Genomic DNA, 115343 nt, shown 5'->3' with positions numbered 1-115343 from the left:
AAAGATGTGAAGAAGTACGCCAAACGAAAACACCCCGCTCATCAAGAAGCCCGGGAATTTATCAAAAAGAATAAACTTTAATTTAAAAAGTGACGTTGCATCTTTTGATAACAGGAGATAATTTGAATTTCATCGAGGAGGCAAGGGATTTTGGAAGGATTGTTTGTATAATGGCCTCGAAATATTAAGAAAATTTCGAATTTCCTCTTCAAAATTCTGATGAATGGTTTAAAACAATCATCAATTATATTAACTTTGCACCATATAAAATTTTGTAAATGCAAGAGATCATGGATCATAGCTTAAGAATAAAATTCGATAAAATCGACAGGAAGATTCTGGAAATCCTTCAGGCTAATGCCAAAATAACAAATGCTCAATTGTCAAAAGATATAGGGCTTTCTCCTGCTCCAACGCTGGAGAGAGTGAAGAAATTGGAGCAATCTGGAATCATAAAGAGTTATCATGCAAAGCTTGATCCGGAGAAGATCGGCTTGGGCGTCAGCACCTTTGTTTTGGTAAGCTTAATCGGTCATAACAAAGGAAATATTGATGCATTTATGCGCGAAATCAATATAATTCCTGAAGTGATTGAATGCCATCATATTACAGGGACAGGTGATTTTATCCTGAAAATTATCGCAAAAGATATTACCTCCTATCAGAATTTGATGCTAGAGAAAGTATCTGAAATCAAAGAAGTAGATTCCATGCAATCCATGGTGATTCTTTCTACTTTTAAAGATTCTAAAGTAATGCCAATCCCGGCTTAATAAGCTTTAATTAGTATAACAGGGTGGCGAAAGTCACCCTTTTTTTTTGAGGAAATGGAAAAAAATCCCTGGACTACCAAACGAATTAATCCGGTTTATGAAAATCCCTGGATTAAAGTTGAGCATCATGATATTATAAATCCGGCGGGCAACCCAGGAGTGTATGGCAAAGTGCACTTTAAGAATAGGGCGATGGGTATAATCCCCATCGACCAGGATGGCAATACCTGGCTTATCGGGCAGTTTCGCTATACTGTAGACGAGTATGCATGGGAGATCCCCATGGGTGGGGGACCGTTGGACGAAGATAAACTGGATAGCGCAAAGCGTGAGCTGAAGGAAGAAACCGGATTGAGTGCTGGGAAGTGGACAGAAATTATGAAAATCCACACCTCAAATTCAGTGACTGACGAAGTGGGATATGTGTACCTGGCCGAAGACCTTACACAGGGGGCAACTGAATTTGAGGAAACTGAAGTATTGAAAATAATGAAATTGCCATTCACCAGAGTCCTGGAAATGGTCCTGGATGGAGAAATCACTGACGGAATCAGTATTGCGGGAATTCTTAAAGCTGCAAGGATTTTAAACTTATAGTATGACGATCAAAGATCATTTTAAAATAACCTTCAATCTGGCTTTTCCTGTAGTGTTAAGCCAGTTAGGGCAAGTATTGGTTGGCGTAGCGGATAGCATGATGGTTGGCCGCCTGGGAGCAGTGCCCTTAGCTGCTGCGTCTTTGGGAAACAGCATATTTTTCGTGATACTGATGTTTGGTATGGGGATTTCCATGGGAATCACCCCATTGGTGTCTGTGGCAGAAGGCAAAGGCAAATTCAAAAGGATTGGCCATCTTTTTCAGCATGGTTTGTGGATCAATATTGCTACAGCAGTACTGTTGACTGTGGTGATAGTAGGTCTGTCCCAAGGGTTACATTTCCTCAATCAGCCAGAGGAGGTAGTAGAGCTTACCATTCCCTACCTTTTTATTATCACTTCTTCTCTTTTGCCCTTTATGATTTTCCAGTCTTTTAAGCAACTCGCTGAAGGGATTTCGCAAACCAAACAGGCAATGTACGTCACCATTATCTGCAACCTGGTCAACGTATTTCTCAACTGGGTACTGATCTATGGAAATCTGGGTGTCCCGGCAATGGGCCTGAACGGCGCAGGATTGGCTACCTTGGTTTCACGGGTAATGATGCCTGTCATGATGGGGCTTTACGTGATGAGATCTGCCAGATACCGGGTCTTTGACCTGAAATTGGGGATAGGTAAACTGAGGTTTTTATTGTTGAACAGGATATTAAAAATAGGTGTGCCAACCGGCTTTCAATACATTTTTGAAGTAAGTGCTTTCAGTGCTGCCGCAATAATGATGGGTTGGATAGGGGTAAATGCCCTTGCCGCACATCAGATTGCAATCAACCTGGCCTCAGTTAGCTATATGATGGTTTCGGGCCTAAGTACAGCTGGGATGATTCGGGTTAGTAACCAAATCGGCAGAGGTAATTTCAAAGCGATGCGTGAAGCAGGAATGGTGGTGTTTGGAATGACACTGATCTTTATGTCCATTACAGGTTTGATATTTATAGTGTTGAGATCCTATTTACCGACACTTTATATAGATAATGGGGAAGTTGTGGCATTGTCCGCTACTTTGCTGATTATTGCAGGGATGTTTCAGTTATCGGATGGCATTCAGGTTGCTGGGCTGGGTGTGCTCAGAGGGCTGGAAGATGTGAGGTTTCCTACTCTGATCACGCTGGTAGCTTATTGGGTAATTGGACTTCCCCTTGGGTACTTTCTTGCTTTTCAGTTGGATATGGCTGAAAAGGGGATATGGTATGGTTTGCTGATAGGCTTAAGTATAACTGCTGTGGTATTGTTTTATAGATTTCACAAGCTCAGTAACAGGATGATTGTTGCCGATAAACCAGCTGTCAGTATATAGGCGGCGGCAATCCTGATGCAACTTCCTTTTTCTGCTTTTTGTTTTATATTCTGAATTAATCTCTTCTGATATGTTTAAAAAACTACAGTTCACATGCTGCTGTATAATTCTAATTTCAAAGCTGGGATTTGGACAACAGATGGCTGTTTTGACCCAGCGGCAGCAGGCGGAAGTAATCGATAGCTGGCTTGACTATCGAATACAGAACCTGCTTCCGGATTTAATGACTGAGTCGGGGATTGATATGTGGGTGGTGATTTCAAGAGAATATAATGAGGATCCTGTGATACGGACTATGCTGCCGGCTACCTGGATGGCAGCCAGGAGAAGGACGATCCTGGTGATGTATCAGCCTGCTCCAAATGCACCTGTGGAAACCTATGCTATTGCGAGGTATGACGTGGGTAGGTCATTCATAAGATATTGGAATCCAATAAATAAACCTGATCAATGGGAAGCGTTAATGGAACTTATCTCAGCCAAAAATCCAAAGAAAATAGGACTCAATTACGCCAAAGACTACGGGCATGCAGATGGCTTGACTGCAAATGAGCATAAGATTTTCCTGGAATATTTACCGCGGGATCTTCACTCCAATGTCGTTTCAGCTCAGACCCTTGCCGTTCGCTGGCTGGAAACTAGAACAGCGCCTGAACTGGCCACCTACAGGCATATCCAGGAAATCGCGCATTCCATTATTTCGGAAGGTCTTTCAGAGGCGGTGATTACACCCGGAGTGACTACTACCGATGATGTGGTCTGGTGGTATAGGGAGAAAATAAAAGAATTGAAATTAGATACTTGGTTTCACCCTTCTGTGGATATTCAGCGGGCCGATCCTATAAATACTAGGCAAAATAGAAACTTTGCTTCCAACCCACCTGATTCGGTGATTATGCCTGGGGATTTGCTTCATGTGGATTTTGGCATCACCTATTTGAGACTGAATACCGATACTCAAGAGATGGCTTACGTCCTCAAACCAGGTGAAACTGAAGTTCCTGCATATTTAAGGGAAGCATTTAAGCAAGGAAATAGAGTTCAGGATATTCTGACTTCCAATTTCGTGGCTGGCAAGACAGGGAATGAGATTCTTCGGGAATCCCGCAAAATGCTGGACGCTGAAGAAATCCAAGGAAGTATCTATACCCACCCACTTGGTTTCTATGGGCATTCAGCCGGCCCTACGATAGGGATGTGGGATAATCAGGAAGATACTCCGGGGGCCGGGGACTTCCCCCTTCATGCAAATACAGGTTACGCCATTGAATTAAATGCTGTAGTATTTGTACCAGAGTGGAATAAGGATGTGCGAATTATGCTGGAAGAGGGGGCTTTATTTGACGGAGAAAGAGTTACCTATTTCAATGGTAGACAAAAGGAGATTTTTCCGATTCCCCGCCTCAATAATTACCTGAAATATTAAACCTGGGCAGGAATCTGTCTATCCTTTTTCATAAAAATAAGAAAAAGAAAAGCCAGTCCTGCAATACTTGCACTGGTAAGAAATACCAACCTGAAGTTTTCCGGATTATTTGCAAAAAGAAATCCTGAGACAAGCGCACCTATGCCTATACCCGCTTCCAGTGCAATATACATGGTTGCTAAAGCACGTCCTCTGAACTGATCCAGGGAAAGGTCTACCACCCAGGCAGCTGTAGTAGGACTATACATTCCGACTGCGCAGCCAAACAGTATACCAGATCCCAATAAAGCAGACTTAGTTTCTGAAAAGGCAATTAAAGCCATGGCAAAGACTAGGGTAGCACTGGCAGTCCGCATTACCGGAATCCTTCCGTATCGATCAGAAGTTTTTCCGGCCAAAAGCCTGATTCCTAATGAGGAAAGTGTAAACACCCCAAAGAATAGTCCTTTATTCCTAATGCCCAGATAAGTGGAGAAATCAGGGATTATGGTAAGCACAACGCCAAATGAAAAGCAACATAGAAAAAGAACTCCCGAAGGTATAAGCACTCTTTTTTCTATTATTTCATCCTTTTTGAGGCGAAGCATTTTCCAGGAAATCTGTTCTTTAGTAGGTAAAGTCTCTTTTAACTTTAACAGTATTAGAATTGAAAATATAGCTGTAAAAGCGGATACGTAAAATACTGTTTCTATTGAAAATAATGTTGCCAGCCATCCACCGATAGCTGGACCGGCTGCCATTCCCATAGAGCCAAACAGCGAAAATAGGCCCATGGCCTCCCCACGCCTTTGATAGGGAATACTATCGGCGACATAGGCCGAAGCGCCGGTGGGAGTAAAGCCAGTCGAGAATCCATGTGCGAACCGTAGAAACAAAAATCCCCCTACGAAACTGAGGAGGGGATAAAGCATTCCGGCGACAAAGCAAACGCTCGCACCGATTATCATCACCGGAATTCTCCCGATTGTATCAGCCAATTTTCCACTAAATGGTCTTGAAAATCCTGCTGAAAGGGTAAATAGGGCTATAATAAATCCTTTGTAATCCTCCCCGCCCAACGATGTCAGGTAGGCTGGCAGCTCAGGTATAATCATGTTGAAAGAAGAGAAAAACAAAAAGGAGCTCAAACAAAGCAGGCTGAAATCTACAGTGAAAAATGGAGTGCTTTTCTTCATAAAAATCTGTAATGGAAAAAGGCCGGGATTATTCCCAGCCTTCTGTATTAGTCTTTGTTTGCCTGCTCTTCGCTTTGCGCTAAAAGAAAGGCTTTCATAAACTCATTTAATCCTCCGTCTAAGACATGTTGGGTGTCAGAGGTTTCATATCCGGTCCGGTTATCTTTCACCAGCTTGTAAGGGTGGAGTACATAGTTTCGGATCTGCGAACCAAAATCCACACGCATCTTGGAAGATTCGATCTTTGCGATTTCTGCATTTCTCTTTTCCAGTTCCATCTGAAACAAACGCGATTTCAGCATTTGCATTGCCTTTTCCCGGTTCGCTAGCTGAGAGCGTTCGATCTGACAAACCACCACGATTCCCGTCGGCTTGTGGGTCAGCTGAACTTTAGTTTCCACTTTGTTTACGTTCTGTCCACCGGCACCGCCTGATCTGGAAGTATGCAGTTCAACATCAGCCGGATTGATTTCAATCTCGATCGAATCATCCACTTCCGGATAGGCATAGACCGAAGCAAAAGAAGTGTGCCTTCTTCCACCTGAATCAAAAGGAGATATACGCACTAAGCGGTGAACACCCGTTTCAGATTTCAAAAATCCATAGGCAAGGGGTCCTTCAAATTCCAGTGTACAGGATTTGATACCGGCAACCTCTCCAGGTTGCATATCGACTTCCCTCACTTTGTATCCGTTTTTCTCCCCCCACATGATATACATCCGCATGAGGATGGAGGCCCAGTCATTGCTTTCTGTCCCTCCGGCTCCGGGATTGATTTCCAATACAGCATTCAGCTGATCCTCTTCCGAAGAGAGCATCTTTTTGAGTTCCAGCTCCTGTACCTCAGCCTCAGCCTTAATGTACTCAGCTTTGATTTCTTCTTCAGAAACCTCATCTGCGCTGTAGAACTCAAACAAAACATCGAGATCCTCGATTACCTTATTAAGGTGTTCAAATGCACTGGTCCAGGCTTTCCGGGCCTGGATCTGCTTCATGCTTTTTTCCGCTTCTACTGGATCATTCCAAAAGTCGGGTTGGGCCGATACGGCCTCTAAGTCTTCTATTTCGGCAATCTTACGATCGTAGTCAAAGATACCTCCTCAAAGCCGATGTGCGGGCTTTCAAGTCTTTCAGTTGTTCTGAAGTCATCTGTCTAGGTTAAAATTTAGGCTGCAAAAGTCCGAAAAAATATCTGCTTATACCAGTAATCGTCCATTAATCCATTCTCATTTGTATAAGCTGGATTTTATTCCGTCCTGAATTCTTGAATGTTTTGTATCGTATGGGCAGCATGGCAACCCCAGCTCCCAGCAAAATCCCTGAAGCCAGCCCTACACCACTGTCTATGGAGAATTCATTGCTGTGGTAGATACTGTTGATGGACTCCGCGCCCAATAGTATAATACCTGCACTCAGTGTCAGCACATTCAAAGCTCTTAGTGTGCTGTTTCTGCGGTCCTTATTCCGAATATCGATCTCGGTTATACTCTCGGGAGACAGAATGTTTTCCCTGAGGTAAATGTAATTTTGATCTATACTCTGGATAACATCCGTTACGAAATAATCTATTTTTGTGCTTTTATAGGTTATTTCCTCACCAGGGTAATAGCGGATCTGGGACTTTTGCTTTGTCCCTCTTTTAAGAATAATAAAATCTGTCCCTTGGGCAAAGGAGGGCAGCGATGCTATGAAAAGCAGAAAAATGACTACTAGGTTTTTCATTACCCTAAATAAAAACAAATTTGAAAGTTTTCTCTCTTACACTTGTTAAATCTTTAAAGATTATATGATTTTTAACGCTACTTACGGCTATAACCTGGAAAGTTTTTATGTTTCTTAAATCTAAACCCTAGTGGGCCAGATTCGTAAAACCAATTTCAACACCTCGGTAGGTAGTGAATTTATTCCATAGTAATCACAGGCAATTTCCATAAAATTGTTTCAAACGCTGTCACATATCCTTCAATTCATTTTTCCTGCAGTCCCCGCAGAAAGACCGGATAGTTGTGCGCTTTGCCAAAAGAATAAAGCCTTTATTCTACAGCCCTCGGTGATTTCCAGTATTACGTAAGCAGGGCAATTTTCCCAGATTTCTTATCCTCATTACCCGGACATTAGTTGCTCGGGATCATTTATTTATTTCTAAAAACCATGAAGCCAATACTCACAAAAACAGACTATAACACGATTAAGGAATTGATTGTCAACACGCCTTCTCACTTGATTACCAAGGAGATCTCTATGCTTGCAAAAGAGATAGAACTAGCCAAAAAAATACCTGATACCAAAATTGAACCTCAAGTAATCCGTATTAATTCGTATTTCGAGGTACAGGATGTAGCGTCGGGAAAACTGTTGAACTTTCAGTTGACTTTACCAAAGAATGCGGATCTGGAGAAAAAGAAACTTTCTATACTTTCTCCTTTAGGAGTTGCTCTTATAGGGTTTCAGGAAGGAATGGAGATAGAATGGGTTATGCCCGGAGGATTGAAAAAACTAAAAATTCTAAGCGTGCGCACCCATGTGCATGCAGACTAAAAAAAGGCTGTCTACATTGTAGACAGCCTTTTTTTAATTCAGGTAGGTGTTTTTTAGATCGAAATAATCCATCCGTGTGGATCGGATACTTGACCATATTTTATTCCATCTAGTTCTGCCAGCACTCGGTATGAAAATGCATCCTTTGATTTCGCAGGAAGTATGAAGTCTTTGCCGTTTACATTAATTCGCTGTATATGAGCGATAGTGGCAGCAGTACCGGTACCAAAGGCTTCCTCCAGCGTACCATCTATCAGGGCTGTCTCCAGTTCTGACACGGTCAAAAACCTTTCTTCTAACGGTTCATTCCAATCTTTGGCCAGTTGTATCACAGAATCCCTGGTAATCCCTTTGAGAATGGTTCCAGTATCGGTTGGGGCAGTGATTAATTTCCCATTGATTTTGAACATGACATTCATAGTCCCGCTCTCCTCAATTTTACTATGGCTCCTTCCATCAGTCCATAGAAGTTGGTCATAACCAGCCTTTTGAGCTTGACGCGCAGGGTAAAGCGAAGCGGCATAATTCCCAGCGGTTTTGGCTGCACCAGTTCCACCTTCAGTGGCTCGCGTAAACGTAGTTTCTACTTTTACACTGACAGGTTTATTGTAGTAATTACCTACCGGGCAGGTAAGAATGATGAATTTATACGTGTCAGAAGGCTTTACGCCGATGTAATCGTCTGTTGCAAACATAAATGGTCTTACATACAGAGATGCACCCTTTGCTGTAGGCACCCAGTCTCTGTCCAGATCTATCAGCTGACTAAGACCCTCCATGAAAATCTCTTCGGGAAGATCCGGCATACACATTCTCTCTGCCGATTCATTAAGTCTGTTCCAATTTGCATCAGCACGAAAAACCAATATTTTCCCCGCTTCATTTCTGTAAGCTTTCATGCCTTCAAAAATAGACTGCCCATAATGAAGCGTCGCATTGGCCGGGTTCAGGCTAAGAGGTCCATATGGCTCAATCCTGAGATCCCTCCATTCACCATCTCTGTAATCTGCCACAAACATGTGGTCACTGATGGTACGTCCAAAAACCAGGTTGGAAAAATCTGTTTCCGCTAATCTAGAGTTCTGAACTTTAGTTATCGGTAGGGCAAGTTGTGTCTTCATTTGTTTTGCCTTTAATCTGGCTGAGCCAAGGTAGCTAATTATTATTTTCTGGGATTCCAGGTTACTTCATCTACATTAAGTTCTTGGGCCATTTTTCTGCTCAGAACAAAAAGGTAATCTGAAAGCCTGTTTAAGTATTGGATGACTAATTCGGATACTACTTCCATAGCTGCCAGTTCGGTCACAATTCTTTCACATCTTCTGCAAACTGTCCTGGCCAGATGACCAAAAGAGACGGATGGATGTCCACCAGGAAGTATGAAAGATGTAAGAGGGACAAGGGGCTTTTCCATTTCATCGATTTGCTTTTCTAGCATTTTGATGTCAGATTCCAGCAAATCAGGTTTTTTTACATTTTGCTTGGCAGGATCGGTGGCTAAATCTGCTCCGATAGTGAAAAGCCTATCTTGGATTTCTTTGAGGATTTCTGTTCTCATCCAGTTCACCTCCTGATCCCGTAACATTCCAATATACGAATTAAGCTCGTCTACAGTGCCGTATGCATCGATCCGTACATCAAATTTAGGAACTCGCGTGCCTCCTAGAAGTGAGGTTTGGCCCTCGTCACCGGTTTTGGTATAGATTTTCATCTCTTTGCCCTTGATTCTCTTAGGACAAAAATAAGAATCTATTTGAAATTATAAGGTGTGATTAGACATGCATTGCTATTCCACGTGTAGGATTCGGATTAATTGTGTCCGTTTCCACCAATCCATCCCGCAATCTTACTATTCTATGTGCGTAATGGGCGATGTCATCTTCGTGGGTTACCATGATGATCGTGTTTCCTTTTGCGTGCAATTCGTGAAAAAGCTCCATGATATCATAAGAGGTCTTTGAGTCCAGGTTACCTGTAGGCTCATCGGCTAGAATGATACTTGGCGTATTTACCAAGGCTCTGGCAATGGCAACACGCTGGCGCTGACCTCCGGAAAGTTCATTTGGACGGTGCTTGGTCCTGTCTCCAAGTCCCACATTTGTCAATGCCTGAAAAGCAATCTCTTCTCTGTCCGATTTGCTCATGCCTGCATAAACCAAAGGAAGTGCTACATTTTCCAAACAACTGGCCCGAGGTAATAGATTAAAGGTCTGAAACACAAAGCCGATTTCCTTGTTTCTGATTTCGGCCAATTCATTTTCAGTCATGTCCGATACATCCTTGTTGTTCAGAATATATGTACCGGAAGTAGGTGTGTCTAGACAGCCAATGATATTCATCAAGGTGGATTTACCCGAACCGGAAGGCCCCATGAAAGCCACGTATTCCCCTTTATCTACTGAAATGGATATAGACTTAAGCGCTTGAATAATTTCAACGCCCATTTTGTATGTCTTGTTGATCTGGTGAGTCTCTATAATTTTCGTCATGGTTGGGGATTTGTTAAAGTTACCGAATTGGGCTGGGAAATATAATTCTGCCTACACAAAAAACGTTAATAGGAATCAATAGTTCAAGTCCTGAAGCCTTTCAATCTCTTCCTGGCTAATCCAATTTTTTAAAAGTTCCAAAGATTCGTCTGCATAATTATCAAGACCTGTTTGCCTTGCAGCCTTTATTTTTTTGATCCAAAGTATGGGGTCACTGTTGAATTCGGTAGCAGTATTTAAAATTTTATATTGATCTAATGGATCAGTTTTTAGTTCTAATTCACTAATAATCAGTGGACTAAGGTATGGATTAGCTGTCAGTTCATCACTTGCTTTAATCCAGGAAATGAAAGCATTTACTGATTTTTTATTCTTAAGGTCAGGATTGGTTACAAAGGTGTTAAGCTTTTCGTGCGGCCCTATTTTATAAGAAATTAATTTTTCTAACTCTTGTAAATCTGCTTTGGTTAGCCCATGTGCCTTGTAGGCGATCAGGCGAATTGCTATGTCCGTTTTCAACTCACTGTCGGGAAGTGCCCGCCATTGGGACAGCGTGTTTTGGGGGCTTAATTGGTGAAATTGACCTATGATTTTCAAATAAGCCGAAACAGTACTGTCTTCACCATAGATGTAATCAGGTAGAGCTACCCCGTATTTTTCACGGATTTCCACAGCTTTATCAGGCATTCCTGCCAGTCCAAAAATACTCCAGTGATGTGTGTCAAATCCTTGGAATCCTTTTTCTTCAGCTGCTATAAATTCTTTTGCAGCTTTACGAAAATCCAGATTTTGGGCCAAAATATTACCCGAAAGATGAAGGTAATATCCTGCATCTTTCGGGTTTCTAAATGCTAGGCCATTGAGGTTCTTCACAGCTTCCGAAACCCTTCCCGCAGCTAGACTTCGAATTACGGCAGTTTCCTGAAGTGACATTAGGTAGGTTGTCATTTCAGGTTTTTGTCCCAAGCTATCCAAAAATTTTAAATCCTCACTTGGATCATTTCTATTGATCTCAGACATCAGGTTTCTCCATCCTGCATTGATAAGCATCGGCGAGTTTTCAGACTGCAATTTCTCCTTAATCGATTGGACCAATTCGGCTGATGGTATATTTGCCAGGGCATTTGATGTTGCTAATTCATTGAGTTGCCTAATCAAACCAGATGTTAGGTTTGGATTGGGGTCCGGTTGACCAAGTTTTGTTTTTAAGGCAATAAGATTGGAGGCCAAGACGGTATTACTGGCATTTCCTGTAGCATTGATCAATTTCAGTCCTTCCTCAGACCTGTTGACCTTCGTATAGAGTAAACTCAGATTATTGATCAGGTGAGGTTCATTTGGAAACTGTGACAGCCCGCTTTCCAGGTAATAGATGGCTTCGAAAACGTTGTTTTCCTGATGTAGCCTATCGCTTAACAATAAGATATTATCCACCTGTGGTGCTTCGGCAAAGCTTTCTTCCAAATGCTGTTTTGCCAGAGTAGGCTGCTTGAGATCCAGTAATAGTTGAGCTGTAAGAAATTTGGCTTTGGGATTTTTCCGATAGCGCATCCACGCATTTTCATATAAAATACTTGCCTCTAGCTTCTTGTCGGTTTGGTAGTAATAGTCCGCCAGGATGTTGCTGGTCATGGCGTTGGCCTGAACACCGACAATTCCTCCGGTATAAGTTGTGATAACTAGAATTATAATTAACCCACCCAATCTAATGTGATAATAGGCAATAGAATATGGCTTGAACAGGATTTTTTCGATAGCCTTGCCTGAGTTCATGAGGGACATGAAGTTGGCCAATAGATAAACAATGAAAAATAAGGAAAAACCAAGTTGGGAATAGACAAGGAGATGTTTGAAAAACTCCTCTGCAGGTTGGTTTCCCGATAGTTTGAGTTTCCATACGAGCCATAGTCCCAATCCCCAACCAACTAAATGAAGGGCTTTGATGACTGTTGGGGTTGAAACCAGCTGATCGCTTTGATTTACTTTTTCTGCAATTGAAATCCATCCAAAAAAACCAAGGGGCAAAAGTAGGAATAGGGGAGAGAATACCGGAAACGGGATGTTTAACTCCCCCTGTAAGTCTAGAAGAATAAAAAAAAGAGACCCCAAGTAGATAAGGGCTATAAGTAAAATTTGAACAGTGATATTCAGGTTAAGATTTCGATTGGCTCTAGCGAGTAAAATGTAAATTCCCGAAAGCATTCCGTGCCCGTTCCAGAATACCCAGGCGAGTGCAAGCCCAAAGCCAATGGTCAATGTATGCTCGGCCAGATACATTTCAGGACTGGGGATTGGGCTCAGTGTGATAAGTAGTGCTAAAGCTGAGAACGTAACTGTAAAGAAAAACAGCCATCTGATCATCGGCGGAATTGCTTGGCCCCAAAGATAAAAATAGATCAAAGGAATCAGTGTCCCAGCCAAAATGATGATCAGGGCGTAATTGGAACTCGGGCCTCCTATGTTTAATCCGTTTAAATTACTAAATGTGAGCAGCACGATCCAGACTACACTTCCAACAATGAAGAACACTTTTTTAAATTCGGTAAGTAAAGTCAGAACAGAAACGACTCCAAGCCAGATGATAACGGCATAAAGAAGTGATTCGCTTCTATGGATTTCCGGCGCAAGGGCTTTAAACTCCTGAAAAATAAGGTAGTTATCTACATTTATGGGGAAGGAAATAGGCCCTATTTGAATCCAGTCAAACGGGATGGCGATCGTATCCAGAAAAGCCCCAGCTCGTATATTGACATAAGGCTGTGGATCAAAAATCAGGTAATACAGCGCAAAAGTCCCCCCTGAGAAAATAAATAGGAGGGCTATAATTTTAAATAGAAGGGAGTTTTTCAATGTGTTTTTCAAAAGAACTATTCCAATACTTTCGGCACGCGGAAATAGTCAGCGTCTCTTTCCGGGGCATTTTTTAGTCCGGACTCGTGATCCAGCTGATGACCGACTTTGTCCTCTCGCATATCGTTCACTTCTGACGACATTGTAGTCAGCGGAGCTACATTTTCGGTATCAATTTCATTTAACTGCTCCACCCAGTCGAGGATTTGACTCATGTCCCTTGACATTTTCTCGGCACTGCTTTCATCAAATTCCAGTCTGGCCAAATGAGCGATTTTTCGGATTGAATTGGCGTCTATTTTCATTTTTTTATAATTTGTCTTTTAAAGGCCATATGGAATCTCGCGCGTTGTATAATCATGCCAGTGTGTGACTCTTGAATCATGCTCGATTTCATAGTATGGAATTGTCTGCGAAGAGTTGATCTTGAATCACCTGAAAACATTTTTCCAATAAAGCTCTTTCAGAATCGTAGATTTCGGGGAGCAGCGGGTTGTGAAGAACCATCTTTGCTGGTTTCCAGTGGAGCAGCAATTTCCCGTCGTCGGGTAAAATTAGATGATTATAGGATAAAGTGACAGGGATAATCGGGATTTGTTTTTCTTTTGCCATGCGGAATGCCCCATTTTTGAATGGAATCATCTCAGGAGGATTTCTGGTGAAAATCCCCCCCTCTGGAAAAATGATCACTGAACTTCCGCTTTGTAGTGCCTGATCAGCATGTTTCATCGTTTCTGCCCTGCTTTTCAACCGGTCTCTGTCAACAGCGATATGCAGCTTTTTGAAATAATAGCCAAAAAGAGGCGCTTTACGGATAGAGGCTTTCCCCACGAAAAGTACATCACCGGGAATAAGTCCCATCATGGCAATGTCCAGGTAACTGAAGTGGTTTGCGATATATATATAAGATTTTCCTTTCTCTATAGCTGCGCTTTTGTGCATACTTACTGGAAGGAAAATACTGATGAAATAGCCTCTTGCCCAGTAGCGATTGATTTTGCGACCATATTTTTTACAACCCGGAATCCAGATGCAGATCAAGATAAAGGGGAAGATCAGTAGGAAGCTTAGAATGAAAATCAGGCCCGCATAAATTGAATACAGCCTTGCAAACACATTACCCATGGTTGATCATGTGATTTGCTGCTTTGACAAAATAGCCTATCATCACCTGACGGATATTCGGCTCCAGGCCAAGCTGATCCAGCGCAACGAGCATCGCGTTCATCCAATGGTCACGCATGTCAGCATCAATTTCCCATTTTGCATGGCGCATTCTTAGACGTGGATGGCCACGCTGTTCGGAATAAGTCTCCGGGCCACCAAATACCTGAAGTAAAAACATAGACAGACGCTCTTCAGCTGGGGCCAAATCTTCGGGGTATAGTTTTTTGAGATGCTTATTTTTAGCAACTTCCTGATAGAAAAGCTTAGCAAGCAAGCGGATATATTCTTCGCCGATCAGGTCATATATCGTCTGAGAGGAATTCATGGCGCAAACTTACCAATTTCTATCAACCCTCCCATTTTTTCACTTTCAGTGAAGTGCCTTCAGTGGATATGACGATGATTTTTTCCCCCTGGTCAATAAATTCACCTCTGGAATAAGCATCATAGATATCTCCGTCTATTTCAATTTTTCCACTTGGCCTTAGTCTTGAATGGACCACTCCTGTTTTGCCTTTGAGCGAATCTGCATAGAATGTGGACGTATAGCCTTCGCTTCTTTGCTGGGTTGAGGATAATGTGATTGTTTTGAATGCACCCCATTCATTGACTTTTGGTGTAAGCCAAAAGACTAGCCCGACGGAGACAATCGCAGCCAATATGACCGTGAGCAAGGCGCTGAAAAGGTCGGCGGCAGGCACAAAGTCAAAATTGAAATTCTGATTTGGGATCATTCCCAGAACCAAGCCTGTTAGAATCCCTATGATTCCCAGTACTCCAAATATACCAAATCCAGGTAGTACAAACAGTTCTACAGCCAGCAGAATAACTCCTATGGCAAAGACTAAAATCTCCCAATTAGCTGTTAGTCCGCTGAGATAATATGGGATAAAATAAAGTAATACAGCTACCAGCGAAGCGAGAATCGGGAAGCCCACACCGGGAGTCTGCAATTCAAAATACAAGCCACCTATAATAACCAAAATTAAAAAACCGCTCACGGCGGGGTTGAGGAAAAAGGCGATTATTTGTTCTATTTGATCCGGTTCATACGCTGTTACCTTGGCAGTTCCAAGCCCCTGGGCAGCGAGAATCGCCTGAATAGAATCAAATTGCCCTTCACAAAAACCATATTTTTCTGCCTCCGAAACAGAGAGCGTAATCACAGAGCCAGCTTCAGAAATACCCTCAATTTCTATTTTCTCATCCACCATCCCCTCAGCTATCCGAGGGTCACGCCCCTGGGCCTCAGCAGTGCTTCTCATCATTGATCGCATATAGGACTGGTATTTGTCTGGGGCAGCTGCTCCATCTGCACCATTTACCACTGTTGCCGCACCGATACTTGCACCCGGTGCCATATAGATACTATCTGCGGCTATGGAAATAAGCGCTCCCGCCGAAGCAGCATCCTTGTTAATAAAAACATAAACAGGAATACCTGAATTAAGAATCAACGTCCTGATTTTATCGGCATCATTTACAGCTCCACCGTAGGTATCCATGTCAATAACTATCAGATCAACCTCGGCTTGTTCGGCTTTCTCCAGAGCCAATTTTACCCTCCGGGTCATGGCAGGGTCTATATCCGTGTCGATTTTGAAAGTGAAAACTTTCTTGTCAATCCCGGTATCCGTTTGTGCCGGAACCAGTTGGGAAGAAAGTACCAGGAAGATTAGAATTAAGCAGAAATAGATTTTCATTGGACGTATACAGGTTCGAATGATAAAAGATACGAAATACGGGTAAAAACTGATTCTTTTCTTTAGAACCTTACAATTTATGAAAGTATTTAGCCTCAGAAATTCCGATTTACCGGACTATTCTTCGATCTTTGCGCGCAATACAGAATCTCGAACTATCCTTACCTTTTCTAGCATAATTCTTGCGCCTCTTCACTTTGGAAATTAATCTTGTATTTCTAATTCGTTTACTCCCAATTCAGTACATTCCTATGAATAACAGCTCACAGTTTTTCTGGTCCTTTCTTCTTGTTTTCTTACTTTCTTCTTCCTTGACAATGGCTTCCGGGTTTATTGCTAGGGATTCTGTAGGAGTTCAGCGTATAGGAGATCAGTCGTATATTTTACACAAGGTAGATCCTAAGGAGACTCTATTTGGGATTTCCCGTCGATATAAATCTCCAGTAGGTGAGATTGTAGAGGCAAATCCGGTTTTGAAGCAAGGATTGAAGATAGGCCAGACGATTAAAGTGCCCTTTGTGTCTATGGCAGAACTTCCTGCGGGGTCTGTATTGCATAATGTAGTTCCTGGCGAAACCCTTTTCTCAATTTCCAAAAAATACGGCGTATCAGTAGAACATGTAATGAAGGAAAATAACCTGAAGGGCAATGACTTAAGTGTAGGCCAATCCTTGATAATTGAACCTGCTGTGCCTATAGCTGTGACAAAGGATCCTGAGCCGATTGTTGCGGTTACTACCACCACCTCATCTAAATCTTCAACTAAAGAGAAGCAAAAACCAGTCAAGAAAACCGAAGAGGCTCCAAAAGAAAAAAGAGAAGCCTCTGCACTGCCTACTAAACAAACAAATCCGGAGGCGGTGGTAAAGACCAGCAAGCCGATGGTTCCCGGTGATTGGAAATCACACACGGTTCAAGTCGGTGAGACGCTCTTTTCTATAGCGAGTCAGTATTCTGCCCGTGTGGAAGATCTGATTACCTGGAATGCACTGACTTCCAATAATCTTCACCAAGGTCAGGTACTCAAAGTAGGTCGGGGGGATATGCAGGAGTCTACTGTACCTGTGATCGGTGATCCGAGAGTAGTGTCAAGTACTGAGGAAATGATGACCGAGCCGGCAGATACCAATACGTCAGGTGGATTCAAAAATATCAAGGAAACAGGCCAGGCTGAACTAATTGAAGGCACTGGAGGGCATAAGAAATACTTGGTTCTTCACAGAACTGCGCCTGTAGGCACCATCATGCGCGTGAAAAATGAAGAAAATGATGTGACAATTTTCGCAAGGGTCGTTGGAACTCTTCCTGAAACAGGAGATAATAGCAAGCTGGTGATCAAACTATCCCAAGCAGCATTTGATCAGCTAAAAGCTGTGAATGGGAGATTTCCCGTAGAAGTGATGTACTAAGGAGTTGGAAGAAGGAGGCAGGAGAATTGGATCTAAGGTTCAGTTTTTACTATAAAATTTTAGTTTTTAGGATTTAGCAATAGCTATCCAGCTTAGCAGCGCTATAAAAAGACCGTCAATCTGACGGTCTTTTTCGGTTTGAACCTATAGTTTGATCCATGGGTTTTAAGGTCAGGTTTTGGTTTCTGAAAAGCCACAGCTAATTTTGCCATCGAGCCATGAATAAAGTCCAACTCATATTCCATCATATTTTTCGATTCATCTGGAATCTGATATTTATCCTATCTTATCCGATTTTGGCAAGCTTTGGTTTGCTGTTTATCGGTGTGACCTATTTATTTTCTTTGCTTTCCAGATTCCTGAACAGACTTCGTCCTGAAGGGAAAAAGGTTGTTCTGAAAGAATCTGAGTGGGAAGATTTGCCTTATTCAGGAGAATTGTTGGAAGCCAAATTGATCAAACACATTGTTTTTGGACCATCTGGATTTAAATTTAGAAGAAAGGACGGTGTGCCGTCTGTCCTCTCTGATTACGTTTTTGGCAAAAAGGTAAGAATACTTGATGAAGGTTTTATTCTGGAAAAATGGAATACCACTGAATCGAAGGATCTTCCCGATTTTGATATCTGTCTGTACAATCCAGACGAAGACTCTCTTCGCTCACTGACTAACATTAAATGCTTTGACTGGCACGTTTCCGAGAAAGTAGATAATGAACTTTGCTTCAAATGGTTCGACGGTACACAGGGCGGTGAAGTTAAAGTTGTTCTCTGATGCATAATCTCCAGGATTTTTTAGATGAGAAAGTCGAACAGTATAACCGTCCCGGCTTTATTGCACTTGATCCTATTTCGATTCCGCATCGATTTTCCAAAAAAGAAGACATAGAGATTTCTGGGTTTTTCGCTGCGATTTTGGCATGGGGACAGCGTAAGACTATACTGAAGAAATGCACGGAACTGTTAGGGATGATGGACAATTCTCCCCATGATTTTTTGCTGAATCATCAAGAGGGTGATTTGAAACCTTTTCTGAACTTTAGGCACCGGACATTCAATGATGTGGATGCACTCTATTTTATCCACTTCCTCAGTTGGTTTTACAAAGAACACAGTTCACTCGAAGAAGCATTCCTGCTTGGCCAAACGGGCAGCGTCAATTCAATGGAGTCTATCCTGACAAGTTTTCAGGACCTTTTCTTTTCCTTGTCAGATTCTCCACCCCGTACCCGCAAGCATATCGCTACACCAAGAAGAAAGTCAGCGTGCAAGCGTATCAATATGTACTTGAGGTGGATGGTGCGAGCTGATGACAGAGGTGTTGACTTCGGCCTATGGAAGAAAATCTCGCCTGCTCAATTGATCTGCCCTTGTGACCTGCATGTGGATAGGGTAGGAAGGAAGCTGGGCCTGATTTCCAGAAAACCAACAGACTGGTTGACAGCATTGGAACTGACTGCAAAACTCCGTGAGTTTGATGCATCCGATCCTGTCAAATATGATTTTGCACTATTTGGTCTTGGAGTAGAAGAGAAATTCTAAGTTGCCTGTCTTAGATTTTTTCATCGGGACGAAAACGGATTTCATCGGGATAAGGGAAGGCATGGATCAGCTCACCAGCTGAAATCCTGGTTTGGATATGCTGCCAGTAAGCCGGATCAAAAAGATTCCGATGGTAAGCAAGAAAATGGTCTTTGATGTCCTTTCTGCCTATCATCCATCGCTTGAAGTCTTCTGGAAAAACGTCATTTTTGGCAATAGAATACCAAGGCTCAGCAGCATAAATCTGCTCATAGGTTTCCGCTTTTGGTTTGGTACGGAAGTTCATATCTGTCAGGAATTCTATTTCATCGTAATCGTAAAAAATAACGCGCTTTTGTCGTGTGAGACCAAAGTTTTTAGTCATCATATCCCCCGGAAATATATTTGCCTGTGCCAATTGGATGATTGCTCTGCCATAATCCTCCGTGGCCCGCACCCCTTCCTCTGTACTACAGTGCTCCAGGAATAAATTTAAAGGTTCCATTCTTCTCTCTGTATATAAGTGCTTGATAATTAAATGGGAATCAGTAATCTTCAAGAGTGAATTGACCGTCTTACGAAGTTCTATCATCAAATCAGAACTAACTCTTTCAATCGGAATTTTGAAGTATTCAAATTCATGTGTATCTGCCATTCTACCCACACGGTCATGCAGTGACACGAGCTTGTATTTCTCACGTACTTCTTGTCTTGTCATAGTTTTTGGGGGCTCAAAGTGATCCTTTATCATTTTGAAAACTATGTTCAGAGATGGCAAAGTGAATACAGTCATCACCATTCCTTTAATCCCGGCTGCCACTTCGAATCGATCATCACTGGCATCCAGATGATGAAGGAAATCCCTGTAAAACAGTGTTTTTCCGTGTTTATTAAATCCTATGGCATTGTAGAGTTCATGGATTTTTTTGTGGGGAATAACCGAGTTGAGAAAACCAACTACTTGGGAAGGCACTTCAGCTTCGACCATAAAATAGGATCGGGTAAAGCTGAACATACTACTCATAAGATTGGGATCAAAGATCAGTGTGTCTACAAATACACCCTTTTCCCCGTGTAGCACAGGAATAATGAAGGGCATCCATTTATGCCCTAAAAATGTTCTTCCGATCAGGTAAGCAGCTTTATTCCTATAAAATACAGATCTTAAAATCTGGGTTTTAGTATCTGGCCCCACGCTGTACCGTGTCAAAATCACCTTTCTGACACCTGCTATCAGAAATTTGATGTCTTGCTCCTTATCCATAAAAGGGGCTCCGAAATCATAGTCATCGAGGATTTGGCGAATGTTCTTTTCCAGGCCAAGGAATGAAGGATAGGTTCTTAAAAGTTCGGCAGACTCTCTGACAGTGCATGAATCAAAGCCCTCCATGACAAACATCAATTCTTCATCTATGGTTAATTTTGGATAGCTTTTCCTGATTACCGAATTGAAAAATGTTTCTGCTAATTCTAAGTCAGGCCTGTTGGCAATCAGCAATTGATAGGCTGACTTTATGTCCTTCCAGCTAGAGGAATCCGTTGTTTTCTCACCCAGCATCTGCGAACATTCAGCAGCCAGCGGGAAGAGAAGATCCTTGTAGAGGCGAAGACGCTGCTTACTATTAAGATGAGTGGCATGCCAGGCTTTTTCACTGAAATATTTTGGAGCCAGCCGGGTGTAGGTATTGAAAAGCTCCATATAGGTGATGAAGCCGCTTTCTATTTTTTTTGCGAGTTGAAATGCCTGCGTAGAAGTCATAAAAGTTCATTCCCCCAAACTTAATGAAAAGCTGCTAGCCTGGACAATTTTTTTTTAATCTTCGCTAAGATATAATTTCATTGATTTCTAAGGGTTTATACTAAAAAAATGTATGGGAAATAAAATTTTGAAAATCTTTCGCAATCGATTGTTTGGAGTATATGAAAACATTTTCTAATTTTCGCAGGTATTCATAAAACGAATATCTACAATAGGTTTAATAGGTTTGAGAGCAGGAAAAGGTTGGGACAATGTTCCAACTTTTTTTGATTTTTAACTGCCTTGGCTTAGCTTAACCTTCTCAATACATACTTCCATGAGGAGCCAAAAAATTACAACTTTATATCTGACCGTTTTTTGCATTGTTTTCCTGTCACTTTATGGTTGTGATAAGAAAGGGGATCAGGCCAATGAGGAAATTAAAAACAGTTCAGTAGATGAAAAAGAATTAACCAGGAATAGGGAACAAATTGATTTGGCCCTAGTTAAAAATAAGACTTGGCAAGCGCATTGGAGCAATGATGTAGGCACGTTTGATGCTTCTCAGTTTGAGTTGATGATGACAGATTCCATTGATCCTATGGAAATGCCTGAGAAAAACCCTATTCTGGAGGGGGATCCTCTTTATCCTTACCAATTATCCCATCCGAGCGGGAATGGCGCAATAGATATTTATAGTTACAAAATAGAGGCCCAAGAATCCATTGAGACTCCATTTTTAAACCCAGACTCAGAGGTAATATGGTATCGTAAGGACGGGATGAGAGAACGTCTGTTATTTATGGGGCCCTCAGGAATGTTTGAAGATGGGATGTGGCTGAGTGAGACTGAATTTATTGTCTTAGGTTATTTTCAGGGAGAAAATGGTTATCGTCCGATGATTTGGCTGATTAATGTAGATACCCATATACTCAGGCAATTCAAATTAAATAAGGTTACAGAATCATATGAGCCACAATCTTATGTCGATGCCAAAATAAAGCAGGTAGATTTAGGACGATATGGAATTTGATAACGTTCTGAGTTTGTTGGAAAAGGGAATGAAACATCCTCTTCCAGGAATAGAGGCACAGCTTTCTATGTCGCCAAACCCGGTGGATAAGAGGAGGTTTGATCCAAAACTTCCTGATAACCATAGAAAAGGCGCTGTCTTAATTTTACTTTACCCCAATCGCAATAAGGCATTTTTTCCCCTGATCAAAAGACCGGTCTATCCTGGAGTCCATAGCGGCCAGATTGCTTTTCCCGGTGGGAAAATGGAAGAAGAAGACGGAGACGAAGTCCAGACAGCTCTTCGTGAGGCCTGGGAGGAAGTGGGGATTCTTCCTGAGCAAGTTAATCTGATTGGTAGCATGAGCCCCTTGTTTATCCCGGCGAGTAATTTTTTAGTAAGCCCTATTTTAGGATATTCAGTGGTGAAGCCTGATTTTGTAGCTCAGGAAAGGGAAGTGGCCAGAATCATTCAAACTGCAGTGAGTGACTTCTATGAACCTAACTTCCGCAAGCAAAAGATTCTGGAGTTCAGCAACAATTTCCGGTTGGATACACCATATTTTGAAGTAGATAAAGAGATGGTCTGGGGTGCTACGGCCATGATTCTAAGCGAATTGCTCCAGATTCTTGAAAATGGCAAGAGCTAGAGTTTGGGCTTTTTGGCCAATTGTTGGTATTGTTGCAGTCGATTATCCTAAATCTAATGGAAGAAAACACCCCTTTGATAACAAATGATGCCGTGGTTTTTGGATTGCTTATGGCAATTTTGGCCGTCATTTTTGCTACTTCAGCCAGTAACAAGCCGTTTTGGAAGAAATTCTATGGTTATGTGCCTACTGTTTTACTTTGTTATTTTATTCCTGCACTGGCCAATTCGTTTGGGTTGATTTCCGGCGAAAGTTCTTCACTCTATACCGTTGCAAGTAGATATTTGCTTCCAGCCTCCTTGGTTCTTTTTACCATTAGTATAGACATTAAAGGGATTTTGAAGCTAGGCCCGAAGGCCATCGTCATGTTCTTGACAGGTACGCTTGGGATTATGCTGGGCGGCCCTTTGGCCCTTTTGACAGTGGGAACACTTTATCCGGAAGTATTAGGTGGATCGGGACCGGATGAAGTCTGGCGTGGGTTATCGACTATAGCCGGATCATGGATAGGCGGGGGAGCAAATCAGACAGCCATGCTTAAAGTCTATGGGCCAAGTCCCGCTTTGTTCAGCCAGATGATCGCAGTGGATGTTTTGGTTGCAAATCTGTGGATGGCCGTGCTTTTGTATTGGGCGGCTAAACCGGAAAAGATTGACAGGATATTCAAAGCTGACAGCACGGCCATTTACCAATTAAGAGATAAGATTGAAAAGCTCAGAGCAGATATCCTGAGGATTCCAAGTCTGTCAGATACCATGATAATTCTTGGTGTAGGATTCGGGATAACAGGATTGTCACATCTCATCGCAGATTATGTGGCTCCTTATATAGGGGAGAATTACCCCGGTCTTGAGCAGTATTCACTCAATTCAGCTTTTTTCTGGATTGTGGTTATTGCCACCACAGGTGGATTGTTGCTCTCTTTTACCAAAGTGAGGAATCTGGAAGGTGCAGGTGCATCGCGCCTGGGAAGTGTCTTGCTTTATGTGTTGATTGCCACTGTGGGGATGCAGATGGATCTGGGAGCTGTATTGGATAATCCGGTATTATTCCTAATTGGAATCGTGTGGATGTTTTTTCATATCCTGATTATGCTTGCCATGGCCTATTTGATCAAAGCACCTTTTTTCTACGTAGCAGTGGGATCCCAGGCAAACGTGGGAGGCGCAGCTTCCGCCCCAATAGTTGCAGCAGCTTTTGATGCATCATTGGCACCGGTTGGCGTACTTTTGGCTGTGTTGGGATATGCGGCAGGTACTTATGGTGCGTATCTTTGTGGGTTAATGATGCAGGCTATTTCAGCAGGGTAATGAAACATTCCAGAAAATTAATATTTGTTTGTAATGGATCCGATTGTAAAAAAGAGGGGGCCAAAAAGCTTTACAAAGAACTGAAAGAATTAACTGATGTGCCACCATTAAAAGGAACCTGCAAATTCATCAAAACTAAGTGTATGGATATGTGCAAAACAGCCCCAAACCTAATAGTGGGGGACCATTTCTGTAAGAGCACAACCGCCGAAAAGGTCATGGCACAAGTAAAAAAGTCCTGAAAATCCAGGACTCTGATTTAGGTTTTTAGCACTTTCACTGCTGTGCCACTGGCTGTGACCATCAGCATTCCATCCCGGATGGTTTCATAGTCCAGGTCAATTCCAATTATGGCATTTGCGCCGAAAGCTCTCGCCTGCATTTCCATTTCAGCCATGGCGGTTGCTTTGGCTTCACGTAGTACACGCTCATATGCTGAAGATCGCCCGCCTACAATGTCAGTGATACTTGCGAAAAAATCTTTAAAGACGTTGGCACCTATAATTGTTTCTCCGGATACAATCCCTAGGTACTGCTCCACACTGTAGCCATCAAGTGTGTTTGTGGTTGTTACTATCATCGTAATTAATTAATAGATTTAAAGTAGCCGATACTATCAGGTCACGAATATACTTACTAAAAGGTTTGTGAAAAAATCAAGATTATTTTTGGTTAACAGAAATTAAACTTTCATTAAGAGGGATTTTTCGTTATTCAATCTTATTATTTATGATATTTGTTTTGAATAATGACCCCAAACTTCTGGTCCCTATTCGGATTTTTTGGCAACTGTAGCGTATGAATCAATTTAAGCAATTTGATATTTCTGATGTATTCAATGAGGTTAATGACCCTTTGTTCATCATCGAATCTGAAGAAGTACTATTTTTCAATAAGTTCTTTATCCGGAATTTCCTTCCGGTTCCTGATTTATGGAGAGATACAATCCAAGAAAAAGAGATAGTAAATTCACTGGACAACTTTTTTGAAACCGGGGAAATCCCCAATAATACCTTCTTAAAGTGCCTCAGACCTAAAGTAAATGAGGGAAAGGATTATGAATGGTCATTTACTAACCTTCCTTCGACTTATTGCGAAAGATTTCTAATCGTCAGAGGTCAAGATATAAAGTCCATTGCGGAAAAGTACCTGAGTGGGCAAGCAAAAGAGAAACTACTAAAATCTGAGCAGAAGTATAGGACCCTGGTAGAGGAATCTACAGAAATTATTTTCTCGCTGTCCGACACATTTGAACTGGATTATGTTTCTCCAAACGTCAAGCAGTTTTTGGGTTATGGAGCTGAAGAAGTGATGGGTACGAGCATTTTCAATTACCTGAACCCAGTTGACATAGATGTATTTCGCACAATGGTCATAGATGTTGGCAATTTCTTGGAGGAAAACCAATACCTGGAATTCCGGGTGAAGGATAGAAACGGAGAATATAGAGTATTCAGTTCCAATGGGCGAATGGTGCATGATCGGAATGCAAGCCGACGGTTTTATATAGGGGTTGCCCGGGATATTACCCAATTAAATCAAACCCAAAAAGATTTGCACCAGGCAAAGGAAAAAGCCGAGCAGGCATCACTGGCAAAGTCCCAATTCCTTTCTGTCATGAGTCATGAGATTAGAACGCCGATGAATGTGGTGATCGGGATGGCCCATTTGCTGATGGAAGATCACCCAAGACCTGATCAGTTGGAAAACCTGAGGACACTTCAGTTTTCTGCCGAGAATCTAATGGTTTTAATAAATGACATACTGGACTTCAGTAAAATTGATTCAGGAAAAATAGAACTGGAGCGTAATCCATTTGATTTAAAGGTCTTAATGAATCGGATAGTAAACTCTTATAGTTTTCAGGGAAAGGAAAAGGGGTTGAAAATACATGCTGAAATTGACGAGAAAATCCCGCAAAATCTTCTTGGTGATTCGATCCGGATAAGCCAGATCGTCAACAATTTACTATCTAATTCGCTCAAATTTACTGAGAAAGGAGAAATCAAATCTGTTTTGCAGCTAGTGAAGGCAGATGGGAATGAATATGAAATAAAATTTAGGATTGAGGATACAGGAATCGGAATACCTGAGGAGAAGATGGTTTCTATTTTTGAAGCATTTACCCAGGCTTCATCCTCTACTACCCGAAAATTTGGGGGTACAGGACTAGGATTAGCGATTGTAAAAAGACTGGTAGACCTGCATGGCTCGAAAATACAAGTAACTTCTACGGTGAATGAGGGGACGGTTTTCGAGTTTATACTGAAGTTTGCAGGTGTTGAAGAAAAAGTTTTGGATCATACAGGACAACTAAAATCCAAGAAGAAATCCTTACAGAATGCATCAATACTAGTAGCGGAAGACAATCCCGTAAATCAAGTATTGATTGGGAAATTCCTAAAGAAGTGGAATGCGGGAAAGGTTATGGTTGTTTCAGATGGGCAACAAGCAATTGACGAGTTGGAGCGGGGAGACTTTGATTTAGTACTCTTAGATATACAGATGCCGGTGCTGGATGGGTTTTCGGTAGCAAAATGGATTCGTGAAAACAAAGATTCTAATAAGGCAAAAATCCCCATTTTAATTCTTTCTGCTGCATCCTACCATGAAATCAAAGATGAAATCGTAAATCTGGGAATTGATGATTTTGTGGAAAAACCATTCACACCCGAAGGCTTATATTCAAAATTAACGGGACATCTTAATTCAAAAGATATAGGCTGATACTGGTTTAGCATTAAATTTGCCTATCAGTTTCGGGTTCGCCCAGCTTACTTCAAATAGATCATTCATGCCCCTTTTTAATAGATTCATACTACTGCTTTTTGTTTTTTTTAGTGTAGGAGAAGTTGGGGCGCAGCAATTGATGACCAAGCGGTCTACTTTCTATTCGTTGATAGGAACCTCGGGGGGAAAACTCAACCAGTTTGACCAAATGCTGGCCGAACGTGGACTCACTGGCTTACGTAATAGATACCAGACAATTGGATTAGGTTATCAGGCCAGAATCAATGATTTCATGATTGGCTTGGATGTCCTTCATAATAGAGGCGGTGTGAGCGAGTTCGACGGTTATAGGATGAATTACCGCACTTCCAGAGCTTTATTCAACATTGGTTATGCATTTACTGAGGAGTCGCGCTTCCAGCTGATCCATTATATGTCTTTAGGAGTGGGGTTTCTCAACTTCCAAATGCTCCCTTCTGATCATCCGGATGATTTAGAAGCATTTTTGGCTAATCCGGAACAGGGATTTGTGCTTAGAAAAAGAGATATACAAAAAGGAACGCAATATTATGGCAATTTCCTTACAGAAATTGGTTTTCAGCTGAGCTATGATTTTGATCTGCCCGGGAGGCCAGAAGCTTTCCAGATTATCTCAAAAATGGGATATTCGTTCAGCCCGTTGGCCGGTAAATGGAATATGAACGGAATCTCATTTGACAATGCCCAAAGCGGGGCTTTCATCAGAATAGGCGCCGGGATTTCCCTGCCTGACCGAAATTTCTTCTACAAGGATGCCAGCATTGGTGTTTCATTAATCAGAGGCGTTCATTTCACTACGGCAAAAGAATTCAATACCAAGTTAGAAGATGCTGGTCTAAATCCTTTAAAGGGGACCCCGTCCAATTGGGGGGTAAGGATCCTGGGAGACACAGATCGGATGCTATATGGTGCAGAGCTTTATAATCTTGCTTTGAAAGGAAACGCTACTAGTGAAAAGACCCACTCGTTAAATAGCCTGAGAGTATATGGAAATGTGGGCTATAATTTTATTGAATATAGAAATTTTGGATTGGGTGCATTGGCAGGGCTTGGTTTTGGCAATATTCGCTATAGTCTATTGCAGAACGGGAAGCCCGATTTTCCTGAGCTATTTGAACAGCGGGAATTTGATGGGTATTTGAAAAACAATGGACTGATGCTGAAGCCGGAAATCTTTGCTGAATACGGTGTTCCCATGACAAAACGTAAGCTGTTTGACCTCGTGTTTACCGCGGCAGCTGGATATGAAGTGCCTATGGCCAATTACAAGCTTGGGGATTTTAGTATGTCAAGTTTCATGGCGGGACCCTATTTAAGTTTTGGAGTTGGAGTGAGACCCTAAATTTTATCATTTGACAATGCGATTGAGGATTTTGTAAATCCTTTTAAGTAATTCTCCTGTTTTATTGTCAAAATGCTATTAACTTTGACATGCTTATCGAGAAAGACTGAGGGAAGGGCCCAACGACGTCTTAGCAACCTGTAGCCAAGGTGCTAACTCCCATCCCGATTTATCGGGAACAGATGAGCGGACCAGTACTTTGTACTTTTCTCCGTGTTTTGCTCGATAAGCTTTTTGATCAACGAAAAATCAGTATGCAAAACAGAACGGAATCCCTACTTCAACAACTTTCTCAGAGAATTTTGATACTCGATGGAGCCATGGGGACCATGATCCAACGATATACATTGACTGAGGAGGATTTTCGCACACCCGAACTGGCTTCTCATCCTAAATCATTAAAAGGGAACAACGACTTGTTGTCCCTCAGCAAACCTCAGATCATCAAGGATATTCATGCTGAATACTTCAAAGCGGGAGCGGATATTATAGAAACCAATACTTTCTCTGCTACTTCCATAGCCCAGGCAGACTATGAGCTTTCTCATTTGGCCTATACCATAAATTTTGAATCAGCGAAGCTTGCCAGGGAAGTAGCTGACGAATTCACAGGCAAGGATCCTGGGAAACCCCGCTTCGTAGCAGGAGCTATTGGCCCGACAAACAGGACTGCATCACTTTCTCCAGACGTAAATGATCCTGGATACCGTGCGGTCACTTTTGATCAGTTGGCAGAAGCCTATGCTGAGCAGGTAAGAGGTTTGTTAGACGGTGGAGCTGATATTATTCTGGTTGAAACAATTTTTGATACGCTGAATGCCAAAGCAGCATTGTATGCCATTCAGGATGTGTACGAGGAAAGAGCTATACCATTGGAGCCAAAGGATGGGGGGATCCCGATAATGATTTCCGGGACAATCACGGATGCATCCGGAAGAACACTTTCCGGACAGACTACGGAAGCATTTTTGATTTCAGTATCCCATGTACCTTTACTTTCAGTAGGATTGAATTGTGCATTGGGAGCCAAGGAATTGAGACCCTATTTGAAAGTGCTTGCGAATAAAGCACCATTCTTTGTGAGTGCTTATCCTAATGCAGGTCTGCCAAATGAATTTGGGCAATATGATCAGGGAGCTAATGAAATGGCAGATCAGGTCAGAGACTTTTTGAAAGAAGGAATGCTCAATATTTTGGGAGGATGCTGTGGCACTACGCCTGAACATATTTCAGCACTGGCGCATATGGCCACCAATTATCAGCCTAGAAAATTACAAGAAGAAGAATTAGAAGAAACGTCGGATTGAGAAGATGGTAAGAAATAATTACATGAAACTATCAGGCTTAGAGCCTTTGGTATTTACCCCTGAAATCAATTTTGTCAATGTAGGTGAGCGGACCAATATTACCGGTTCGAAGAAATTTGCCCGCTTGATATTGAATGGGAACTACGATGAAGCGCTAGAAGTAGCTTTGGATCAGGTAAGGGGCGGTGCGCAGGTGCTCGATGTCTGCATGGATGAAGGAATGTTGGATGGGGAATTTGCCATGGTCAAATTCTTAAATCTGATTGCCTCAGAGCCGGAGATTTCCAGGATCCCGATTATGATCGATAGTTCTAAATGGAAGATCATTGTAGCTGGATTGAAGTGCGTGCAGGGAAAAGGAATTGTCAATTCTATTTCTCTCAAGAACGGAGAAGATGAATTCATTCAGCAAGCCAAAACCGTAAAGAAATTTGGCGCCGCTGTGGTGGTGATGGCTTTTGATGAAGAGGGGCAGGCTGATACCTACCAGAGACGCATAGAAATCTGTGAGAGAAGCTATAGAATACTCGTTGATCAAGTGAAGTTTAATCCTCAGGATATAATTTTTGATCCCAATATCTTTCCTGTGGCAACAGGGATGGATGAGCATCGCAAGAACGCGTTGGATTTTTTCAATGCGACTAAATGGATCAAAGCAAATCTTCCCGGCGCCAAAGTGAGTGGGGGGGTAAGTAACGTAAGTTTTTCATTCAGGGGAAACAATCCTGTAAGAGAAGCGATGCATGCTGCCTTCTTGTACCATGCCATCAAGAGCGGAATGGATATGGGGATTGTAAATCCTACCATGTTGGAGATTTATGATGACATCCCAAAGGACTTGCTGGAACGGGTAGAGGATGTGCTTTTTGACCGAAGGGAAGATGCCACTGAGCGTATGCTTGATTTTGCAGAAACTGTAAAGTCAGCTGATAAGAAGGAAGTAGTAAATGAAGCCTGGCGTTCAGACCCGGTTGCTAAGCGGATGGAGCATGCCTTAGTTAAAGGAATCCTGGACTTTATCGTAGAAGATACAGAGGAAGCAAGGATTGAGCTTAAGAACCCGCTGAAGGTCATCGAAGGTCCTTTGATGGATGGGATGAATGTAGTAGGTGATCTATTTGGAGAAGGTAAGATGTTTCTTCCCCAGGTAGTGAAGTCTGCCCGGGTGATGAAGAAAGCAGTAGCTTATTTAGAGCCTTTTATGCCACTACCGGAAGAAGGCCAAGAAGCATCTTCGTTGAAAAAAATCTTGCTGGCAACAGTAAAAGGCGATGTGCATGATATCGGAAAGAATATCGTAGGTGTGGTTTTGGCGTGTAACAGCTACCAGATTATTGATTTGGGAGTAATGGTAGATGCGCAGAAAATCATTGATGAAGCCGTCAGAAACAAGGTGGATATCATCGGGCTGAGCGGTCTGATCACCCCTTCGTTAGATGAGATGGTGAATGTGGCCCAAGAAATGGAGCGGCAGGGTATCAGGATTCCATTGCTTATCGGAGGTGCTACTACGTCCAGAATCCATACAGCGGTAAAAATAGACCCTGTTTATAGCGGGACAGTAATCCATGTAATGGATGCGAGTAAATCTGTCCCAATCGCGGGAGAGGCTATCTCGGAAGAAACCAAGGAAGCTTATAGACTGAAATACAAAGAAATTTATCAACAGCTTAGAGTAGAGCATGAAGCCAAGCAATCTGTAAAACAGCTGGTTTCTTACCAGGAGGCAAAAGCCAATCCGGTAGCGATTGATTGGAGCTCATTTGTGCCCGTAGTGCCCAAGAAACTAGGAAGAACAGTCCTTAAGGACCTTGATCTGAATATTATCCGCAAATACATTGACTGGACTCCTTTCTTCAGCACGTGGATGCTAAGCGGGAAATTTCCTAAGATATTTTCGGACCCTATAGTCGGAGCTGAAGCCAAGAAAGTCTATGATGAAGCGAATGAGATGCTGGATAAAGCAATAGCTGAGAAATGGCTTTCTGCAAATGCAGTAGTTGGATTGTATCCTGTACAGCGAACAGATGATGATGCGGTTGTATTTGATGAAGCTGGAAATAAGAGAGCATCCTTTCATTTTTTGCGACAGCAAGGCAAAAAAGGCAAAGGCGTACCGAATCGTTCTTTAGCTGATTATTTACATCCTACCAGGCAGGATTACATCGGGTGCTTTGCGGTGACTTCAGGTATCGGCATGGAAGCCAAACTTGCTGAATTCCAAAAAGCGGGAGACGATTACAATGATATCTTGTTCAAATCCATTGCAGATAGACTGGCTGAAGCTGCAGCAGAATATATCCATGAGCTTGTCCGAAAAGAGTACTGGGGTTATTCTCCTGAGGAAAATCTGGAAAATGACTCCTTGGTTCGGGAAGAGTACCTAGGTATCAGACCGGCACCTGGATATCCGGCTTGCCCGGAACATTCTGAAAAGGTTACGATCTCTCAGCTTTTGGATATGGAGAATGAAATTGGGATCGAATTGACTTCAAGCTATGCAATGTATCCTACCTCCTCCGTTTCAGGCTATTTCTTTGGCAATCCCGAAAGTAAATATTTTGGACTTGGGAAAATAGGAGAGGACCAGGTGGCCAGTTACGCAGAGCGAAAGAGGATTTCTCTCCGTGATGCAGAGCGGTTACTTTCTCCAAATCTTGCTTATCAACCTAATTTAACCCTAGTAGAACCTACCGAATGAAAATTACCGAACACCTGGAAAACTCTAAAAACACACTGTTTTCCTTTGAAATCCTGCCCCCTTTAAAAGGTCAAAGTCTGAATGAATTATTGGAAGGAATAGCGCCATTGATGGATTTTATACCCCCGTTTGTAGATGTGACCTATCATAGAGAGGAATATATTTATAAAAAACATCCAAATGGTTTGCTTGAAAAAGTAAGTACCAAAAAACGTCCGGGTACAGTGGGGATCTGTGCGGCTATCATGAACCGTTTCCATGTGGATGCAGTGCCACACTTACTCTGTGGGGGCTTCACAAAAGAAGAAACGGAAAATGCACTGATTGACCTGAATTTTATTGGGGTAGAAAATGTATTGGCGCTAAGAGGTGATGCCCCAAAAACTGAGGGTAGGTTTATCCCTGAACCCGAAGGGCATGCGTACGCCAGTGAATTGGTCGAACAGATCCAACGGATGAACCAAGGACGGTACCTACATGAAGAAACGGAGATCGGTTTTCAGACTGACTTCTGTATAGGAGTGGCAGGTTATCCGGAAAAACACTTTGAAGCTCCTTCCATGAAATTTGATTTGAAATACCTGAAAGAAAAAGTAGCTAAGGGAGCTGAGTATGTTGTTACCCAGATGTTTTTCGACAATAAGAAATATTTTGAATTTGTGGATCAGGTACGGGCAGCAGGGATTGATGTGCCTATTATTCCGGGAATCAAACCAATTTCGACTCTTGGCCAAATAACCATGCTCCCCCGTACTTTCTTTCTCGACCTTCCGGATCCTTTGATGGAAGAGCTGGATAAATGTAAGACTAATGCTGACGTAAGAGAAGTAGGTATTGAGTGGGCAGTGCAACAGTGTAAGGAACTTGTAAAAAACAAGGTGCCATCACTTCATTTCTACACGATGAGTAAGGCAGCAACTACCTATAAAATAGCCAGAGAGGTATTTTAAAACAGAAAGGGCTTCCCAAAATTACAGGAAGCCCTTTCTGTTTAGAATGACTGGTTTGGTGATTAGTCTTTGTTAAGCTCTCTGGTGATTTCTTCGTATTTCTTTTTAGTCTCGTCACTTAGTTTATCGAAGTTTTTGCCTAACCAATCAAGGCTTTCTTGGGTAGCTTCTTCAACGTCTTCAGTGGTGTTTTTAGCGCCGGTTTTCATGTCTTCAGCTGTCTTATTCCACCAGGTCTCCACATTTTCCATGTGCATATTGGCGGTTCTCTCAAAGTTCTCAGCTTCTGTTTTAGCATTTTTCACTACGGTTTCATACCGTTCTTCTATCATATCCAGGTTTTCATCCTCTACTTTGAGGTCGTTGTATACTTTCTCAGCTCTGGAATCTAAACTGTCATACCGCTGGTCTATTGCTGACCAGTTATGCACGGGCACGATCTGAACAGCACTTTCTACGCTGTCCACATAATTCTCAAGATTCTCAGTAGCCTGAACCCTATCTTCTTCTGTGTAGTTTTTAGTCTCACAAGAAGTAATAACCAAGACTGCTGCTCCAATAATTAGTGTTGCTGTCGTTTTCATGTTCACGTTGATTTGGTTTAAAGATTTTGGTGGTTTCTTTCCATATCCCTACAATACTGTTACCAGGCTTTCGTTTGAAATTATTTTTGGGCTTAAAACAGCGCTAATGGAGGTGATTTCGGGCTTTATACCATGATTTTTTATAATTCGGTGACTTTGCTTTTTGAATTAAACTCCACACATTATGAAATTAATTGCCCAATTGTTCCCTAGTAAATCCAACCATACCCTTTAATTACAAGTTTGGAGTGAACCGGTTGGCCCAAAATAGTGCGGCGTTTTAGTTTATGTTATTTAGCTTTCAAAAATCGTTATTTTTGACAAATCGGCTACAACCCGGTCGACCCGGAGATGTTCCTGTCCGGCGCCAGGTGGAAATGCGGCCTATAAAAACAATTACAAACAGATGAAATCGAGCATGTTGCAGGCGGCACACACTGGAATGATTATCCGGAATGCGAGATTCCATCTGACCATAAAACATCAATCATAAACATGAAAGAATTTTTAAAGGAGCTTTTCGAATATAATTATCAGACAAACAGAGAATTATGTGAGCGGTTTAAGTCCTATAATTACCAACTGGATACTGAGCTTTGTAGACTTGCCAATCATATCCTGAATGCCCAGCAGGTCTGGATTTCCAGAATCAATCAAATCAAATCCCAGGTAAAGCCATGGGATGAATTTCCAATTGAATCTTTTTCACAAAGGAATGAGAATCTCAATATAGAAGTCAAAAAGATGCTGGAAAACAGAGATGCTGAGGAAGTGATTGTCTATCAGAATTTTGCAGGAGATAGGTTTGAAAAAAAGCTATTGGATATTCTGATGCATCTGATTAATCATTCTACCTATCACCGGGGGCAGATCGCCATGCTTATGCGGAAAGCAGGGATGGAACCCATTAGTTCTGATTATATCCATTTTAAATGACATTGAATTGGGTTGATAACCCCAGAAAACTGATCAATGAACGCCCGTCTAAAGGAAATTGGCCGGAATTAGAATCCTCAATACACTGCTGGATACTAGTGTGGTCGGCTTTCTTTCATTTAGTCATACAAGTTTAAAATTCAGTATCTTACTGCCCGATCACCTCACTAAGTAGTTTTAATTAAGAAAATGTTCAAATCCCGAAAAAGGCAAAATGAACAACTTTTGGCCACTTATTCAAAAATTAAAAAAGGATCCTTTTACTTTAACAGTATTGGGGAATACTTTTTAAAGAGCAATAAAGCAGCAGCCTTTCAGGTGGTTTCTGATCGGACTTATTTCGATCTCGATCTGGATGAGGTTTTCATGCTTATTGACCGCACCTTATCCAAGGTAGGACAGCAATACCTGTATAATTGTTTCCGTACTATCCCCGGAAATTCTGATAGATTCGAAAGATCAGAATACCTGATCAAAGTTCTTAATGAACGTCCTAAACTTAAGGAAGCTGTAGTAGTGCAACTTGCCAGGCTAAAAAATAGCGAAGCCTACTATATTTCTTCCTTATTTTTAGCCGATCATTTCCCTAAACCTAAGTGGTTTTTTGTAGTACCGCTTCTGTCACTTATTAGCCTAGTTTCCCTTTCGCTATCCCTGTTTTTTCCTCAATTTCTAATGCTTGTAGTGCCGGTTTTGGCAGTCAATTATTTCATCCACTATTGGAACAGGGAAAAATTTGTCCAATATAGTGGCTCAATCCTTCAATTACTCACGCTGAATCAGGTTGCTAAAAAAATTGTGATGGCGGAGGTATTAGCGAAAAAAAATGAAGAAATCATTGAATCTATTCAATCCATCGATAGCATTGGAATCAGGATGTCTCTTTTCAAACTGGAGGCTAAGTTCCAGAGTGATTTCGGGCAGGCCGTAGAGAGTCTTGCAGATAGTATAAAAGCCCTGTTTCTCATTGAGCCTATTGTATTCTTTAGCGTACTGAAGGAACTTGACTCTAAGAGAAATGACATTCACCGGCTATTTGTGCTGGTTGGGGAAATCGATGCAGCCATATCTATAGATTCATTGAGAAATGAACTTCCCTACTATTCACTCCCAATCATCGTAGACAGGAAAAAACATTTATATGCCAGGGATATTTATCATCCTCTTCTTCTTGATTCAGTCGCAAATTCTATAGACATTGATAAGAAATCAGTGTTGCTAACGGGCTCTAATATGTCAGGCAAATCCACATTTATACGTACAGTCGGTATAAATGCCATTGTTGCCCAGACGTTAAATACCTGCTTTGCCCGAGAGTTTTCACTCCCGCGGCTGAAGGTATATTCCGCGATAGGGATCTCTGATGATCTCATGAATGACAAGAGCTATTATTTCGAGGAGGTGCTTGCAATTAAAAACATGCTGGATGAAAGCAGGTCTGGAACCCAGAACCTTTTCCTCTTGGATGAAATGTTCAAAGGAACCAACACCATAGAGCGTATTTCAGCAGGAAAATCCGTTCTGGATTTTCTAAATAAGGAAGACAACATAGTTTTCATTTCCACTCACGATATTGAACTCACAGCGCTTCTAAATGAAAGCTACAGTCTTTATCATTTTACAGAAATGGTGGAAGGTGAAACTATTCTGTTTGATTTCAAACTCAAAGCCGGACAGCTCAAAACCACCAATGCCATCAGAATATTGGAATTGAATAACTATCCCCATGAGATAATAGCTGAAGCCCGCAAACTGTCAGTACAGATCAATAAAATAAGATAGTGTCCTAATTTCCATTACTGCATAAGTTAGCTTATGCTTTTTCGATAGGTAGCATAAACATTTTTCATCCGGGTAGAACAGCTGGTTCGTCCCTCAGGTAAATCGTAAATCAAAGCATATCCCTGACCATCATCATCACCTTCTCCATTTCCTTTCTTACCTCTGAAGCCTTGTAAGGATAATTGGAGTTCATAAAAGCAAAACAGTAATATCTTCCGCTTTTACCTTTGAGCAGTCCCACTAGACTATGATTATTGCTCATGGTTCCGGTTTTGCCGAAAATATAGGGCTGCTCTGCCTTATAGCTGTTTTCCAATGTCCCTGATACTCCACCTGCAGGCAGCAATTCAAATAATTGCTGATCTGGCATCATACGATAGATCTTTTCGAAAAGTGCGACCATCGAACGGGGAGTAATCAAATCATGTCTGCTCAAGCCGCTTCCGTCTACCCACTGTGGCTCGTCTGGCAGATCGAACAGGTATGTTTTGAGCATGTATTCGATGGCCCGTTCGGTATCCAGTCGCTGAAACAGCCGGTCCGAAATCATCAACATCAATTGCTCAGCCAAGAAATTGTCACTTTCCAGCATCATTTCCTTTAAGATCGGAAAAAGCAGTGTGCCACGGAGAACCTCGTGATTTGAAGGCAAACTATCAGGCTTATATACCCATTCTTTTCCGGTGGCCTCAGAGGCAAGTTGGGTGAATAGCTCAGGGGTATAGATGAAAGGAATGAATTCCTCTCTTCCTCTAAAATTATTAGGGTTGTAATAGAATCTATTGCGGTGAAATTCCCGCTCTAATTCACGGATAGTCCGCTCTGTAGGAAATACATCAGCCTGAAAACCGGAAGGAAATACCGTAGGTCCGTTGCCGACTTTTTTTACCTGGACCAGGTTGCCATAGATAGGTAATGAGGAGCGTTCGGCGGAATAATTGTAATAATAATCATCCCACTGCCAGCCATAACCCAATGGTGGGGACATCATATTTGCATCCGAAAATATGACCTGATTGTACGGCTCTAAAAGTTCTGCAATTCCAGGCGGATCAAATTTCTTATAGTGCCAGGTAGGATCACCGCTTCCCCAGATTCTAATTGTTTTTCCGTCCCTGATGTAGCGAAGTGTCTGCGTGCTGTCACCAAGTACGACCAGGGAAGAAAATAAGGTAAAGAGTTTGGTTGTGGAGGCAGGAATAAATCTCTGCTGACTGTTTTTTTCATAAAGTACAAGCTGAGAATCCAGATCATACAGCATAAAGCCAGTTAAGTGACCACTGAAGAAACTTGTTTCTCCCAACGCCTCTTCCAGTTTGATGAATTGGTTTCGGCTGAGCTGGGCAAAAGATAAGTTGTAAAGAACTAACAGGAGAAGGGTAAAGTAACAGGTTTTCCGCATTGTTAATTTTTGGTTGCAGGGGCAAGGAAAACAAGAATCCATCCAAAAATAAATGCCAACCCACCCAGAGGAGTGATGGCACCCAGCCAGGTGATACCGGTCAGGGAAAGAAAATACAAGGAGCCCGAAAAGATAATAATGCCTGCTATCATGCAAATGGCTGCAAGACTAAGTCTTCTCCAGGAAGGCTTTAGTGTAATAAGGATCCCTATCATCATAAGTGCAAGTGAATGATAAAAGTGATATTTCACTCCCGTTTCGAACACTTCTTCCTTGCCTGTTTCATCCAAAATTTCCTGTAATCCATGTGCTCCAAAGGCACCTATTCCCACCGCAAGCATTCCGAAAACTGCTGCTGTCTGTATGATTTGTTTTCCGTCCATGCTTATTAAATTACCTGCAGATTTTGCTAGAAACTACTTTTAACCCGCAATATGCATTAGAATTTTCAATGGATTATAATGATGGACGCGAAAGGATAGTTCAATCAAACTCCTTGCGTACCTGAGTTCTAAAATCCAGATTTACGGTCAGTTTAGTTATCCTGTTCTCCAGAAACCTGGCTAGCTTTAAAATACTTCCAAATCCCCCAGGCTCCAGGCCCAAGGTTTATGAAGCAGGTCATCCGAAGTTGTTACTTTGCGAAGCGTCACTTCAGGTCCTATGGACATTACAGGTAATAAGCCCATTTCAATAGGAAAATCGTTGTGGAACTGGAGTCCTGAAAATGAAGTAAATCTTACCCTTTCATTTTTTTGGATAGCTTTCAGGCGAATATTCAACTGTTTTTTTTCAGTTAAACCAAATCCTGAAAGAGTGAAAAAATCCACGATTCTCAACTCTTTTCCGATTTTCCCATCTTTGATTCTATAGATTAGAAGGTGTGTTTCTCCATCGCTCACAAAATGATATGGAAAAAGAGGACAAGCCTGGTATCGCCAGTTGAGGTATCCACCCACAAGATTCGTCTGGATCCTGCCTGAATTAGAGCATTCGTTTTCTATTTTCCCAATAAGGTCAGCAATGCTCGGCCAATCAGAGGATGTGGACTGATTCTTTTTCTTGCTTAGGCTAAGGTTGAAGTACATTTTAAGAGGAAGCTTTCCCCATTTCTCCCAGCCCATGCCCAAATATCCAGGAAGGCTTTTTGAATTGGGGGTATTGAAAATGAGTTTTACTCCATCTTCTTTGAGTTCCTCGATAAGAGAAAGAGTAAGGGCTTTGAAGACTCCCTGACCTTGATAATCGGGGTGGATGGCGGTGTCCACCGCTCTGCATGCTTTTATCAATTTGTGGTCCTGTCGGAATTCCCATCTTAAAAACACGCGTACCCCCAGGATACGTGCTTTTTCCTCTGCAACCAAGACCGGGGATGTACCAAAGGGATTCTCCACATGTTTCCAACGCCATAGTTCCTCGGATTTTGGAAGCAGGTTTTCTCCCAGAGAGGCTTTCAATAAATTAATAATTGAGGGAAAATCGGAAGAATCTGCCTTTCTTATTTGCATAGCATGAAGATAGGGAGTTTTTTGTATCCGGTTTTAGTCCAGTGATGAAATGGGACTGGTATAAAGCCAAGCTGTTTGTCAATCTTACCATCCACGGCTCACATTACCTTCATGCGGATTTTTGCGTTTTTCGACAAAAAAGATACCGAAATAAGGGATAAGTGATTTGTTGTAATCCTGTCAGCCCCACGGCTGCAAGCTTTATTCTGGATAGGATAGACCCATCGGGACATTTTTCACATGTAGGAAGTTCTCCCCAAGTAATTTTATATATTTGAGGCAAGCTAACTATATGCTTCTAGAATGAATAAAATCCTATTTTTCGTCAGTTTGCTGGTTTTTGCTACGAGTTGTATCAGCAATAAACGGATCACCTACCTACAAAACCTTCCAGAAAACACACCAATTGAGCTGAATGAGTTTATCCCTTTTGCTGAAGTAGATTACAAGTATATCTTACAGCCTTTTGATATAGTTGAAATTGATTTTGCTACTTCCGATCCTGAGCTGATTGAGGCTTTTTCTTTCCAAAATTCCCAGAACATCGGAGGAATGGGCAGCGCAGGGGGGGGAGGTGGTTCTGACCCCTTATATTTTAGAGGCTATTCCATAGATCAGGAAGGAAATGTGGAAGTGCCAAAGCTTGGGAAGATCAGGATAGCGGGCCTAACTGAAGAGGAGGCAAAGGATAGGGTCCAACTAGAAATCAATACCTATTTTAAGGAAGAAATCTACGTTAAATTAAGAATAGCAGGGATCAGGTATACCACACTTGGAGAGTTTAACTCAGTAGGTGTCAATGTTATATATAAGAACCGTGCAACTATTTTTGATGCCTTGGCCAATTCCGGAGAAACGACTTTGCTGGGAAAAAAGAACAAACTGTTTATCATTCGCCAGTACGATGGGGGAACGAAAATCCACCAGATTAACTTGAATGATCGGGCGCTGCTGGCCAGCCCCTTTTATTTCATCCAGCCGAATGATATCCTGTATATGGAGCCAATGAACATCAGGCAATTCGGAAATGCGGATAACCTAACGGCCTCCCTGGCGCTTTTTGCAGGATTGCTAGCTTCCACACTTTTAATTATTAATTTGGTGGTAGGTAACTAGTGGATATGGAGAAGTTAGACTTAAGCCAGTTAGACAATGAGGAAAAAGCACTGGAAATCAGGTATGTCATTGCCAAATACATACGCTATTGGCCATGGTATGTGCTCTTTATCTTAATATTTCTATTTGCAACCTTTCTGTTTCACCGATATACTGTAGATGAATATGAAGTGTCGGGATCTATGATGATCAAGACCAATACCTCTCCGGAAGCACGTATCCTCGATAGGTCAAATATTTTCTCTACCGGCCTTAACCTGGAAAATGATATTCTCCGGTTAAAGTCCAAAGGATTGGCACACGAGGCGTTGAAGAAACTTCATTTTGATGTGGAGTATTATGCTAAGACTACTATCAAAGCTATAGAGCTTTATGATCGGTCGCCGATCCGCATAGCTGTGGATTGGAACCATTTTCAGGTAACCGATCTACCTATTCAACTGGAAATATTATCTGAGGACACATTTACTATAACTAAAGAGGAGTCAGGCTTTATGGACTTCAATTCGGCGATGGCAGCAGGGGATGAGTCAATTTATAATAAGACCTACACGTTTGGAGAGGAAATAGAATCAGCTAAATCAAAGTTTACAGTTCATTTGGTCAACCCAAGTAGGGTTAATGAAGAGTTGATTTTTAAATTTAGAAATCCAAGTTCGTTGGAAGAGGCCTATGCCAAGTCTGTACAGGTGAGCTTACAAAACGAGTACAGTTCTGTGCTACGCCTAAGCACAACGACAAAAGTCGTTGAGAAGGGAAGGGATTACATCAATGCATTGATGGAGTCTTATATTGATTTTGACTTGAATGAGAAGAATAAGATCCAAGAGAATACCCTGGCTTTTATAGAAGAACAGCTGGGCTTTTTGGAGGACTCTCTTCAGCAAAAAGAAAGGGAGTTACAGGATTTTAAGGTTGAGAACAAGTTGCTTGATGTCTCTGCAGAATTTGCCAACATCCTGGGCAAAATGAACAACCTTGATGAGATGAATGCTGAGATTGATTATCAGCTGGAGTATTTTGGGCAGATTCGTTCCTATATGGAACAGAAAAGCAAGGATTTTTCCGATGTGATTGCACCTTCAGTTATAGGTGTTCCTGATCCTTTGCTTAATGGCCTGATTCAAACACTGGTTACACTTTCTCAGGATAGGAGAAAACTTCTCGCAACTGTTAATGAGAACCATCCGGAGGTATTGAAGATCGATGTGCAGATGGAAAAAGTGCAGGATGGACTTTTTGAGAATATTGTCAATCTAATTGAAAACACTAAACAGAAAAAGAAAAGTATAGAGCGGGATATACGTTTCTATGATGCTGAATTCTCTACCTTACCGGAGTCTGAATCACAGTATTCAGGGATTTTCAGAGAGTTCAAATTAAGAGAATCCCTCTATACCTATTTATTGGAGAAGCGGGCGGAAGCCGGAATCGCCAGGGCTTCCAATGTTTCAGATAATGCAATTCTAGATGCTGCAAAACGTGGGACACTGATTTTTCCGAAGAAGCAGCAGAACTATGGTCTGGCTATTGTTTTGGGTTTCTTGTTGCCGTTTGGCTTTGTGGTGGTGCGTGATATTTTTGACGATACAATCAAAGACCAGCGTGATCTGAAAAAGCATTTTATGATCCCACAGTTGGGTATTGTGGGGTTTAGTCTAAAGAATACCAATAAAGTAGTGTTGGACTATCCAAAATCTGCCGTAGCAGAATCGTTCAGATCACTCAGATCAGCTATTACTTACTTGGCAAGCGGGAAAAATACCAAGAGGATTTTGGTGACCTCCTCAGTTTCTGGGGAGGGCAAGACCTTCACCTCGTTAAACCTGGCCTCAGCTATGGCGTTGGGTTCTAAAAAAACAGTGGTTGTCGGCGGAGATTTGAGAAGACCCAAACTAGCTTCCTACTTTGGGGAGTCAGACCGGGTGGGATTGTCTACTTATCTCATTGGTAAAGTGGAAGCTGAGGAAATAGTGATTCCATCATCCCATGAAAACCTGTGGTTTGTACCCTCGGGGGTAATACCTCCCAATCCTGCCGAGCTATTGCAGACTCCCAGATTGACTGAGTTTTTGGATTTTTTGGATGCTAGGTTTGATGTGGTGATTTTTGACACTCCTCCAATGGGTTTAGTGTCAGAGACTATTGATCTGATGCGCCTGTTTGATATCAACCTCTATGTTGTAAGACAGAATTACACGGTGAAAGATCACCTGGTCATGATTAACGACCTTTTCAATAACAAGCAGGTCAAAAATGTGTATGGTGTATTTAATGGAATAGTTAATTCAGGGTATCATTATGAGGGGTATAATTATGGATATGGCAATACTTATTTGTATTCTCAAAACAACAAGTACATGTACAACTACTACGGCGACGATCTGGAAAGCAAGAAAAAGAAGATAAAGAAAAGCCAGGGGAATATCTTACAGAAATTCAAAAGGGCTTTTAAAGTAAAATAGGAGATTTCCAACTATTAGGTAGAAGATTTAAGACACTAACGTAAAATGCAGGTTACTTCTTGTCTCAATTGATAAAAGAAAATAAACATTAACCCACTATGCTTACCATTGCCGCTTTAATTCCAGCTAGATATGCCTCAACGCGATTACCATCCAAGCTTGTCCAGGATTTGGGAGGAAAAACTGTAATCCAACGGACTTTTTTGAGTACGGTAAAGACCGGAATATTTGACCAGGTATGGGTTGTCACTGATCATCACGATATAAAAGAGCAGATAGAGTCCTTAGGTGGCAAAGTGTTTGTAAGCAAAAAGGACCATGCCAGTGGATCAGATAGAATTGCTGAAGCATTGGAATACGTGGATGCGGATCTTATTGTAAATGTACAAGGTGATGAGCCTTTTCAGGACGAAAAATCGTTAAAGGATTTAGTTTCTGTTTTTAGAGATCCAAGGGTAGATGTGGCTTCTCTTAAGACTAGAATGGCTGTGGAAGAAGCAGGAAATCCCAATGCTGTGAAAGTAGTTACCGATTTATGGGGAGATGCATTGATTTTTTCCAGATCAGTTATACCTTTTAATAGAGAAGGAAAGGCCGAAGTCACCTATTGGAAACACATTGGAGTATATGCTTACAGAAAGAATATACTGCAGGAATTTACAGGATTGCCTAAGAGCGAGTTGGAATCTGTGGAAATGCTGGAGCAATTGAGACTGCTTGAGAACGGATATAGAATAAGAATGGTAGAAACAGTTTATCAGCCAATAGCAATAGATACTCAGGAAGATTTGGAAAAAGCCAGAAGATCCGTAGTTGAATAGATTGCACAATTATATCCATGAATTTCAGTAGTTTATTATCAAATTCATAAAAAATAATGAGGTTTGGGGTTAAATGCTTAAGTTTGCCCAGATTTTGCGAAGGAATATTAAAAATTTATATATGAGGAAGTTGTTAAAGGGGGTATCGTTTTCCCTTGTTTTTTTAATGGCCTTTGGCTGTATCTCAAATGAGAAAATCATTTATTTGCAAAATCTTGAGGAAAATCAGACAATAGAAGACGGGGAATTGATCGAATACGAGATACCTGAATACAAACTCCAATACAACGACATCATTGATGTCAATATCCAGACTGTAGAGGATATGGTTCAGCTTGGGTTTAATAATAAACCTCCTCAAACGAATGCCCAGATGGGAAATGTGTCCGCTCAAAGTGGTGGGGATATCTACTACATGACTGGTTATTCGGTAGATCAAAGCGGTAATATCAGACTTCCTATAGTTGGGGAAGTTCAGGTCAAGGATAAAACCCTGGAAGAGGCCCGACTGACTATAGAAGAAAGTATGCGAAAGTATGTGACCAGTGAGCTTTATGTCAAAGTAAAACTGGGAGGAGTTAGGTATTCAGCCTTGGGGGAATTCAGAAGACCGGGTAAATATGTGGTGCTTCAGGACAGGATGACCATTTTTGAAGCTATTGCAAATGCAGGAGATCTTACCACTGTGGCAAAAAGAGATGAAGTATTATTGATCAGACAGTATCCGGAAGGGACTAGACTACATAGAATTAATTTGTTGGATAGACAGGTGGTAGAGTCCCCATTTTATTTTATTCAGCCAAATGATCAACTGTATGTAGAACCGATGAAGGTAAGGGAAACCGGTACCGGTGAAAACACCGCTCAGACCCTGGCATTGCTATTTTCAGGTATATCTGCATTAGCCCTTATTTTAAATTTAATCAAATAAGCATTTATGTACCCGAATACTCCTAACCCTTCCAGTTCAGGGCAGAATCCTTTTATGGTGCAGAAGGAAGATGAAATTGATCTAAAAGTACTTCTATTTAACTACCTGCAGTATTGGGTACTGATAGTTGCATGCATGTTCGTAGGTGTAGTTGGAGCATTTCTGTTTAATAGATATGCTACAAATATTTTTAAGGTGGAGTCGAGTATCCTTGTAGAAGACGAAGAACCTGCTCTAGGGATGGATTTATTTGAGTCTTCAGGGCTGGGTATGCTGCAGGGCAAGAGTAATATTGAAAATGAAATAGGGATTTTAAAGTCATTTTCCTTAGCTGAGGAGGCAGTCACGGAGCTGAACCTGAACGTTCAGTATTATGAAGAGGGGTTTGTCTCCACCTCTCAGATTTATGATAAATTGCCTGTTTTGGTGTCTGTTGACTGGAAACAAGCGCAATTGGTGGGCGGGAGATTTAAATTGGAAGTCATAAATGAAGATTCATTTGAACTAAGCATAGAAAATGATGAGTTTAAAATTTTTAATCCCCAAGACCCACATTATAAGGTCTTACCGGAAGAGCCTGTATCTTTAAAGAAGTCTGTTTATAATTTTGGTCAGGAAATTAAAGGTGAAAATTTTTCCTTTACTATTGATCAGATATCCGCCATACCTGGTGATGTTATTTTATTTAACCTGGTAGATACCCCATCCTTGGCATTAAAATACCGTGAGGAGTTAACCGTTTCTCCGCTTAATAAGCAAGCTTCTATTTTGTCTTTGAGTTTAGAAACTCCGGTAAGAAGACTGGGAGAGGATTACGTCAATAAGTTGATGGAAATGTATCTGGCCCGGGAGCTGGATGAAAAGAACAGAGCATCGGAGAATACTGTCCGGTTTATCAACGAGCAGCTTTCCGGAATTTCTGATTCGCTTAGATTCTCAGAAAATAAGCTCCAGCAATATAGAACCGAGAACAAGGTATTTAATCTTTCTGAAGAAGGCTCTGTGATTTTTGAGAGAATGCAGGAGCTGGAAAAACAGAAGGGGGAAGCTGAAATAAATCTGAAGTATTACCAAGTATTGCAGGATTACCTGAACTCCAATCAAACAGGCGATATGGTGGCCCCTTCTGTTATGGGCGTTACAGATCCCTTATTGAATTCTCTTGTTCAAGCTTATAGCGAGCTTCAAGCTGAACAGAACAGATTGTCTGCTAACTTTACGGAAATAAGTCCTTCAGTGAGGGAGAATGCTTCTAGGGTTCAGAATATCAAAAAGCAGTTGCAGGAAAATGTAAGTTCTGCCTTGGGAAATACTGAGAACTTAATAGCTGATCTGAAAAGCCAGATACGTACGCTGGAAATGGATGTAAATTCCTTACCGGAGACAGAACGTAATTTGATAGGTATTCAGCGTCAGTTTTCGATACACGAAAATATATACGTTTACTTATTAGAGAAAAAGGCAGAAGCTGAGATTACAAAGGCCGCCAATACGCCGAAGAATTCTATTTTGGATTTTGCGAAGTCTGCCCAAGAGCCTGTTGCCCCCAAGCGGTCTTTGAATCTATTGATAGGCTTGATTTTAGGACTGATACTTCCTATAGGATTTATCACCATTAAGGATTTCTTAAATACTAAGATTGAGGATCCTAAGGAACTAGAAAATCAGATTAAAGTTCCTTTAATAGGAATGATCGGCAGAAATAATTCTGATGATGCGATTCCGGTTCTGAATAATCCCAGATCCACTGTCACAGAATCCTTCAGGTCTTTGAGGGCAGATATGTCTTATTTAAGCCCTCATAGGGATAATCTGACTATACTTTTTACCTCATCTATCTCGGGAGAGGGAAAAACATTTGTATCAATTAACGTGGCTTCTGTGTATGCCTTAATGGGCAAGAAGACTATCCTGATTGGATTGGATCTTAGGAAACCGAAAATTGCCGAGGACTTTGGTTTGGCAAATGATAAAGGAATGAGTACTTGTCTTAGTACTGACATACCTTGGCAGGATGTAGTAAAAACAACAGGGCATAAGGATATGGATGTGATCCTTTCCGGTCCTATTCCACCAAATCCAGCCGAACTGCTGTTGCAGGATAAGTTTGGACAAATTGTAAAGGAAATCAAGCAAGCCTATGATGTAGTGATATTTGACTGTCCTCCTGTGGGTTTGGTATCGGAGACAAAAGAACTTTTTGGATTTGCGGATATCAGTTTCTTTGTTTTCCGTCAAGGTTATTCTATGAAGGGTAATACACAGATTTTAAATAACCTAGTTGAAAAAGGCGGTGTATCCAAAATCTATGGTATTCTCAATGATGTCCATATTGATAAAGGTTATGGCTACGGTTATGGTTATGGCTACGGATACGGTTACGGAAATAACTCTTACGGATACCATGAAGAGGTGCAGTTACCTTGGTGGAAGCGGGCATTAAGGAGGAATTAAGATTTAAACAGTATTGTAATTACAAAAAGTATAAACATATAAGCTGAAAATTGATAGTAGGATAGTCTATTCAGTCATGATCAAGCTTGCAGCGTTTTAGCCCAAGATTTATAGCTTGGGTTATTTTTTTTGTATTACGCGGCTTTTTGGAATTCTTTTACCATCTGTGTTTGATCGCTATGACGGTTAGTTTTATGGACTTCTGTGGATGTGGTCTTTCTTCCATCGCTACTTCTATTATTCTGTCTCAGGATAGTATAAGTTTGACTTTAAATGGAACGTTGACCTATACGCAGCTTGTGTATCGATGCTCATTATTTCAGATTTGTAATCCGATTTTGACTGCCTGAAGAGAGCAATAAGGATGTTTTTGTGTTCCAAATTGGAATGAATAGAGGGACCAGATGTAACCCCTATCCATTTTCTTATCCGGTACATTCCCCGCCTAGCTGTACTGTAAATGGCCCGTAGGTTAAAACAAGGATCACCGGTCAGTTAGGGTTTCTGCATCCATTCACTTGGTAAACACTATGGGGATCAGTATCTACTTTGGTCGGATGTAAATTTCGTTTGTTCAATAGGTGAAGCATCACCGGAAACGATCCGTCAGTACATTCTTTCACCAGCTTAGTGTTTGTCGCTTACATCCCACACACCCTAAGGCGATGGCTGGGTTTTACGCTCCTAATTTATAAACCATAGAAGCTTGGGTACACTTCCTTAGTCGTAGAGTTTGAAAATTGAAGGCTTTTCTTGCAACGCTAAAAAAGCGTAGGAGAAGAAGAAAAGCGCAAGCGTTTCTTTCTTTAAAATTTTCGGGTTCCCTCAGGTTTGAAGTCAATCCTGCCAGTAATCTACCCACAAATCAATAAGCGTTTTCATCGCCCGAAAAAATGGTTTTAGCGGTGATCCAAATCAGTTTAAGATCAAATAGTACACTCCAGTTTTTAATATAATACATATCCAATTTGTATCTGAAATACACCGAATTAGGGAGTTCTGTCTCACCTCTATAACCTTTGGCCTGTGCCAGTCCGGTAATCCCCGGCTTGACCAAATGTCTATTTTCATAGCCTTCAATGAATTTCGCGTTCTCTTCATTTTGTGAGAGAATAAGAGGTCTTGGGCCTACCAAGGACATATTCCCATAAATTACATTAAATACCTGGGGCAACTCATCAATACTTGTTTTTCTTAATATTCTTCCTACTCTAGTTACCCTTGGATCATTTCTGGTAGCCTGTTTTAAATCATCCTGTTTACTGACAGTCATTGAACGGAATTTATAGCAGTTGAAGACTGAGTTGTATATGCCCCCCCGTCTCTGTTTGTAAAAAATTGGCCCTGGTGAATCAAGTTTAATCAGGATAGCTACAATGGGAAAAAGCCAGGAACCCATCACAATCATCAAGCCTATGGAGCAAAAAAGATCTATAAACCTCTTAATGCTGAGGTTATACCAATTCAGCTTCTCGGAGACTAAGATATCCCCTTGACCTGGTAGAAAGCCCGAGTTGACGCCAGGGTTTTCCTTTTCAGATTTGTTAGTTGGGTTGGCTGTTAGTTTCAAAAGTTATAAAAGCGGTAGGTATCTGACGCTTTAAAGATCGCCATAATTCCTTTTTTTTCAAAGGAACCTATTAAATAAGCTGCCTGAATTTATCAGAAAATCACTCTGTTGTGACCCAGTACAAAATAGAAGAAAGGGACTGTGCTGTAGGGGTAAGTGGTTGGTAGAAAAGGTAGTGCTTTTGGCAATTGGGGCGTTTCACCGGGGCGCGTGGAACTGCTTATAATCGATTCATCGATTGTCCTGCAGATAGTAAGGTTTGGTTAAGGTATTTATGTTTTTTGCCGGAACAATAATAGGAAACCCTAATACAACTTAAAAAAACAAGGGATTAATTCTTTAAATGACTAATTTATGAACCATAATCTGATAGCTTAAATCCAGACGAAATGTATTTACCGAATTAAAACAGCGTAAAAATGGGCAAAAATCCAGTAGAAGAGAAGCAGGCAGGAAGTATGATATACCCCAAAGTCTATCTGTACAGACGGGTAGTTCAGGCAAAGCTTTTCATTGACAGCAACTACGCAGGCAAAATAGACCTAGGCAATATTTCTGATGAGGCATATTTTTCTAAATTCCACTTTATACGCCTGTTTAAGTCAGCTTACGGAAAAACACCCCATCAGTATCTGAAATATGTCAGGATTGGAAAAGCCAAAGAACTGTTGAAGAATGGAGTTTCCGTGACCGAAGTGTGTTATTCGGTTGGATTTGAAAGTATTTCATCTTTTAGCGGGCTTTTTTCAAAGACAGTCGGTGTATCGCCATCGGTCTATTCGGCAGAGAATAAGAAAATCAAAGAAAAAATCAAGAAAGAACCACTTGCCTTTGTCCCAGGCTGCTATGCCTATCAGCATGGTTGGCTTGAGAATAGCATTTTTGAAGAAACCGGCAGTTAAGCCATTGCAGAGATATGTCTTGGGATTAAGATTCTAAAATTTAAGTCACAATTACATCAGTTACCACTACGAATATCCACCTGATTGACCAAGATAGTGCAAATGTGTTTACCTGAACAAACTGGGTTTTAAAGTAGTAGGAGACATCCTAATATGAGGGACACCTAGTGGCGGACCTTTTCCCATTCAGAACAGTCCGAATTGCAACTGTTGCTTTCCCGGTGAGAGAAAGGTTGCTGATACTGATATCAAGTATAAACAGATGAAGACAAGTCCGATGTTAAAACAGCTTCAGCGTATTACCTTGCAATGCCAAGGGTTAAGTAAAGCGTCTTCATTCGGAAAGGGGAAAGAAGCTGTGTTAGCTGCATTGGAACATCTTGGTTATATTCAAATTGATACTTTGTCGATCGTTGAAAGGGCACACCACCATACTTTATGGATCCGGGTGCCGGACTACCAAGTCGACTATTTAGACCAGTTGGTCGAAGAGCGTAAAATCTTTGAATATTGGTTTCATGCAGCATCTTATCTGCCTATAAGGGATTTTCGGTATGCTTTACCCCAAATGCTTCGCTTCAAACGAGGGGAGGCACGCTATTACACTAATGTAGATCCTAAAATCCTTAGCTACGTAAAGGATCGTATTCGTTTAGACGGTCCACAAAAAGTAAGGGATTTCAATCCCGTCGGTAAAAAATCAGGAAGTTGGTGGGATTGGAAGCCGGCAAAAGTAGCCCTGGAAAAACTCTTTATGCAAGGTGACTTAATGGTGTCTGGACGTAAGGGTATGGAAAAAATCTACGACCTAACCGAAAGGGTATTGCCCAGTGCAATCAATACCACAGAGCCTAGTCCTTTTGAATTTGCCGAGTACCTTGTCAAAACTCATTTGCGTGCTTATGGTGCTACCAGCATTAAACAGATACTGTATTTAAAAAGAGGGGAGGCACTCAGAAAAAATGTAGAGTTTGTTTTGCAGACAATGTTAGAAGCAAAAAAAGTGCGACAAGTAATCATTGACGGGATGCCCGCAATTTTTGTACTTCCTGCATTACTTGAAAATTCACGTAAGATATATTCTCCTGAAGTTCAATTGTTATCGCCTTTCGATAACTCGGTTATTCATCGTGAACGTGTAGAACAGCTTTTTAATTTTTCTTTTCGCCTCGAATGTTACACGCCTAAAGAAAAAAGAGAGTATGGCTATTTCTGCTTGCCCATTTTGTTTGGAGATGAATTTATTGGACGTGTCGATTGCAAAGCACATCGTAAAATCGGACAGTTGGAGCTGATTCATCTACACATCCTGGATAAACATTCCGAAGTCGAATCATGGTTAGGCCTTTTTGTTCGGGCGGTAGAGCGATTTTCTAATTTTAATGGATGTAATTCATTAAAGCTGACCAAAGTAAGTCCTGTTGCTTTAACGGATGAATTAAAGCAAGGCTTCATTAAATATGCATCCAATTCATAGAACTTCAATAGGAAAATCGACTGCATATTGTATTTGCGTAATGAGGGCCGAATGGGTAAAATTGAGTATTTTGTATTGTTGAAGTAAAAAGATACGGGCGGAAAGTGACCAGCTCCGAAATGCGTACTCCACTTTTCTGTGATTTCATCCACTAAGTCTATTACTATGCGAACACTCAACCTGATATTCGTTTTATTGATTTTATTTAGTTGTACACCTAAATCCGAAAAGGGAAAGGGATCTCTGGTGGAACGAATAGTTAGAATAGAGCACGGACTTAAGCCTAATCTCCAGATACAGGGAGATAGTATACCAAACTACACTATTGAGGAAAGAATGCGGGACCTTGGTATCCCCGGGCTGAGTATCGCTGTTATCAATAATGGTGAAATCGAATGGGCTAAAGGTTATGGCTTTGCTGATAGTTCTGAAAATCGCCCAGTAACCACTGAAACAATGTTTCTAGCGGGATCAATTAGCAAACCAGTTGCTGCTATCAGGGCGCACCAACTTGCAGAAGAAGGCATTATCAACCTGGATTCAAATGTCAACAAATACCTGACTAGTTGGAAAGTGCCTGACAATGATTTTACAAAACAAGAGAAAGTCACAACGAAGAGAATTCTAAACCATACCGCTGGTTTGACAGTCTGGGGATTTCCGGGTTATGATAAAGGCGACACTATTCCAAGTGTAGTAGATGTGCTGGATGGGAAAGGAAATACAGATTCAGTGCGTGTTTATAAGCAGCCCGGCGAAAGTTGGATGTATTCCGGTGGGGCCTACACTATTATGCAACTCATGCTTACAGACCTTGAAGGAAAGCCATTTCCGGAAATTATGCAGACCAATGTATTGAATCCTCTGGGGATGAGTGCAAGTACCTTTGAAAACCCCTTGCCACAGAGGTATCATGCTATTGCTGCAACCGGCTTTCGGGCTAATGGTGCAGAGGTAGAAGGGAAATGGCCAATATATCCTGAAATGGCTGCGGCCGGTCTCTGGTCCACTCCATCTCAACTTCTACTGTGGGCCAAAGAATTCCAACAGATCCAGCAAACACAAAAAGACGGCTTATTGAAAGTGAGTACGGTCAATGCAATGCTTACACCGGGTATGAACAATCATGGTCTTGGTCCAGGTGTTACTGAACATACCTTTGGTCATGGGGGGGCAGATGAAGGATTCAGGGCCAATTTAGTTGTGTGGAAAGAATTTCCTGTGGCTGTTGTGATCATGGTGAATTCTGACAACGGCAGTATTATTCAGGAATTATTGCTCAGTATAGCTAAAGAATATGATTTGCCAGGAATTGAACCAATGAGACGGGTCATAAAGGAGCAATCAGCAGAGCAACTTCATCGGTTTACAGGCAAATACAGCTTGCCCGAGATTGGTGATCTTCAGCTTGTAGTTAAGGAGAACGGACTAGAGGGCACCTCCGATTTTTGGAAGGATCCGGTTTTCTTTCTTCCGGAATCCGATACAACATTCTTTGATAAATCAGATGGTGAGTACATCAATTTTATCATTCAAGATGATGTTGTAACAGGTTTCAAGGTCCAACAATTCGTAGCAGATAAAATTGAATAACCTAGACTGGGTTCGCAGCGGTTGCATACAACGATTCTTAACTAGTGAATCAGATACTTTGGGAATTCTTGGATAGCTACAGATGTTAACGTTTGAGTCGCTTTTATGACATGGTAAATCAAAAAACAATAAAACTTTTCGATGGACATTTCCATAGTATTGACCCGAAATTTCCACTGGTAGAAAATAACGGTTTTCTGCCACCCAGCTTTACCCTGGAGGATTATAAATATGCGACTGACCAATATACAATAATAGGTGGTGCAGTAGTTTCGGGCTCGTTTCAGGCCTTCGACCAGGAATATTTGCTCGATGCTTTAAGAATTTTAGGAAATAGTTTTTTTGGCGTCGCCAACATTCCTGTCGGCATTTCTGACAAAGAACTGGAAAGACTGAGCAATTCTAATGTGGTTGCAGTGCGCTTTAATGTAAAAAGAGGGGGCTCCGAAAAAATTGAACACCTTGAAAAATTGGCCAACTACCTGTTTGAAAAGTATAATTGGCATACCGAACTTTACATTGACAATAAAGAGCTAAGACACCTAAAGCCGCTTTTACAGAATATCCCTTCGTTTTCTATTGATCATTTAGGCCTGACGCAGGAGGGATTGGAGGACCTATATTATTGGGTAGAAAAAGGGGTGAAAATTAAAGCAACAGGTTTTGGAAGAGTTGACTTTGATCCGATTCCAGTAATGAAAACGATTTATCAAATTAACCCCAAAGCGCTATTATTTGGAACGGATTTACCTTCAACCCGCGCCAAGGTACCTTTTTCAGATAAAGACGTACAATTGCTTATTGATAATTTTTCTGCTGAGGAACTTGATAATATTTTATATAAAAATGGGTTGGATTGGTATAGTGATAAAAAGTAAATTCGAACCAGAGCGGTAAACTGACGCTCCCTAGGCCAGGGCAACATTTGACAAACTAGGACTTTCAAAGGACTTGGTTCTTAACCCTCCGTGTATCGATGGATAAGCACCAGCTTTATAATACGCTGTATTTTGTAAGACCATACCGGTCATAAACCTAAAGCTATGGATAATAAGAACGTGATCAATTATATAATTGGGCAGCTTTTGAAGGTACAGAATGGGAAGCTCTGGGTCGGAGACAATTTGGAAAAAAAGATTAGTTCTATAACCGCTCAGGAAGCATTTACAAAACCATCTCCTGCAACCCATAGTGTCGCTGAATTGATTGCCCATCTTACAGCATGGAATAATGATACAATTTTAAAAATCAGGAATGGAATAGGCGAGCTCAGGGATAGTGATGGGCAAAATTGGCCAGACAATGATGAGCTTAAAAAGGCAGGATTGAATACTGTAATTCAGGATTATAGAGAAAGCGTTTCGCAAGTAGTAGAATTATTAAAGAATAAAGATGACTCCTTCTTAAAAGAGAAATACTATGACCAGGACTTCAAAAGCGAATTTGACTATTCATTTGCCATTAATGGAATGCTACACCATACCATTTACCACTTGGGTCAAATGGGAATACTAATAAAGCTGATAAAGGAGAGGCAAAATAGTCTACCGTAAATAATAAAATGAATAGGCAAATGGAGCTCATTTTTTTTTGCTACTGATCAACTGACCGCTGTTCCAAACACAAAAGTAGGATTTATTACAAAGCTCAGATTCTGCTACATGCCCACCGATCATACCCCGCTTTCCATAACTGAAAAATCAGCTCCTTCCCCCAAAGATAGCTGAGCCGATCCTGACTATGGTACTGCCTTCTTCCTGGGCGATCAGGTAATCTCCACTCATCCCCATGGAAATATCATCCAGCTGGACAAAGGCTGGAAGCTGAAGGGCTTTCAGTTCTTCAAAAAGGCTTTTTAAATTCCTGAATTCCTTTCTTACCTGATCTATGTCTTCGGTAAAAGTGGCCATGCCCATCAGCCCCTGAACGTTTACATGGGTGAGATTTAGAAAGTCCGGATTGGAAAGCATTTCATTTAACTCATTTTTGTCAAAACCGAACTTTGTTTCTTCTTCGGCAATATGTATCTGAAGTAAAACAGGTATAATCCTATTGATTTTTTTGCCTTGTTTGTTGATTTCTTTCAGTAGCTTAAAGGAATCCACTCCATGAATCAGATGCACAAAAGAAGCTATGTATTTGACCTTGTTGCTTTGGAGATGGCCGATCATATGCCACTTGACATCGTCGGGCATTTGAGCCTGTTTGGACTGGAGTTCCTGTACTTTGTTTTCACCGAAGTCACGTATCCCGGCTTGATATGCATCCATTAAGTCAGAAAGTGGCTTGGTTTTGCTTACTGCGACTAGCAAGCAATCTTCATTTATAAACGTTTTTTTTACTGCTAGTAGGTTTGCTTTAATGTCCATTTTCTATTTTTGTGCTTTATTTTTTCCAAAAGGCCTAAAACAAAGATATGGCGATCATTAGTACTTTACTAAAAAAAGGCATACGCCTGAGAGAGAGTTTGGAGCAAGAGTACTCTCATCCTTTGGAACTACAACGACAAGAATTGAAGAAATTGCTGATACATGCAGCAGAAACGGAAATAGGAAAAAAGTACGATTTTCCTAAAATACTGAAGGGCTTTCGATGGGGAGAGAATGAGTTTTATGACCGCTTTAAAAGTCAGGTTCCAATTTATGATTACGAGAGGATCCACACAGAGTGGTGGTATAAGCTACTTGAAGGGAAATCAAATATTACCTGGCCTGGTCCTGTGCGGCATTTTGCGCTGAGCAGCGGGACTTCAGGAGCTACTTCCAAATTTATTCCCGTGACCAAGGATATGGTCAAAGCCATCCGCAGAACGGGGGTCCGCCAGATTTTATCCCTTTCCAAGTATGACTTGCCTGCTTCTCTTTTGACCAAAGGGATATTGATGTTGGGAGGAAGCACTGATCTGGAGTTTAACGGTACTTATTTTTCTGGAGACCTGAGTGGGATTACCACAGGAAGACTGCCTATTTGGTTTCAGCGGTTTTATAAGCCCGGTAAAAAGATTTCCCGCAGCAAAAACTGGGGGGATAAGCTTGACCAGATCGTAGAAAAGGCGGAATCCTGGGATATTGGAATCATAGTGGGGGTACCGGCCTGGCTACAGATTTTACTTGAAAAAATTATTACGCGCTATCGGCTTAACAACATCCATGAGCTATGGCCGAATCTTCAGATTTTCGTTCATGGAGGAGTCTCATTTGAACCGTATAAGAAGGGGTTTGAAAAGCTTCTGGGCAGACCATTATTATACTTGGAGACTTACCTGGCCTCCGAAGGATTTCTGGCTTTTCAGGCTTTGCCAAATTGTAAATCAATGCGGCTAGTCCTCAACAATGGAATTTTTCATGAGTTCGTACCTTTCAATGAGGCGAATTTTGATGAGGAAGGAAACATCCGCCAAGAGGCAATGACCTTGAAAATTGATGAGGTCGAAGAGGGAAAGGATTACGCGTTATTGATCAGTACCTGCGCCGGGGCTTGGCGGTACCTTATCGGTGATGTCATTCGTTTTGTGTCCAAGGATGAATCAGAGATTGTCATCTCTGGGAGGACTAAGCATTTTTTGAGCCTCTGTGGGGAGCACTTATCAGTGGATAACATGAATAAGGCGATAGAACTCACAGCTGAGGAGCAAGATATGAATATCCGGGAATTCACAGTGCTGGGAGTGCCACACGGAAGTCTTTTTGCCCATCACTGGTTTATTGGCTCCGATGATACCATCAAGACTTCTGCATTAAAAAAGACTATTGATAAGCATCTCAAAGCACTGAATGATGACTACGCAGTAGAGCGGAATCATGCGTTGAAGCAAGTGAAAGTAACTGTATTGCCATCTGTTTTATTTTACGATTGGCTCAAGGAGCAAGGCAAGGAGGGCGGGCAGAACAAGTTCCCCAGAGTGCTTAAGGGAGCTAAGGCGGAAAGCTGGCAGCAGTTTTTGGTCAATAAGGGGATTAAGCTATGAGTCAAGCGCTGTTGGAAGGTGTCAGCATGGGACTTTTGCTATCGGCTATGATAGGTCCCGTGTTTTTCACACTGATCCAAAGCAGCCTTGAGAAGGGGTTTCGGTATGCTTCAATGGTCGCTTTGGGAATACTTAGCAGCGATACACTCTATGTTCTGCTTACTTTTTTTGGTATTAAATTTCTGGCCACTGCGGCTTATTTTGAATCTGTTTTGGGCTATGTTGGCGGTGCAATTTTGATAGGGTTTGGTGTAAGTTATCTGACTAAAAAACAATTAGCCAAACCAGAATCTAACTTGGAAGGAGTACAGAGAACCAGGAAACGCAGTGCTTTTTTAAAAGGATTCAGCATCAATGGAATCAATCCTTTTGTCCTGCTCTTCTGGATATCAATTGCCAGTTTGGTTCATCTCAAAGAATCTTTTGACTCAGCGGATGTATGGCTATACTACAGTGCCACTCTTTTGACTGTTTTTTCTATTGACTTGATTAAGGCTTATATAGCAAAGAAACTATCCCAGTTTGTTACTCCGAAGTTTATGTTTTGGCTTAACAAAGCAGTTGGCGTAGCGATGATTGGTTTTGGTATTCGGCTGATTTGGTTTGCTTTTGGGAAATGATGAGATGTTTGGAAATTTACATTTCCATCGAATTTTCCTCTGAAATCTCCAAGACTTCCAATCAAATTTGATTGGTTGCTTCCACATTCATAATCTTGTTGTACCCCTTGCACTAGGTGCTAAAAATAGTTCATTTTCAATCTGGTATAACAGTCAATATCATCTGAGCAACTTATTACAAAAGCAGGATGTGTATTTTTTTCTTTTTGACTACATTTCGGCAAATACTCAGGATACTCAAAAAGAAATTGACTCGCTTAACGTCCACCTGGACTCCAAAACTGCCCAAACTATCTTGTATATGTTGAATGATATACTTGATTGTACCGCTGGACTTTAGGTTGGTCTTGCGGAATATATGGGGATAGATCAAAGTTAAAAAAAATCCCTCCGGTTTTCGCCGGAGGAACTCGTATGTTCTGAAAGGGGCTGCAATCAATCAGTCAGATATTTCACAACTGGAGTGTAGTCCATATTGAAAGCTTCTGCTACTGCCTGATATACAATATCCCCGTTGATAACATTCAAACCAGGTACCAGATCAGGGTTGTCCTGAGCTGCTTTCTTCCACCCTTTATCAGCCAGTTGGATAGCATAAGGAAGAGTAGCATTGGTTAAGGCCAACGTAGACGTGTAAGGTACAGCACCAGGCATGTTCGCTACGCAATAATGTACCACATCATCTATGATATAAGTAGGATCCTGATGGGTAGTTGGTTTACAGGTTTCGATACAACCCCCCTGATCAACGGCCACATCCACTAGTACGGTGCCTGGTTGCATTTCTTTTAGCATGTCACGCGTGATCAGGTGAGGAGCTTTTGCGCCTGGAATCAACACTGCACCAATGATCAAATCATGGTTTCTTATCATTTTACGTACATTGTATTCATTGGACATCATGGTTTTTACGTTGGCAGGCATTACATCTGCTAGGTACCTCATGCGTGCAAGAGATACATCCATAATCGTCACGTCGGCTCCAAGACCTGCAGCCATCCAAGCTGCCTGGGTTCCTACGATACCACCTCCAAGGATCAAAACTTTGGCGGGAAGCACACCAGGTACACCTCCAAGAAGAATACCCCTTCCCTGAAGTGGTTTCTCCAAATAGTTGGCTCCTTTCTGTACAGCCATTCTTCCGGCTACCTCCGACATAGGTACTAAAAGCGGGAGGCTTCTGTCAGCTTTTTCTACAGTCTCGTAGGCAAGGCAAACTGACTTACTTGCTACCATTGCTTTTGTCAGTGGCTCATAGGAGGCAAAGTGAAAATAGGTAAACAACAGTTGGCCCTCTTTGATCAGCTTGTATTCAGCTTCGATAGGTTCTTTTACCTTCATTATCATCTCAGCGATTTCATAAGTGGCTTCGATGGTAGGGAGAATGGTAGCGCCGGCTTCTACGTACGAATCATCTGAAAAGCCACTTCCTTCACCTGCAGTGTGCTGAACGTACACAGAATGACCTCTTTTTACCAATTCTTTGGCCCCGGCAGGGGTAAGGGCTACACGGTTTTCATTGTTTTTAATTTCCTTTGGAACACCTATAATCATGACTTCAATATTTGGATTTAAGTAAACTTGCAGCAAAGATAATACGCAAAGAGGTATCAACTAGCAAATTGAAGAATAGTATTTGGTATGTTTTGAAAAATAGGTTGATTTCAAAATTATATTCTTAATATAGTTTAAAACATTATTAATATTTTAAATTTTGCTTTTTAAACAGGGATAATTTTGATGTCTTTTTTTTGCTAAATACTTGATTTTTAGCGTGCGGGAATTTGCTTATTTTTAATTCTATTATTGGCTATAGATACAATTTCAAAATTTAATTCTGATTCTGTTCAAAAAATACATGTCTTTCAAAATTTTTGATCGAAAAATTATAATATCGAAATTTGCATTGAAAATGGATTTGGTTATTTTTGAATGATACAAATAGCCGTTAAGGAAAAACCCAGATAACTTTAGTAAATTAAGCTTTATGTCAGAAGAAATTCAATCAGTACCACGAAACCTGAATTCTCCAAATCTCTCTAAGGAAGCTATACTTGAAGACTTCCGGATTGCAATGGTGAGTAGGCATGCGTCTTTAGTGGGGCGAAAGGAGGTTTTTATGGGCAAAGCGAAGTTTGGGATTTTTGGGGACGGAAAGGAGCTTGCCCAGATTGCTATGGCCAGGGCTTTCCAGCTTGGGGATTTCCGTTCTGGCTATTACCGTGATCAGACATTTATGCTGGCGGTCGGAGAGCTGACAGTACAGCAGTATTTTTCCCAGCTATATGCCTATACCAATGTAGAAGCAGAGCCGGCAAGTGCTGGCCGTCTGATGAACGGCCACTTTGCTACCAGATCTCTTAATGACGATGGTAGTTGGAAGGATCTGACGAAGATGTATAATTCTGCGGCAGATATTTCTCCTACTGCTGCCCAGATGCCCAAGCTTCTTGGCCTGGCATACGCCTCCAAGCTTTTTAGGGAAAATAAGCAGTTGAAGGATTTTACCAAATTCTCTGTCAATGGGAATGAGGTCGCTTGGGGAACAATAGGTAATGCTTCCACTTCTGAAGGGATGTTTTTTGAAACCATTAATGCAGCCGGGGTCATGCAGGTGCCCATGGTGATTTCCATATGGGATGACGGCTATGGTATATCTGTACCCAATGAGTTTCACACAACGAAAGGCAGCATTTCTGAAGTTTTAGCTGGCTTCGAAAGAACAGATTCCCAAAAAGGAATCGAAATCATACGGGTCAACGGATGGGATTATGAAGCTTTGCTCAATGCCTATGTGGAAGCAGGGGAATTGGCCAGAACTTCTCATATACCGGTGATGATCCACGTAATAGAGATGACTCAGCCTCAAGGTCATTCTACATCCGGTTCGCATGAGCGATATAAAAACGCAGAACGTCTCAAGTGGGAAAAGGACTGGGATTGTATTTCAAAGTTCAGGGAGTATATCCTGAGCAACGAAATCGCCAATGCAGATACACTGGATAAAATTGAGGCGGAAGCCAAAGCTCAGGTAAAACAAGAAAAGGAAGCTGCCTGGTCCAAATTTTCCAGTGAAATCAAGAAAGAGCTAAATGAGGCAGTGATTCTGCTTAGGGAGGCTGCTCAGCATAGTACTAGAAAAGTCATAGTTAACCAACTTGCAGAGGAGCTTTCCAAAACCATAAATCCGATAAGAAAAGATGTAGTGTTGGCAATACGAAAGGCATTGCTGACTTTGAGAATGGATGCACCTGCTGTAAAAGCAGGTTTGAAAGCCTGGTTTGCGAAACAGTCAGAATTGAATTTTGACAGATATAACAGCCATTTGTATAGCCATTCTGAATGGAGTGTGCTAAATGTGGAGGGGGTACCGGCCAAATTCAACAACAATTCTCCCTTGGTGGACGGCAGAGAAGTTTTACAGTCCTACTTTGATATCACGCTGGAAAGAGATCCCCGTTTCTTTACATTCGGTGAGGATGTAGGTAAGATCGGCGATGTGAATCAGGCTTTTGCAGGTTTGCAGGCTAAGCATGGTGAACTGAGGGTGTCAGATACAGGGATCAGGGAATGTACTATCATAGGGCAGGGAATAGGTACTGCTTTGCGGGGATTACGCCCGCTTGCGGAGATTCAGTACCTTGATTATTTGCTGTATGGACTACAGATGCTGGCTGATGATGTAGCTTGTCTTCAGTACCGCACCAAAGGAGGCCAAAAGGCCCCAATGATTGTGCGTACCCGGGGACATAGACTGGAGGGTGTATGGCATTCCGGATCACCTATGGGAATGATTCTTTCCACCTTGCGGGGAATGGTCGTTTGCGTGCCCAGGGATATGACACAGGCAGCCGGAATGTACAATGCGCTATTGAAATCTGATGAACCTGCTCTAGTCATTGAATGTCTGAATGGCTATAGGCTAAAAGAGAGGATGCCCCTGAATTTGGGAGAATATACCGTTGCTCTGGGTAAACCAGAAGTGCTTAGGGAAGGTTCTGATGTGACCATCGTCACGTATGGCTCTATGTGTAGAGTTGTGATGGAAGCGGCAGATGAACTTTCAGAAATGGGTATTGAGCTGGAAGTGCTAGATGTGCAAACGCTGTTGCCATTTGATGTTCACGGGATTATTGGAGAATCAATCAAGAAAACCAACCGTGTGATTTTTGCTGATGAGGATGTGCCGGGAGCAGGATCTGCCTATATGCTACAGCAAGTGATAGAGGGGCAGGAAGTGTTTAGATACCTGGATTCGGAGCCTTTGACTATTTCAGCAAAAGCCCACAGACCTGCCTATTCTTCAGATGGGGATTATTTCTCCAAACCGAGTGCAGAAGATGTAATAGAGAAAGTTTATGCAATGATGAGTGAAGTCGATCCCAGGAAGTATCCCGAGATATAGAAAATCTTCCAGCAAAAAAAGAAAAAGGAGCTGTCTCATTCTGGTGCAGGATAGGTGTTTTTCCACCTTGAGTTGAGCCGAAATGTAGCTTAATAGCTCATAAATAGACTTCGGCTCCGCTCAGTCTGACAATGCGTTGACTTTTGAGGCAGCCTCTTTTCTAGTTGGACGGTCGTGCGATCTGGTTGAGTGTCACTTCGGGACTTGATACCTCATTACTTCTATTTAATGCCCTATCCTGAATAGATACATCTATTCTTATCGTATCGTTTCTGAAAATCGATTCCCAGCCTGTGGAAAGCATACCGTAGCTGATGTTTCCTTCCACTGCCTGACCTGTATCAGAAGTCAAAATTCTCGGGAAACGGCCGTTGAAAGTAGAATAAAATGGCGGATCTTGCCATCTATATTCTGTGAATTGACCATTTCTCTTGATAAAAAACTTTACAAAAATATTATACTGATTAGGGTTTTGTTTGACCCAAATGGTGTCATTTACCTGCTCAGTTCCCACCAAAGGATTTACCAACCAGTCAATGGGATTGTAGGAAGGCGCATCGGAGGGTCTGGTACTGTAGGTAATCAGGTCTCCGGCAGAGTTCCTCTGGTAGTCTACATCGTGAAAAGGAGGATCATCGTCCGTCGCAGACAATCCCAAATCTCCTTCTGCATCCTGGAAATCCAAACTTATAATCAAAGAGTCTGAACCTGATGTAGGAGCATATTCCATTGATTTAAAGGAGATTTTGGGGATTGAAGGGAAATTATCAGGCGGACTGATACATGCGGCACCAAAGACCGACAAAAAGAATATTCCAAAATAGCTTTTTAAACGCATAGGTGAAAGTAAATTTACCACCAAATTAAACCAATACTTTGGTTGGTTGTTGCAAAATATAAAACGATGCAGGATTTTAAAAGTTTTTCGGATAAGCTAAGTAATTTGAAATCGGATGAATTCGAAAATCTTGCGCTGGAACTTTTTCAATTCCAGTCTCAGTCTAATCCAATTTACAGAAAATATATTGAAGCCAGGCGATTAGATACGATGTCTGTAAAAACCTTGGATCAAATTCCTTTTCTGCCCATACGGTTTTTCAAAGACCATAAAGTAATATCAGGAAACGAGAAAGATTATCCCGGTTTTTTCTCGAGCAGCGGTACTACAGGTACGATCACTAGCCGGCATTATATCTGGTCTGAGCAGTGGTACTTAGCCCATGCCCAGCGCATATTTGAAGGTGAATTCGGAGGGTTAAAAGATTTTCACATACTGGCGCTCTTACCTGCATACCTGGAGAGAAAAGGGAGTAGTTTAGTGAGTATGGCGGAGCACTTCATTCGCGAAAGTAATTCTGGGCACTCTGGTTTTTACCTCTACAATCATGATGAACTGATCAGTAGAATTGAAATGCTTGCCAATGACGGCAGAAAAATCCTATTGCTTGGGGTTACTTTTGCCTTGCTGGATCTGGCGGAATCAGGAAAGGATTTTTCCTCTCCCAATAACCTTGTTGTGATGGAAACTGGCGGTATGAAGGGGAGGAGAAAGGAAATGATCAGGGAGGAAGTTCACGATACCCTGAAAACATTCTTTGGTGTGGATGCGATTTGTTCTGAATACGGAATGACGGAACTGATGTCACAGGCATACTCCAAAGGCGGGGGGAAATATACACTTCCGGATTCAATGCGCGTTATCCTTAGGGATGTGAACGACCCGCTTTCTATTGCAAAGCGATCTCAGGGAGGAATCAATGTGATTGACCTGGCCAACTTTCATTCCTGTGCATTTATAGAAACACAGGATCTAGGCAAATATGATGAAAATGGAATGCTGGAAGTGCTGGGAAGATTTGACAACAGTGAGATTCGAGGCTGTAATCTATTGGTGCAGTAATTGCTATCTAAGGATTAATTGAACATATTTGAAAAATGAATAAATGACATTAACATGAAATCGAGCATTTCGAAGGTGAGGTACACTGGAGTGATTGTTCAATATGCGAGATTCCATATGGCCTTTAAAAAAAATATAATCTTATGAAAAAACTAGCCACTGCAGCATTATTGATTGGGATTTTAGCCTTGGGAGCTTGTGCTTCCAGCAAGCCATGCCCGGCATATGCAAAGGCTCCAGCATCTCAGGACGCCAATAGCTAAAAAAATACGCTGACTTAATAGTCAGCGTATTTTTTTATATCCTCCAGACTGATTTCGGTCTCTCCCAAAATCACCAGTCTTTCTACGACGTTTCTCAGTTCACGAATATTCCCTGTCCATGGGTATTCCTGTAATTTTGCCAAAGCGGCTTTACTGATACTTTTCTTCGCATCACCGTTTTCTTGGGAGATATCATCCAGGAATTTACTGACCAGTAAAGGAATATCATCTTTTCGGTCTTTCAGTGCAGGGACCTGGATCAGAATCACACTTAATCTGTGGTACAAATCCTCACGGAACCTATTCTCCTCAATCTCTTTTTTCAGGTCCTTATTTGTCGCGGCCAAGACACGTACATCTACTTTGATATCTCTGTCCGAACCTACACGGTTGATCAGATTCTCCTGAAGTGCCCGAAGAACCTTAGACTGTGCAGAAAGTGACATATCCCCGATTTCATCGAGGAATAGGGTACCTCCCTGTGCTTGTTCGAATTTTCCCTGGCGCTGCTTATGGGCTGATGTAAATGCTCCCTTTTCATGCCCAAATAGTTCACTTTCTATCAGCTCAGATGGGATTGCCGCACAGTTTACAGCTACAAATGGCTGGGACGATCTGTTGCTTTTTGCATGCACCCAATGGGCAACGAGTTCCTTTCCTGTTCCGTTAGGACCGGTGATCAATACTCTTGCATCAGTAGGAGCCACTTTTTCTATGGTTTCCTTCACCATTTGAATTGCTTCGGACTCTCCGACCATGTCCAGTTTTTTGGAAAGCTTTTTTTTCAGAACTTTTGTCTCCGTGACCAGTTCTTTTTTCTCCAGGGCATTTCGCACGGTTAACAGCAGACGGTTGAGATCAGGAGGCTTGGGAATAAAGTCAAATGCCCCTTTTTTTGTGGCTTCCACGGCAGTTTCTATGCTTCCATGTGCAGAGATCATAATGAACTGAGGGGATTTTTCAAGCCCTTTGGCTTTTTCCAAAACTTCAATCCCGTCCATTTTGGGCATTTTCACATCGCATAGTACCAGATCATACTCTTCTTCCTGCAGCTTGGCCAAGCCTTCCTCACCATCCTGGGCTTCAGTAACAATGTATTTCTCGTATTCTAAGATTTCGCGCAACGTGGCGCGGATGACTTTCTCGTCATCGATGATCAGTATTTTCGACATAATTTCAATATAAAATAAAAAAGTGCAAGTCTATAAGCCGGGTTCTGTTTCCTCTTCTGGTTCCAGAATCGGTTTCCTGTCATTTATCTAGCCCCGACTTCACAATCGGGATCCATCGATCTACCCATTCCGCATAAAAGCGAGCAACTTTTCCCGGAACTGAATCCGGCGCGGAACCTATTTGATCTTTCAACCCATAAGGTTTGCCCTGCTCCTGATGTCACCATCAGGACGGTGGGCTCTTACCCCACCTTTTCACCCTTACCATTCGACAGGCTCAGGGCAGGCCCCGAAGTCGAATGGCGGTATATTTTCTGTGGCACTGGCTGTAAACTGACCGTCACCAATCAGTTCCCTTCCCGTTAGGAAGTATGGCGCTCTATGTTGCCCGGACTTTCCTCCTCTCCAATGGCCCCGATAGCAATCGGGATCGGAGCGGCGACAAGACGACTTGCACTTTGCAAATTACGGTATTTTTTTTCTATCGGTTTTTAAAAATATGATTCAAGGGGAAGTCAACTGGAAAGATGATTTTATATGCCATTCTTTTTCTGTGTCTTTTCGCTTATCTTTTTTGGATGAAAAGTACGACAGTGAGGGGAATCTTATCGCCAAATTGCAGAAAGGGGGGATGTAAGAAGAAAAGACTTTGTGAAGCCGGATGCCTAGCTATTGATTGCTTAACTTTGCAGGATAATTAGAAACAAAATGATACTAGTGGGGAATACCGTACTGTCGGATGATATAAAAGAGAATTTTTTTGTATGCGATCTAGAGGCCTGCAAAGGGGCTTGCTGTGTAGAGGGGGATGCGGGTGCGCCTTTGGAGGATGAGGAAACCAAAATCATCGAAGATATTTATCCGATTGTCAAGGATTATATCACTGAAGAGGGTAGGCAAGTGATAGCCAAGCAGGGAACATGGGTGATTGACAAAGATGGTGATAAAGGCACCCCTACCATAGGAGACAACCGTGAATGTGCCTATGCACTGTATGACGGGCGTGGAATTCTGAAATGCGGAATCGAGCAAGCTTATTTGGACGGAAAGATTACCTGGAAAAAGCCAATTAGCTGCCATATGTACCCGATCCGTGTCACCAAATATGATCAGTTCGACGCATTGAATTATGACCGCTGGCATATCTGCGATCCTGCTTGCCAGCTGGGATCAAGTCTGAAAGTCCCGATCTACAAATTCCTGAAGGACGCCTTAACGAGGAAATATGGGGAAGCATGGTATGCTGAATTGGTGAAGGAGATAGAAGGGTAGTTGTTTTGAGATTGTGGATTTAACACTTTTTAGTCATGAAGTGCTCTCAGAAAATGATATAATAGTTTAGCTAACCAGTGAACTTGATCATTAAGGCTTTGCTTTTTCAAAATGACTTGGCTGTTTCAAATCTTGGTCATTGAATTTGAAATTTGGTTATTGATTCTTTAAACCGACTGTCAAAGAAGCTAAAACTTCACCGACAGACTTATTTTGCAGGGGCTATGGATTAGTCTGAAAACCCGATAGTGATCTTGATGAATTTTTTCGTTTTGAATCACTTAGGATTTCCTTTTCAAAAAATCTTTGGTACGGAGTTGGTTAAAAACATAGAACCTTAGCTTCAGTTTAAGTTTATTTCTAGCCTTTTAGCCTTAAGCAACTTGTATAAATGGAGTGAAATGTTCAGAATCCAGTAAAATGAGCCCTCTATTAAATAAGCAGCAATTTGAAATAGATAGCATTGATTTCTCCTATGAAGTTCTTTTTCAGAACTACTAAGGATGAAATTGAGCATGACGAAAACATCGTACTCTGGAATGATTATAATGCATGCGAGATTCCATATGGCCCTTAAAAGACAAATTAGAGACACATGAAAAGAAGAGACGTTTTATCAACCATCGGAGCACTTTCAGTTGGATTATCCACCAGTGGGGTTACCAAGGGGGAAGTGCTGGAAAAGCCATATAAAACTATTGAGAGAGAATTAGAAACTGATATTTTGGTGGTAGGGGGAGGAACAGCTGGATCTATAGCGGCGATACAAGCGGGCAGAACAGGACATAATGTGACTTTACTGGAATGTCAAAGTCAATTGGGTGGGACGATTACTACCGCAGGAGTGGCTTATCCAGGGTTGTTTTTCGCATGGGGAAAGCAAGTAATCAGTGGAGTAGGTTGGGAATTAGTCCAAAGTGCGGTTGAATTGAATGGTGATTCCTTACCGAATTTCTCCATTCCCCATGGTAGAGAACATTGGAATCATCAAGTAAGATTAAATGCATCTGTATATGCACTGTTAGTTGAAGAAAAATGCCTTGAAGCCGGGGTGAATATCCGCTACTATGAAACTCCTATTTCCGTGGAATTTAAAGAAAACTATTGGCATGTAGAGACAATAGGTAAAGGAGTGCATGCAGTCATTAAATGCAGGCAACTCATTGACTGTTCCGGTAATGCTTTAGCAGCTTCGATGGCAGGGTATGATGTATTTAAAGAGAAGGTGACCCAGCCTGGAACGCTTATGTTTAAAATTGGGGGGTATGAATTTGAAAGTTTGGATTTGGAGAGATTGAAAGTAGCTTATGAAATGGCAATTGACAGAGGGGAATTGATCAGGGGAGAGTTTCGCGGCGATATTGTGGCACTTCTTAAGGAAAAAGGGGACAATGTCCAACACATCGAGGGGGCAGACTCAACCACTTCAGAAACACATACAGTTGCTAATATTAAAGGAAGGGAATCCTTGCTAAAGCACCTAAGGTTTTTGAAAAAACAGCCAGGTTTGGGAAATATTAGAATAGAGGAGATGAGGACAGAAACGGGAGTACGCGAAACTTATAGAATAGAGGGGTTGTATAGAATTAGCTATGAGGACTATATTACGGGTAAAGTTTATCCAGACTCCATAGCCTATTCCTATTATCCTGTTGATCTTCACAATACCGAAGGAGTTGTACCGGAGCAATTGACTGAAGGAATAGTCCCCACAATTCCATTCAGATCAATGATACCTAAAAGGAGCAAAAACTTTATAGTGGCTGGAAGGAGTATCTGTAGCGACCAGTTGGCCAATTCTGGACTTAGGGTTCAGGCCTCGTGCATGGCGATGGGCCAGGCAGCGGGAGCAGCGGCGGCACTGGCTATTGAAAAGAATGTAACTCCGGCTGACCTGGTAATGGGTGATTTAAAGACACTCATAGAAATGCATGGTGGGATCATTCCAAAGGGCGGTAACTCTTTTAAAGGCTAATAATCCGAATATGAATAAAATGATTGTAATTGCTTCATTGATCACGATTCTAGTAGTTGGTTCTTCTAGTGTGATTTTGCATGCAGGAAAGGAATTCAGAAAGATAAAATATCAAAATGAACTGACCTTGGATATCCCAATTGCCAAAATCAACAATAAAGTGATATATGATGAAGTTGAGAAAAAAGAGGTCACATTATATCAATATATTTCTGATAAAGGGTTTCCTGTTTACTACTCCCGAAACGTACACACAGGAGTATGTTATGATAACCAGTGCAAGTCGCTCAATATTACACTTTACTGGAATCCTACAGGAAGATATCTCGGATTTGAACTACCTGAAAATGAATTTTTGAGCAAGGATGATCATGTACCTTTTGCAGAAGAAGAATATGTACGGCTCAATAGGTTGCTTTCTGATCCCAATCTCCCTTTGGGAGAATTTACCTACAACCAGATCGCTGCAAAAAATAAAGCAGCCCTTTATAATGTAGATGGAGTTAGTGGAGCTACTTCAAAAGATGTATTGGAATATGTGATAAAAGGCTCTGCTTACACTACTTATACCATATATGAATTGGTCTATGGAAATACTAAATCAGAAGTAGAAGCATGGACAAATGAAGTGCTGAGCGATGAATATATAGAAGATATTCTTACTGAATCCCCATATCAGGACAAGCTTTGGGTGGTCGATTTGATTGACGGTCGGCTTGCAGAATTTCCATTGTCCAGGAATGTCATCTTTGATCTGATGAGTTCGACGGATTATAGTTTAGCAGAAAAGTGTTTAAACAGCTTAGTTCCTAAGGATTTATTAGCCAAAGAAGTACAATATAGCCTGATAGAAAAATTTCTAACCTTTGATTTTGGGATGAAAAGCTGGACAGTAGAGCTGCTAAAGGATACCCCACAAATTTCACCGGAAGTCATAGTAAAACTCAATAAGGAATTGCCTGAAATGGAAGTGCCCATAATCTCTGGTATTTTGGATATATACCAAAAAAAGGGCATTAATGACTCTACAACCATTGCTACGGTTCAGCGAATTGCCAATTCTGAAAATAAATATTTGGCAAATAAGGCTGAGGGGTATCTGAATAGGGTCAGACTATAGGTCAAATATATGTATAGCCACCTTTTCCAATTAAATGCCAATCACGGCATACCTGTTACTCATACCCAAGCTTATAAATTTTATCATCAAACCCGCAGATATACAGTTCCTGATTTTGGTCGATGCCAAACGATGAGATCGGGAATGGAGCTTTCAGCAGCTCAGTATTACTGGGATTTTCAGGATCACTTCCGTCCAAACTCCAAATTCTTCCTGAGGCATAATCGGCATAGACATATAGCCCCTCCAATTCCGGAATGGCAGCCCCATGGTAAACAAACCCGCCCGTAATGGATACATCCCCCTGGGACCGATCGTATTCCCAGATGGGCATTTTCAATCCATCCTGGGCACAGTCAGCAGAATTATAACAATGGAAGCCTTCCATTGTCTTCCAACCGTAATTGCCGCCTTTTACGATGATATCCACTTCCTCGTATTTGTTTTGCCCTACATCTGCGGTCCATAGTTGACCATTAGATGAATCAAAGCTAAATCTCCAGGGGTTGCGCAGGCCATAGGCATAAATTTCCTCCCTAAATCCTTCACTGTTATTGGCAAACGGGTTGTCTGCTGGAATTGAATAATTTGTAGGTCCATTAACCTGGTCCACATCAATCCTTAAAATGCTTCCTAGCAGGGTTTTCCGGTTCTGTCCATTGCCCTGAGGATCTCCGCCGCTGCCCCCGTCACCTACAGCAATGTATAGATAGCCGTCTGGGCCAAATGAAACCTGTCCACCATTGTGGTTGGAATAAGGTTGGTCAAATTGCAATAAAACCAGTTCGCTTGTGGGATCTGCCTGGTTTGGATCTGTAGCAGAAACTTTGAAGCGCGAAATTACCGTACGGTCAGGATTCGCTGCAGTGTAGTTCACATAGAAATATCCATTGTCCTCATAGTTTGGATGAAATGCAAGTCCCAATAAACCTTCCTCATTTCCAGTGTCATCCACACTGCCTTCAATAGCCAGAAATTCAATTTTGTCAGCCGTTCCAGGATCATTTTGAAAAACTGAAATAACTCCCCGTTGCTCCACTACGAATAGCCTGTCCGAGCCATCTCCTGCATGCTGAAGATCTACCGGTCTGGTAAAAGAAAGATTGGGAAAGGCTCCTTTTACAGTGATAGTCCCTTGTGGAAGAGGAGGGTCTGTTTGATTGTTTTGGGAGCAGGCACTGCCAAAGGGCAGAATTAGGAACAGAAAGGTTTTGAGCTCAAATTTCATAGTAAAAAGACTTTGTAGATTATAACTCAACAGGACTAGAACTATATCCAGCAATAGGACAAGTAAATTCGGTGATTTTTAATACATACGTAAATTAGTTCATAATGAACGAATTAGAGCCCAAAATTCCTAGATACCATGAACTATCATGGGAAAGTATTAATCCCCCAAGATTACAATTATCCCTATATAACCAGCCTTTGGCAGATTTTGATTTCTCAGCGCCGAGCAGTACCGCACAAAAACATTATTTATTGGTTAAATCCTCTCAGCTTGATCTGGGTAAGTTTTCTTTTGGTATCCAGCGGGAAATCGCCCCGCATCATCCAATCGTAAAAGCCAGGCTCATCTTTGAGTACCTGAGAGACAGGAGTCCCTTTTTGCTTTCCGAAGTTAAATACCTCTACACCATCATTATTGAAAACAAATCTCCCAGCTAGGTCTACCATTTTTTCATTGAGTAGCTCATGAAGCTTTTTCATGTCATTTTCGAAGATTCCCATCTTATTTCCTTGTAGATCTTCCATTTCCTCTCCAAGGTAGCGCTCTACCTGTGCTTTGAATACGTCTAGTGTCGCAAGGGTGTCCGCTTCGGCGCTATGCGCATTTTCCAGGTTTTTTCCACAATAAAACTTGTAAGCTGCAGTAAGGTTGCGCTTTTCCATCATGAAGAAGATCTTCTGTGCATCCAACAAGTTTCTCTTGTCCAGATCAAACTCAATTCCAGCTCTAAGAAATTCCTCTACCAATAACGGGATATCATATTTCAGAACGTTGAATCCCGCCAAATCCGACTGGCCAATAAACTGGAATATCTCTCTTGCCAATTCCTTAAAGGTTTTCTCTTCTTTGACATCCTTATCGTAGATGCCATGGATAAGTGAGGATTCCAGCGGTATGGGGATAGTAGGATTGATTTTTCTGGTATAGATTTCCTGTCCGCCATCTGGCTTTACCTTTACGATGGAAATCTCCACAATTCGGTCTGTCGAGATATTGATTCCAGTGGCTTCTAGATCAAAAAATGCGACTGAATTCTTCAAGTTTAAGTTCATGCGTTTCTGTTTTTTTTTGAGGCTATAACCTGACTCGAATGCATTAACCAGTTCCAGTGCGGGAGGTTCTTGGTCATGCTCGATTTCATGGTTGGTTAAATTTAGCTTTAATCGGCTCAAGATCCATTTTATCATAGGATCCGGAACTCATCAAAAGTAAGTTAGAATTTGTATAGTCCTGAGCCAAAAGGAATTCTTTCAGGCTTGAACTGTCCGTAAATAATTTCAAATCAGGTCGTTGGAATCCTGCCCGCAATGTTTCTTCATCCATTAGTTCTAATTTTTTCAGTGCCACAGCATGGGGATCAAGGTACACAATTGCAAGGTCTGCTGCTTCCATTGTCCTGGCATAATTCGGTAAAAACTCCCTATTCAGTGAGGAATAAGTGTGTAACTCCTGCACTGCAATCAACTTTCTGTCGGGGAATTGGGTCTTTACAGCCGATACTGTTGCTTTTAGTTTAGATGGCGCATGGGCAAAATCCCGGAAAAGACTAGAGTTTTTAGTCTGAACCAAAATTTCCTGACGCTTTGCTGCCCCTTTGAATGTCTGGATGCTTTGGTAGAATTGCGCTCTTGATAATCCCAGGGAAAGACAAATACGCATTGCACCCTGAAGGTTTTGCAGGTTATGCTCTCCGAATATGAAAATTGGAATTAAACCATTCTCTGTTTCCAAAAAGGTCTTGCCATCTTTGATCACCGCCGGATGAGCTTTGTAAGCAGTCTTTTTGGCTTGGATGTTAGCTTTCCCAGCTGCTTCTTTTACCAAAGGATCAGCTTCGCAGTAGATCAATTCACCCGATGCTGGTGTCAAATTCATCAATTGTAGAAACTGGTCTTTGTATACCTCAAAATCCGGAAAAACATTGTAATGATCCCAGGCGATTCCACTAACTAGGGCAATGTCATGCCTGTAATGGAAAAACTTTGGGGTCCTATCCAGGGGAGAAGTCAGGTATTCATCACCTTCGATGATGATCACCGGAGCATCGGAGAGCTTTACCATTAGGTCAAAGCCTTCGATCTGAGCGCCGACCAAGTAATCAAAATCCACCTTTTGGGCTTTCAACACATGTAGAATCACCGAAGTAATAGAGGTCTTGCCATGGGAACCAGCCACGACCACCCGTTTTTTATTCTGACTTTGGTTGAAAATAAATTCCGGAAAGGAGTATACCGGAATTCCCAATTCCTGTGCCTTAAGAAGTTCAGGGTTATCTATTCTAGCATGCATTCCAAGGATAATCCCATCCAGGTCCTTGGTTATTCTCTCGGGATACCAGCCATAGTCGGCTGGCAAAATGCCTGCTTTTTCCAGTCTTGTACGCGAGGGCTCATAGATTTCATCGTCTGAACCTGTTACCTGATAGCCTTTTTCTACTAGGGCCAATGCCAGATTATGCATCACAGCTCCTCCGATGGCTATAAAGTGATATTTATTCATTAGGTTAATTAAAGAATTGGAATTATGCCTCAAACTTAAAAATAATAATCGGCTGCTCAGGAGACTAACAGCTCTAATTCAAAAGTTTTTCTTTCAGTGGTAATGCCTTGCCTTTCGGGGCGTGATTATTGAGGATTTTCATTGTTGATAACTTTGGCAAAAGTTGTTTAAAACTCTTGCCATTTTCCCAATACATTTGTTCTATGACCGAGAAAAGCAGCAATCCACGTATCAATAGAAGTAAGCCAACTCATCAGAACTCCAATATGCTCGGTAAAGTGCCGCCTCAGGCTATTGAGCTTGAGGAAGCTGTACTTGGGGCCCTGATGCTAGAGAAGGATGCGCTTACGAATGTGATCGATATTCTAAAGGTGGAAAGCTTCTACAAAGATTCCCATCAGGTTATTTTTGGGGCTATTTTGGATTTGTTTACCGAGAGCCAGCCGATTGATTTACTTACGGTGACTTCCCAGCTTCGCAAAAGCGGGAATTTGGAGATTGCCGGTGGGGCATTTTATGTCACCGAGCTTACATCGAAAGTGGCTTCTGCGGCTAATATTGAGTATCACGCCAGAATTATCACCGAGCAATCTATCAAGCGGGAGATGATCAGGATTGCTTCAGATATCCAGAAAGATGCTTACGAGGAGACCACCGATGTTTTTGAACTGTTGGATAAAATGGAGCAGAATCTCTTTGAGATATCCGAAAAAAATATCCGAAAGAATTACTCCGATATGAAATCCATCATGCGTGAGGCAATCATTGAATTGGAAGCAAGAAAAGGCCAAAAAGACGGATTGACGGGTGTTCCTTCCGGTCTTACTGCATTGGACAGGGTGACTTCAGGCTGGCAAAAATCAGATTTGGTAATTATTGCCGCACGTCCCGCGATGGGTAAGACCGCATTCGTACTTTCGGTTTTACGAAATGCAGCTGTAGACCATAATCGTCCAGTGGCTATTTTCTCCCTGGAGATGTCTTCGATCCAGTTGGTAAACCGTTTGATTTCTTCTGAGGCTGAGCTTGATTCTGAGAAGATCAAAAAGGGTACACTTGCCGAGCATGAGTGGGCGCAATTGGTCCATAAGACAGCCAAGCTTTCCAAAGCACCACTATTCGTAGATGATACCCCGGCACTGTCTATCCTAGAGCTTCGGGCAAAATGCAGGAAGCTTAAGGCACAGCACGATATTCAGATGATCGTAATCGATTACTTACAGCTGATGTCAGGCGATGCAAAATCCGGTGGAGGAGGTAACCGTGAACAGGAAATCGCAAGTATTTCCAGGGCGTTGAAGAAAATCGCCAAAGAACTGGAAGTGCCGGTAATTGCTCTTTCCCAGCTTTCCAGAGCGGTGGAGACTAGAGGTGGGGATAAGAGGCCACAGCTTTCAGATTTGAGGGAATCAGGAGCTATCGAGCAAGATGCCGATATGGTAATGTTCCTTTACCGACCAGAGTATTATGGGATTACTGAAGATGAGGACAATAACTCTACCCAGGGTGTGGGTGAGGTGATTATTGCCAAGCATAGAAACGGTTCGTTGGATACGGTGAGGCTTCGCTTTATCGGTAGGTATACTAAATTCCAGGATTTGGATGGCTTCGGCAACATGCAGGATCCGCAAGGCGGCAATGCTGTTTACAGGCCTACCTTTGCAGCCCAGTCAAGCGGTGTTTCCGAATTTGATAGCGGCAATACAATCAAACTTCAGAGTAAGGCCAACAGTGATGATGGGGACGATCTATTGAATAGAAATAATACGGAAGATGCTTTTTAATTTTTAGCTATGAAAGCAATCACTTTAGCTAGTAAACAGCAATCAAAACTGCTTCTGACTGAAGTTCAGGAAATTTCTTTAAAAAAGGGAGAAGTTCGGGTTTCCATCAAAGCGGCCGCCTTAAATCACCGGGATGAATGGTGTCGACAGGGGCTTTATCCAAATATAAAAGACGGAGTAGTGCTCGGTTCTGATGGAGCCGGAATAGTCACCGAACTAGGAGAGGGGGTGGATCAGGATTGGTTCAAGAAGGAGGTGATCATTAATCCGGCTCTGCACTGGGGAGAAGATCAAAAAGTGCAAAGTGCTTCTTTTGAGATTTTAGGAATGCCTCGAAACGGAACACTCGCTGAGTCGGTGGTAGTGCCGGCAGACAGGCTTTTTGATAAACCTGGACACCTGACTTGGGAAGAAGCTGCCGCCTTGCCTCTTTCCGGTCTGACAGCTTTTCGAGCACTTACCTACCAAGGGAATATAGAGCCGGGAGAAAATTTGTTGGTCACTGGGTTTGGTGGCGGTGTTGCTCAGTATGCCGTGCAGTTTGGTTTAGCTCTCGGAGCGAAAGTTTCTACTAGCAGCAGCAGCCCGGAGAAGTTGGAAAGAGCTAAAGTACTGGGTGTGTCATATGTATTCAACTATTTGAATAATAACTGGATATCCGAATCTTTAAAGCAGGTAAATGGGTTTGATTTGATTGTTGATGGAGCTGTTGGAAACACGTTGAACCAGCTGATCCAAGTCGCAAAACCAGGTGGGAAAATCGTTTTTTATGGAGCCACATTGGGCAATCCAAGTAAGTTGGAAGCCAGAAAAATCTTTTGGAACCAATTGAAAATAATGGGTTCAACGATGGGGTCTGATACGGATTTTAAAGCAATGGTTTCTTTAGTCTGTGAAAAGAAGATCCACCCGATTATAGATCAGGTTTTTAAGTTTGATGAGGCTGAAAAAGCCTTTGATAGAATGCGTGATGGACAGCAGATGGGTAAAATTGTTTTAGTACCTTAGATTTCCACGTAAGTCTCCCCAAACTCTTTTTTGGCTATTCTATAGATTTCATTTTTTTCCGGAGGAACGACCAACATATCACCGGGTTTTACAATCATTGTATCTTTCCAAGGGGCTTGGAATTCCAATATTTTTGTGGCGCCAAAAGCTTGAAGGTGTGTATCATTTACAATCAACCCTTTTGTTTCACCTTTAGGCTGGTAGCTTCCCCAACCCTTTTCCAATGATTGGACAAGCGAATATTTTTTTTGAAAAGTCTCTGCTTTAACCAAATATTGTTCATTACTGCTTGTTTGGTTTTCTACCAGCCAGTCACCTGCTTCCGCGGTGTTTTTAGTCTCTTCTCCATCGGAAGTCTTCGTGATCACCACCAATCCAGGTTGTGCCCTTTTTGCCCGGACCATGCTTTTCTTTTTATAACGTTTGCCGCTTTTCTCTAGAATTGGAAGAAAATGGGTGAGCATATCTTGTTGGGTGATCATTGAAGCAAGGGGTTTAATTAAGTGTAGCTTGGAAAGCTTAAGATAAGGTGGTTCCCGCAGAAAAAGGTACAGCTATCCGCAGATTTTTTAAATCTACATTTTTAGTATTATGTGAAGCCCTGATCGATAACTATTTTCTGGGAAAGGAATATGAAAACAAGTCAGGTATCAGGGAGGTGTTTCTAATCCAGATCATTTTCGAAGAGAAAATTCTGATAGGCATTCTGTAATTCCTGCAAGGCTTTCCTGTTCATCTGATCATGGGCAAGAGATATTCCCTTTTCAAAAATCATTTTGGCCTCATCTATTTCACCTAATTCTGCATAGAGGTGAGCTGCCGGGAAGTAAGTTGCCAGATAGGTGGGATGATCCTTTATCAGTTTTGCAAATAGCATAAGTGCTTCATTTTGATCATTTTCTCTATATTCTATCGCCAAAGCATACCAGTTGAAGGGATTTTCCGGTTCTTCTTCTGTAAATTGTCTAAGTAAGTGTATCCTGTCCAGATTGGTCATCAATAGTTTTTTTAATTAAGTGCTTACTGTTATTTTCACGAGAAATAAATCTAGACTAATCTAATACTAAACCAATGAAGATTCTTGTTTGTATCACCCACGTGCCCGATACTACCTCCAAGATTCAGTTTACAGCCGACAATACCAAGTTTGATTCTACGGGAGTTCAATATATTATTGGCCCATATGATGATTATGCCTTGGCCCGCGCTGTGGAACTTCGGGATCAGGCGAGTGGAAAGTTAACTGTTTTGAATGTTGGAGAAGCAGATTCGGAGCCAACCTTAAGAAAAGCTCTTGCAATAGGTGCTGATGAGGCCATTAGGGTAAATTCTGCACCAAAGGATTCTTATTTTGTGGCACAGCAAATTGCGCATTATGCCAAAGAAGGAGGGTATGATCTGATTTTGATGGGTAGGGAATCTATTGATTTCAATGGCGGAATGGTCCATGGCATGGTAGGTGAGTTGCTTGGAATTCCTTCGTTCTCGCCTGTGATGAAATTGGATGTTGATGGATCTACGGTGAAAATGGCACGAGAAATTGAAGGTGGAAAAGAATTGCTGGAAGCAAGTCTTCCGCTTATAGCTGGCTGTCAGGAGCCGATAGCGGAATGGAAAATCCCAAACATGCGCGGGATCATGTCGGCCAGAACCAAACCTCTGAATGTGGTAGAGCCTATTTCGCAGGAAACCCAGGCAGAAGCAAGCAAATATGAACTCCCTCCGGCCAAAGGTGCTGTAAAACTGGTGGATAAAGATAATGTAGCCGAACTGGTGAAGCTTTTGAAGAACGAAGCAAAAGTTCTTTAATCAAAACCAAATAACTTATTATAAATTAGGATATTATGTCAATTTTAGTGTATATAGAACAAGCTGAAGGAAAGGTAAAAAAGACAAGCCTTGAGGCGGTCTCTTTTGCAAGTGCTTTGGCTGCACAGACTGGTGAGGGAGATGTGGTGGCAGTAGCTCTTGGAACTATTGATAATGCTGAATTAGCTTCAATAGGCAAAGCGGGGGCTGCAAAAGTGCTTCATGGTGCAGACAGCAAGTTAGATGCAGGGGTAATCCAGGCGCATGCTTCGGCAGTAGCTCAGGCTTTTGACCTGACAGGCGCCAAAACTTTGGTTTTGGCTAAATCATCTTTGGGTGATGCCGTTGCAGCTAGATTAGCAATCAAACTGAATGCTGGTTTGGTCTCCAATGCGGTAGAATTGCCGAAAACTGATGCCCAGTATGTCGTGAAAAGAAGTATCTATACTGGAAAAGCTTTTGCTGAAACTACTGTTACTACTGAAAATAAAATTCTGGCAATCAAAAAGAATGCAATTGATTTGAAACAGGATGGAGCTGATGCACAGGTGGAAAGTTTCGACGTTTCACTTAATGATGCAGACTTCGCATCTAAAATCACTTCTACTGAACGCGCTACAGGCGATGTACTTCTTCCTGAAGCAGACATTGTTGTATCGGGTGGGAGAGGATTGAAAGGTCCCGAAAACTGGGGAATGGTAGAGGAAATGGCAAAAACCTTAGGAGCAGCGACGGCTTGTTCCAAGCCAGTTTCTGATCTAGGATGGAGACCACATCATGAGCACGTAGGGCAAACAGGTATAAAAGTAGCCCCAACTTTGTACATAGCGATAGGAATTTCAGGAGCTATTCAACATCTTGCGGGAGTCAACTCTTCAAAGTGTATCGTAGTTATTAATAAAGATCCTGATGCGCCTTTTTTCAAAGCTGCGGATTATGGAATCGTAGGTGATGCTTTTGAAGTTGTGCCAAAGTTAAATGAAGCATTTAAAGCTGAATTATAAATTTTTGTGGAAAAACTCATAGAACTTGAGATTTTGGGACTTTCGTCCAATCACTCCCAGTCGGGGTCATTTACCTTGGTGTTGGGGGAAGTTGGTGGAGCTAGACGCCTGCCGATAGTAATTGGTATGTTTGAAGCTCAGGCGATAGCTTTAGAAATCGAAAAGATTATTCCTAATCGTCCGATGACACATGATTTGTTCAAGTCATTTGCGACCGGATTCAATTTTGATGTCGAGAGAATCGTAATTACAGATATGAAAGAAGGTGTCTATTATGCTAAAATCCAGTGTAAGAGCGACCAGATCGAATCTGAGATAGATGCACGGCCTTCTGATGCCATAGCAATTGCGATAAGATTTGGAAGTCCTGTGTTTTGTACTGAAAAAGCCATGTCTGAAGGGGCGGTGGAACATTATGAAGTGGAAAAGAAAGATGATACAAAGGAACCCAAACCATCTACCCAGAAATTTTCCACGAAGAAAGAAGCTTCTTTAAAGGACTTCAGTTTGGACAAGCTTAATCAAATGCTCGACAAAGCCATAAATAATGAGGATTATGAGCGGGCGGCCCGGATTAGAGACGAAATCAACAAAAGAAACTGATTCATTAAAGGCCCGGGTTATTTTCTTCTCGGGCTTTTTTGTTTTTTTCAACCACAGCGAATAATTTGAGCCCCAGAATAGGATTGTTAATTTTATGTCTCATCGCTTGGGCTTAAATTTTAAAGTCTTGAGGCTTCCAAAGGCCCTGGCGGGATTTAAACTTGATGTCTAGAAGCCTTGGCAGCCAGGATATTACCTTGCAGGTGTTTCACGTGAACCAATAGTAGTCTGCTCTTCGTGATTCCACGACTAGTCGAAATGTGAAATTATATTCTGTTTTGACCATTCATAGAATTACAGCCTGAAGGCTGCTATGAAGTGGGTCCAAGTCAAAATGTGCACTTAAATGGAACTTTATTACAATAAATTTGGATCACTTGGACTGAAAACTGATCATTTTTCAATCACTACCTCTCATTTTAATAACCCCACATTTAATTCATGATTGTTTTATGAACAGGTGTTCCTTATTTTTAGGTCTTATTTGCAACACTTACTGAATGGATTACTTAAGAGGGGTCTTTGGTCTAGCGGTCATCGTTTTGGTGGCTTTTATTTTTTCAAGCAATAGAAAGAAAATCGACTGGAGATTAGTCGGTATTGGTATTTTACTTCAGCTGGTTTTTGGATTTTTGATTACCCAGGTTCCTTTCGTGGAAAGTGCTTTTGCCATGGTTAGCCGGGGCTTTGTGAAGTTTCTGAGCTTCAGTCGCGATGGAGCTGCGTTTATATTTGGTGACCTGGCGGGCGATAGTTACGGTTTTATCTTCGCATTTCAAGTACTTCCCACCATTATCTTCTTCTCTACGGTTTCGGCAGGGTTATATTATTTGGGAATTCTCCAAAAAGTAGTTTTCGGTATAGCCTGGGTGATGGCTAGGACCATGAGACTTTCCGGTCCTGAGAGCCTGTCTGCTGCAGGAAATATTTTTCTTGGTCAGACAGAAGCCCCGTTGCTAGTCCGTCCTTTTATCCCTCAGATGAGCAAATCAGAACTGATGTGTCTGATGACTGGAGGGATGGCCACAATCGCAGGAGGCGTTTTGGCTGGTTATGTAGCCTTTCTAGGAGGTGATAGTCTGGAGGAGCAAAGTAAATTTGCCGCATATTTACTTGGAGCAAGTATCATGAACGCTCCTGCGGCGATAGTGATGTCCAAGATGTTTATCCCTGAACTGGAAAAGGAACTGGTACAGGATAAGCTGGAAGTGAATGAGGAAGCCATGGGAGTGAATCTTATTGATGCCATGTCAATAGGTGCATCCGAGGGATTGAAGTTAGCGCTGAACGTAGGTGCTATGCTTTTGGCTTTTATAGCTGTGATTGCAGCGGTGAATTACCTTTTGATGGGAATCTTGGGAGATGTCACCGGCTTAAATGAATTTGTGGTAAGAACCACCAATGGTCAGTTCCAGGGTTTCTCCCTGGAATATCTGTTTGGGCAGATCTTTAGGGTATTTGCCTGGGTGATCGGTGTTGATTGGGCGGATACACTTCAGGTTGGAAGTTTACTTGGACAAAAAACTGTGATCAATGAGTTTGTAGCTTATTTGAGCCTCTCCGAGATGAAGGAAGTTGGTAGTTTGAGCGCCAAATCAATTGTAATCGCTACCTATGCGCTTTGTGGTTTTTCTAATTTCAGTTCGATTGCGATACAATTGGGCGGAATAGCTATAATAGCTCCAAACCAACAAGCTAATATCAGCAGATTGGGACTTAAATCTCTTTTGGCTGCATCCTTAGCCTGTCTGATGACGGCAACTATTGCTGGGATGTTGTTTGGGTGATTTTATAAATAGGAGCGTAAAAGCCACCCATCACCTTAGGGTGTGTGGGATGTAAGCGACAAAAACTAAGCTGGTGAAAGAATGTACTGACGGATCGTTTCCAGTGATGCTTCACCTATTGAACAAAGTAGATCCTTATTTTAACCTACGGGCCATACAGTACAGCTAGGGGGGAATTTACCGGATAAGAAAATGGATAGGGGTTACCTCTGGTCCCCTTACTTCAGTTTCAAAATCTGCTTTACGGGCTATGGTGAAAAATAGGGTTTAACTCCTCATTTAATTGGCCTGCCAAGCTATTTCTAGGATAGGTGGTAACAAGGATCAGATGGAATTTTATCCAATAGGGATATAGGGAATCCTGCGGGAAGCTTATATACTGACAGTTGATGACAATAGCTTGGTTGTCAGTAAAAAACAAGGCTATTTATTTGGCCAGTAGAATGAAGTTGATACACAAATCATACAAGTTTAGGATCTACCCGACAAAGGAACAGGCATCAATTAAAAATTTGGATACTGCCTACAGGAGTTTCTTTACCAAGCAGAACAGGTTACAGTATGCTTGAATATAAGGCCAATTGGAACGATAGGCCATTCGTTAAAATCGACCGATGGTTCCCCTCAAGCAAAAGCTGTTCAACCTGTGGATGGATAACAAGACTTAACCCTTTCCATAAGGGCGTGGGTCTTTGTATCTTGTCGTGAGATCCATAATAGCGATGTCAATGTGGCAACATCTTAACACAGGGTATAAAGGTATTGTCTGGTTGCGGGATGCAGTCGGACACAAAACAAAAACGGGATAAGGCGTTGCCATTGGGCGAGTCTATGACCCCCGAAGCCCAACCCATCGGCCGTAGGTGAAGTTCACCCCATTCTTTTTTAATTTATTTATTAAATCTCTGAGTCACCTAATAATCAAGAAGGAATTTGCCTTGGTTTTCCCAATTAACTCTACTTTGCAAACCTAAAGGCCGTGGGTGGGTAATTCACGTAATTCCCTCTTGAATTAATGACCTAATCTGGGAAAATAAACCCAGGCAATGGGGCAAGTGGGATTTTTCAGAAAGTCTCACGTATCGTAGCGGCGCCTTGTATAGACTGAGATTAGCCATAAAATTCCTATGGGAATAGCACACAAGTCTAAACTAACCAAAAATGAAAGAGGTAGAAAGTTAGACCTTTGTTTATCTCACTTTCTACCTCTATTTATCAGTTATCTCCCTAAGGACTTATACAATTCACTCCTTATCCCCGTAAAGCTTTTTCCCTGCATCTTCATACTTATCACCGGCAACCCACTTAGGCTGTTCAGCAGCATCGGCTATTTTTTGGGCAGCTAGAATGTAAGATTTCCAATAAAGCGTCACATAATCCAAATCAACAGAATCGACTTCATCCGCCGCCTTGTGATAATATTTGTTGATTTCATCGTCAAAGGCTGTAAACCCAAGACTGAAGGTAGGAGCAGGAATCCCTTCTTTGGCGAAGTTTACGTTGTCAGATCTATCGTAAAGCCCCTGCTCAGGAGCCGGGTCTGCTAAAGCTTTCAGGCCGAAGTCCTCTACTGCCTCAGTAATCAGCTCATCCCCTGTTGTTCTTCCCAGGCCGATCACTGTAATGATTGAAGTGTCATTATAACCTGCACCGTCAATGTTCAGGTTGTATATTATCTGATTAAGGGGGACCAGTGGATTTTCAGCAAAATATCTACTGCCCAGAAGTCCTTTTTCCTCAGCTGTCCAAAGAGCCAGCAGGATAGATCTTTTTGGAGGGTTGTTAGCGAAAAACTTCGCCGCGTTCATCACAGCAACTGTTCCAATGGCATTGTCTCTCGTTCCGTTATAAATAGAATCACCGCTTTCATCCGGTCTTCCTATTCCTACGTGATCGTAATGGGCAGAAAGCATCACATACTCATTTTTCAGATTTTTGTCTGTTCCCTCTATCCAGGCCACTACATTTTTTCCTTCCACAGCTTTGTTGGTTTTACCCTCGATTTCGAGAACCGCTGATTTATCATTTCCAGCAGCTATTTGCTCCGGCAACGTGTTTGAGAGATCTTTCACCCAGATATATGGCAATTTGCTGGATTCGCCTTTATCTATGCCCATTTGGTCCCGGTTTAGGTAATTGGCAATCAACTGCCATGGAATAGACGGGATATTGAACCGTTCAATCAAAGCTACAGCTCCTTGTTTTTTAGCATTTTCTGTTTTTTCACTGCCTAGGGAAAATAAATCAGCTGGGTTCATTTTATCAGGAGCACCTACACTACTGACAGCAATCTTACCGGTAAGATCCTTTCCCTCAAAATCTGAAGGGGTTCCGAATCCCACATCAACCAATTCAAAGGTTCCACTAAGTGATTCGCCATCTAACACGAGTAAGTTTCCCCCTTGGCTATAGGTAGAATCCCCGATGGTAATCTTTCCTTTAGAGGGAGGGGAGGATAGTCGGAAAGGAATATTCTGAAAATAGCCATCTGCTCCTGGAACAGGTTTTGCCCCTGCATCTTCTAGCTGCATGGCGATATAATCGTATGCTAAAGCCATTTCCGGATAGGATGGCTCTCTTCCTTTCAACTCATCCGAAGTAAGATATGTCAGGTCGGCAATAGCTGCTTTCTCATCAAATTTCTTTTCGATCTTCTTCTTCTGTGCTTCTGCCACAAAGGTCACCGACAGCAATAGGCTGAGGGCTAAAAGTGATTTTTTCATAGGTATGTATGTTATGAATTCTAAAGTAGCTCAATTTTTGGAAAAGGTGATCTTTATTCAATTAAATGGCGGTTTGTCCATCCTAAATCAAAAATTGTTTTTTCGAAATGAGCAGGAATAGCTGCTAAAACTATGATGGCTTTCTGGGAAACCGGGTGCTTGAATTCCAATTTCTTTGCATGTAAGAGCAAATTCTCCAGTCCGAATTGTTTTCCAAAAAATTGGTTCTGCTTGTTGTCTCCATGCTTTTTGTCCCCCAAAATATAATGCCTTAAATGGGCCAGATGCCTTCGGATCTGATGGGTTCGCCCAGTCTCAGGTTTCAATTCCAACAACGAATAGCGACTCGTCGGATATCTTCCGGTAGTATCGAATGGAATTTCTGTTTCTGCCAAAACCTTATAATATGTTTGGGCTTCCTGCAGTTTGTTGGAGCGTTCGCTGGTCAATGGATGATCGATTATCCCTGATTTTTCCGCTGGAATCCCCCTTACTATCGCAAGGTAGGTTTTTTCAACAGACCGGTCTGCAAATTGCTCTTTTACTAAAGGTAGAATTTCTTCCCTCTTCGAGAAAAGCAATACCCCACTCGTCGGTCTATCCAGTCGATGGACCGGAGACACATGCTGGCCTATCTGGTCCCTGAGCAATTGTAATGCAAAGACAGTCTCATCTTTAGCGATAGAAGTGCGGTGGACTAGGAGTCCGGAAGGTTTATTGATTGCGATTAGGTATTCGTCTTCGAAAAGGATTTCTAAAGGCATGTTTTTATAACCGGTGGATAAAAAAATGTTGCTGGTGATTTGAAAAGGTCTTTGGATCACAAATATTCGTATTTCGATTTGTTTTCCCAACACAAAGATCAATATTGGTTGTTTTCCTATGGATTTCACTGGTTTTCATGGGAATGTTCCTCAATTGTCGGAGATTGAGATGAAAATTTCCTAAAAAAGAGGAAAGGATAAAAATGAAAATAGAAAGTGAATTGATATTTGGACTTAAAAATAGTGATAGGCAAGCCTTGTCTGTGATCTATGATAAGTTTTATCAGGATATCTATTTTTATTTATTGAAATTCTCGTCCCATGAAGACCTCGTCCAAAACGCGATCCATGATATGTTTATTGATCTATGGAATTCCAGGGAATCTATTGGAGATATCAAATCGCTGAAAGCCTATTTGTTGGTTGCTTCCCGCAACAGGTTATTTAAATCTGTCAAGACTTCAAAAATGGATTTAGTCAAAAATTTTTTTGCTGAAAATGAACTGTCTGCTATACCATTTCAATATTCCCATGAGGATTTTTTGATTGAGAAAGAGATAGACGAAGTCCGGGCAATAACTATTCGAAATGTCATTGATCAATTGCCTTCCAAACAGAAAGAATCTATGTATCTGCGCTATTATGAGAAGCTTTCGGTAGAGGAAATCAGTATGGTACAAGGAATCAATTACCAGTCTGTACTTAATAATCTCCAAAGAGCTTATGAGGCTATCAGAAATAACCCGTTGATTATTGGCATTTTGAAGATTTCTTTATTGCTTTTAATGTTCTGAGCTAAGGAGGCTGAGAAAATATTTCATTTTTTATGAGTATCTATTTCCAATAAGTAGCTCTCTTGTATAAACGGACTTATCAATGGCTTCTTAAGCCGGGTATTTTGTCATTTATACTATGAAAAAATCAAAAACCATTTTTGGGGATAAACCAGAAAATACCGGAATCTGGCATTCAATAAAATTTTCCAGGCGGAAATTGCCAGAAGAGCTGATCAGTAAAGAGAAGCATAGACTTTTTAGCGAGCTTCAGGAAGGTTCTTGTACTAGCACAGCCATTCCACTTCCGCGTAAGGAGACAAAGTGGGTGTGGTATGCTGCTGCTTCCATTGTATTATTGATGGCAATGGGAAGTTTCCTGTTCTTAAAAGAAAACAGCTTTGAGACATCTTATGGACAGATCTCCACTGTGAAATTGCCAGACGGAACCACAGTTACGCTAAATGGAAACTCTGTAATTAGTTATTCCCCTTTAAGTTGGAATCTATTCAACACTCGAAAAGTGAGGCTGGAGGGAGAGGCGTTTTTTGAGGTAGAGAAGAAAAAAGTGAACGGAGAAAAAGTCAAATTCCAAGTAGTGACAACCAACCTGAATATTGAAGTTTTAGGGACAAGATTTAATGTGGCTGACCGTGAATCGGTTGAAACTGTTGTATTGGAAGAAGGAAGTGTGCAAGTGAATATCCCAAACCTTGAAATTCCTCTTCAAATGGTTCCAGGTGATTTTGTAGGCTATGATGAGAGCAAAAAACGAATCCTACAAATGGTCGTCCTTACCGAGGAATATACCTCATGGAAGGATAAATATATCCTTTTGGATAATAAGACATTAGGTGAATTAGCACAAATAATTACCACGGTATATGGCAAAAAAGTAGTATTCAAAAATATGGAGGACAAGAAGATTCCATTGGAAGGTAAGGTGCCATCTGATGAGATACATGTCTTGATATCTGCTCTTAGTCTGGCGACGAAACTTGATATAGATATTGAAAATGAGGTAGTTATAATCAGTAATTCAGCACAACAAGTAACTAAGTAACCCAATTAATAATACTAACTAAAATAACCTACTTATGAGAAAATACTATTACGCAATAATCTTGCTGTTAGGATTAGTGGTACTAGGAAATGGTGAGGATGCCCTTGGGCAGTCACTTCTATCCTACAACCAAGAAAATAGATCCGAAGAGCAGGGCAGAGATAAAAGGGAGTCAATGACTTTCAAGTCTGCAATGAGAAAATTCAGCAGTCATTATGGAATTTCATTTCTATATAGAACAGATCTTCTGGATGACAAAATGGTGGAATTCCCATCCCTTGAGGGAGATATGGAAGAAGGACTGAAGGAATTACTTCTTCCTTTAGGTGCAGATTTTAAAGAACTGCGTGATAAGTATATTGTCATTTTTTCCAAAAACAGATCCCTGGAAACGTATACCGCAGGAGTAGAATACCTGAAGGTGAATTCTGAATTTTTGGAGAAAAGAATCACGGGGAAAGTCACAGAAGCAAATGGCGAAAGCCTCCCGGGAGCAACCATTTTGGTAAAAGGCACCAATATAGGTGTCTCTTCAGATCTGGATGGTTCCTATCAAATTGTAATTCCTGATGAAATCGAAAACCCTGTACTGGTATTTTCTTTCATCGGTTTTGACTCTCAAGAAGTAGCAGTGGGAAACCAGACTGAGATCAACATAGTCCTTACGGACAATTTATCTTCTTTAAATGAAGTGGTTGTAATCGGGTATGGTGCCGTTAAGAAAAGCGATCTGACAGGGGCAGTTTCATCGGTAAAGACTGACGAAATTCAGCAAACACCTATTACTTCCATCGACCAGGGGTTAGTAGGCCGTGCATCTGGAGTCATGGTAACCCAAACCTCAGGAATGCCCGGTGCGGTGGCTTCCATCAGAATCCGTGGGTCCAGTTCACTGCAAGGCGGAAATGAGCCGCTTTATGTGATCGACGGTTTTCCGGTTTACAGTGGATCAGGCTATGGGGAAACAGGAGGAAATGCCCAGATGAGTGGTTTGTCAACGATTAATCCAGCTGATATAGAGTCTATTGAGGTCCTAAAAGATGCATCTGCTACAGCTATCTATGGTGCCAGAGCGGCTAATGGAGTGGTGTTGATTACTACAAAAAGCGGTAAAGAGGGAAGAGATCAGATTTCTTTTGATGCCTATTATGGAGTTCAGCGTGTTGTGAAGAAAATCGATGTGATGAACGCCTTTGATTATGCAACTTTGGTAAATGAAGCGTATACCAATGATGGTTTGAGTCCTGTTTACGACAGCAATAAGATGTCTGAACTCCAGGCTAATCCAAAAGGTACTGATTGGCAGGAAGAGCTTTTCAGATCGGCACCGATTCAAAATTACCAGTTGTCATTTTCGGGCGGCGATAAAAAGACTAATTATGCACTTTCTGGTAATTACTTCAACCAAGAAGGGGTAATCATCAATTCAGGTTTCAAGAGATATTCCGGAAGGGTCAACATTTCAAGGAATATTAATACTAAGTTTAAAGTAGGTACGAATTTAAATGTGAGCCAGACCAATTCAAACGCAGTTCCAACGGATGCCGGTGGAACAGGAGGAGTGGTGACTGGAGCCATGAAATTCAATCCTGTTTTACCTGTTTACAGTGATGAGGCATTAGGTGAATATATTCAGGTAAACAGCCCTGGACTAATTTATCCTAATCCTGTGGCCTCTGCGAAGGAACAGGTAAGAGAAAGTAAAATGCTCCGGGTTCTGGGAAATGTATATGGAGAATGGGAATTCATCCCAAATCTGACAGGCAAAGTATCATTTGGCACTGATCTGGTAAATACCAAATTTGACACCTTTATCCCTTCTTCTATTTTTGAGTCGAATGGTATAGCAGTAGCCAGGGTAAACGGGGGATATACCACAAACTGGCTTAATGAAAATACATTAAACTGGAATAAAATAATAAATGAAGATCATTCTGTTTCAGTACTTGGCGGCATCACCTTTCAGAAGAATTTTTATGAAAGCCTCGGTGCTTCCTCACAGGATTTTGTAAATGATGTATTGGAAGAAAATTCCTTAGGCTCAGGATCTACCTACAACCAGCCATCTTCTTCTAAAACAGAATGGAGTCTGGTTTCTTATCTGGGAAGGATCAATTACAATCTGAAAGAAAAGTATCTATTGTCTTTAAACGGTAGAATAGATGGCTCATCTAGATTTGGTGAAAATAACAAATATGCTTTTTTTCCGTCAGGGGCATTAGCATGGAGAGCGTCCGAGGAGGAATTCATTAAAAATATGGGCGCATTCTCCAATCTAAAAGCCAGAGTAAGCTACGGGATTACCGGTAATCAGGAAATAGGATTATATAATTCCCTTCCTACCTTATCCAATACCACTTATTCCATTGGCAGGTCCCTTGTGACCGGTTTCTTTCCAAACGCTATCCCTAACCCAAATCTGCAATGGGAAAAAACGTCCCAGTTTGATTTTGGTCTGGACTTCGGGTTTTTTGAAGAGAGGCTGCGCTTCACTACAGATTACTATTTCAAGAAAACTACTGACTTGATTTATGACGTTGCTGTTCCTTATGTGTCAGGATTTGCCTCATCACTTCAGAACCTCGGAAGCGTTCAAAACCAAGGAGTGGAACTGATGATGGAGGCCGATGTGATTGCAAACAGTAACTTCCAGTGGACTTCTTCTTTTAATATCTCATTCAATAGAAATAAAGTGATCGAGCTGGGAGGCGAGGATTACAAGGATGTGGGAGCAGATGATGGACATCTGAAAACAGGGTCAGTACATAGGCTGATAGTAGGTCAACCTATTGGTCTGTTCTACGGATATGTGTCTGATGGGATTATCCAAAATACGGAAGAATTAGCAGCAGGACCGGTAGGTCCAACCAATTGGGTAGGCGGCAGACGATACATGGATATAAGCGGGCCCAATGGCGTTCCGGACGGACTGGTAAATGCCACCTATGATAGAACGATCGTAGGGGATCCCAATCCTGATTTCTTCGGAGGGTTTACCAATACCTTTTCCTATAAGGGATTTGAAGTAAATGTGTTTACCCAGTTTTCCTATGGTGGTGATATTTTCAACTATAATGAAATGGAACTTTTACTCCCTACTGGTGGCCAGAATGTGTACACAAAACTGACTGATAGATGGACCCCTACCAATCCCAGTGAAATTTATCCAAAAGCAACCACCAACAGATCTGCTGTTTTCAGCGATGTATTCATACAGGATGGTTCCTATGTGAAAATCAAGACACTGACATTTGGATACACTTTCCCGCAAATGGAATCAAAAGTTCTGAGCGGGCTTAAGTTATATGTTACAGGACAGAACCTGTTCACATTTACGGACTATACAGGCTATGATCCAGAAGTGAGTTATCGTGGAGCCACTAACCTTCAGTTGGGTGAAGACTTCGGGGGCTACCCGCAGTCCAGAACATTTATGGTTGGTGCCAAATTGAATATTCAATAAAGAACAGACAGATTATGAAAAATATAAAATATATACTACCCGTAGCAGTAATTCTTAGTCTGACATCCTGTATGGATGAATTTTTAAAAGAATCGCCGGATGACAGATTCGTAATTACTAATTTCTATAGTAGCCAATCTGATGCTGAAGCAGCAGTGGCGGCGGTGTATGAGAAATTGTACGCCTTATATGAGCGAAACATGTTCATATTAAATGAACTTCCTGCGGACACTGAAAAAAATGGCCTTGGGATGCCGAACCAATATCTGCAAAATCTGGAATTTTTACGACATACCTCTGAAAATCAATTTACAAGGGAAATGTGGCTTCAATGCTATTCCGGCATAGCCAGAGCAAATACAGCTATTATAAATATTCCTGGAATTGAGATGGACGAGCAGGTAAGAGCGCGACTGGTAGGTGAGGCCAAGTTTCTCAGAGCCCTTTATTATTTTAATTTAGTTCGCTTTTATGGAGATGTCCCTATGATTCTCAAATTGGAATCAGTAGAAGATGCACTGGGACCAAGAACTCCGGTTGCAGAGGTTTACCAGCAGATTATTAAAGATTTAACTGATGCTGAAGGTAGTCTTCCGGCAACTTATAATGAAAATAATACAGGAAGAGCAAGTAAGGGCGCAGCGAAGATTTTACTCGGTAAAGTGTATCTGACTATGCATGAATATGCCAAATCAGTAGAAAAATTAGCAGAGGTGATTAACAATGAAGGAGAGTATGGTTATGGTCTTCATGAAAATTTCAGTGACAACTGGAACCCTGCAACTGAGAACGGTAAGGAAATGGTATTCAGCATTGAATTTATGGATCCTCCGGGAAACGGAAATGGAGCTATGGTACTTCAAGGCCCGAAATATTCTTTACCCGGTGGATTTGCGGTTCTGGGTTTGGTTAACTCCAATGAGGCCGATATTCCAACACGGGACTTGTATGATAGATACACGGATGATGACGAAAGAAAGGACGGGACATTCAGAACTGATTTCGTGAGTTTGATAGACGGGTCGGTTCATACCTCTACTATTCCTATTTATACGAAATACTGGGAAGAGAATGAGTCCAACCCTAATAACAGTGATGCAAATATGCACGTGATCAGATACGCAGATGCTATTTTGATGTATGCGGAAGCATTAAACGAGGTTGGACAAGCAGAGCCTGCCGCTATGCAGCTAAATAGGATTATGGAGCGGGCTTATAATTCTACTTCCCATAATGTAACAGGGATGGGGGTTGATGAATTGCGTGAACTAATCTACCAAGAGCGGCACAAAGAATTGGCTATGGAAGGGCATAGATGGTTTGACCTTGTCCGAACAGGAAGATTTATCCAACGGATGAAAGAGCATGCTGCCTATGAAGCTGGTGTAGCCGAAAGTAATAAAGTGGAAATAGCTCAAAATATAAAAGATTATATGGTCTTGATGCCAATTCCCCAACGTGAAATTGACCTGAACCCGGAGCTTTCCCAGAATGATGGTTATTAATTAAATGGTATTCAAAAATTAGGAATGGGAGAAAGTGCCCTTCCCTAATTCATTTCCCTTTTACTTATGAAATTCTATTACAAACTTATCGTACTTGGTGTATTATGGACTGTCCATACAGTAACCATCTGTAAAGCCCAGAAGAAAGAGAAACCCAATATCGTACTGATTTATGCCGACGATTTAGGGTACGGTGATTTGGCAAGCTATGGATCATTGGATTATACTACACCGAATCTGGACAGGTTGGCTGCAGAGGGCATGCGATTTACCAACTTTGAAGTGGCACAGGCGGTATGTAGTGCTTCAAGGGCAGGAATTCTCACCGGGACGTATCCTAACCGATTAGGATTAAGCGGCGCACTAAATCCACATGCCACTATAGGTTTAAATCCTGAGGAGGAAACTATTGCAGAATTGGTAAAGAGGGCCGGAAATTATAAAACTGCCCTTTTTGGCAAATGGCATCTCGGCCACTTACAGCCTTTTTTGCCCCTGCAGCAAGGCTTTGATGAATTTGTTGGATTGCCATATTCCAATGATATGTGGAAGTGGACCTATGACATGAAGTTGGCAACAGAGGAAACTCATGCAAGAAAGGCCGGTTATCCTGAGTTACCCCTGATGGCCGGAGACACTATTTACAGTTATATCGAAGATCTGGATGATCAGGCTGAGCTTACCACGCGATATACTGAAGAAGCTGTCAGGTTTATTTCAGAGAATAAAGCTGACCCTTTTCTTTTGGTAGTACCTCATTCCATGCCTCACGTTCCGTTGGCCGTTTCCAATAAATTCAAAGGCAAAAGTAAGCAAGGGATGTATGGGGATGTAGTGATGGAAATAGATTGGTCAGTCGGGGAGATAATGAAGGCTCTGGAGCATAATGGATTAACAGAAAATACGCTTGTGATCTTTACTTCTGACAACGGTCCATGGTTGAACTTTGGTAATCATTCGGGTTCTTCAGCAGGACTGAGAGAAGGCAAAGGAACCAGCTTTGAAGGAGGACAACGGGTACCTTGTATTATGCGGTGGCCAAATCAAATACCGGCCGGAAGCGTGAATAGTAAACTAGCATCTACGTTGGATTTTCTACCCACTTTTGCAGAAATACTCAATATCCCCTTACCCGAAAGGAAAATAGATGGTGTGAGTATTTTAGCCTTGCTTCGAAATGAAGAGAATGCTAATCCAAGGAAAACCTTTAATTATTATTATCAAAAGAATGCGTTGGAGGCTGTAAGAAGAGATAACTGGAAGTTGGTTTTTCCCCATGAACATAGAACATACGTTGGCTCTTCACCAGGTGTGGATGGAGTTGATGGTAAGACCAGACAAGTAAAAACCGAGCTGGCCTTATATGATTTGAGAAGAGATCCTGGAGAGCGGTATGATGTGCATAAGGAGAATCCTGATATAGTCAGTGAATTGATGAATCTGGCAGATCAGGTTCGGGATGATCTAGGTGATGACCTTACAAATTATCCAGGCAAAAACCGACGTGAGCCGGGAAAAATAACCAACAATTAAACCTTTATGGAAATGAATCTATCTAAACTCAGCCTATCTATTTTTACCGCTTCAATTGCTTTTTTGATTGGTGCATGTGAAAGCAAAGTGATGGAAAAGAAGGATGAAAGACCTCCTAATATTCTGTTTATCATGGCTGATGACCATGCTTACCAGGCAATCAGTGCCTATGGACATGGCCTAAATGAAACACCAAACATTGACAGGATTGCCCAAGAAGGAGCAATTTTCACCCGTGCCACAGTTACCAATTCTATCTGTGCTCCAAGCCGCGCAGTTTTATTGACAGGCAAACATAGTTTCATCAATGGAAAAGTTGATAATGTGCAGCCATTTGATTGGGAACAGGATAATTTCCCTAAGCTTTTGCAGGCAAATGGGTACCAGACTGCTTTGATCGGTAAAATCCACCTGGATGGCTTACCTACCGGTTTTGATTATTCCATGGTTTTGCCGGGACAGGGGAATTACTATAATCCTGACTTTCTGGTAAACGGGGAAAAGAAAAGGTTTGAAGGATATGTGACAGATATTACTACTGATGAGGCGCTGAAATGGCTTGATCAAGGACGTGATAAAGACAAGCCTTTTGTTCTCATGTACCATCAGAAGGCCCCACATAGAAACTGGAAACCTGCTCCTGAATATCTGACATTATATGATGACAAAGATTTCACTCCCCCGGCCAGTTTCTTTGACCAGGAAACCGGTTATGCCGGCAGAGGGACTGCAGCGCGCACACAGGAGATGGAGATCGATGGAGAAGCTGGATGGGGACATGATTTTAAAATGGTAATAGATCCTCATGGAGATAGCACTGGCTTTGATAAAGAATTAAGACGTTTTACCCCTGAGCAACTGGCGCAGTGGAATGCTGCATACGATCCGAAAAATGAAGCGTTCAAAAAAGCGTTTGGTCAAGGTGACGAATCAACTTTCAGTGTTGAAAAGAAAAGGGAAATAGCACATTGGAAATTCAACAGATATATCAAGGATTACCTGAGGACCATCAGATCTGTAGATGATGGGGTCGGAGAGGTACTGGATTACCTGGAAGCAAATGGGCTGGCAGAAAACACGATAGTGGTTTACACCTCAGATCAAGGCTTTTACCTAGGCGAGCATGGCTGGTTCGACAAGCGATTTATGTACGAACAGTCCTTCAGAACACCATTGCTGATACGTTATCCGAAAGAAATCAAGCCTGGGGTTACTATCGATAAATTGGTTCAGAACTTAGATTTTGCGCCTACTTTTCTGGATTATGCAGGAGTGGATGTTCCCAAAGAGATGCAGGGGGAATCATTTAGAAAGTTGGTCAGTGGAGAAAGTGACGAATGGAGGGACGCCGTTTACTATACCTATTATGAATATCCTTCAGTACATATGGTCAAAAGGCATTATGGGGTTGCTACTGAACGTTACAAGCTGATGCACTTCTATTATGACATAGATGAGTGGGAAATGTATGATTTGAAAACGGACCCTGCGGAAATGCACAATATCTATGATGATCCCCGATATTCAGATGTCCGGGCTACTATGCATGAACGGTTGAAAGCACTTCGTGAGAAATACGGTGATAGTGATGCGAATGACAAAAAGTATCTTGACGCTTACATGGAAGTTTATACTAAGCGAAATAATTAATTGCCAGATCGGTTTAAAAATAAAAAGAGGCTGTCAAAATTGTTTATAACAGCCTCTTTTATATAATTAATAAATTGCCCCAGAACCAATGCATTCCTCGCCATCGTACCAGGCTACAAATTGGCCGGAAGCCACTCCTTTTTGGGGCTGATCAAAGATGACGTAGAGGCCATTTTCTTTTTGGATCAGCGTAGCTCCACTTAGGGGCTGACGATAACGGATGCGGGCTTCGTATCTTGCACTTTCACCAATGCTGAGTTTTAAGTCTTCGCGAATCCAATGAATGTCCCCGGTTGTGACAAAAAGCCCGTCCCGAAGTAATCCCGGATGAGTTTCTCCCAAGCCGGTATATATTACATTCTCCCGTGTGTCTGTGGAAATCACAAATAAGGGTTTGCCTGTACCTCCGACCTGCAGCCCTTTCCGTTGACCTACTGTAAAATAATGTGCCCCATTATGCTCGCCCAACACTTTTCCCTGATCCTGGGAATAATGTAGCGGTAAAGAAATCGCATCCAGTGTTTCCTGATCATATTCCTGCGGAGCTATCCCTGCCGGTATTTGATAGGCTTGGTAGATTGGAAGCTCTTCAGGAATCTGGATGATTTTTCCTTTTTTAGGCTTTAGCTGTTGCTGAAGGAAGTCTGGAAGTCTCACTTTTCCAATAAAGCATAAGCCTTGACTGTCTTTTTTATCGGCAGTAATCAGATCCATTTCCTTCGCTTTTTTCCGCACATCAGGCTTTTGCATATGACCAATGGGAAAGAGGGCCTTACTTAACTGACTTTGGTTCAACTGGCAGAGGAAGTAGCTTTGATCTTTGTTCGGATCAGCCCCAGCCAGCAACTGATAGGCTATTGTTCCATCAGTACCCATAATCTCGCCCTTTTGGCAATAATGACCCGTAGCTACAAAATCAGCTTTAAGCTTTTCTGCAGCTTTCAGAAAAATATCAAATTTAATTTCTCTGTTGCAAAGAATATCCGGATTGGGTGTCCTGCCTGCCTTGTATTCGGCAAACATGTAATCCACGATTCTTTCCCTGTATTCCTCACTGAGATCTATCGCCTGAAAGGGAATTCCCAATTTCTCTGCTACAAGCATCGCATCAGTGGAATCTTCCATCCACGGACACTCATTGGAAATCGTGACGGATTCATCGTGCCAGTTTTTCATAAACATCCCGATGACTTCGTAGCCTTGCTCAATAAGTAAATGAGCGGCTACGGAACTATCAACCCCTCCGGAGAGGCCGACGACTACTCTTGGTCTTGTCTTCATGTGCTGTAATAAGTAATGGATTCAAGGTCCATTAGGTTACAATGTGTTCAGAACAGCAATTCTTCTGAAATTGGTTCTCAATGGGACAAAGTTAATGGAAATCTAGTTGGTTTCTGCTGGCTGGTACTTGCCGTAAACAGCATCCTTAAACTTTTTGTGAAGCTTAATCTGATCGTATGGAAAAAGCTGAACAAAGAGTACTGCAGTAATTTCATTTACGGGATCGACCCAGAAAAGCGTGCTGGCAGCTCCATCCCAAAAGAATTCACCGACTACCCCATTCATCTCTTCAGCACTGGCAGGAGGAGCTACACGAACAGCAAAATCAATCCCAAATCCAACGTTTCCTTTGCTTGGAAGCCAGGATCTTTCCGTCACCGAATCAGGAAGATGATTGGTAGCCATTAATTCTACTGTTTCAGGTTTCAAAATGCGGGTTCCTTCAAATTCGCCTTTCTGAACCAACATTCTGGCAAAAGCCATGTAATCATCCAATGTAGAAGTTAGTCCAAAACCCCCAGGGGTAAGCGGATAATCATTGTTATTAAAATCATGGGCTTCTTCGTTCGGGATTTGTTCCAACTGCCCTTCGCCTGTTCTTCGATAGGACGCAGACATTCTTGATCTGTTAGATTCAGGAACGAAGTACCGGGTATCGTCCATTTTTAGAGGATCCAGTACCTGTTCCCGTACATATTCCTTATAAGGGATCTTCGCAATTCTTTCTACCAAAAAAGCTTGTACGTCCACGGACTGGCCATATTCCCACTGTGTTCCAGGCTGAAACCAGAGTGGGATTTCCCCGATTCTTTTGGCCATTTCATTCAGATCTATCTCAAAACTTCTAGGATCTTTTTCTGCCAAGATCTCACTCAGCCCCGGAATATCTTCCCGATTTGGAAATCCTGCAGTATGTCGTGTTATGTCCCGGATAGTGACAGGCCTTTCTGCATCCACAAGCTTGATGTTTCCATTTTCATCTACACCATCATAGACTTTCATGCCTGCAAACTCAGGAGCGTACTTAGCCAGCGGATCATCTAGTTGAAATTTTCCTTCTTCGTAAAGGGTCATCAAGGCAACGCCGGTGATTGGCTTGGTCATGGAATAGATCTGGACAATCGTATTTCTATCCATTCTTACCTGATTTTTCCTGTCTGCATAGCCGAATGCGTTGTAGTATACCTCTTGGTCTTTTTCGTAAATCAAAGCTGAAACACCGGCAATATTTCCGCTTTCCACAAAGCCCGAGAGGGTAGAGTCAATTCTAGCTGAGACATTTTCATTTACTAATAAGGTATCAGCAAATTCTTGTTTTTGCCTGCAGGCTACAGAAAAAATGAGCAGTACCGAAGCAATGAGAAATAGTTGTTTCATAGGTTTGGGGCTGGGCAACACTAACTAAAGTGGCTTATTCAGTCAGTTTAGAAAAATACAAAAAAATATAATGCTACTGACTAAAAAGACATTAGAGTTTGAAATCCTCTTCCCAAAATTTAAATCCTCCTTTGAAAGCGTTTTCGTTTGTTCCCAATCGACATCCTTCGGGAATAGTGTTAAGCAGTTTTGAATTTCCACCTCCGAGTAAAATATCTTCCGGTTGAAATGCCGCGCGGAATATTTCCACTGTTTTCAGCACGTTTTTCTCCCATCTCTTTGAACCGCTTTTGGTCAGGTATTCTTTGCCCACATACTCTTCAAATGTTTTTTTCTTAAAGGGGAGATGTCCTCCTTCAATGGGGATGATGGTATTATGGTGAACTATTGCCGTGCCTAATCCGGTACCCAAGCCAAGAAACAGCAGCTTTTTGCCTTCGTAGCTTCCAAGAGCCTGCATGGCAGCATCATTTATTATTTTAATGGGACAATTGAAGGCGGCCTGGTAATCAAAGGAATTCCAGCCTTCTCCCAGGTTGATAGGCTCAGAGACTATTTTGTTTTCCTTTACCACACCCGGAAAACCGATTGTGATCATATCGTATTCCCATTGGGAAGCATTTTCTTTTACGAGTTCCACCATTTCCTCCGGTTTAAAGTTGGCCCCGGACGGGATCTTAATCCGCTCCGAAACTCCTGTTGCCAAAATTTTCACATTTGAGCCGCCGATATCTATCACAAGGATTTTCTTTCTGTTTTTTTCCATCCATTGAAACTAAATAGAAATGTTTAATTACCGAAACAGATTTTGATGCATTTCTGAAATTTGCCCGTAAACTGCTTTAACATAATGCAACTATAATTTTGGCTTAAAATGATTTTTATTTTGCCATATGCTGTTATGTCGCATTTCTTACTTTAAATTACATGTAATACCGGCAACCCAGATAACCCAAATCATTTTTTAAGACGAATGATTTGATCCGTTTTGAACCAGAGTTTTTCACCAAGCCTATGTCCATTAAAGTTGCTATTCGGCACTACACCAAGTATGAGTACGATCACCACATTAGCCTGAGTCCTCAAGTGATCCGATTGCGCCCGGCACCGCATTCAAGGACCTATATCAAGGGGTATTCTTTGAACATCAAACCGGAAAATCACTTTATCAATTGGCAGCAAGATCCTTTCGGTAATTACTTGGCACGGGTAGTTTTTCCCGGGAAAGTGAAGTTTTTTGAGATTGATGTGGAAGTGATAGCCGATATGGTCGTAATCAACCCCTTCGATTTTTTTGTAGATGAGTATGCTTCGAAATTCCCCTTTGATTATGAAGAAAGCCTAAAAGTACAGCTTGGCCCATATCTGGAGATCCGGGAAAAAGATCCTTTGCTGATGAAGTTGGTGGAGAAAGCCAAAGGGCTGATTACCCAAGACATTATTACAGTGGATTATCTGGTAGCGATCAATGCTATGATCAATCAGAAACTCAAGTACAATGTTCGTATGGAGCCTGGAGTGCAATCCTGCCACGAAACACTGACTATTGGATCAGGTTCTTGCCGGGACTTCGCATGGCTCCTGGTTCAGGTTCTTCGTCATATAGGTCTTGCATCACGTTTTGCTTCCGGTTACCTGGTTCAGTTGACTGCAGATGAAAAGTCCCTGGACGGACCTTCCGGACCTGAAGTTGATTTTACAGATCTGCATGCCTGGACAGAGGTTTATGTACCCGGGGCTGGATGGATAGGCTTGGATTCAACCTCTGGACTGTTCGCAGGAGAAGGGCATATACCGCTAGCCTGTACACCGAACCCTCAGGATGCTGCACCGATTTCGGGGATGGCTGAGCCTGCAGAGACTGAGTTCTTCTTCAAAAATGAAGTTACGAGAATTGAAGAGACACCGCGGGTAACCAAACCTTATTCTCAGGAGCAGTGGGAGCAAATTCTCGCTGTAGGAGATACTGTGGATGAGGATTTGGTTGCCAATGATGTACGGCTTACGATGGGAGGGGAACCAACTTTTGTTTCAGTCGATAATCAAGATGCTCCCGAGTGGAACTCAACGGCTGATGGAGAACATAAGCGAAATCTCTCCAATACACTTTTTCACAAACTTAAAGGAGAATTCGGAACCGGAGCCCTGATGCAATATGGGCAAGGAAAGTGGTATCCCGGAGAACCTCTGCCCCGCTGGAAACTTGCCTGTTTCTGGAGAAAAGACGGAAAGCCGATGTGGCATAATGATGCCCTGATGGCTGATCTGTCAAAGGATTATGGTATGGGTATTAAGAATGCCGAACAGTTTATGGCTGAACTGGTTTCACAGCTCAATCTTGACAAATCCAATTTGACACCCTTATATGAAGATCCGTTCTATTTTATTTGGCAGGAGGGAAAAGTCCCTGTAAATATAGATCCCTATGCATATGATTTAAAATCGCCTCTTGAGCGGCAGAAGTTGGCAGAATTGCTCAACGAGGGCCTGGATAAACCAGTGGCATTTTCAATACCCTTAGAGTGGGATTTGGAAGATAATGTATGGCAAAGCTGTCGCTGGAGATTCAGACGCAAAGATTTGTTCCTCGTACCGGGTAATTCTCCTGCAGGCTTAAGATTACCGCTGGACTCAATTGAGTTTACTCCTCCTGACAAGGAGCCGATTAAGCCAGAAACCGATCTGTTTGCTGAAGTTCCTGCATTACCCGATGCAGAGATTAAATCAACAGAGTTTAAAGTCGCACCCAAGAATTCCATGCGAATTTTCAAGACTTCTCTGGTAGTGGAAGTACGGGAAGGAAAGTTGTTTGTGTTTTTTCCTCCGCTCAATCTTATTGGGAACTACCTTGATTTGGTCAGTGCGGTAGAACGTACGGCAGAGAAGCTACAAATGCCGATTTTGATAGAAGGGTATGATCCACCTTCGGATAAACGTATAGAAAAGATGATGATCACCCCTGATCCGGGAGTAATTGAGGTGAACATCCAGCCTTCAAAAAGCTGGAAGGAAATCACTACTAACTATGGGATACTTTATGAAAAAGCACGTGAATCCCGGCTCATCAGTGAAAAATTTAATGTAGACGGAAAACATACAGGAACAGGTGGCGGAAATCACATCACCCTTGGCGGCTCCTCGCCTGAGAACAGTCCGCTCCTGAGAAGACCGGATGTGTTGAGAAGTTTCATTACCTATTGGCAACATCATCCTTCATTATCCTACCTTTTCTCTACTCAATTTATTGGCCCAACCAGTCAGGCGCCTAGAGTGGATGAAGGCAGGGACGATATGCTGTATGAATTGGAGCTGGCATTCCAGCAGGTTCCAGCAGGAAAGGAAAATGAAATACCGTACTGGATGGTGGATAGAATTTTCAGGAACCTGCTCGTGGATATTACAGGCAACACACACCGGGCAGAGTTTTGTATCGATAAACTTTATTCTCCGGATTCTAGCAGTGGTAGGTTGGGGATATTGGAATTCCGAGGATTTGACATGCCTCCCCATTATAGAATGAGTATGGTGCAGTTGCTCTTGATCAGAGGATTGATGAGCTGGTTTTGGAAAGAGCCTTATGATCATAAGCTTGTACGCTGGGGCACATCGTTGCATGATAAGTTTCTACTACCACATTATTGTGAGAAGGATATGAAAGAAGTTGTAAATGACCTCAAAAGGGCTGGATACAATTTTGACATTGCCTGGTTCGATCCGTTCTTCTCTTTCCGTTTTCCTTTCATTGGAGAGCTTCAAGTGGATGATATTCATATTGATATGAAAATGGCTATTGAGCCCTGGCATGTACTCGGCGAAGAGATGTCCAGCACAGGGACAGCCCGTTATGTAGATTCCTCTCTGGAAAGATTACAAGTGAAAATCTCAGGGTTGACAGATTCACGATACCATTTGCTTTGCAACGGATATAGAATTCCGTTGAAAAATACTGGAATCCAAGGGGAGTATGTAGCAGGCGTACGATATCGTGCTTGGCAGCCTTATTCAGCATTGCATCCGACCATCGGTATTGATACGCCTTTGGTTATAGATTTATATGATACCTGGACTAAGAAGTCGGTAGCAGCATGCCAATATCACGTGGTTCACCCCGGGGGAAGAAGTTACGATAATTTCCCTATAAACAGTAATGAAGCAGAGTCCCGGAGGATTTCACGTTTTTTTGACTTTGGTCATACAATAAATCCGGTCTCCGTGCCGCCGAAAACTTTAAAAGATGAGCAGAAATCAGGCAGGTATATTACCAAAATGAATGTGGAAACCACTTATGATGACTCTCCTGAAATTATTAATCCTGAATTTCCATATACTATGGACCTTAGAAGATATAAAAAGCGCTAATTGTTTATAATTTCAGAGTTATTAGTTCAATTTTGAGGCATGATTGAGTCTTATCTTATTGACAAAATGTTCAATAATGCGCCGTTTCTGGATGAAATGGCAACCGACCAAGGTAAAATATATCCCCATTGGGAACGATTGGCAAAATATTATGACCAAATCGGTCCAGATCGAATGGGACAATTTCATGAGGAGGTGGGCCGCCAGCTGCGTGAAAACGGAGTGACTTACAATGTCTATGGTGATCCCAATGGCATGAACAGGCCTTGGGTCTTGGATCCTGTTCCCATGGTATTCAGCAGAGAGGAGTGGGAGGGGATTGAGAAAGGGCTCCTTCAGCGTACTGAGTTGTTGAATCTAGTTCTCAGTGATTTATACGGTGATCAGATGTTGATTAAGGAAGGACACATTCCTTTCGAATTGATCTATAATCACGGTGGATTTCTCAGGCAGGCCCATCATATCAAATTGGATGGAGATCAGCAGCTCATTCAGTATTCTTCCGACTTGGCCCGTGGACCAAATGGTAAAATGTGGGTGCTTCATGATCGTACCGATGCTCCTTCTGGTGCCGGTTATACGTTCGAAAACAGGGCAGCTATGACCCGTGTTTTTCCTGAGTTGATCCGTGAAAATCATGCCCGGAAAATCACTTCTTATTATCAGACCTTTAAAAACACATTAAGCAACCTTACCACAAATAATAAGGAAAATCCTAGGGTAGTATTACTTTCTCCAGGTCCCACAAATGAGACATTTTTTGAGCATGCTTACATTTCCTCGTTTATGGGATTTACACTGGCTTTTGGTGAAGACCTTACGGTGAGCGATGGCTATGTGTGGCTGAAAACCATTAAGGGGTTGGAAAAGGTGGATGTCATAATCCGTCGTGTGGATGATGTCTTTTGTGATCCTTTGGAGTATAAAAATGATTCGCATCTAGGTGTGGTGGGATTGATGGAAGCCGTAAGGCAGCGGAAGGTATTGGTGATTAACCCGTTGGGATGCAGGGTGTTGGAGAATCCAGGTTTAATGGCTTTTTTGCCCGAAGTATGCAACCGCTTGCTGGGTGAAGATTTGATTTTGCCTTCTGTAGCCACTTGGTGGTGTGGTCAGCCGGAGGAAATGAAATATGTATTTGAAAAAATAGACACGCTGGTGATCCGGAATATTTATCGGGGAACCCAAAAGAAATCTGTTTTTGGAGGTGCCCTGTCCAAAGCTGAGCTGGAAGCTCTTAAGCGGGAAATTCGCCGAAGCCCATATATGTACGTGGGACAAGAAATGGTAGAATTCTCAACCACACCATCATGGATCAATAATAAGTTGGAAGCCAGAAATGCTGTATTCAGAAGCTATGTAGTGGCCGATTCGGAAAATAAAAGCTACAAAGTAATGCCTGGTGGATTGTCCAGAAGTTCTCCGGAGAAGGGAGCCTTTTTGGTATCGAACCAGACAGGCGGAATCAGCAAGGATACCTGGGTACTCGGAAAGGGAAAAGAAGTCACGGTTCCCGCTGTGAAGGCTATGAAAACCCAGCCATTGATGCGGAATGTTTTGCCTAGCCGTACAGGAGAGCGTTTGTTTTGGTTAGGAAGGTATCTTGAAAGATCTGCCTATGCCGTACGCTTGATGCGGATGACCCTGCTTTCGTATAACGAAGCTGACGAAGATATTCATATTCAGGAGAATCCTGTGCTTAGCACCTTGTTGCAGACGCTTACCGTCATGACTGGGGCATTACCTGGATTTACTGAGAAAAAGAATCTGAAAAATCCAGAGCCAGAATTGCTTGCATTGGTTCATGATCTGAATAAAACAGGCAGTTTGGCGTATTCAATCCAGTCCTTTCTTACAAACGCCTATTCAGTCCGGGACAGGCTAAGTTTGGATACATGGAGGATTTTGGACAGTATTTCGGAAGAGCTTTCCCGCATGCGCAAGTCAGATGCTTCTCTTATGCAGGCGTATCAAAGCCTGGATAATATGGTGGTGAAATTAATGGCTTTTTACGGACTCAATATAGATAATATGACCCGTGAATCTACCTGGCATTTATTGAATATTGGTAGGTTTATAGAGTCTGCGGCCAATAACTGTCTGATTTTAAAAGGAATGCTCAGCAAGTCTTTTGACATTGAATCCAATAAGGAATTAATGGAAGATACCTTACGATGCAATGAAAGCTTGGTCACTTACCGCTATCGATACCGATCCAATCTGGAAATGCACGGTGTGTTAAGTCTGCTGATTTTGCATGAAGACAACCCACGGTCTCTGATATTCCAACTGTTGGAAATAGACAATCATTTAAAAACACTTCCAAATCAGGAGGAAAAGGAGCTTTTCAGTCCAGAACGAAAGAAATTACTGGAAGCAATCACAAAAATCAGGCTATGTGATATGGGCATTATATCCATGCCTGATGAACTGACCCATGAATTTGATGAATTAAAATCTATTCTGGATCAAATAATTAGGCTTTTGCATGAAACTTCTGATTCGATCTACGAGAAATATTTCAGTCATACTGATTCCAGATATAGTATGATCCAATCCTCCCTAATGCCTGAAATATGAAATCGAACATGACTTAAAAGTACACACCGGGATGATTATAATGCATGTGAGATTCCATCTGACCATTTTAAAACAATTATAATCAGATGAAATACCCATGACGGGAGCGAGACACACAGTGGGATGATTATGCATCGTGCGAGATTCCATATGACCTTTAAAAGACAAATTATATTCATATGAACTATAAAGTCACACATATTACAGATTACATCTACGAATTCCCGGCGACCCTTTGCCACAATCTGATGTTTCAGATTCCTGCTAACCTTCCATTTCAGCATGTGGAAGAATACAGCTGTGAAATAAGCCCAAAGCCAAGTTCAGAAATAGAACGGGTTGACTTTTTTGGAAACAAGTACCTGTACTTTTCTGTGGAAAGATCACATAAGAATCTTAATGTAACCTCCAAAAGCTTGGTATCCCTCTCTTCTCCGTCCTGGATGGAAATAGACCCGGCTGAGACTATGCCGTGGGAGGCAGTAGTCGATGTACTTCATACTACTGAAACTTCTGCGGATGTCAGGCAGTACTACCTGGAATCGAGCCATGTTCAATTTGTGGAAGGGGTAGGTCAGTATGCATTGAAGTCCTTTACACCTGAAAGGCCTATTATGGAAGCGATGTTGGATCTGAATACCCGAATATTTCGTGACTTCGCGTTTACGCCTGGCTTCTCAGATATCAGTACTCCACTAGAAAAAGTATTTAAACACAGAAAGGGAGTGTGTCAGGATTTTGCACATTTTTCCCTTGCCTGCTTACGTGTGATCGGATTGGCTGCTCGGTATGTAAGTGGATATTTGGAGACTTTGCCTCCTCCAGGCAAACCCAAGATGATTGGTGCAGATGCTTCCCATGCGTGGATTGCGTTATATATTCCCGGGCACGATTGGGTAGAATTTGATGCTACGAATAATCTATTGGTGAATGATCAGCACATCAGAGTAGCAGTGGGAAGGGATTTTGCTGATGTGACTCCACTCAAAGGTATTGTATATAGTGGAAGTGAGCAGGAGATGAAAGTGAGTGTCGATGTAAGGAATCTTGAGGAGGCGTTGCGTCCGGAAGAGGTAAGTAAGTAATTTAAGTCATCCTGAGAGAGAAATTAGACTTAGGTAAAAAACTGATGGATAAATAGGATATCGGCCGAAACTGCTTAAGCAACCTCCAGTAAATACAGGATATGTAGTGGGTTTTAGGGTACATGGCCAATTAGCATATAGTAAAATTTGCTCCTTTAATTATGCTGAAATTAAGGAGATGTAGTTGGCGTAGCTGTAATTATCCTTAAACATTACCTTCCTCACAGTCCTAACTTGTGCATTTTCTTGCGATATTGAACTTATCTGTCAGAAATAAGGTATTTTCAATTACTTGATAATTTGAAAATGGATACACTTGACAAATTTAAGCTGGATTTTAAGAGCTCTTTTCTTGACTTTAAACTTTTGATAGAAAGATGGGAAGCCCTTGCAGACAATGACCATCCGAGCACTTGTCTATATCATGATTACCTAGATCGAATAAAGAAATACCCACAGTTGCTGGAATCCAATATTGATCGTGAAATTTTGGATACCGATCAAAACAGATTGGGTTTTGGTATGATTCTCAGTTCCTTGTTTCCGCTATTAGGCCATGAGGATAAGAAGATTATGGCCTTGTCTAAACCGTTTGAATATAATCCTGTTTATGCCACTCCTGCCTTCAGGGCACAATTTTTAAACAAAGAAGGAGGAATAAACATGCCCGAAGACCTTAACCTTGAGCGTGTGTCATTTGACAAATTGGTCCATGTGTATAGCATGATTTTACATCAGTTCTACGGAGTGAAAATAAATCAATTTCCTCCGATGATATTTAAATTCAGGGGAGCAGACGGAGTAAATAAGCACTACCAGATCCAAATTAATGCGGAATTTGTACGGGTAATAGCAAAAGATACTTTGCCTGAGATTCCCAATTCGTCCGAATTATGTGAGAGAAATGATATATGCCAGTTTGATCTGGATCGCCTTCAGAAAATGCTTCCTTTGGAGCTTTTCGAATTTCATGGTTTTATTATAATGGAAGCGGTTGATTTAACTGTGGCCCAAAGTGTGGCAACGTTGAATGAAGCCGTTCTTAAGCAAGACCAGGTGAGTTCAGAAGAGTTCATGGAGATTGTAGAGGATTCGGTCAAAAGTCTTTTGGGTTTAGGTGGTCTAAAAGTTGGGTTGGCGGTTCTGCAAAATATTTCAGGCAGAATAATTATGTCAGAGAGTCGGTTGGCCTATAGCTATTTGATTCGCCAATTGTTGACACCCGGTAGTGATGAGCCTTACCATGCGATTATGGATTTTCTCTCTCAGGTGAAAACTCCGGTTTTTTTAAAAGATATCCAAGATACAATAGATGATTTGACGCTGGTAAACCGTATGGTCGAAATGGGACTGCAAGAAGTAATTCTGTACCCATTGCGGCATAATGGCAACCTGGTTGGAGTGCTGGAGATATGTTCTTTCGAAAAAGGAACTTTTGATCCAATGATGGTTCATACTCTAGATCACTTGGCCCCCTCTCTTTCATTGGCATTGAACAGGCAAGCGGAAAACCTGGATTACAGGATTAAGGCTATTATACGAAAAAATTTCACCGCAATACACCCTGTGGTAGAATGGAAATTCGATGAAATTGCTTTGGATTATGTCCTTAATGAAGAGGAGGGAAAGAGTCCTGAAATCAAACCTATTCTGTTTCAGGATGTATATCCCCTGTATGCTGCAATAGATATCAAAAACTCATCCATTGAGAGAAATAAGGCGATACATGATGATTTCGTTATCCAGTTGGATAAAGGAAAAGCTATTTTGACTCTTGCCGGTTCTTTGCATTACCTGCCGTTACTCGACAGTCTTATCGATCAAATTGAAGAATATAAGCGCCGGATCAATTTGATTTTGCTCAGTGAGGAAGAAGTTAGGATTACTGAATTTTTTCAACACGAGCTAGAACCCACTTTTATCCATCTAAGTGAAACTTATGGGGATTTAAAAGGAGAGGTACAGGCTTATTTTGATAGTTTGGATCGGCAGCTTCAGGTAGAGAGCAGGCATAGAAAAGCCTTCGAAAAAAGCCTTCAGTTAATCAATCAGACTGTAGCGTCCTTTATGGATTCGGAAGAGCAGAAAATCCAGCAGATTTTTCCACACTACTTTGAAAAATTTAAAACTGATGGCATAGAATATAATATTTACATAGGCCAGTCTTTGGTGAAGGACCGGAAGTTTGATCTCATATATCTGAAAAACTTAAGACTTTGGCAACTACAGAGTTTGATCGAAGTATTCCATCTTATTGAGGATAAAAAGCCTGAATTGGAAAATGCGCTTGAAGTGACTCAGCTTATTCTAGTCCATAGCACGCCTATTTCAATCAGTTTTCGCTTGGATGAGCGAAAGTTTGATGTGGAAGGTGCCTATAATATCCGTTATGAGATCATGAAAAAACGTATAGACAAAGCCCTTGTGGTGGGAACCCATGAGCGATTGGTTCAGCCCGGTAAAATTGCCATAGTCTATTCTCAACAGCGGGAAGCCAGAGAGTACAGGGACTTTATAAATTATCTACAGAACAAAGGAAAGCTGCAAGATCAAATCGAGGAGCTTGAATTGGAAGAGATGCAGGGCGTTCACGGGTTAAAAGCTATTCGGGTAGCCATTGCTCCAAAAAACTCTCCTGCAATTGGCCGTTCATCAAAACTGATATCCGAAGGTAAAGAAGGGTAGGAACTCTTCCTCATTGAAACCTAACGAGAGCGTTGCCACAACCTGATTTAAGGGTGCCAGCCAAATCCCTGCGCCAAAAGAATTGTGCCATTCATCGGATTTTTCATTTTGGATCCAAACACGCCCTACATCATTGTAAGCCAATATCCCTACGGTAGCTGGAAGTATATAGGTTTTCAGATTGAACATCCGGATTCGGACTTCTGTATTGTTGTAAACCACTGCATCCCCATTGAAGCGATATCTTCTATATCCGCGGAGATTATCCAGCCCGCCAAGTGTCTGTCCCTGGAAGAATTCAAAACCTCCCCAGTTTTTGCCGGCACCGAATCTGGTAGCCCAAACTAACCTAGATGGGTAGCGGAATGACCAGTACAAGGCGAGTTCTCCATCGACCCTAGTGAAATTTTGGGAATAATCATTTAGCCCCCACATTCTTTTTGCCTGCCCTTCGAAGTATAATCCCCTGGTAGGTAATTCTTTATGGTCTCTTCGGTCAAAAACCATTTTGGTAGACAAACCACTGTAAAATTTTGCTTTATCCAAGTTTGCCTGATCTAGCCCACTTTCGGTAGATGTGATAAACTTTTCCTCGTTGTCATCCGGATCAAAACGATATACCTGGTAGTGCGGTCCTACAGTAAAACTGCCGCTTTCTCCTAGCTTGGACTGTACTCCGCCGGATAGCTCATACCAGCTAAATCGTGCTCTGTAATAATCTATCTCATAAACCTCGTTCTTATATTCTGTTTCATTTCCGATACCGAAAAAATTATAAGCATAATCCGGAGCTCTTACATCTGCCTTCCACACCAGATCAAGATTCCCCAATAAATCCACAGCATGACCATTGTATTCAATGTTGAAAGCATTTGACATAATGGCGTAATTGCCTACTATGGACTGGCGTACAGCAAAAGGTTCTTTTTTAAAACCATGTTTTTCCCAGAGGACTCCAGCTCCCAAGAATAGGCCATCGTCTTTGTTAATTGCTACAGAGGCCAAGGGCATCAGCTTATCATACTTGAATTCCTTCCGGTCGTAAGTTAAATAAGAGAGGGAAGGAGCATAATTGATTTTTACACTTTTACCCAGATCCATGGGTAACTTTTCTTCACGGTTTTGGTAGATGAGTGTATTCTTTTTTGATGTGATGCCTTGGTCGTCAACCAGTTTTTCCCCTGTACCGGGAATTACCCTTACTTTGATTTTACCTGGGCCTTCTCCTTCGAAATAAAAAGTATCGTTGCCTTTTAATCCATAGAGCCTGATTTCCTCGGTCTCGTCAGGAAGGAAAGTTCTGTCGTAAAGTTTCTGTTCCAAATCCCCAGACTTATCGATTTTTCTCACCTCTACCTTTATCCTACCATCTTCGCGGTAGGTTATGTCAAATTCTTCGTTTTTATTGGAGCCGACGACATCCACATTCTTAGAAAGGAATGCGTAATGCTTGAGCATTTCTTCCTTTAGCCATGTTTTTCGTTGGCGGAGCTTTGCCTGAATCCCGGGAGCATCTTTCGAAGCTATGGTGTCTGGCCAGTCCACAAAAGCATCGGAAATCGCTTGCTCTGTCATTTTTGGTATGATTTTGTCCAATGCTTGTTCCCAATCTTTCCTGTCTAGTTCGTTGAGGAAGCTGCGATCAAAATACCTAGCGTTAAACATGAATCCAGATACAAAGCGGGGAGGGGCATAATCAAATCCCTGAAATCTAGGATCTGCCCATTTGCGACTGGCTATTTTCGGGAAAATCCCCTGGTTCACGAAAAATGCCTGATCTCTGTCCCTGGGCATAGGAGTGAACTCCCATCCTTTTTTTCCTTTCTCCCCGATCCATCTCCACTGATCATCATGTCGGTCCCAGTCCGCTATCCAAAAATCAAATATTCTGGCTTTCAGGACTTCTTTTTGCTTTACCTGATGATCGTTGTCACCATGGATTTTTTTGAGCATTTTGTCCGTGCTGAAAAACTCTACATTTTCGGGAGCGTCTTTTCCTGCTATTTCCCGCTCTTCAAAAAGGTATAACTCATCTCCAAAGTCCTTTCTGTAAATTCCAAGTAGCGGGTCATCGGGTAAGTACACGATCTTGGGATTGGTATGAACTATCCCCACTTCATCAGCCAGCCTGGCTACCGCCAGCGCAGCGTAAGGGTGTGAGGAAGATATTTGATCTTGTATTACCTGCTTGGCGATGGTCTGACGAAGTTCAGGGGAAAGGGCGTTCTCAGGATATTTGTTTACAGAGCGCATCACATATTCCTTACCTTCTTTGTTGCCCAATCTTAAGGAATGGGTTTGCAAACCGCCTCCTTTCTTGATGATGGACAATCCAGTATTTGCCGTAGTTAGGTCAATTGCCTTGAAAGTGGCAGGAGTGGCCCATGTTTCCCTATAGTTTTTCCCCAAGAATCTATAATACCCTTGACCATGTAGATATTGGGTTGAAACCGGTCGGGTAACTTCCTTGGGAATAGTACGATTGAACATCTCCAATTCCGACACATTATCTGCAAAAGGTTTCACCAATTGTGCCTCATACAGCGGTTCCTCCTTCATTGGGTCAAAGTAAGTAATTAGAACTTCATGGTTATCATAGAAGTCCAACACGGCATATCCTTGTAAAGGATAAGTAAAATCTGCAGAATTGTTCTTTTTGATATATGTGTTTTTTGCTCCGGCTCCGCTGATTACATAATGTAAATTGTCCTCACGCGTATATGCCAGGCCATGTTCGTGTCCCGCGACATTTATCACATTGGGATGGTTATCAAAAATCCTATCCAATGCACTGATCATTGCCTCATATTTTGGGTGACGAAGATCTTGAATATCGCCAAACCAACTTCTGTACAAGGGGTAGATGGAGCCTATCACCGGCAATGGGATATATAGGTTGGGCGAGACAGCTGTCAGGGGAAAGATATGGTCTTTCCAGCTATAGGCACCATTGTGAGGACCGTAAGATCGGAGCGGATGATGCATTGCCACAAGGATGGTTTTATCCTGATTTTCTTCAAGAATATAGCCTAGGGCTGCCAAGATCTCTTCCTCTGATTTGTAATCACAATCTGAATCTTCTCCTGGTTTATCTTTTAGTTGCAGCCACCACTGGCTGTCCAAAGTGACAAGAATCGTCTCTGCGTCCAATTCGAATACACTTGGGCCTGGACAGCCACCACTTGGAATCCACAGGACTTTGTCTTCAGGATAGTTTTCCTGTACATATTCTTCTGCTTGCAATACCGCATTCCAGCCTTGGGACCTTCCTCGCGCCCAATCGTGGTTTCCGGGCACCATCCAGATTTTACCACTTAGGTACTGAGATAGATCTAGCTGGGTTTTCAATATCCATTCGGCTTCCGCCCTGTCATTGTCTTCTGGGTCAGGCATTCCTTTAGGATAAATATTATCACCTAGGAAAATGATATGTGAAGGTATGCTTTCATCAGATTGAAGCTTATCACTTACGTCTTCGACCACAGGATGATGTCCATTTTCTATTTCTCCAGCATCCCCGATCAAGTAGATCCGGAATTTCAGAGAAGCTTCCTGTTGAGCCCATAGAATTGATGACTGCATGCTAAAAACCAGAAGCAGAATAAATTTCTTCATGGATGATTATAAGAAAATTTAAGAATGTTGGCATTGCCGTCCTGGGCTTCATTTGATATATACATATTGCCTTTTTGATCAAATGTAATCCCTTCAGGTTGTTTGAAAAGTCGGGGGTCAAGTCTGTATACTTTTTTCGGGGTGAAATCCGTATCAGTAATGCATAGCCATTTACCACTGGAAGAAAGAATATAAATTAGATTCTCTATCGGATGCCATGCCGCCGCAGAGGGCTGTATTTTTAATGGTTCTGCCCTTTTGGTCTTTAGCAACGGTTGCATGTCTTCTCTTTTCAATGCAGTGAATGGAATAGAATCATAGCTTTTGGTAGTCAGGTCAAACTTAAAAATAGAAGCTTGTTCAGGACCTACGTCCCATTTACAAGCTTTACAAATAATATATAGATAAGGTTCTGTTTTGGAAGCAACTATTGCCTCAATATCCCTCTTTTTTTTGACTGGGAAATGATGTTCGGTAGTTTTTGGATTTTTGCTGAGCGGGGAAGTGACTTCGTAGAGTGTGCCATTGCTTTGTAGAACCCAGGCAACCTTGTCTGTTACCAACAAATCTTCAATATCTTTGTTCTTGGCAAATTTCTTCTTTTTAAGGATTTTGCCTGTTTCAGGATCAAGATTATAGAGTATAGATGACTCATCTTCAATTGCCCAAAGCTTGTTTTCTTCAACCCATTCTAATCCGGAAACTTCTTCCATATCATCCTGAAGTATGATCTTTTGAAAATTTTCCAGATTGTACCCATCGGGGAAAGGTCTACTTATCTTCTCCGGCCCAGTTGTGCCACATTGACCTGTTAATAATAGAAGGATAATTAATATCTGATAGTAATGCATCATTATTCAATCTGAACCAATTAACTTGAATTTAGTATTACTCAAAATAAGTGAATAGCAGTGGATAAACAATTAGTAAAATTTGAATCCCGGATCAGGAAAATGTTTGAAAATCGGCAAAAGTCGGAAATTTGCTATCACAACCTAGATCATACCTTGCAGATCGTGGAGAAAGTCAACGAGATAGGTGATTACTACAAGTTAGGGAAAGAAGAAAAGGATGACTTATTTTTTGCAGGATGGATGCATGATATAGGATACTGGGAGGGGGAGGGCGAGGGACATGAAATCCGCGGAGCCGAGATGGCCGAGGATTGCTTGATCCAAGTGGGGATTAGCAAGGAACGTGTGGATCGGATAAAATCCCTTATTCTGGCTACCAGAATTCCACAGAATCCCAAAAACCTGCTGGAAGAAATAATTTGTGATGCTGATTTGTACCATTTGAGTTCGGATCAGTTTTATGAGCAAACGCTCTTATTGAAAAAAGAAAAGGAAAATTTAGGGTATGGGAAAGTTCCGCTTAGTGATTGGTTGAGAAGTAGTCAGGTATTTATGTTGTCGCACCGTTACCATACTGAGTATGCAAGGAAATTTCTTCAGCCCGGCAAAGAGAAAAACTTGAAACTTATTGAAATGAAAATCGAAGAATCGCTAGAAGAGAAGGAAAGCAGTTCGCAGGGAAAGAAAAATAAAAAGGACAAAAAGAAGTCAGAACGGGGTGTAGAGACGATGTTCCGTGTTACTTCTACAAACCATTTACAGCTTTCCGCTTTGGCGGACAACAAAGCCAATATCATGATTTCTGTGAATTCAATAATTTTATCCATAGTAGTGACAGTCTTAGTCCGTAAGCTGGAGGAGTATCCCAATTATATGATTCCTACATTTCTGCTGGTAGCTACCTGCCTTACGGCGATGGTTTTTGCTATTTTGGCTACCAGACCCAAGGTGTCCACCGGGGTGGTGACTAAAGAGGATATTGACAAGAAACAAGGGAATCTCCTTTACTTCGGAAATTTTCATCAAATGTCACTTTCAGCTTATAAGGGAGGAATGCATGCGTTGATGGAGGATGGGAACTACCTATATGACAGCATGATTACGGATGTTTATTACCTGGGTAAAGTGCTTTCAGAGAAGTATCGAATGCTCAGAAAGAGCTATAATATTTTTATGTTCGGATTTGTTATATCAGTGATTTCATTTTTGATAGCGACACTCTTTTTTGATCCGATTCAGTATTGAATAGGGATTGAGATGTCGAGCTAAGTTTAGGTTCCCTTTGGGGTTAATTGAAAAGGATAAGTACGGCTGATCCCACAAGCATAATTGCCGATCCGATGATTTTTTTTCCAATGTCTTTTTCTTGGAAAATTCTATAGCCAAATAGTACACTCACAAGTATGGAGAGTTGAAAAAGCGAAAGCGCATAGCCTACATCCATGCGATTAAGTACAAAGTTGGTAGAAAGTTGCATGGTACCGATGCAACTAATCAAAAGAAAAAGCTTACCGAAAGTGCTTCTATTAAAATTCGCAACTTGATGTTTTAAGCTTACCCGAAAAGCTAGTACGAGGATAAATGAAAACAATGCACCGAAAAAACACCAAGAAATAAAGGCTAGGGCAGGAGAGGAAGAAAGGATGACTTTCTTTACAAATACTGCTTCTATAGCTGTAAGAACCATTGCACCGATGCGAAACTGGATTTCCTTGTTTCGAAGTAGAGCCGGTGTGAAGCGCTCTTCTGTGGTATCCAGCACCAGATAGCTTCCGTAAATTATAATCACTATTCCTAAAACTCCCCACAGATTAGGGATTTCACCCAGGAGAAGCATACCGAAAAACAAGCCTATAATTGACTTATAGGAATTAATGGGGCCTAAAATGGAAAGATTCCCTTTATGGAGAGCTTTAATCAATAGTCCATTTCCCAACGCGCCGAAGATTCCGCCAAGGACAGAATAAAGCCAAAAATCATTGTTTAATTCACTGACTGCTACAAAGCTTAAAGACAAAAAACATACAGCCGCAAGTAGGAGGTAGGCAAGGAAGTTAACACACAATGGATGTGTTCCCTGAAGGGTCAATTGTTTTTGGAATACATTCCCCAGAGGATTGGAGATAATTCTCAGCCCGAGGGCGGCAGAAAGTAGTAAGGTGTCGTGCACTAAACTTCTCTAAAAAAAATATCAGTTAGCTCTCTAGGTAAAGAACCTTTGGTCTTATCCTCCAGACTTCTTTGCTTTATATCCTGCCGCCAATAGCACCTGGACCACCTTGTCTCGATGATCACCTTGGATAAGTATTTCTCCATCCTTGGCAGATCCCCCGACTCCACATTTATTTTTCAGCATTTTTCCCAATTCTTTAAGATCATCATCGCTTCCGATGAACCCTTCAATAAGGGTTACTTTCTTGCCTGCACGGGCTTTTTTGTCCAGCAGTACTTTAAGGTTTTGTCGATTGGCGGCCAGGGTTTCTTCTGCTTCATCATTTCCACTCTGGAATTCAAAATCATCGCTGGTGGAGTATACCATACCATCCCGCTTTTTCCAATCGTTATTTTTCTTTGCCATATCTCATGAAAATACCTACCCCAAGGAGTAGGTATTGCTATGTATTAGATGAATTATTTAGTCTTAAAAGTCCATACAGGGCGTTTTGCATGGTTTACGACATTTTCGGCAATGCTTCCTGTAAACAAGTGGGCCAGCCCCGTTCTGCCATGAGTGGCCATTGCGATCAGATCAGCATCAATATCTTCTGCAAACTCTACAATTCCAGCTTCTTCAGAATAGGAATTATAAATCTCTGCCACAGCATGGTCGATAGCATATTTATTGGCAAATCTTTTAATTCTAACTGCAGACTCCCGGGTGGTTTCAAAGCTTCCGGGAGTATTGATTATTACCAGATACAGATCCGCATCAAATAGTTTTTGAAGGGCTTTCAGCTGATCGGCCAACTGATCTTGGTCTTCACGGAAATCACTGGCGAACACAATTTTCCTGATTGCAGTTGGATCAGCTTGTGACTTTACCGTGACCACGGGGCAATGGGCCGTGCGTACTACTTTTTCGGTATTACTTCCAATCAAAACCTCTTCAAGCCCACTGGTACCTTTAGATCCCATTACCACCAAATCAGGATCTTCCTTTGAAATGGCAGAGGCAATACTTCGGAAGGCATTTCCCAAGACTATTTTAGTATTGAATCCATAATTTTTCCCGGCATACCGCTGTTCCATTTCTTTGAATTGCTCCTTGCGGCGATCCATCAGTTCGATGAAG

The 115343-nt window shown here is 41.8% G+C and carries 93 protein-coding genes, 1 other RNA gene and 1 riboswitch (2 of these 95 only partly in view); of the genes, 56 read left to right on the top strand and 38 right to left on the bottom strand.

Annotation, left to right across the window (positions count from 1 at the left end; genetic code table 11):
• From AS141_RS05710 to AS141_RS05690, 5 genes are all read left to right on the top strand, one after another.
• Nucleotides 1-81, top strand: partial view of a hypothetical protein gene (locus tag AS141_RS05710; RefSeq protein ID WP_057936655.1) — the end only. The gene continues 1113 nt to the left of window position 1, outside the view; 81 of the gene's 1194 nt are visible here — the last part of the coding sequence; the start codon falls outside the window, past its left edge; it ends in the stop codon at nucleotides 79-81.
• Nucleotides 82-290: 209 nt separating this feature from the next.
• Nucleotides 291-773, top strand: a complete 483-nt coding sequence (locus tag AS141_RS05705; RefSeq protein ID WP_057936775.1) for an Lrp/AsnC family transcriptional regulator — start codon at nucleotides 291-293, stop codon at nucleotides 771-773.
• A 54-nt stretch (nucleotides 774-827) separates the two neighbouring features.
• Nucleotides 828-1370 (top strand): NUDIX domain-containing protein, encoded by a 543-nt coding sequence (locus AS141_RS05700; protein WP_057936654.1) that lies wholly within the window; start codon nucleotides 828-830, stop codon nucleotides 1368-1370.
• A 1-nt stretch (nucleotide 1371) separates the two neighbouring features.
• Nucleotides 1372-2727 (top strand): MATE family efflux transporter, encoded by a 1356-nt coding sequence (locus tag AS141_RS05695; protein WP_057936653.1) that lies wholly within the window; start codon nucleotides 1372-1374, stop codon nucleotides 2725-2727.
• Nucleotides 2728-2797: 70 nt separating this feature from the next.
• Nucleotides 2798-4153, top strand: coding sequence for a M24 family metallopeptidase (locus AS141_RS05690; RefSeq protein ID WP_082632190.1), 1356 nt, complete (start codon nucleotides 2798-2800; stop codon nucleotides 4151-4153).
• Here the strand turns inward: AS141_RS05690 and AS141_RS05685 are convergent.
• The 3 genes from AS141_RS05685 to AS141_RS05675 form a co-directional block, all read right to left on the bottom strand.
• Nucleotides 4150-5328, bottom strand: a complete 1179-nt coding sequence (locus AS141_RS05685; RefSeq protein WP_057936652.1) for an MFS transporter — start codon at nucleotides 5326-5328, stop codon at nucleotides 4150-4152. The two genes, AS141_RS05690 and AS141_RS05685, sit on opposite strands and share 4 nt — an antisense overlap.
• A gap of 47 nt (nucleotides 5329-5375) precedes the next feature.
• Nucleotides 5376-6477 (bottom strand): peptide chain release factor 2 gene (prfB, locus tag AS141_RS05680; protein ID WP_157243395.1). Its coding sequence is split into 2 segments (ribosomal slippage): nucleotides 5376-6416 and nucleotides 6418-6477, totalling 1101 coding nucleotides; the frame shifts between segments, so codons are not numbered across the junction.
• Nucleotides 6478-6543: 66 nt separating this feature from the next.
• Nucleotides 6544-7050 carry a hypothetical protein gene (locus tag AS141_RS05675; RefSeq protein ID WP_057936650.1) on the bottom strand — a complete coding sequence of 169 codons (507 nt, stop codon included), beginning with the start codon at nucleotides 7048-7050 and terminating at the stop codon, nucleotides 6544-6546.
• Nucleotides 7051-7479: 429 nt separating this feature from the next.
• Between AS141_RS05675 and AS141_RS05670 the strand changes: the two genes are divergently transcribed.
• Nucleotides 7480-7866, top strand: coding sequence for a GreA/GreB family elongation factor (locus AS141_RS05670; protein WP_057936773.1), 387 nt, complete (start codon nucleotides 7480-7482; stop codon nucleotides 7864-7866).
• A gap of 53 nt (nucleotides 7867-7919) precedes the next feature.
• Here the strand turns inward: AS141_RS05670 and AS141_RS05665 are convergent, their stop codons facing one another.
• The 8 genes from AS141_RS05665 to AS141_RS05630 all read right to left on the bottom strand — a co-directional run bounded on the left by AS141_RS05665 (nucleotide 7920) and on the right by AS141_RS05630 (nucleotide 16075).
• Nucleotides 7920-8987 (bottom strand): branched-chain amino acid aminotransferase, encoded by a 1068-nt coding sequence (locus tag AS141_RS05665; protein WP_057936649.1) that lies wholly within the window; start codon nucleotides 8985-8987, stop codon nucleotides 7920-7922.
• A gap of 41 nt (nucleotides 8988-9028) precedes the next feature.
• Nucleotides 9029-9577 carry a cob(I)yrinic acid a,c-diamide adenosyltransferase gene (locus AS141_RS05660; protein WP_057936648.1) on the bottom strand — a complete coding sequence of 183 codons (549 nt, stop codon included), beginning with the start codon at nucleotides 9575-9577 and terminating at the stop codon, nucleotides 9029-9031.
• Between the two features lie 61 nt (nucleotides 9578-9638).
• Nucleotides 9639-10355: an ABC transporter ATP-binding protein gene (locus AS141_RS05655; RefSeq protein ID WP_057936647.1), complete on the bottom strand. Its 717-nt coding sequence runs from the start codon at nucleotides 10353-10355 to the stop codon at nucleotides 9639-9641.
• A gap of 75 nt (nucleotides 10356-10430) precedes the next feature.
• Nucleotides 10431-13205, bottom strand: a complete 2775-nt coding sequence (locus tag AS141_RS05650; protein WP_157243394.1) for a tetratricopeptide repeat protein — start codon at nucleotides 13203-13205, stop codon at nucleotides 10431-10433.
• A gap of 17 nt (nucleotides 13206-13222) precedes the next feature.
• Nucleotides 13223-13510: an Asp-tRNA(Asn)/Glu-tRNA(Gln) amidotransferase subunit GatC gene (gatC, locus tag AS141_RS05645; protein ID WP_057936645.1), complete on the bottom strand. Its 288-nt coding sequence runs from the start codon at nucleotides 13508-13510 to the stop codon at nucleotides 13223-13225.
• A gap of 88 nt (nucleotides 13511-13598) precedes the next feature.
• Complete coding sequence (locus AS141_RS05640) at nucleotides 13599-14330, bottom strand: lysophospholipid acyltransferase family protein (RefSeq protein ID WP_057936644.1); 732 nt, start codon at nucleotides 14328-14330, stop codon at nucleotides 13599-13601.
• Nucleotides 14323-14697, bottom strand: a complete 375-nt coding sequence (locus tag AS141_RS05635; RefSeq protein ID WP_057936643.1) for a globin domain-containing protein — start codon at nucleotides 14695-14697, stop codon at nucleotides 14323-14325. The genes AS141_RS05640 and AS141_RS05635 overlap by 8 nt, the downstream gene beginning before the upstream one ends.
• Nucleotides 14698-14719: 22 nt before the next feature.
• Complete coding sequence (locus AS141_RS05630) at nucleotides 14720-16075, bottom strand: NfeD family protein (protein ID WP_057936642.1); 1356 nt, start codon at nucleotides 16073-16075, stop codon at nucleotides 14720-14722.
• 251 nt (nucleotides 16076-16326) lie between these two features.
• Here AS141_RS05630 and AS141_RS05625 point away from each other — a divergent pair, with 251 nt between their 5' ends.
• The 3 genes from AS141_RS05625 (at nucleotide 16327) to AS141_RS05615 (ending at nucleotide 19024) form a co-directional block, all read left to right on the top strand.
• The gene (locus tag AS141_RS05625; protein ID WP_057936641.1) at nucleotides 16327-17484 is read left to right on the top strand and encodes a DPBB and LysM peptidoglycan-binding domain-containing protein; all 1158 of its coding nucleotides are present in this window, start codon (nucleotides 16327-16329) and stop codon (nucleotides 17482-17484) included.
• A 218-nt stretch (nucleotides 17485-17702) separates the two neighbouring features.
• Nucleotides 17703-18257: a hypothetical protein gene (locus AS141_RS05620; protein WP_057936640.1), complete on the top strand. Its 555-nt coding sequence runs from the start codon at nucleotides 17703-17705 to the stop codon at nucleotides 18255-18257.
• Nucleotides 18257-19024 carry a TIGR02757 family protein gene (locus AS141_RS05615; RefSeq protein ID WP_057936639.1) on the top strand — a complete coding sequence of 256 codons (768 nt, stop codon included), beginning with the start codon at nucleotides 18257-18259 and terminating at the stop codon, nucleotides 19022-19024. Before AS141_RS05620 ends, AS141_RS05615 begins: the two co-directional genes overlap by 1 nt.
• A 10-nt stretch (nucleotides 19025-19034) precedes the next feature.
• On the opposite strand, the gene aceK is transcribed toward AS141_RS05615, so the two are convergent.
• The gene (aceK, locus tag AS141_RS05610; RefSeq protein ID WP_057936638.1) at nucleotides 19035-20762 is read right to left on the bottom strand and encodes a bifunctional isocitrate dehydrogenase kinase/phosphatase; all 1728 of its coding nucleotides are present in this window, start codon (nucleotides 20760-20762) and stop codon (nucleotides 19035-19037) included.
• Nucleotides 20763-21078: 316 nt separating this feature from the next.
• Between aceK and AS141_RS05605 the strand changes: the two genes are divergently transcribed.
• Genes AS141_RS05605 through AS141_RS05590 form a run of 4 tightly spaced genes read left to right on the top strand, consistent with a single transcriptional unit; the run spans nucleotide 21079 to nucleotide 23954 of the window.
• On the top strand, nucleotides 21079-21774 hold the full coding sequence (locus AS141_RS05605; RefSeq protein ID WP_057936637.1) for a hypothetical protein: 696 nt from the start codon (nucleotides 21079-21081) through the stop codon (nucleotides 21772-21774).
• Entirely contained in the window at nucleotides 21764-22402 is a 639-nt protein-coding gene (locus tag AS141_RS05600; RefSeq protein WP_057936636.1) for an NUDIX hydrolase, read from the top strand. The genes AS141_RS05605 and AS141_RS05600 overlap by 11 nt, the downstream gene beginning before the upstream one ends.
• A gap of 56 nt (nucleotides 22403-22458) precedes the next feature.
• Entirely contained in the window at nucleotides 22459-23712 is a 1254-nt protein-coding gene (locus AS141_RS05595; protein ID WP_057936635.1) for a DUF819 family protein, read from the top strand.
• A complete protein-coding gene (locus tag AS141_RS05590) occupies nucleotides 23712-23954 on the top strand; it encodes a (2Fe-2S) ferredoxin domain-containing protein (protein WP_057936634.1) in 243 nt (80 codons plus the stop codon). The genes AS141_RS05595 and AS141_RS05590 overlap by 1 nt, the downstream gene beginning before the upstream one ends.
• Nucleotides 23955-23971: 17 nt before the next feature.
• On the opposite strand, the gene AS141_RS05585 is transcribed toward AS141_RS05590, so the two are convergent.
• Nucleotides 23972-24292, bottom strand: coding sequence for a YbjQ family protein (locus AS141_RS05585; RefSeq protein WP_057936633.1), 321 nt, complete (start codon nucleotides 24290-24292; stop codon nucleotides 23972-23974).
• A gap of 218 nt (nucleotides 24293-24510) precedes the next feature.
• Here AS141_RS05585 and AS141_RS05580 point away from each other — a divergent pair, with 218 nt between their 5' ends.
• The 5 genes from AS141_RS05580 (at nucleotide 24511) to metF (ending at nucleotide 32781) form a co-directional block, all read left to right on the top strand.
• The gene (locus AS141_RS05580) at nucleotides 24511-26439 is read left to right on the top strand and encodes a PAS domain-containing hybrid sensor histidine kinase/response regulator (RefSeq protein WP_057936632.1); all 1929 of its coding nucleotides are present in this window, start codon (nucleotides 24511-24513) and stop codon (nucleotides 26437-26439) included.
• Nucleotides 26440-26506: 67 nt separating this feature from the next.
• Nucleotides 26507-27823 carry a hypothetical protein gene (locus tag AS141_RS05575; RefSeq protein WP_057936631.1) on the top strand — a complete coding sequence of 439 codons (1317 nt, stop codon included), beginning with the start codon at nucleotides 26507-26509 and terminating at the stop codon, nucleotides 27821-27823.
• A 90-nt stretch (nucleotides 27824-27913) separates the two neighbouring features.
• A riboswitch (SAM riboswitch) is annotated at nucleotides 27914-28012 on the top strand.
• Between the two features lie 65 nt (nucleotides 28013-28077).
• A complete protein-coding gene (locus AS141_RS05570; RefSeq protein ID WP_057936630.1) occupies nucleotides 28078-29130 on the top strand; it encodes a homocysteine S-methyltransferase family protein in 1053 nt (350 codons plus the stop codon).
• A gap of 4 nt (nucleotides 29131-29134) precedes the next feature.
• On the top strand, nucleotides 29135-31831 hold the full coding sequence (gene metH / locus AS141_RS05565; protein WP_057936629.1) for a methionine synthase: 2697 nt from the start codon (nucleotides 29135-29137) through the stop codon (nucleotides 31829-31831).
• Entirely contained in the window at nucleotides 31828-32781 is a 954-nt protein-coding gene (gene metF, locus AS141_RS05560; protein ID WP_057936628.1) for a methylenetetrahydrofolate reductase [NAD(P)H], read from the top strand. Before metH ends, metF begins: the two co-directional genes overlap by 4 nt.
• A gap of 62 nt (nucleotides 32782-32843) precedes the next feature.
• Here metF and AS141_RS05555 read toward each other — a convergent pair whose 3' ends face one another.
• Entirely contained in the window at nucleotides 32844-33365 is a 522-nt protein-coding gene (locus AS141_RS05555; RefSeq protein WP_057936627.1) for a hypothetical protein, read from the bottom strand.
• A 495-nt stretch (nucleotides 33366-33860) separates the two neighbouring features.
• On the opposite strand from AS141_RS05555, the gene AS141_RS05550 reads away from it, so the two are divergent.
• Both AS141_RS05550 and AS141_RS05545 read left to right on the top strand, forming a co-directional pair.
• Nucleotides 33861-34301, top strand: coding sequence for a DinB family protein (locus tag AS141_RS05550; protein WP_057936626.1), 441 nt, complete (start codon nucleotides 33861-33863; stop codon nucleotides 34299-34301).
• Nucleotides 34302-34490: 189 nt separating this feature from the next.
• Nucleotides 34491-36083 carry a MutS-related protein gene (locus tag AS141_RS05545; protein ID WP_057936625.1) on the top strand — a complete coding sequence of 531 codons (1593 nt, stop codon included), beginning with the start codon at nucleotides 34491-34493 and terminating at the stop codon, nucleotides 36081-36083.
• A gap of 109 nt (nucleotides 36084-36192) precedes the next feature.
• Here the strand turns inward: AS141_RS05545 and AS141_RS05540 are convergent, their stop codons facing one another.
• From AS141_RS05540 to AS141_RS05530, 3 genes are all read right to left on the bottom strand, one after another.
• A complete protein-coding gene (locus AS141_RS05540) occupies nucleotides 36193-37485 on the bottom strand; it encodes a D-alanyl-D-alanine carboxypeptidase (RefSeq protein WP_057936624.1) in 1293 nt (430 codons plus the stop codon).
• 2 nt (nucleotides 37486-37487) lie between these two features.
• On the bottom strand, nucleotides 37488-37868 hold the full coding sequence (locus AS141_RS05535; protein ID WP_057936623.1) for a DUF423 domain-containing protein: 381 nt from the start codon (nucleotides 37866-37868) through the stop codon (nucleotides 37488-37490).
• Nucleotides 37869-38054: 186 nt separating this feature from the next.
• Entirely contained in the window at nucleotides 38055-38993 is a 939-nt protein-coding gene (locus tag AS141_RS05530; RefSeq protein ID WP_057936622.1) for a GNAT family N-acetyltransferase, read from the bottom strand.
• A 303-nt stretch (nucleotides 38994-39296) separates the two neighbouring features.
• On the opposite strand from AS141_RS05530, the gene AS141_RS05525 reads away from it, so the two are divergent.
• From AS141_RS05525 to AS141_RS05505, 5 genes are all read left to right on the top strand, one after another.
• Complete coding sequence (locus AS141_RS05525; protein ID WP_057936621.1) at nucleotides 39297-40109, top strand: polysaccharide biosynthesis/export family protein; 813 nt, start codon at nucleotides 39297-39299, stop codon at nucleotides 40107-40109.
• A gap of 5 nt (nucleotides 40110-40114) precedes the next feature.
• Nucleotides 40115-42574: a GumC family protein gene (locus tag AS141_RS05520; RefSeq protein ID WP_057936620.1), complete on the top strand. Its 2460-nt coding sequence runs from the start codon at nucleotides 40115-40117 to the stop codon at nucleotides 42572-42574.
• A 98-nt stretch (nucleotides 42575-42672) separates the two neighbouring features.
• Nucleotides 42673-43395 carry a 3-deoxy-manno-octulosonate cytidylyltransferase gene (kdsB, locus tag AS141_RS05515; protein WP_057936619.1) on the top strand — a complete coding sequence of 241 codons (723 nt, stop codon included), beginning with the start codon at nucleotides 42673-42675 and terminating at the stop codon, nucleotides 43393-43395.
• 121 nt (nucleotides 43396-43516) lie between these two features.
• Nucleotides 43517-44326: a polysaccharide biosynthesis/export family protein gene (locus tag AS141_RS05510; RefSeq protein ID WP_057936618.1), complete on the top strand. Its 810-nt coding sequence runs from the start codon at nucleotides 43517-43519 to the stop codon at nucleotides 44324-44326.
• A 6-nt stretch (nucleotides 44327-44332) separates the two neighbouring features.
• Nucleotides 44333-46780 carry a GumC family protein gene (locus AS141_RS05505; RefSeq protein WP_057936617.1) on the top strand — a complete coding sequence of 816 codons (2448 nt, stop codon included), beginning with the start codon at nucleotides 44333-44335 and terminating at the stop codon, nucleotides 46778-46780.
• Between the two features lie 865 nt (nucleotides 46781-47645).
• On the opposite strand, the gene AS141_RS05500 is transcribed toward AS141_RS05505, so the two are convergent.
• Nucleotides 47646-48350 (bottom strand): sugar transferase, encoded by a 705-nt coding sequence (locus AS141_RS05500; RefSeq protein WP_057936616.1) that lies wholly within the window; start codon nucleotides 48348-48350, stop codon nucleotides 47646-47648.
• A 419-nt stretch (nucleotides 48351-48769) separates the two neighbouring features.
• On the opposite strand from AS141_RS05500, the gene AS141_RS05495 reads away from it, so the two are divergent.
• The 5 genes from AS141_RS05495 (at nucleotide 48770) to AS141_RS05475 (ending at nucleotide 53875) form a co-directional block, all read left to right on the top strand.
• Nucleotides 48770-49252 (top strand): helix-turn-helix domain-containing protein, encoded by a 483-nt coding sequence (locus AS141_RS05495; protein ID WP_232424826.1) that lies wholly within the window; start codon nucleotides 48770-48772, stop codon nucleotides 49250-49252.
• Nucleotides 49253-49514: 262 nt separating this feature from the next.
• A complete protein-coding gene (locus tag AS141_RS05490) occupies nucleotides 49515-50729 on the top strand; it encodes a winged helix-turn-helix domain-containing protein (RefSeq protein ID WP_057936615.1) in 1215 nt (404 codons plus the stop codon).
• A 165-nt stretch (nucleotides 50730-50894) separates the two neighbouring features.
• The gene (locus AS141_RS05485; RefSeq protein ID WP_057936614.1) at nucleotides 50895-52322 is read left to right on the top strand and encodes a serine hydrolase domain-containing protein; all 1428 of its coding nucleotides are present in this window, start codon (nucleotides 50895-50897) and stop codon (nucleotides 52320-52322) included.
• Between the two features lie 110 nt (nucleotides 52323-52432).
• A complete protein-coding gene (locus tag AS141_RS05480; RefSeq protein WP_057936613.1) occupies nucleotides 52433-53200 on the top strand; it encodes an amidohydrolase family protein in 768 nt (255 codons plus the stop codon).
• A gap of 165 nt (nucleotides 53201-53365) precedes the next feature.
• Nucleotides 53366-53875 (top strand): DinB family protein, encoded by a 510-nt coding sequence (locus AS141_RS05475; protein WP_057936612.1) that lies wholly within the window; start codon nucleotides 53366-53368, stop codon nucleotides 53873-53875.
• 147 nt (nucleotides 53876-54022) lie between these two features.
• Here AS141_RS05475 and AS141_RS05470 read toward each other — a convergent pair whose 3' ends face one another.
• Complete coding sequence (locus AS141_RS05470; protein WP_057936611.1) at nucleotides 54023-54691, bottom strand: YggS family pyridoxal phosphate-dependent enzyme; 669 nt, start codon at nucleotides 54689-54691, stop codon at nucleotides 54023-54025.
• Nucleotides 54692-54738: 47 nt separating this feature from the next.
• Between AS141_RS05470 and AS141_RS05465 the strand changes: the two genes are divergently transcribed.
• Together AS141_RS05465 and AS141_RS05460 are read left to right on the top strand one after the other, a co-directional pair.
• The gene (locus AS141_RS05465; RefSeq protein WP_057936610.1) at nucleotides 54739-56289 is read left to right on the top strand and encodes a GH3 family domain-containing protein; all 1551 of its coding nucleotides are present in this window, start codon (nucleotides 54739-54741) and stop codon (nucleotides 56287-56289) included.
• The gene (locus AS141_RS05460) at nucleotides 56286-56909 is read left to right on the top strand and encodes a LysE family translocator (RefSeq protein WP_057936609.1); all 624 of its coding nucleotides are present in this window, start codon (nucleotides 56286-56288) and stop codon (nucleotides 56907-56909) included. The genes AS141_RS05465 and AS141_RS05460 overlap by 4 nt, the downstream gene beginning before the upstream one ends.
• Before the next feature lie 435 nt (nucleotides 56910-57344).
• Here the strand turns inward: AS141_RS05460 and ald are convergent, their stop codons facing one another.
• On the bottom strand, nucleotides 57345-58463 hold the full coding sequence (gene ald / locus AS141_RS05450; protein WP_057936607.1) for an alanine dehydrogenase: 1119 nt from the start codon (nucleotides 58461-58463) through the stop codon (nucleotides 57345-57347).
• Nucleotides 58464-58896: 433 nt separating this feature from the next.
• Here ald and AS141_RS05445 point away from each other — a divergent pair, with 433 nt between their 5' ends.
• Nucleotides 58897-61314: an alpha-ketoacid dehydrogenase subunit alpha/beta gene (locus tag AS141_RS05445; protein ID WP_057936606.1), complete on the top strand. Its 2418-nt coding sequence runs from the start codon at nucleotides 58897-58899 to the stop codon at nucleotides 61312-61314.
• 160 nt (nucleotides 61315-61474) lie between these two features.
• On the opposite strand, the gene AS141_RS05440 is transcribed toward AS141_RS05445, so the two are convergent.
• On the bottom strand, nucleotides 61475-62152 hold the full coding sequence (locus tag AS141_RS05440; protein WP_057936605.1) for a hypothetical protein: 678 nt from the start codon (nucleotides 62150-62152) through the stop codon (nucleotides 61475-61477).
• A 66-nt stretch (nucleotides 62153-62218) separates the two neighbouring features.
• Between AS141_RS05440 and AS141_RS05435 the strand changes: the two genes are divergently transcribed.
• On the top strand, nucleotides 62219-63214 hold the full coding sequence (locus AS141_RS05435; RefSeq protein ID WP_057936604.1) for a LuxE/PaaK family acyltransferase: 996 nt from the start codon (nucleotides 62219-62221) through the stop codon (nucleotides 63212-63214).
• A 277-nt stretch (nucleotides 63215-63491) separates the two neighbouring features.
• Here AS141_RS05435 and AS141_RS05430 read toward each other — a convergent pair whose 3' ends face one another.
• Together AS141_RS05430 and rnpB are read right to left on the bottom strand one after the other, a co-directional pair.
• Nucleotides 63492-64649: a sigma-54-dependent transcriptional regulator gene (locus tag AS141_RS05430; RefSeq protein ID WP_057936603.1), complete on the bottom strand. Its 1158-nt coding sequence runs from the start codon at nucleotides 64647-64649 to the stop codon at nucleotides 63492-63494.
• A 17-nt stretch (nucleotides 64650-64666) separates the two neighbouring features.
• Nucleotides 64667-65107, bottom strand: an RNA gene (gene rnpB / locus AS141_RS06210) — RNase P RNA component class A.
• 250 nt (nucleotides 65108-65357) lie between these two features.
• On the opposite strand from rnpB, the gene AS141_RS05425 reads away from it, so the two are divergent.
• The 3 genes from AS141_RS05425 (at nucleotide 65358) to AS141_RS05415 (ending at nucleotide 69016) form a co-directional block, all read left to right on the top strand.
• A complete protein-coding gene (locus AS141_RS05425) occupies nucleotides 65358-65921 on the top strand; it encodes a DUF3109 family protein (protein WP_057936602.1) in 564 nt (187 codons plus the stop codon).
• Between the two features lie 595 nt (nucleotides 65922-66516).
• Nucleotides 66517-67896 carry an FAD-dependent oxidoreductase gene (locus AS141_RS05420; RefSeq protein WP_057936601.1) on the top strand — a complete coding sequence of 460 codons (1380 nt, stop codon included), beginning with the start codon at nucleotides 66517-66519 and terminating at the stop codon, nucleotides 67894-67896.
• 10 nt (nucleotides 67897-67906) lie between these two features.
• Entirely contained in the window at nucleotides 67907-69016 is a 1110-nt protein-coding gene (locus tag AS141_RS05415; protein WP_057936600.1) for a hypothetical protein, read from the top strand.
• A gap of 55 nt (nucleotides 69017-69071) precedes the next feature.
• Here AS141_RS05415 and AS141_RS05410 read toward each other — a convergent pair whose 3' ends face one another.
• The 3 genes from AS141_RS05410 to AS141_RS05400 form a co-directional block, all read right to left on the bottom strand.
• Nucleotides 69072-70244 (bottom strand): PQQ-dependent sugar dehydrogenase, encoded by a 1173-nt coding sequence (locus tag AS141_RS05410; protein ID WP_057936599.1) that lies wholly within the window; start codon nucleotides 70242-70244, stop codon nucleotides 69072-69074.
• 251 nt (nucleotides 70245-70495) lie between these two features.
• A complete protein-coding gene (locus AS141_RS05405) occupies nucleotides 70496-71299 on the bottom strand; it encodes a 3'-5' exonuclease (RefSeq protein WP_057936771.1) in 804 nt (267 codons plus the stop codon).
• Between the two features lie 85 nt (nucleotides 71300-71384).
• Nucleotides 71385-72746, bottom strand: coding sequence for a UDP-N-acetylmuramate--L-alanine ligase (locus tag AS141_RS05400; protein ID WP_057936598.1), 1362 nt, complete (start codon nucleotides 72744-72746; stop codon nucleotides 71385-71387).
• 203 nt (nucleotides 72747-72949) lie between these two features.
• Here AS141_RS05400 and dnaB point away from each other — a divergent pair, with 203 nt between their 5' ends.
• Both dnaB and AS141_RS05390 read left to right on the top strand, forming a co-directional pair.
• Entirely contained in the window at nucleotides 72950-74530 is a 1581-nt protein-coding gene (gene dnaB / locus AS141_RS05395; protein WP_057936597.1) for a replicative DNA helicase, read from the top strand.
• 9 nt (nucleotides 74531-74539) lie between these two features.
• Nucleotides 74540-75538 carry a zinc-binding dehydrogenase gene (locus AS141_RS05390; RefSeq protein WP_057936596.1) on the top strand — a complete coding sequence of 333 codons (999 nt, stop codon included), beginning with the start codon at nucleotides 74540-74542 and terminating at the stop codon, nucleotides 75536-75538.
• On the opposite strand, the gene AS141_RS05385 is transcribed toward AS141_RS05390, so the two are convergent.
• Together AS141_RS05385 and AS141_RS05380 are read right to left on the bottom strand one after the other, a co-directional pair.
• The gene (locus AS141_RS05385; RefSeq protein WP_057936595.1) at nucleotides 75535-76020 is read right to left on the bottom strand and encodes a hypothetical protein; all 486 of its coding nucleotides are present in this window, start codon (nucleotides 76018-76020) and stop codon (nucleotides 75535-75537) included. The two genes, AS141_RS05390 and AS141_RS05385, sit on opposite strands and share 4 nt — an antisense overlap.
• Nucleotides 76021-76202: 182 nt before the next feature.
• Nucleotides 76203-76535, bottom strand: a complete 333-nt coding sequence (locus AS141_RS05380; protein WP_057936594.1) for a tetratricopeptide repeat protein — start codon at nucleotides 76533-76535, stop codon at nucleotides 76203-76205.
• A gap of 74 nt (nucleotides 76536-76609) precedes the next feature.
• Between AS141_RS05380 and AS141_RS05375 the strand changes: the two genes are divergently transcribed.
• The 6 genes from AS141_RS05375 (at nucleotide 76610) to AS141_RS27360 (ending at nucleotide 81449) form a co-directional block, all read left to right on the top strand.
• Nucleotides 76610-77347, top strand: coding sequence for an electron transfer flavoprotein subunit beta/FixA family protein (locus AS141_RS05375; RefSeq protein WP_057936593.1), 738 nt, complete (start codon nucleotides 76610-76612; stop codon nucleotides 77345-77347).
• A gap of 35 nt (nucleotides 77348-77382) precedes the next feature.
• Entirely contained in the window at nucleotides 77383-78351 is a 969-nt protein-coding gene (locus tag AS141_RS05370) for an electron transfer flavoprotein subunit alpha/FixB family protein (RefSeq protein ID WP_057936592.1), read from the top strand.
• A gap of 6 nt (nucleotides 78352-78357) precedes the next feature.
• A complete protein-coding gene (locus AS141_RS05365) occupies nucleotides 78358-78954 on the top strand; it encodes a bifunctional nuclease family protein (protein ID WP_057936591.1) in 597 nt (198 codons plus the stop codon).
• Nucleotides 78955-79454: 500 nt separating this feature from the next.
• Nucleotides 79455-80741: a NupC/NupG family nucleoside CNT transporter gene (locus AS141_RS05360; RefSeq protein ID WP_057936590.1), complete on the top strand. Its 1287-nt coding sequence runs from the start codon at nucleotides 79455-79457 to the stop codon at nucleotides 80739-80741.
• A gap of 389 nt (nucleotides 80742-81130) precedes the next feature.
• On the top strand, nucleotides 81131-81310 hold the full coding sequence (locus tag AS141_RS27365; RefSeq protein ID WP_082632188.1) for a helix-turn-helix domain-containing protein: 180 nt from the start codon (nucleotides 81131-81133) through the stop codon (nucleotides 81308-81310).
• Entirely contained in the window at nucleotides 81303-81449 is a 147-nt protein-coding gene (locus tag AS141_RS27360; RefSeq protein ID WP_082632187.1) for a zinc ribbon domain-containing protein, read from the top strand. Before AS141_RS27365 ends, AS141_RS27360 begins: the two co-directional genes overlap by 8 nt.
• A 536-nt stretch (nucleotides 81450-81985) precedes the next feature.
• Here AS141_RS27360 and AS141_RS05355 read toward each other — a convergent pair.
• A complete protein-coding gene (locus AS141_RS05355) occupies nucleotides 81986-83464 on the bottom strand; it encodes a M28 family peptidase (protein WP_057936589.1) in 1479 nt (492 codons plus the stop codon).
• Nucleotides 83465-83517: 53 nt separating this feature from the next.
• A complete protein-coding gene (locus tag AS141_RS05350; RefSeq protein WP_057936770.1) occupies nucleotides 83518-84228 on the bottom strand; it encodes a pseudouridine synthase in 711 nt (236 codons plus the stop codon).
• Between the two features lie 203 nt (nucleotides 84229-84431).
• On the opposite strand from AS141_RS05350, the gene AS141_RS05345 reads away from it, so the two are divergent.
• From AS141_RS05345 to AS141_RS05320, 6 genes are all read left to right on the top strand, one after another.
• Nucleotides 84432-85022, top strand: a complete 591-nt coding sequence (locus AS141_RS05345) for an RNA polymerase sigma factor (RefSeq protein WP_057936588.1) — start codon at nucleotides 84432-84434, stop codon at nucleotides 85020-85022.
• Between the two features lie 118 nt (nucleotides 85023-85140).
• Nucleotides 85141-86064: a FecR family protein gene (locus AS141_RS05340; protein ID WP_232424825.1), complete on the top strand. Its 924-nt coding sequence runs from the start codon at nucleotides 85141-85143 to the stop codon at nucleotides 86062-86064.
• A gap of 34 nt (nucleotides 86065-86098) precedes the next feature.
• Nucleotides 86099-89527 (top strand): SusC/RagA family TonB-linked outer membrane protein, encoded by a 3429-nt coding sequence (locus AS141_RS05335; protein WP_057936587.1) that lies wholly within the window; start codon nucleotides 86099-86101, stop codon nucleotides 89525-89527.
• Between the two features lie 14 nt (nucleotides 89528-89541).
• Nucleotides 89542-91032 carry a RagB/SusD family nutrient uptake outer membrane protein gene (locus AS141_RS05330; protein ID WP_057936586.1) on the top strand — a complete coding sequence of 497 codons (1491 nt, stop codon included), beginning with the start codon at nucleotides 89542-89544 and terminating at the stop codon, nucleotides 91030-91032.
• A 66-nt stretch (nucleotides 91033-91098) separates the two neighbouring features.
• Nucleotides 91099-92565, top strand: coding sequence for a sulfatase family protein (locus AS141_RS05325; RefSeq protein WP_057936585.1), 1467 nt, complete (start codon nucleotides 91099-91101; stop codon nucleotides 92563-92565).
• 12 nt (nucleotides 92566-92577) lie between these two features.
• The gene (locus AS141_RS05320) at nucleotides 92578-94215 is read left to right on the top strand and encodes a sulfatase family protein (protein ID WP_057936768.1); all 1638 of its coding nucleotides are present in this window, start codon (nucleotides 92578-92580) and stop codon (nucleotides 94213-94215) included.
• A 66-nt stretch (nucleotides 94216-94281) separates the two neighbouring features.
• Here the strand turns inward: AS141_RS05320 and mnmA are convergent, their stop codons facing one another.
• From mnmA to AS141_RS05305, 3 genes are all read right to left on the bottom strand, one after another.
• The gene (gene mnmA / locus AS141_RS05315; RefSeq protein ID WP_057936584.1) at nucleotides 94282-95496 is read right to left on the bottom strand and encodes a tRNA 2-thiouridine(34) synthase MnmA; all 1215 of its coding nucleotides are present in this window, start codon (nucleotides 95494-95496) and stop codon (nucleotides 94282-94284) included.
• A 102-nt stretch (nucleotides 95497-95598) separates the two neighbouring features.
• On the bottom strand, nucleotides 95599-96873 hold the full coding sequence (locus tag AS141_RS05310; protein WP_057936583.1) for a serine hydrolase domain-containing protein: 1275 nt from the start codon (nucleotides 96871-96873) through the stop codon (nucleotides 95599-95601).
• Nucleotides 96874-96964: 91 nt separating this feature from the next.
• Complete coding sequence (locus AS141_RS05305; RefSeq protein WP_057936582.1) at nucleotides 96965-97639, bottom strand: ROK family protein; 675 nt, start codon at nucleotides 97637-97639, stop codon at nucleotides 96965-96967.
• 248 nt (nucleotides 97640-97887) lie between these two features.
• On the opposite strand from AS141_RS05305, the gene AS141_RS05300 reads away from it, so the two are divergent.
• The 4 genes from AS141_RS05300 to AS141_RS05285 all read left to right on the top strand — a co-directional run bounded on the left by AS141_RS05300 (nucleotide 97888) and on the right by AS141_RS05285 (nucleotide 107582).
• Entirely contained in the window at nucleotides 97888-101232 is a 3345-nt protein-coding gene (locus AS141_RS05300) for a transglutaminase family protein (protein ID WP_057936581.1), read from the top strand.
• Nucleotides 101233-101271: 39 nt separating this feature from the next.
• A complete protein-coding gene (locus AS141_RS05295) occupies nucleotides 101272-103812 on the top strand; it encodes a circularly permuted type 2 ATP-grasp protein (RefSeq protein ID WP_057936580.1) in 2541 nt (846 codons plus the stop codon).
• A 179-nt stretch (nucleotides 103813-103991) separates the two neighbouring features.
• Nucleotides 103992-104897, top strand: a complete 906-nt coding sequence (locus AS141_RS05290; RefSeq protein ID WP_057936579.1) for a transglutaminase family protein — start codon at nucleotides 103992-103994, stop codon at nucleotides 104895-104897.
• Nucleotides 104898-105203: 306 nt separating this feature from the next.
• The gene (locus tag AS141_RS05285; protein ID WP_057936578.1) at nucleotides 105204-107582 is read left to right on the top strand and encodes a GAF domain-containing protein; all 2379 of its coding nucleotides are present in this window, start codon (nucleotides 105204-105206) and stop codon (nucleotides 107580-107582) included.
• On the opposite strand, the gene AS141_RS05280 is transcribed toward AS141_RS05285, so the two are convergent.
• A complete protein-coding gene (locus tag AS141_RS05280; RefSeq protein WP_057936577.1) occupies nucleotides 107550-111197 on the bottom strand; it encodes a BamA/TamA family outer membrane protein in 3648 nt (1215 codons plus the stop codon). The two genes, AS141_RS05285 and AS141_RS05280, sit on opposite strands and share 33 nt — an antisense overlap.
• Nucleotides 111194-111910, bottom strand: coding sequence for an SdiA-regulated domain-containing protein (locus tag AS141_RS05275; RefSeq protein ID WP_157243393.1), 717 nt, complete (start codon nucleotides 111908-111910; stop codon nucleotides 111194-111196). Before AS141_RS05275 ends, AS141_RS05280 begins: the two co-directional genes overlap by 4 nt.
• Nucleotides 111911-112108: 198 nt before the next feature.
• On the opposite strand from AS141_RS05275, the gene AS141_RS05270 reads away from it, so the two are divergent.
• The gene (locus tag AS141_RS05270; protein WP_057936575.1) at nucleotides 112109-113296 is read left to right on the top strand and encodes a Pycsar system effector family protein; all 1188 of its coding nucleotides are present in this window, start codon (nucleotides 112109-112111) and stop codon (nucleotides 113294-113296) included.
• A 43-nt stretch (nucleotides 113297-113339) separates the two neighbouring features.
• Here the strand turns inward: AS141_RS05270 and AS141_RS05265 are convergent, their stop codons facing one another.
• The 3 genes in view from AS141_RS05265 to AS141_RS05255 are tightly spaced (at most 54 nt apart) and all read right to left on the bottom strand, a layout consistent with a single transcriptional unit that may run on beyond the window.
• On the bottom strand, nucleotides 113340-114221 hold the full coding sequence (locus AS141_RS05265; RefSeq protein WP_057936574.1) for an EamA family transporter: 882 nt from the start codon (nucleotides 114219-114221) through the stop codon (nucleotides 113340-113342).
• A 54-nt stretch (nucleotides 114222-114275) separates the two neighbouring features.
• Nucleotides 114276-114629 carry a translation initiation factor gene (locus tag AS141_RS05260; RefSeq protein ID WP_057936573.1) on the bottom strand — a complete coding sequence of 118 codons (354 nt, stop codon included), beginning with the start codon at nucleotides 114627-114629 and terminating at the stop codon, nucleotides 114276-114278.
• Nucleotides 114630-114682: 53 nt separating this feature from the next.
• Nucleotides 114683-115343, bottom strand: partial view of a universal stress protein gene (locus AS141_RS05255; RefSeq protein ID WP_057936572.1) — the 3' portion only. It continues 191 nt past the right edge of the window; the window shows 661 of its 852 coding nt (coding positions 192-852); the start codon falls outside the window, past its right edge; the stop codon is at nucleotides 114683-114685.

The sequence above is a fragment of the Algoriphagus resistens genome (assembly GCF_001442615.1).
Lineage (GTDB): Bacteria > Bacteroidota > Bacteroidia > Cytophagales > Cyclobacteriaceae > Algoriphagus > Algoriphagus resistens.
This window is presented reverse-complemented; position numbering and strand designations above follow the sequence as displayed.

Coding starts and splice junctions, on each gene's coding strand:
- AS141_RS05705 (WP_057936775.1), top strand. CDS start 291: ATGGATCATAGCTTAAGAATAAAATTCGATAAAATCGACAGGAAGATT.
- AS141_RS05700 (WP_057936654.1), top strand. CDS start 828: ATGGAAAAAAATCCCTGGACTACCAAACGAATTAATCCGGTTTATGAA.
- AS141_RS05695 (WP_057936653.1), top strand. CDS start 1,372: ATGACGATCAAAGATCATTTTAAAATAACCTTCAATCTGGCTTTTCCT.
- AS141_RS05690 (WP_082632190.1), top strand. CDS start 2,798: ATGTTTAAAAAACTACAGTTCACATGCTGCTGTATAATTCTAATTTCA.
- AS141_RS05685 (WP_057936652.1), bottom strand. CDS start 5,328: ATGAAGAAAAGCACTCCATTTTTCACTGTAGATTTCAGCCTGCTTTGT.
- AS141_RS05675 (WP_057936650.1), bottom strand. CDS start 7,050: ATGAAAAACCTAGTAGTCATTTTTCTGCTTTTCATAGCATCGCTGCCC.
- AS141_RS05670 (WP_057936773.1), top strand. CDS start 7,480: ATGAAGCCAATACTCACAAAAACAGACTATAACACGATTAAGGAATTG.
- AS141_RS05665 (WP_057936649.1), bottom strand. CDS start 8,987: ATGAAGACACAACTTGCCCTACCGATAACTAAAGTTCAGAACTCTAGA.
- AS141_RS05660 (WP_057936648.1), bottom strand. CDS start 9,577: ATGAAAATCTATACCAAAACCGGTGACGAGGGCCAAACCTCACTTCTA.
- AS141_RS05655 (WP_057936647.1), bottom strand. CDS start 10,355: ATGACGAAAATTATAGAGACTCACCAGATCAACAAGACATACAAAATG.
- gatC (WP_057936645.1), bottom strand. CDS start 13,510: ATGAAAATAGACGCCAATTCAATCCGAAAAATCGCTCATTTGGCCAGA.
- AS141_RS05640 (WP_057936644.1), bottom strand. CDS start 14,330: ATGGGTAATGTGTTTGCAAGGCTGTATTCAATTTATGCGGGCCTGATT.
- AS141_RS05635 (WP_057936643.1), bottom strand. CDS start 14,697: ATGAATTCCTCTCAGACGATATATGACCTGATCGGCGAAGAATATATC.
- AS141_RS05630 (WP_057936642.1), bottom strand. CDS start 16,075: ATGAAAATCTATTTCTGCTTAATTCTAATCTTCCTGGTACTTTCTTCC.
- AS141_RS05625 (WP_057936641.1), top strand. CDS start 16,327: ATGAATAACAGCTCACAGTTTTTCTGGTCCTTTCTTCTTGTTTTCTTA.
- AS141_RS05620 (WP_057936640.1), top strand. CDS start 17,703: ATGAATAAAGTCCAACTCATATTCCATCATATTTTTCGATTCATCTGG.
- AS141_RS05615 (WP_057936639.1), top strand. CDS start 18,257: ATGCATAATCTCCAGGATTTTTTAGATGAGAAAGTCGAACAGTATAAC.
- aceK (WP_057936638.1), bottom strand. CDS start 20,762: ATGACTTCTACGCAGGCATTTCAACTCGCAAAAAAAATAGAAAGCGGC.
- AS141_RS05605 (WP_057936637.1), top strand. CDS start 21,079: ATGAGGAGCCAAAAAATTACAACTTTATATCTGACCGTTTTTTGCATT.
- AS141_RS05600 (WP_057936636.1), top strand. CDS start 21,764: ATGGAATTTGATAACGTTCTGAGTTTGTTGGAAAAGGGAATGAAACAT.
- AS141_RS05595 (WP_057936635.1), top strand. CDS start 22,459: ATGGAAGAAAACACCCCTTTGATAACAAATGATGCCGTGGTTTTTGGA.
- AS141_RS05590 (WP_057936634.1), top strand. CDS start 23,712: ATGAAACATTCCAGAAAATTAATATTTGTTTGTAATGGATCCGATTGT.
- AS141_RS05585 (WP_057936633.1), bottom strand. CDS start 24,292: ATGATAGTAACAACCACAAACACACTTGATGGCTACAGTGTGGAGCAG.
- AS141_RS05580 (WP_057936632.1), top strand. CDS start 24,511: ATGAATCAATTTAAGCAATTTGATATTTCTGATGTATTCAATGAGGTT.
- AS141_RS05575 (WP_057936631.1), top strand. CDS start 26,507: ATGCCCCTTTTTAATAGATTCATACTACTGCTTTTTGTTTTTTTTAGT.
- AS141_RS05570 (WP_057936630.1), top strand. CDS start 28,078: ATGCAAAACAGAACGGAATCCCTACTTCAACAACTTTCTCAGAGAATT.
- metH (WP_057936629.1), top strand. CDS start 29,135: ATGGTAAGAAATAATTACATGAAACTATCAGGCTTAGAGCCTTTGGTA.
- metF (WP_057936628.1), top strand. CDS start 31,828: ATGAAAATTACCGAACACCTGGAAAACTCTAAAAACACACTGTTTTCC.
- AS141_RS05555 (WP_057936627.1), bottom strand. CDS start 33,365: ATGAAAACGACAGCAACACTAATTATTGGAGCAGCAGTCTTGGTTATT.
- AS141_RS05550 (WP_057936626.1), top strand. CDS start 33,861: ATGAAAGAATTTTTAAAGGAGCTTTTCGAATATAATTATCAGACAAAC.
- AS141_RS05545 (WP_057936625.1), top strand. CDS start 34,491: ATGTTCAAATCCCGAAAAAGGCAAAATGAACAACTTTTGGCCACTTAT.
- AS141_RS05540 (WP_057936624.1), bottom strand. CDS start 37,485: ATGCGGAAAACCTGTTACTTTACCCTTCTCCTGTTAGTTCTTTACAAC.
- AS141_RS05535 (WP_057936623.1), bottom strand. CDS start 37,868: ATGGACGGAAAACAAATCATACAGACAGCAGCAGTTTTCGGAATGCTT.
- AS141_RS05530 (WP_057936622.1), bottom strand. CDS start 38,993: ATGCAAATAAGAAAGGCAGATTCTTCCGATTTTCCCTCAATTATTAAT.
- AS141_RS05525 (WP_057936621.1), top strand. CDS start 39,297: ATGAATAAAATCCTATTTTTCGTCAGTTTGCTGGTTTTTGCTACGAGT.
- AS141_RS05520 (WP_057936620.1), top strand. CDS start 40,115: ATGGAGAAGTTAGACTTAAGCCAGTTAGACAATGAGGAAAAAGCACTG.
- kdsB (WP_057936619.1), top strand. CDS start 42,673: ATGCTTACCATTGCCGCTTTAATTCCAGCTAGATATGCCTCAACGCGA.
- AS141_RS05510 (WP_057936618.1), top strand. CDS start 43,517: ATGAGGAAGTTGTTAAAGGGGGTATCGTTTTCCCTTGTTTTTTTAATG.
- AS141_RS05505 (WP_057936617.1), top strand. CDS start 44,333: ATGTACCCGAATACTCCTAACCCTTCCAGTTCAGGGCAGAATCCTTTT.
- AS141_RS05495 (WP_232424826.1), top strand. CDS start 48,770: ATGGGCAAAAATCCAGTAGAAGAGAAGCAGGCAGGAAGTATGATATAC.
- AS141_RS05490 (WP_057936615.1), top strand. CDS start 49,515: ATGAAGACAAGTCCGATGTTAAAACAGCTTCAGCGTATTACCTTGCAA.
- AS141_RS05485 (WP_057936614.1), top strand. CDS start 50,895: ATGCGAACACTCAACCTGATATTCGTTTTATTGATTTTATTTAGTTGT.
- AS141_RS05480 (WP_057936613.1), top strand. CDS start 52,433: ATGGTAAATCAAAAAACAATAAAACTTTTCGATGGACATTTCCATAGT.
- AS141_RS05475 (WP_057936612.1), top strand. CDS start 53,366: ATGGATAATAAGAACGTGATCAATTATATAATTGGGCAGCTTTTGAAG.
- AS141_RS05470 (WP_057936611.1), bottom strand. CDS start 54,691: ATGGACATTAAAGCAAACCTACTAGCAGTAAAAAAAACGTTTATAAAT.
- AS141_RS05465 (WP_057936610.1), top strand. CDS start 54,739: ATGGCGATCATTAGTACTTTACTAAAAAAAGGCATACGCCTGAGAGAG.
- AS141_RS05460 (WP_057936609.1), top strand. CDS start 56,286: ATGAGTCAAGCGCTGTTGGAAGGTGTCAGCATGGGACTTTTGCTATCG.
- ald (WP_057936607.1), bottom strand. CDS start 58,463: ATGATTATAGGTGTTCCAAAGGAAATTAAAAACAATGAAAACCGTGTA.
- AS141_RS05445 (WP_057936606.1), top strand. CDS start 58,897: ATGTCAGAAGAAATTCAATCAGTACCACGAAACCTGAATTCTCCAAAT.
- AS141_RS05440 (WP_057936605.1), bottom strand. CDS start 62,152: ATGCGTTTAAAAAGCTATTTTGGAATATTCTTTTTGTCGGTCTTTGGT.
- AS141_RS05435 (WP_057936604.1), top strand. CDS start 62,219: ATGCAGGATTTTAAAAGTTTTTCGGATAAGCTAAGTAATTTGAAATCG.
- AS141_RS05430 (WP_057936603.1), bottom strand. CDS start 64,649: ATGTCGAAAATACTGATCATCGATGACGAGAAAGTCATCCGCGCCACG.
- AS141_RS05425 (WP_057936602.1), top strand. CDS start 65,358: ATGATACTAGTGGGGAATACCGTACTGTCGGATGATATAAAAGAGAAT.
- AS141_RS05420 (WP_057936601.1), top strand. CDS start 66,517: ATGAAAAGAAGAGACGTTTTATCAACCATCGGAGCACTTTCAGTTGGA.
- AS141_RS05415 (WP_057936600.1), top strand. CDS start 67,907: ATGAATAAAATGATTGTAATTGCTTCATTGATCACGATTCTAGTAGTT.
- AS141_RS05410 (WP_057936599.1), bottom strand. CDS start 70,244: ATGAAATTTGAGCTCAAAACCTTTCTGTTCCTAATTCTGCCCTTTGGC.
- AS141_RS05405 (WP_057936771.1), bottom strand. CDS start 71,299: ATGAACTTAAACTTGAAGAATTCAGTCGCATTTTTTGATCTAGAAGCC.
- AS141_RS05400 (WP_057936598.1), bottom strand. CDS start 72,746: ATGAATAAATATCACTTTATAGCCATCGGAGGAGCTGTGATGCATAAT.
- dnaB (WP_057936597.1), top strand. CDS start 72,950: ATGACCGAGAAAAGCAGCAATCCACGTATCAATAGAAGTAAGCCAACT.
- AS141_RS05390 (WP_057936596.1), top strand. CDS start 74,540: ATGAAAGCAATCACTTTAGCTAGTAAACAGCAATCAAAACTGCTTCTG.
- AS141_RS05385 (WP_057936595.1), bottom strand. CDS start 76,020: ATGATCACCCAACAAGATATGCTCACCCATTTTCTTCCAATTCTAGAG.
- AS141_RS05380 (WP_057936594.1), bottom strand. CDS start 76,535: ATGACCAATCTGGACAGGATACACTTACTTAGACAATTTACAGAAGAA.
- AS141_RS05375 (WP_057936593.1), top strand. CDS start 76,610: ATGAAGATTCTTGTTTGTATCACCCACGTGCCCGATACTACCTCCAAG.
- AS141_RS05370 (WP_057936592.1), top strand. CDS start 77,383: ATGTCAATTTTAGTGTATATAGAACAAGCTGAAGGAAAGGTAAAAAAG.
- AS141_RS05360 (WP_057936590.1), top strand. CDS start 79,455: ATGGATTACTTAAGAGGGGTCTTTGGTCTAGCGGTCATCGTTTTGGTG.
- AS141_RS27365 (WP_082632188.1), top strand. CDS start 81,131: ATGACAATAGCTTGGTTGTCAGTAAAAAACAAGGCTATTTATTTGGCC.
- AS141_RS27360 (WP_082632187.1), top strand. CDS start 81,303: ATGCTTGAATATAAGGCCAATTGGAACGATAGGCCATTCGTTAAAATC.
- AS141_RS05355 (WP_057936589.1), bottom strand. CDS start 83,464: ATGAAAAAATCACTTTTAGCCCTCAGCCTATTGCTGTCGGTGACCTTT.
- AS141_RS05350 (WP_057936770.1), bottom strand. CDS start 84,228: ATGCCTTTAGAAATCCTTTTCGAAGACGAATACCTAATCGCAATCAAT.
- AS141_RS05345 (WP_057936588.1), top strand. CDS start 84,432: ATGAAAATAGAAAGTGAATTGATATTTGGACTTAAAAATAGTGATAGG.
- AS141_RS05340 (WP_232424825.1), top strand. CDS start 85,141: ATGAAAAAATCAAAAACCATTTTTGGGGATAAACCAGAAAATACCGGA.
- AS141_RS05335 (WP_057936587.1), top strand. CDS start 86,099: ATGAGAAAATACTATTACGCAATAATCTTGCTGTTAGGATTAGTGGTA.
- AS141_RS05330 (WP_057936586.1), top strand. CDS start 89,542: ATGAAAAATATAAAATATATACTACCCGTAGCAGTAATTCTTAGTCTG.
- AS141_RS05325 (WP_057936585.1), top strand. CDS start 91,099: ATGAAATTCTATTACAAACTTATCGTACTTGGTGTATTATGGACTGTC.
- AS141_RS05320 (WP_057936768.1), top strand. CDS start 92,578: ATGAATCTATCTAAACTCAGCCTATCTATTTTTACCGCTTCAATTGCT.
- mnmA (WP_057936584.1), bottom strand. CDS start 95,496: ATGAAGACAAGACCAAGAGTAGTCGTCGGCCTCTCCGGAGGGGTTGAT.
- AS141_RS05310 (WP_057936583.1), bottom strand. CDS start 96,873: ATGAAACAACTATTTCTCATTGCTTCGGTACTGCTCATTTTTTCTGTA.
- AS141_RS05305 (WP_057936582.1), bottom strand. CDS start 97,639: ATGGAAAAAAACAGAAAGAAAATCCTTGTGATAGATATCGGCGGCTCA.
- AS141_RS05300 (WP_057936581.1), top strand. CDS start 97,888: ATGTCCATTAAAGTTGCTATTCGGCACTACACCAAGTATGAGTACGAT.
- AS141_RS05295 (WP_057936580.1), top strand. CDS start 101,272: ATGATTGAGTCTTATCTTATTGACAAAATGTTCAATAATGCGCCGTTT.
- AS141_RS05290 (WP_057936579.1), top strand. CDS start 103,992: ATGAACTATAAAGTCACACATATTACAGATTACATCTACGAATTCCCG.
- AS141_RS05285 (WP_057936578.1), top strand. CDS start 105,204: ATGGATACACTTGACAAATTTAAGCTGGATTTTAAGAGCTCTTTTCTT.
- AS141_RS05280 (WP_057936577.1), bottom strand. CDS start 111,197: ATGAAGAAATTTATTCTGCTTCTGGTTTTTAGCATGCAGTCATCAATT.
- AS141_RS05275 (WP_157243393.1), bottom strand. CDS start 111,910: ATGGAAGAAGTTTCCGGATTAGAATGGGTTGAAGAAAACAAGCTTTGG.
- AS141_RS05260 (WP_057936573.1), bottom strand. CDS start 114,629: ATGGCAAAGAAAAATAACGATTGGAAAAAGCGGGATGGTATGGTATAC.